The following is a 112,370-nucleotide window of genomic DNA, read 5'->3' as shown; positions in this document are numbered from 1 at the left end:
GCCGAACGGGACAGAGCGGTCCCATTCCGGCCGCAGGTTAGGAATGTCCGGACGATCTCGTTCGGGGAATCGATCCCGGTCGACCCAAATGACCGCTGTTCGGGGGTCAGGCAGAGCTGCGGCTGTCCCCCAAAAGGGGTCAGGCCGGCCCAGAGCCGTTGTCGCGCAGGAATCCGTCCTGGCGAGCCAGGCGGTTGAGCTCCACCTTCGTGTGCGCGGGACGTCCGACCGCGGCGTACTTGGTCTTCACCCGGCTGATGTACTTCTTGGCCGTGCCGCGGCGTATCCCCAGACCGGCGGCCACCTCGTCGAGCGTGCCACCGGCGGCGTACAGCGCGAGCGCGCGCGCCTCCTGCTCGCTGAGCTCGGGACGGGCGGTCTGCGGCGCCAGCACCGCGTCGAGCTCCGGAGAGAGCCATCGACCATAGGCGAGCACGGCCCACATGGCGCCGACGATGTCGTTCTCGGAGTCGCGCTTGCCCACCACGCCGGTCACCCCGGCCTCGAGCACCGCGCGCACCTGCTCGGGCGAGTTCATCGCCGACAGCACCAGCACTCTCAGCCCCGCGCGGATGAGCGGTCGCAGGTCCACCGGGTTGACGCTCGGGCCCCGATCGACCTGCAGATCGAGCACCAGCAGATGGGGATGGCTGGCCAACGGCACCCGCTCGAGCCAGGCTCGGAACTGCGGGAAGGTCTCACCGTGCCACACCACCCGGATGCCGGCCTGCTGACCCAGTAGTGAGATCACGCCCTGGCGCTGGAGGAGATGGTCCTCGACAACGGCGACACGCCATCTGAACGAGGTGCCGTCACCGCTTCCTGGACCGGAGCCCACCGTCCCGCCTCTCCACCGAACACTGCCGTCGGCCGGAGGCTAGAAGGAAGCGACACGCCCACGTAGCCGGTTCACGCGGGGAGCAGGCGAATTGACCCCCGATCGGAGGTCCGTCGCTCCTGCCTCGCGGGACCGGCGCGTCCCTGCTCAAGCACGAGGTGCCCGTGCGGCGTACCTGCCGTGGAAAGACTGGAGCCTGGTGTGCGTAGCTACGGCCACCAGGTGCCCCCTTCCTCGCCCGGGCGGGGAAGGGAGTCAGGCCAGGTAGCCGTCGCGCTTGGCGACCGTGTTGAGGTCGATCTTGGTACGCACGGGTTCGCCGGCGGCGGCGTACTTGGCCTTGACCCGGCCGATGTACTTCTTGGCGGTGTCGGGCTGGACGCCGAGGGCTTGGGCGACGGCGTCCATGGTGAGGCCGGAGGCGTAGAGGGCGAGGGCCCGCTCCTCCTGGTCGCTGAGCACCGGACGGTTCGGGTCACCGGCGATGACGCTGGCGAGCTCGGGGGTGAGCCAGTGGCCGCCGCCGAGGACGGTCCAGATGGCGCCGACCAGATCGCTCTCCGAGTCCCGCTTGCCGACGACGCCACCCACGCCGGCGCGCAGCACCTGGCGGACCAGCTCGGGCGAGGCGAGTGCTGAGACCACGAGCACGCGGATCCCGGCAGCCGACAGGGCCCGGACGTCGTCGGGGTCCACGTTCGGCCCGCGGTCCACCTGGAGGTCGAGCACCACGAGGTGGGGGTGATTCGCCCGCGGCGCGTGTGCCAGCCAGTCGCGCAGGCGCAGCAACGACTCGCCGCTCCATACGGGGAGCAACCCCTGCTGTTCCCGGACGATCTCCTCGGTACGCCGCCGCTGCAGCAGGTGGTCCTCCACGATCGCCACCCGGCGTATGCCTCGGGTCTCGGTCCCGCCCACCGCGCTTCCAGGGATCATGCCGCCCTCGCTCCTACCTGTTCCCGCTCGAACATCAACTCGACAAAGTCCTGGTCGCCCAGGGTATGCACGCCTTGCGGTGCGCTCTGGAGATCCGTCAACCCCAGGAGGTGAGGGTGTGGCGCGACCAGCGTCAACCGCATTCCGGCTGGGTCATCGAAGAGGGTCATCGTCACGGACTGGCCGGTCGGGGCCGCTGCAACTGCCGCCAACAGCATCCGGCCGGCCCGATCCGCCTGTGCGAGGTTCAGGTCGCTCGAACCGGTACGTACGACGAGTTGCACGTCTCGCTCTCGAGCCAGGCTGAGCGCGCGCACCAACCACCGCCCCATCCTCACCAGGTCGGGGTCCAGCCGGACGAGCTGCCTCAGATGGAACTCCTCGTTGCCGCAGGCCCGTCGGACTGCGGGATCGTCAGGCTGTCGGGAGCCGGCGGCGATCTCCCGCAGGATGCTCAGCGAGCGGTGCAACCCCGCGGCACGCCATCGGGCGCGGGATTCGGCTGCCGAGCGCGTCACCGCCGCATCGACCTGCGCAAGGTGATTACGGCGCTGATCCGCGGCGGCCGCCGCGCCGATCCGGGCAAGCGCGACCTGAAAGCCGTACCAGCCCACCGGGAAGCCGACGGAGATGGCGCCAGCCATCATCACGATGGCCGCGGCCTGCCATGACTGACCTGCAACGAACAGGGCGGTACCGACGCTCGTGGCGGCCACCGCCATCCCGCCCGCAGCCAGCCCCCGTCGCCCCGCGAGTGCAACCAGGAGGACCAAGGGGCCGGTGGCACCCAACGCCTGCCAGCGAACCGGCGCCTCGAGACCGTATCCGACTGCCACGGCAGTGGCGAGAAACGCGGCTGCGCCGGCAACCGCCAACACTGCCGTCCCGGCCTTGCCCAACCGGCGCCCACGGCGCGTCGCAACCCACGCGAGGACACAGGAGAACGCGTCGATACCGACCATGGTGAACTCATGGGTGGGACGGCCGTGGTGGTTGCTGATCGCAAGCACAATTCCGACCAGGATGAGCCCCGTCGCCCAGAGCCACGCGGCCCCTCGCCGGACGCCGGCCATCACCGGCTCGATGCCGGGGAGCGGCATCACCCCGCCGTCCCCCTCCTCCGGGCCGGCCGGTGCATGGAGGATCCGCACCGCGGTCCCCTTCCCAGGTGCCGTTCGGATGTCGACCGCCAAACCGGCAGCACTCGCGCGCCCCAGCACCGACAACGCCAATCCCCGCCCGGGCGGGACCTGTCCGTCGAAGCCGCGGCCTTGGTCACGCACGGTGACGACGAGTCTGGCGTCCGTGCGGCCTACGTCGACCGTCACCCGGTCTGCGCCCGAGTGCTTCGCAGCGTTCTGCACAAGCTCGGCGACGATGCCGCCCAGGGCCCGCGACGCCTCAGGCCCCTGGGCCGCCAGATAGGAGTCGAGCTCGACTTGAGACAGCCCAGTACGGACGACGGTGATCCCTGGCTGCTGCAGCAGGTTCTCCCAGGCCACCGGCGGTTGGCCTCCTTGGCTCAGGATGCCCACGGCCTCGATGTCGCGCGCGCACCGCGCACGCACCTCGGCCGGGTTGCTCAAGGCGGCTCCGCCGCTGGCAATGGCACCGAGAGTATTGATCACCGTGTCGTGCAGCGTTCGAGCATCCTCGGCAGCTTCGCGACTGGCTGCACGCGTCGCGGCCAGCAAGCGTTCCTCCCGTTCGGCCGCCTCGGCCGCAGCATCCGCCTGCCGGACGTAGCCCCAGAGCACCCCGTAGCCCAAGCGGACCACCACGGCTACCGAGAGTCCCGTGACCGCGAACGACATGGGGACCTCGGCGAACTGCCGCTCCGGACGTGTCACCAGCATGGCTACCGGAGTGAGCAGAGATCCGACGACGGGGACGAGGAAGGCGCGCCGACCCCGTACGAGTACCCCGCTGGACGCATTCACCAGGATGACCATCCAGCAGGCTGCGAACAGCAGTGGCGACTCCAGTGTTGGCGCTGCCCACCAGTCGATGACGAAGCAGGGGTAGCTGATGGCGACCAAGACCACCAGGGGGAGCTTCTCGCGCAGCACTCCGGCCGCGACAACGGCGAGTACGCCGTGGGCGATCAACACGAGGACGGTCCGAAGGGTCTCGGCGCCGGCCATCGCGCCGGCGGCGATCATGAGGAACTGACTGCCGAGAAGCACCCGGATGGCGACACGGTCAATGGCTCTGTCCAGCGCCCTCGAGGCCCATCCGCTTGCCCCGCGCCGTGGGTCCTCCACGAGTCGCCGAAGAACCGTCGCACTCAGGCTGCGCATCATGCTGCCTGCTCCTGAGCAGGCTCGAACATCAACTCGACAAAGTCCTGGTCCCCCAACGTGTGGACGGCTCCCGGCGCCTCCGGGAGCGGTTGCTGGAGCTGCAGTAGATGTGGATGAGGCGCGACGAGAGTCAAACGCATGCCGTCGGCGCCCTCGAAGAGGGTCACGGTGAGGCTCTCCCCCGCCGGTGTCGCCTGCACCGCTGCCAGCAGCAGCCGACCGGCACGGTCCGCCGACTCGGTGTCCAGGTCCCTCGAACCGGTGCGTACGACGAGATGAACGTCGCGCTGCCGGGCAAGGCTGAGCGCACGCACCAGCCACAGACCCATCCGCACCAGGTCCGGATCCAGCCGGATCAGCTGTCGCAGATGGAACTCCTCCTCACCGCATGCCTGTCGGACCTGGGGGTCCGTGGGCTCGCGGACGCCACCGGCCATCTCGCGCAGAAGCTCCAGGGAGCGATGCAGTCCTGCGGCGCGCCACCGGGCTCGAGACTCGGCGGCGGCCCGGGTGATCGCCGCGTCGATCTGGGCAAGATGGCGGCGGCGCTGGTCGGCGGCGGCGCGGGCGCCGATGCGCGCCACGGTGACGTGGAAGCGGAACCAGCCCCAGGGGAACCAGACCGCGACCGCAGCAGCGAGCAGCACGATCGCGGCAGCCGCCCGGGACTCCGGAGCCACGTACGCCGCAGCGGCTCCTGCGGTGACGACCACGGCAAGGCTGCCGGTCAGCAGTCCGCGGCGCCCGGCAAGGGCGATCAGCAAGACAAGTGGTCCGGTGGCTCCCAGCGCCTGCCACCGGACCGGGGCGCTCTGCCCCAGGCCGACGGCCGCGGCACTCGCCAGGAACGCGAGGCCCGCCAGGATCGCGAGCAGACAGACGCCCCACCAGGGCAGGCGGCGTCCGCCACGGGTGCTCCGCCAGGCGATCAGACAGGCCAGAGCATCGATCGCGACCATCGTGTACTCGTGGTTGAGCTCACCGTGGTGATTGCTGACCGCCAGGACGACGCCGACGGCGATCAGGCCGACCGACCACAGCCAGGCCGCGCGGCGTCGTACCGACGACATCACCCGAGCGAAGTCCGGCGTGGAGAGGGACCAGCCCGCGGCGTTCCTCCGAGCGGCGTCGGCGTGGCGCTGGGCGATAGTGACGCGTGTGCCGTCTCCAGGCCGGGTGACGAGCTCGACCTCGAGTCCCGTCGCAGCGGCGCGAGCCAGGACGGACTCGGCCAGTCCGCGTCCGGCCGGAGCCTGGCCATCGAACCCGCGACCGTCGTCGCTCACCGCCACCGTCAGCCCCGGCACCGCCAAGCGCACATCGACCGTCACCTCGTCGGCACCGGAGTGCTTGGCGGCGTTCTGCACCAGCTCCGCCACCATGCCGATCCAAGCGCGCGATACGTCAGCAGGCAGCAGCTCCAGGTGCTGCTCCACGACCTCGTCGGCTTCTCCCGTGCGCAGGACGGTGATAGCCGGATGACGTACGGCGTCCGCCCACGCGGTCCGATGCGTTCCTCCGGTCTCGAGCACGCCTGCCACGGTCACGTCGCGCGCACAGCGGGCCCGCACCTCGCTGACGTCACGCACCGACGCTCCGCCGTTGGCGATGGCGCCCAGCGTGTTGATGACGGTGTCGTGCAGCATCCGTGCGTCCTCCGCGGCCTCTCGGCTCGCCGCCCGCGCCTCGGCAAGCGCGCGCTCCTCCCGCTCTGCCGCCTCCGCCTCGCCGTCCGCCTCGTGCAGATAGCTCCAGAGCGCGCCGAAGCCCAGCCGCACGACGACCGCGATCGACACCGTGGTGACGAAGACCGAGAGAGGCAGCTCCGCGATCGGGCGCTCCGGACGGCTCAGCACCATCGCCAGCGGGACGAGCAACGCTGCGCCGAGCGGGAGGAGAAAGGCACGGCGCCCACGGAGCGCCAGACCGGCCGCGCCGTGGTTCAGGTTCATCATCCAACAGGCAGCGAAGAGGAGGGGCGTCGCGACGGAGGGGCTCGCCCACCAGTCGAGGACGAAGACCGGGTAGACGGCCACGATCGCTGCCTCCAACGGAGCCGTACGACGCAGCGCCAGCACCAGGAGGAGGGCGACCGAGCCGTGGGCCGCGACCAACAGCGCCCGGCGCACGGGATCGTCCAGCGCGAGACTCGTCGCCACCATGGGGACCTGCCAGACGAGCATGCCGATCGCGACCACCCGCTCGACCGCGCTCTCCAGGGCGGTGCCGGCCCACCCCGTGTGACCGCCGCGCGGATCCTCGAGAAGGCGCCGCGGCAGGCCCTGGCGATCCACCGCGCGTCCTCCTTCCCCGCACCCGTCCGGAGACGCAGTCGGCTTCTTTGCTCGCCGCTCATCGTAGGGCGGGCGCCGGAGAAAAGGGGCCGTCCAGCCCAAAAGGCTCATGCGCACCGACCGATCCGACACGCTGCCGCCTCCCTTCGCAGGGCAGGAATTGGTCGATGATCGAGAGGAGCGATAGCCTCCACTGAATCACTTATCACTATCAATTCACTGCACTAAGGAGACGGGTAGGTGCCCGACATCTTCACCACGGCCGCGCTTGCCGTGCTCGCGGTCTCCTTCGGCGTGGGCATCGTGGTCGGGCTGACCGGGATGGGCGGCGGAGCACTGATGACGCCGGCGCTGATCTTCCTCGGCATCAACCCGACCGCCGCGGTCGCCAACGACCTGGTCTCCGCCTCCATCACCAAGAGCGTCGGCGCTGGAGTGCACTGGAAGCACGGCTCCCCGAACCTCAAGCTCGCGGGCCTCCTCATCATGGGCTCGGTGCCGTTCGCGTTCGCCGGCGCGTTCATCATCGACCACTTCGGCGCCGCGCAGGAGCAGGAGGAGTTCGTCAAGCACGCGATCGGCGTAGCGCTGCTGTTCACGGCGGCTACGTACACGCTGCGCATGTATCTGCAGCTGCGCATGGTGACCAGCGGGAACGAAGCACCCAGCGACAAGGTCGTGATCCACCCCTTCCCCACCCTCGTCGTCGGCATGGTCGGCGGGCTGCTCGTCGGCGTGACCTCCGTCGGTTCCGGCTCCCTGATCATGGTCGCGCTGCTGCTGCTCTACCCGACCCTCTCCGCGGTGAAGCTGGTCGGCACCGACCTGGTGCAGGCGGTCCCCCTGGTGCTGGCCGCGGCGATCGGGCACGTGATCGTCAGCGGCGTCGACTGGGAGGTGCTGATCCCCCTGGTGATCGGCGGCATCCCAGGCACCTTCCTCGGCGCACGGATGGCCCACTGGGTCAGCCAGTCGGTGATCCGACGCGGGATCGTGATCGTGCTCTCCCTGACCGGCCTCAAGCTCCTCGGAGTGAGTCCTGAGGCAGTGGGGATGATCGGCGCCGCCATGCTGCTGCTTGGCCCCCTGGTGTGGGGATTCGTCCGGCAGACCCGCGGAGTTCCCGCCTTCGACAACAACAGCGGCGCCTGGCGCGTGCCACGCAGCGAGCGGAAGTAGCCGAGCACAGACCCTCGCCGACGTGGACCGAAGCAGTCGCCCGACCTGTCGGCGGATACCATGGCGGCTGCTGTCACGAGGAAGGTCCTGAAGAAACATGGCAGAGCCAGACACGGTAGCCACTCATGCCGACTACCAGCTGAGCCAGCTCGACCAGTTGGAAGCGGAGTCGATCCACATCTTCCGTGAGGTCGCAGCCGAGTTCGAGAAGCCGGTCCTGATGTTCTCCGGCGGCAAGGACTCCATCGTCATGCTGCGGCTGGCAGAGAAGGCGTTCTACCCGGCGAAGATCCCGTTCCCGATCATGCAGATCGACACGGGCCTGGACTTCCCCGAGGTCATCGAGACCCGCGACCGGTGGGTCAACCGGCTCGGCGTGAAGCTCGTGGTCGCCTCCATCGACGACGCGATCGCCAACGGCATCGTGGTCGACGACGGCAAGACGAGCCGCAACCGCCTGCAGATCGGCACCCTGCTCAACGCCATCGAGGAGAACGGCTTCACGGCCGCCTTCGGTGGCGGTCGTCGCGACGAGGAGAAGGCCCGCGCCAAGGAGCGCGTCTACTCCCACCGCGACGAGTTCGGTCAGTGGGACCCGAAGAACCAGCGCCCCGAGCTCTGGAGCCTCTACAACGGGCGCCTGCACGCCGGCGAGCACATGCGGATCTTCCCGATCTCCAACTGGACCGAGCTCGACGTGTGGGACTACATCCGACGCGAGGGCATCGAGATCCCGTCGATCTACTTCGCCCACCAGCGTCGCGTCTTCGAGCGCGACAACATGCTGATGACCGAGACGCCGCTCAACCCGATGCGTGAGGGTGAGGTCGCCTCCGAGCGCACCGTCCGCTTCCGTACGTGCGGCGACATCACCCTCACCGGGTGTGTGGAATCAACGGCGGCAACGCTCGACGAGATCATCGACGAGATCTCCATGGCCCGCCTGACCGAGCGTGGCGCCACGCGCGGCGACGACCGGTTCTCCGAGGCTGCCATGGAGGACCGCAAGAAGGAGGGCTACTTCTGATGGCCACCCCAGCTACCGACGCTGCCAAGAAGCCCATGGACCTGCTCCGCTTCGCCACCGCGGGCAGCGTGGACGACGGCAAGTCGACCCTCATCGGCCGACTCCTCTATGACTCGAAGTCGATCTTCGAGGACCAGATCGAGGCCGTGGAGCGCACCTCGGAGTCGCGTGGAGACGACTACGTCGACCTCTCGCTGCTGACCGACGGTCTGCGGAGCGAGCGCGAGCAGGGCATCACCATCGACGTCGCCTACCGCTACTTCGCGACGCCGACGCGCAAGTTCATCATCGCCGACACGCCCGGCCACATCCAGTACACGCGCAACATGGTCACCGGCGCTTCCACCGCCGACCTCGGCCTGGTGCTCGTCGACGCCCGCAACGGGCTGACCGAGCAGTCGCGCCGCCACGCGGTGCTGCTCTCCCTGCTGCGTGTGCCGCACCTGGTGCTCTGCGTCAACAAGATGGACCTGGTCGGCTACGACCAGGAGATCTTCAAGAAGATCCACGCCGAGTTCACCTCGTTCGCCACCAAGCTCAACATCCCCGACCTGCAGATCATCCCGATCTCGGCCCTGGCCGGTGACAACGTGGTGAACCGCAGCGAGAACATGGACTGGTACGAGGGCCCGAGCCTGATGCACCACCTCGAGCACGTCCACGTTGCCTCCGACCGCGACATGATCGACGTCCGTTTCCCGGTGCAGTACGTCGTCCGCCCCAAGTCCGATGAGCACCACGACTACCGTGGCTACGCCGGCCGGGTCGCCGGTGGCGTGCTCAAGAAGGGCGACGAGGTCGTCGTCCTCCCCTCGGGGATGACCTCCAAGATCGCCGGCATCGACCTCTTCGACACCGAGGTCGACCAGGCGTTCCCGCCCATGTCGGTGACAGTGCGCCTCGAGGACGACGTCGACGTCTCGCGCGGCGACATGATCGCGCGCGTCAACAACGCACCGACGCCGACCCAGGACATCGACGCCATGGTCTGCTGGATGACGACTGCGCCGCTCAAGCCGCGGCAGAAGCTCGCCATCAAGCACACCACCCGTACCGGCCGGGTCCTGGTCAAGGACATCCAGTACCGCCTGGACATCAACACGCTGCACCGTGACCAGGAGGCCGGCGAACTCGGGCTCAACGAGATCGGTCGCGTCCAGCTGCGGGTGACCGTGCCGCTGCTGGCCGATCCCTACTCGAAGAACCGCACCACCGGCTCGTTCATCCTGATCGACGAGGCGACCGGCGTGACCGTCGGTGCTGGCATGATCAACGGCTGATCGCCGAGACCGCACGACGAGGGGCCCCGACTCTGTCGAGGCCCCTCGTCGCGTTCCGCGGGTGGGATCAGGCCGACTCGTCCTGACGGCCGTAGTCGTCCTCGAGGCGGCAGATGTCGTCCTCGCCGGTGTAGGCACCGTGCTGCACCTCGATGATCACGAGCTCCTCCGCATGCTCGTTGGTGATCCGGTGCGCGGCGCCGGTAGGCACGTCGATCGACTCCCCTGGACCGACCACGATCGTCTTGCCATCCACCACGCAGGTGGCGATGCCGAAGATCACCACCCAGTGCTCGGAACGGTGCCGGTGGGTCTGGTAGCTGAGCCGCTGCCCGGACTTCACATGGATCCGCTTGACCTTGTAGCCCTGGCTCTCGTCAAGCACGTGCCACGAGCCCCAGGGGCGGGTGGCGGAGTCAAGCGTCATCGGTCGATCCACTCCGTCTGATCCGGTCGTACAACAGGACAGGTGCACTGTAGCCGGGCGAGCACGCCGGTGGGCCGTCTTCGCCGACCTTCCCCACACCGGAGAGTTTCCGCCCCACCCCGGAGGGCAGCCGCGACCGGATCCTCGACTTCTCGACCGCCGTCACGGGAGCGCTGTTCTTCGTTCCTACGATCGGCTTCCTGGAAGAGCCGCCGGACGCCGCACCCTGACGGTTCAGCGGATCGCCGGTCCCGCAGCGATCCACCAGCGCGCCGCGTCGCGCTGCCATGCCGGTCCGGTCCCCGTGGCAAGCAGACGCAGGCCGGGCGACGCGGTCATACCCAGCGCGCCGACCCACGTATGTCCCAGCGCACTCTCCGGGCCGGGCGTCATGGCTCGCAGGAGCTGGTCGGTGACCGGGTCGGGCGCGATCTGAGCCAGTGCCCGCACGAGGGCACTGCGCACCCGCTGGTCCGGATCCTCCAACAGGCCATGGATCCGCAGTCGATGCGACTCGTGCGCCAGGTGCACGACGAGCCTGGCGGCGCGCTGGCGCAGCAACGCCGGCCCCGTCCCGTCGGCCAGCAGGTCGAGCAGTCCGTCGGCCGTCGCCCGACCATAAGGGGAGGCCGACAGCACATGCCCGGAGAGATAGCGACGCTCGGCGCTCCGCCGCGACAACGCGGCCCCGACCAAGGAGGTGACCCCACCGCTGCCTGGACGCACGGTGACCAGCCCCTGCGCGCGCACCTGATCACAGACCAACGTCGTCGCGACCTCCACCTGGTCGGCAGCGACGTCGTACGGTCCCACGGCCGCGGCCTCGGGCAGCGCCCGTGCCAGGGCCAGGCCGAGTCCCGCAGGCAGGGCCTGGACGAGCTCGGCCATCTCCTGCACGACGACCGTCCGGTTCCGTCGCCACCAGGTCAGCACGATCACACTGAGCCGGTCCCGCCGCTCCGCCGAGAGCGCGCCACGTTCGAGCAGCTGTGCACAGATCCACGCCGGATGGTTCAGCTCTTCCGGGCTGGCGGCGCGCTCCAGGGAGTCCAGAAGCAGATCATGGGCAGCCGGGTCGGGGAGGTCCACCAGCAGGCCGACCGCCTCGGAGGCCACCGGAGACCCGGGGACCCCTACGTGTTCGCGGACCAGCCGCAGCATCGGCGTGGCCAGCCACGGCGCACGCGCCAGCAAGATCGCAGCCGTTCGCTGGGTCCGGTAGTGCTGTCGGACACCGCGCGGCAGCGCCAGGAGGAGCTGGCGGAGAAGCTCTTCGCTCTGCTCCAGCGTCCACAACGGCGCCGGAGCGGTGTACGCCGACCAGCCGAGGCGCAGCCAGTCGTGCGCGCTCGCCTCCCCCGCCAGACCGCGAGCAGCCACCACCGCGATGTCGTCCCCGGTCGCGACACTCACCAGCCCGCTCGGTCGCTTCGCAGCGGGGTCGCCGACGGCAAGCCGCAGGTAGTCGGCGAGCGAGGCAAGATGGCCTCGCGGCAGCCCGTGGACGGCCTCGGCACGACGCAGGTCGGCACCGGTCGGCGGCAGTTCCTCGGGCAGCGAGCCGACCGTGGTCACGCCGTTGCGTGACCAGGCTGCGACCAGCCAGGCCAGCCACGACTCCCACGGCGGGTCGTCGACCTCCCCCGGCAGGACTCCGAGAGATGGGGCGTCCATCCGTGCAGCCTGGCGAGTCGGTCAGCCGCGCGGACGACCGGGCCGGACGTGCAGGCCCACCTCAGGATCCACGACGACCTCCTGGGCGGCCGCGATGCCGTCGACGCTGAGCGCCGCATCCACCGGGACGTTGCGCTTGATCAAGGCCAGTCCGATCGGACCCAGTTCGTGGTGCCGTGCCGACGAGCCGACGAAGCCGACCGTCCGCCCATCGTGAGCGATCTCGGCGCCACGGGCTGGAAGCCTGTTCTCCGAGCCGTCGAGGTGCAGGAGCACCAACCGGCGAGGCGGGCGACCGAGCGTGTGCACCCGCGCCACCGTCTCCTGGCCGCGGTAGCAGCCCTTGTCGAGATGCACCGCGCTGCCGATCCAGCCGACCTCGTTGGGGATCGTGCGGTGATCGGTGTCGATCCCGAACCGGGCCTCGCCGCGGGCGATGCGCAGGGCCTCGAAGGCCCACGTGCCAGCCGCTGGGCCGGCCGCCTCGGCGTACGCCGCCAGGCGGTCCCGCGGCACGAACTCGTAGCCGTCGAAGGGGCCACCCCCGCGCTTGGCCGGTCGCCAGGCGGTCGCCAACTCGGCGGTGACCTCCTCGATCTCCACCTGCATCATGAACCGCATCCGGCTCAGGAAGTCGACCAGCCCAGCTCCCGCGCCGGGTTCGAGGTGCCCCACGAAAGCCTCGCCGTCGTCGGAGCCGAACACGGCGTGCTCGACGTGCCCTTGAGGGCTGAGGATGAGGAACCCGGTCGGCGCACCGGCGGCGAGGACGTCACGGTGCTGGGTGGAGAGGTTGTGCAGCAGGTCGAGCCGGTCGGGTCCGGAGATCCGCACCACGTCGCGATGTGAGAGGTCGACGAACCCCTCGCCGCCCTCCAGCGCCCGCTGCTCCAGGTTGAACGATCCGTAGTGGCCGGCCACGTCGGAGTCGGGGGCGTCGCCGGCGACAGCGCCAGGCAGGTCAAGAAGCGGGCTCCTCATTGCTCCAGCGTACGTCGCTCGTGGGTGTGCTCTCCCGCGTGCTCGGGGCAGGAGACGCAGGCCCCGAAGACCGTGAGGTGGCCGACGTCGGGCACGAACCCGTATTCGCGCCCCAAGCCCTCCACCAGCGGCACCAGCAGCACGGGATCCACCGAGTCGACCCGGCCGCAGTTGCGACAGATCAGGTGGAAGTGCTCGTGGTCGGAGATGGAGTGATAGGTCGGCGACCGGTCGCTCAGATGCGCATGCCGGACCAGGCCGAGCTCCTCGAGCACCTCCAGGTTGCGATAGACGGTCGAGAGGTTGACGGCTGCCGACTCCTTGCGGACCTCGGCATGCACCTCGTCCGGCGTGGCGTGCCCAAGCCGGTCGACGGCCCGGAGGATCAGCTCACGCTGCGGCGTCATCCTGCGGCCGCTGCGGTGCAGCCGGTCGGCGAACTCGGTCACGGCATCTGACTCCTCACTCCGTCTCGCTACTGTCGCTTGAGCCGCGCCCACAGGTGCGGCTGCAGCGCCTGGCCCATCGCGGCCATGTCGTAGGCATAGAGCAGATCGCCCTCGACGTAGCCGTAGAGCCGGTGCCCGGCCGTGACCTCCTTGGCGGACTCGGTGCGCACCACCGCGTCGGTGGCTACCTCCATCTTGGCCTCACCGGCCGTGCCGTACCAGATCTCGGCGAAGCCGCTGGAGTGCGTCAGCAGCATCTCGACCTTGCCCTCAGGACGGCAGCGCAGGAAACCCGTCTCGATCGCAGCATCGCGGACCTTGGCGCCCTCGGCGTCCACGATCCAGGATCGGGCCATGTAGTGGAAGAATGGTCGGCCGTCGTGGGCGAAGATCAGCTCTTGGCCGAACTGGAAGCTCTCGATCGTCGGGTAGTCGCCATGCCCGTTGCCGCGCCAGGTGCCCAGCATCCAGGCGATCGGCGCGCAGTCGGGGTGGAGGTTGTCAGGGAGCTCGAACGGCATGGGCCCGAGTTTATCGAGATCACCCGTCGGCGTAGGTTTCTGTGTATGAGCCGAGCTCTCGTGGTGAAGGTGACCTGCGGTGCGGACGACGCCGAGCGGTGCAACCAGGCGTTCAACGTGGCGGCTCTCGCCGCGGCGTCCGGCGTCGAGGTGAGCCTCTGGCTCGCCGGCGAGGCGGCCTGGTTCGGCGTAGCGGGCAAGGCCGAGGAGTTCTCGCTCCCTCTGGCGACCCCGCTGGCAGACCTGCGCGACACGGTGCTCGGCACCGGCACCGTGACGGTGTGCAGTCAGTGTGCGGAGCGGCGTGACATCGCTCCGGAGGAGCTGCTGCCCGGGGTCCGCATCGCGGGTGCCGCGGCGTTCGTCGAGGAGAGCCTGCGCGAGGGCGTCCAGGCGCTCGTCTACTGACGCGGCCCGCTGACGGCCCGGAGCCCGGCGAGCACGTCGGCGATCCGCAGCACGGACTCGTCGACCTGTTCGGCGACCGCGTCGAAGACCGCGGCGGAACGCCCGATCGGGTCCCGGACGTCGAGCTCCGGCACCGGCACGGTGCCGCGTAGTGCCGCAGCAGCCTCCACCACGGCCGCCAGCTCTCGCCGCGCCGGCGGCAGGTCGGGAAGCGCGGCCTCGGCGAGGGTGGCGAACTCCGTGATCGTGAAGGTCCGTGGCAACGCCCGCGGCGACTCTTCCAGGACCGTCGAACGGACCGAACGCGTCGCGGTCAGCACCACGTCGGAGAGCTGCACGACTGAGGGCGTGCACTGGTGGGCCAGGAAGCCGTCCGGTACGCCGCCACGCGCCTCCAGGGTGCGCGCCGCCTCCGGATGCATCGGGCGACCCACCATCGCGCGTACACCGGCCGAGCCCACCTCGTAGAGCTCGCCGACGTGCCGCTCGGTCAACCGCATCCGGAGCAGGCGCTCCGCGAGCGGCGACCGGCACACGTTGCCGATGCAGACGAAGAGAAGGGTGTGACGCACGCCCTCAGCCTAGAGATCGGCCGGGGCACGCTCACGGGTGGGCGGTATCGCCCGTACTCAGGCGGCTCCCTGGTGGCGCGCGGTGTTGAGCAGCGCGTGAGCAGCTGCGGGCGACATCGGCTCGCGCTGCGCAAGCCGCCCGAGGGTCACGGCCCGCTCGACCAGCTGACTGTTGCGCTCGACCGGCACGCCGCGGGCCAACGTCAGCACGTCCTCCATCCCGACCCGCAGGTGCCCGCCCTTCGCCAGCGCGGCGAAGGCGACCGGAAGCGTGCTTCTCCCGATGCCGGTGGCCGACCAGCTGGTGACCTCGGCAGGAAGAGCGGCGACGGCAGCGACCAGGGCGTCCGCCGTGCCCGGCATGCCGCCAGGCACACCCATCACCAGATCGACGTGCACGCGACCGCCATAGGGCAGGCCCTCCTGCGCAAGCAGCCTCGTCAGGGCCGCGACATGGCCGAGGTCGAAGAGCTCGAACTCGGGTACCACCTGCCGTTCACGGCTCAGTTGGTAGAGGTCGACGATGAACGGCCACGGGTTGGCGAAGACGTCGTCACCGAAGTTCGTGGTGCCCATCGTCAGGGAGCAGGAGTCGGGGGCTGCCTCCAGCACGTGCAGCCGCTCGGCCAGCGGGTCGTGCACCGAGCCTCCCGTCGACAACTGCACGACCAGGTCCGTCTCGGCGCGCAGCGCGACCACCGTCTCCGCCAGCCGGGCCGGCTCCAGTGTCGGCCGGTGCGCGTCGTCGCGGATGTGCACGTGCACCATCGCCGCGCCCGCCTCCTGCGACTCGCGGGCCGCCGTGACCAGCTCGGCCAGCGTGGTCGGCAGCTGCGGGCACGCCTCCTTGGTCGTCTCGGCGCCGGTCGGGGCAACGGTGATGAGGAGCTCTCCCATCCTCGGATGGTGGCAGACTGTGGCCGACCGCGGCTAGGCCGTGTTGGTCAACGCACGGCGTTTACCAACACGGTCTAGGGCCGCGAGGGAGGTGGAACGAATGCGCGCGGTGCTGCAGCGGGTCTCGGAGGCCTCGGTCACCGTCGAGGGGCGCACCATCGCGTCCATCGGGCCGGGCCTCGTGGTGCTTCTCGGCGTCACGCACACCGACGGTCCCGCACAGGTGCGGTGGCTGGCTCGCAAGGTGCGTGACGTACGCATCCTCCGCGAGGAGCGCTCGGTCGGGGACGTCGGGGCGCCGGTGCTGGTGGTCAGCCAGTTCACGCTCTACGGCGACGCCCGCAAGGGACGGCGACCCACCTGGCAGGCAGCAGCGCCCGGGCCCGTCAGCGAGCCCCTCTACGAGGCGTTCTGTGCCGAGCTGACCGCGCTGGGCGTCACCGTGGAACGCGGAATCTTCGGCGCCGACATGTCTGTCGCCCTGGTGAACGACGGGCCGACTACGCTCCTCCTGGAGGCAGCCGAGGCGGAGCGGACGGGATAACCAACGCATCGCCGCATCGTTGACTCCGCGGCCAACGATTTTCGACTCGCCCCTGAAGGTACAGCGTGGATTTCAAGCAACTGGCACGGACTCTCCAACGTCGCTGGGTCACGATCGTGGCCATGTTGGTGGTCGCTCTCGGGATCGCCAGCCTCGTCTCCTTCGTCGTGATGGACACGCAGTACGAGTCGGAGGCGAAGATCTTCGTCTCCGCCGACTCGCAGTCGATCACCGAGACCGTGGGCGCCTCCTACTTCGTGCAGACCCGGATCACCTCCTACGCCGAGCTCGCCGACCACGAGCAGGTGCTCAGGCAGGTCGCCGCGAAGCTCGGCGACAACGCCCCCGACGACCTCGCTGGAGCCGTGAGCGCCGAGGCCGAGGCGACCTCGGTGATCCTCACGGTGAAGGCCCACGCCGACACCCCCGAACTGGCCCAGCAGATCGCGGCCGCTGAGTCCGAGGTGCTGGCCGAGTACATCCGCGAGATCGAGACGCCCCGCGGCCAGGAGCGCTCGCAGATCACCACCACGATCACCAACGAGGCGACGTACGACGACAAGCCGTCCAGCCCGAAGTTGCTGCTCAACTTCGCCGCGGCCGGTGTGATCGGCCTGTTGCTCGGCATCGCGCTCGCCATCGTGCGCGACATCCTGGATCACACGCTGAAGTCCTTCGAGGACGTCTCCCGGGTGGCAGGCGCGCCGGTCATGGCAAGCGTCGCCTTCGACAAGTCGGTGCAGCGCCAACCACTGCTGAGCGACGTCCACGGCTTCTCGCCCCGCGCGGAGGCGTTCCGGCTGCTGCGCACCAACCTGCAGTACCTCGACCTCGACGAGCAGCCCAAGTGCCTGGTGATCTCCAGCCCGGTGCCTGGCGAAGGCAAGACCAGCACGTCGACCAACCTCGCCGTGGCGCTCGCCCAGGCAGGCAAACGGGTCCTGCTTCTCGACGGCGACCTGCGGCGTCCCCGGATCGCCGACCTTCTCGGCCTCGAGTCGCGGGTCGGCCTGACCACGGTGCTGGTCGGCAAGTCGACGCTGGCGGAGAGCATCCAGATCCACCAGCCCACCGGACTGTCGTTCCTCGCCGGTGGTCCGATCCCACCCAACCCGACCGAGGTGCTCCAGGCCGCCGCCACCCGCGCGCTGATCCAGCGGGTGCGGGAGATGTACGACATCGTGATCATCGATGCGCCACCGCTGCTGCCGGTCGCCGACGCCGCGATCCTCGCCCACGCCGCCGACGGCGCACTGCTGATCTGCCGACACGGCAAGACCACCGAGGAAGAGCTGGCCGGCGCCGCCGCGCGCTTCGAGACCGTCGGGGCCCGCCTCTTCGGCGTCGTGGTCAACATGGTGCCGCGTCGGGCCCGCGAGGGTTACAGCTATTACTACTACGAGGACGAGCAGCTGCTGAACCTCAGCGACAAGAAGTAGGCCGGAGCCGACGTGCGTCTGCTCGGCCGGCTCCTCGGCGCCGCCTTCCCCTGGGCCCTGGCCATCGTGCTGACCGCGGCCCTGCTGCTGGTGGCTCGGGACTCGCTGGTCCTGTGCGTCCTGGGCATCGTCGCAGCCCTCGTGATCTGTGTGATCGTGATCGCCGGGCCGGAGCGCGCAGGGGTCGGCTTCGTCGTGCTCGGCACGATGCTCGCACCGATGAGCGCGCTGGTGGTGCCGGGGGCGACCTTCGTCACCGGCACCGACCTCTTCTACTCGGTCGGCTTCCTGCTGCTGCTGCCCACGATCCTCCAACGCAACGTGCACCTGCCACCGGGCTTCTCGGTCACCGCGTTGCTCTGCCTCGGCATCGGCTTGGTCGCGTCCATGGCCGCCGACGACCCACTGACCAGCCTCAACTTCCAGGCCCGCTTCGTGGCCGGCGTCCTCATCCTGCCGCTCGTCTTCATGCTGTGGCGCCCCAACCTGCGCATCGTGCAGGCTCTCGCGACGGCGTACGTGCTCGGCATGATGATCAGCCTGGTCGGCGGCGTCGCCCGCGGGGACCGGCCCGGCGGGCGCTTCATCGGCTTCACCGAGCACCCCAACGTCTACGGCCTGACCGGCCTCTTCGCCACCGGCCTGATCGTCTTCATGATCAGTCAGGTCAAGCCGATCTGGCACTGGGCCTGGTACCTGGCCGGGGCGGCCTCCCTCGGCGTGGTGTGGTTCAGCGGCAGCCGGGCGGCCCTGGTGGTCGCCGGCGCGCTCGCCCTGGCCTTCCCGGTCGTGGAGCGGTCGGCGAAGGCCGCCGGGTGGCTGATCGGCAGCGCTGCCGCGCTGCTGGTCGTCGCCGACCGGATCCCGATGGGGAGCGGATCTGCCCTCGACCGACTGCTCGGCGGCGAGGTGTCGAGCAACTCCGACCTGGCCCGGGAGCAGCTCTTCCGGCACTACTGGGACGGCTTCCTCCAGCGTCCGTTCATCGGCCACGGGTTCGAGGAGTCGGTGCTCGGTCACAACGTCTATCTCCAGATGGCCTTCGCGATGGGGGTCTTCGGCCTGGCCGCGTTCCTCGCCCTGATCGGCGCGGCCGCCCTGCAGCTGCTGCTCGCCCCCAAACCGCTCAACCGCCTCGCCTATCCCGCGGTCAGCTATGCCATGGTCGCGCCCCTGACCAGCGTCGTCTGGGATCGCTACATCTGGGTGCCGATCGCGCTGGCCTTCGTTCTCTCCGCCGATGTCCTGCGGGTCCGCGGCGGCGAGCCGGGAGACCTGGTGCCCGGCCCCGAGCCGGAGCCCGCGACGGCGGGGGGCAAGCGCCGAGCCGACCGGCCGGTCGACTCACCCACGCAGACCCCGATCTTCGCCCCACCACTCCTGCGTCCGAGGCGATAGTGTCGCGCAGGGACGAGTGCTGGGTACGCTGAGGCGGTTTCGGCGCACTTCCGCCGAACCCGGAGAAGTAGACGGTGCAGGAGATCGACGGTGACAGCCACCCACGCAACGATCGCGGCTCCGACCTGCCCTGGCTGCGGGTCGAGCCAGGTTGCCCAGCACCCCACCTCACTCAGCTCCGGCCGCACCGTGGTCACCTGCCGCGCGTGCCGCCTCCGGTTCTGGGCCGAGCGTGACCAGTTCGTCTCGACCCAGCACGCCTCCGACACCGACGCCGCCGCCCGGCAGCAGCTCGCCTCCGAGTACAGCGGGTACGCCGATGGCAAGCGGATCGGGATCGTGGAGTCCGCCTGGAGCGACACCATCGCACGGCTCCGGGAGATGGCCAGCAGCACCGCCTCACCCCGGCTGTACGACGTCGGCGCCGGGGACGGTGCCTTCCTACGGCTGGCCGAGGAGTACGGCTTCGAGGTCGCCGGCAACGAGGTGCATGCCGGCGCCGTGCAGCTGGCGGCTGATCGCTACGGCTACGACCTGGCACTCGGCGACCTCTCCGAGCTCGACCTGGAGCCGGTGCACGACGCGCTGACCATGTGGTGCGTGCTGGTGCACACCGACGACGTCGACCAGACACTGCGCAACTGCCGGGCGCTGCTGCGGCCGGGCGGCACCATGTTCCTGCAGACACCGCACTGGACGGCGGCCGACGAGATCGCGCTCTCGCTGCTTCGGGCCACCCGCGGCCGGGTCTCTCGGGTGGTCGATCGCCGGGTCGCCTCCCACCACTGGCAGCTGCACACCAAGCGGAGCATGCAGGTGCTGTTGGAACGTCACGGCTTCGATGTCGTCGAGATCCGGCCTCGTGCCCGCTACAGCCTCAACTCGACCCTCTACATGCAGTCGCTCGGGGTGCCGGTGCCGTTGGCGCGGCGTACCAGTCGGGTGGTGGATCTGGCGATCAAGTACGGGCCGGTCCCGCGGATCGTGCTCGACGTCTACGCCCGCAAGCGCTGAGCGGTACCCGGTGCACATGCACCCGTTAGCCGATCGCTTCTTCTCAACTGCGTGACATCGGGTGCATGTGCACCCGGGCCGCGACCGCCTCGCCGGCCGAGTCAGCCCTGTGGAAAGACTCCGCACCGCACCCGCAGCACGGTGCATCCTCGGAGCATGCGCAACTCTTCGCCACGCGGCCAGAGCTCGGAGTTCGATCCACGGCAACCGTTCGTGCGCGCCGAGGCGCTGCGCGCTGGGGTGCCGTTGCACCACCTGAAGTCGTCGCGCTACAAGCAGCTGCTACGCGGAGTGCACGTCGCTGCAGAGGCGACGGTCACCGACGAGCTGATGGCGCGCGCCGCCCTGAAGGTGTTCGGCCCGGGGGAAAGCCACCTGAGCCATGCCAGCGCGGCGCGCCTGCATGGCCTACCGATTCCGCGCCTGCCCGATGAGCATGTGAGCGTCTCCGAGCCGAACCAACGGCGGCGACGCAGCGGATTGATCTGCCACGTCGCACCTCGCGCGTCGGTCATGGAGCTGCACGGCCTGCCGGTCTCCTCACCCGAGCGCACCTTCGCCGAACTCGCCTCGATGCTGACCTTGGTGGAGCTTGTCATCGTCGGCGATCACTTGGTGCGGCACAGCCTAAGCACCCGCACACGCCTGGAGCTGCTGTCGCGAAACTCCCCGCTCCCGGGCCGCTCCCACGCCCGCGCAGCTGCGGCGTTGGTGCGAGACAGAGTTGACTCTCCCTTGGAGAGGAAGCTTCGGCTCCTCCTCGTCCTCGCCGGACTCCCCGAGCCCGTCACCAACTACGAGCTCCGCAGCACCACCGGCGAGCTACGGCGCCGCCACGACCTTGCCCTCCCCGACCAGCGGCTCGCCTTCGAAGCGCAGGGACGTCACCATATCGAGGTGGCGGCGAACTGGGAGAAGGACCTTGACCGGCTGGAGGAGAGCAATATCGACGGCTGGCGCACTGTCCAGGTCACCAGCAAGAACCTGCACCGAACCCCGAGCCGCGTCGTCACGACAGCCTGGCGTGCCATGAAACAATGCGGAGTGCCCGGGGTCCCCGCACGCCCCTCCGACCAGTGGCGCAAACACTTCGGCTGACCAGGCGATGCACATACACCCCTTGGTCGAGCCTTTCGCCCCGACTGCGATACGACGGGTGCATGTGCACCCGTCGGTTGCGTGCTGGCGCCCCGAAAAGCGCTGAGCGCGAGACCACCGTGGTGGTCTCGCGCTCAGCGGAGCCTCAGGCTCAGATCGCGATGGCGACCTCGGCAACCTGCCCGGTCTGCGCGAGCACCTTGCGGTCCACCACATCGGCCTTGGGGGCCAGGGTGCGCAGGGTCCACTCGCCGTCGCCGGCGAAGAACCGGAAGTGACCGGTGGCAGAGGTGGGCACCTCTGCGGTGAACTCTCCGGTACGGTCGAGCAGTCGCACGTAGGCGTTGCCGACCGGCTCGCCGCCCCGGGTCACCTGACCCTGGACGACGGCCTCCTTGGCCACGTTGACTCCGTCGAGCGACAGGCCGCCCTCAACCGCGCCGCACATGTCAGGCCTCCCCGGGCTCGTCGCCCAGGACGACCGGCACGCCGACGAGCGAGCCGTACTCGGTCCAGGAGCCGTCGTAGTTCTTGACGTTCTCCTGCCCGAGGAGCTCCTTGAGCACGAACCAGGTCAGCGAGGAGCGCTCGCCGATGCGGCACAGCGCGATCGTGTCCTTGCCCTCGTCGAAGCCGACCTCGGCGTACAGCGCCTTGAGCTCGTCGTCGGACTTGAAGGTGCCGTCGTCGTTGGCGTTCTTGCTCCACGGCACGTTGACCGAGGTGGGCACGTGACCGGCGCGCTGCGACTGCTCCTGCGGGAGGTGGGCCGGGGCAAGCAAGCGGCCGGCGTACTCGTCGGGGCTACGCACGTCGACGATGTTCTGCACGCCGATCGCGTTGACGACCTCGTCGCGGAAGGCGCGGATGGAGGAGTCCTGCTCCTGAGCGGTGTAGCTGGTCTTCTCGCGGGCCGGCAGCTCGTCGGTCAGCTCGCGGGAGTCGAGCTCCCACTTCTTGCGACCGCCGTCGAGAAGCTTGACGTCCTGGTGACCGTAGAGCTTGAAGTACCAGTAGGCGTAGGCGGCGAACCAGTTGTTGTTGCCGCCGTAGAGGACCACGGTGTCGTCGTTGCTGACGCCACGCTCGGAGAGGAGCGCCTCGAAGCCCGCCTTGTTGACGAAGTCACGACGGACCTGGTCCTGCAGGTCGGTGGTCCAGTCGAGCTTGATCGCCCCACGGATGTGGCCCTTGTCGTAGGCGGTGGTGTCTTCGTCCACCTCGATGACGACGATGCCCGGGGTGTTCAGGTTGTCCTCGACCCACTGGGCGCTGACGAGCACGTTCTCGCGGCTCATGGTTCCTCTTTCCTTGTTCCTTGTGACGTTTCAGTTGGTGGCGGCGACCCGCGGGGTCGTGAGTCGCTTGCCGATCAGATAGAGCTCGCAGCCCAGGCAGAAGCCGGTGACCGCGTTGAGGAGGGCGGCGACGAGAGCGAGGCCCACAGCGACCTGGCCGAGCAGGAGTACCCCGCCGAGATGGCCGATCAGGCCGACCACGGCGAAGGCGAGGCCCACGCTCTGCGCGAACCGCGGAGGCCGCGGGTCCTCGAGCGTCTCGGGCGCTGCCAGGCGCGGACGGATCACCGTACGGAACACCCAGGCCAGGGGCGTGTGCTGCACGCCACGCAGCGCGCCCCAGGCGAAGAGCACCGTCTGCACCGCGAGCAGCGCCGTGGCAGCACCGGTGGGCAGCAGGAGCACGGCGGCAAGCACCACCGTCGTGACCGCCGCGGTGAAGCGGGGGCCGCGCGGGTCGAGCCCATGCTGCTGGTTCATCGATCTCTCCGGTCCTGGCTTGGATGTCTTCCTCGCTGCCCTCACGGGGCACGGGACGCACCACCACGCAGACCGGCATGAGGCCGGCGCGGGCGCTGTCAGATCAGCGGCCGCAACGATTGCGGGGGAGGTCCCGTCAGGACATTCGACACAGCGCCGAGCGCGTGCGGCAGTGATCCACTGCGCGGCGCTTGGTCAGCATGGTCGTGAACATGTGGACCACGGTACATCCGGCACCGGAGGGCCAGAAATCGACGTCTCACATGACGAGACTAGTGATCACATCATGAGATGGACTCAGGGCATGCGGCAGCGCCGACGGCTCCAGCGAGCGCTACCGGCGTCACGTTTCGGCGATCAGCCCTGCGCGACCGAAGCCGGAAGCCGCCGCGGCGTGGCCCCCTCGCGCGTGCGATCACGCTGCCCGGGGATCTCGGCGACGATCGATGGGACCTCCTGCACGACACCCGGAAGCACCTCGGAGACGCTGGGCGCGACGGAGGCGAGGACCGGGGCCGCGAGCGGAGCGACGGGCACGACGACCGGGACGGCAGCAGGTGCCGGAGCCGGAGACACACCCACACTCACCGGCGCCGTGGCACCGGTGTAGCGCTCGACCAGCGCGATGACCTCCGCAGGCGTGAATCCCTTGCGGAGGCGCAGCACGACGAGCACGGTGTAGAGAAGGATCAGGAAGTCGAGCCGGAACGAGTAGTTGCGCTCCGCGCCACGACAGTAGGCGCCCTCGAGGGCGAGCCGGTCCTCGTCGGAGAGGAAGTCCCGGCCCACGAGCTGTGACGGGCCGGTGAGGCCGGCAGGGGTGACGAACCGATCCTCGGCGTCGGGGAACTCCTCGAGCAGGCAGTCGACCACGTTCTGCGGCAGCGGACGGTTGCCGACGATGCTCATCTCGCCGCGGAGTACGTGCCGGAACTGTGGCAGCTCGGTGAGCGCGACCTTCTCCAGCAGCCGACCGATGCCGGTGTAGAGCGGCGAGTCGCCCGGGATGTTGAGGAAGCGGGTGGAGCCGTCGACCGGCACCGTCTCGCGGTTGGCGATCTCGGCGGCGTTGCGCACCATCGTGCGGAACTTCACCACTTGGATGGCCGGCCCGGAGGAGACACGGCGGGTCGAGCGGTAGAAGACCGGTCGACCCTCCAGGACGAGCACGGCAAGCGCGGCGGTCAGTACCACCGGCACCCAGACCACGGCGCTCGCCAGGGTTACGAACAGGTCGAAGAATCGCTTCTTGCCCACTAACCCACTCCTGTGCTTGACGACGCTCTGGCAGTCCCCCGACTAATCCGCTCGCCCGGGCCTGCCGGTCAGGGCGACCGAGGCCACGCGAGCACCCCGGAACAGCAACCACATCCGCGCATCCAGCCCCACAGTTCGGACGAGCGGACCCGTGCTGTTGCATGCCTCAACGAGCCCTGCCAACTTTGGGTACGGCGTGTGGACAAAATCACTCAGACTTTTTTGTGCGTTCCGGTCGACAAGGCGCCCCGGGTGCAGCACCGAGACGTGCGCATCCCGCTCCGTCGCGATCGTCCTGACCCGCGCCTCGACCAGCGACTTCCAGCCGGCGTAGTAGCGCCTGTCCGGCGTCGGTGCGAGCACCAGCACCGTGGAGACCAGGACGACGTGCGCTCCGGGCGTGACCAGTCCGGCCAGATCGGCCAGCTCCTGCTCGACGGCGGACGGATCGACCCGGTCCTCGGACTGGACCGGTCCGAGGGCACAGACCCAGATGCGCGCCGCGGCGTCCCGGTCCGCGTCGCCGGCGAGCCGGATGCGGACGCCGGGGTCGGCTCCGTACTCCTGCTCGAGCGCGGCGACATCGCGATCGTGGCGGGCGATGACCACCACGGTCTCCCCTCGCGCCCGGGCACGGGCGACGAGCTCGCGACCCAGCCGAGTGCGGGGGCCGACGACGACCGGGGCGCCTCCGGCGTCCGGGCTCATCGGGCGACGCCGGCCAGGATCGCCTCGAACCGGTCGGCGATCTGCGGCAGCGCGAACTCCCGCTCCGCCAGGCGGCGCGCTGTCGTGCCCAGGTCGTCGCGGCCGATCGGGTCGTGAGCCAGCCGGGCCAGCCAGTCAGCGGCGACCGGAACCGACGCCGTCTGAGGCGGCAGCACCATGCCGCCGACCCGTTCGACGAGCGTCGCGGCGAGGTTCTCCTCCGGCATCAGGCCGAGCACAGGGCGCCCTGCGCACAGATAGGAGAGCGTCTTCGAGGGCACCGAGAAGGCGCCTGCATCCTGCTCCAGGAGCACCACCAGCACGTCGCCGCTGCCCAGCACCTCGGAGAGCCGTTCGTAGGGCTGGAAAGGCAGCAGGGTGATCTCTACGTCGAGCCGAGCCGCCTCGGCACGCAGCACCTCGGTGGCGGGGCCGGTGTTCACCACGACCAGCCTGCAGTCGGCACCCGCATCGCGTACGCCGCGGGCGAGCTGCACGAGCAGCGCCGGGTTGTGCTTGAGCCCGAGGGTGCCGGAGTAGAGCAGGGTGAAGGTGTCGGTGAGATGGTGCTCGACAGCCCAGTCGTTCTTGCGCTCGACAGGAACGATCTCGTCGACGGGAGCCCAGTTGGGAATCACGGTGACCTTGCCGGCCGTGCCCCACTCCTCGTGCACGCCGACGAGCGAGTCGGCGATCGCCACCACCGCAGCAGCACGGTGCGAGACCCAGCGTTCGGCCACGTCGAAGACCGAGGCGACGATCCGGAAGCCCCGCCCCAGCTTGGCCCCGGCGAAGGAGCGGATCGCAACGGCGTACACGTCCTGGTGCCACAGCACCCACGGCCGGCGCATCAGCATCATGCCCAGCGCGAAGACCACCAACGACGGGATCTGCGCGTTGGAGAGCATCGCCACGTCGGCGCGGGTACGGCGTACCTGCCGGAGCAGCGCCACACCCACCCACAGCTCCAGAAGGAGTCGCTTCAGGAAACGGTCCTTCTCGATCGGACTGGTCGGCCCGACCGGGTCGAAGACGAGCGTCTCCCCCGGCTCGGCCTCCAGGTGACCCTTGCCCGAGAGCCAGCCCGGGCAGAAGGAGTGCGTGACGTCGTGGCCGCGGCGGGCCAGCTCACGGCTGAGCTCCACCTGGAAGGGGTGCCCCGAATAGTCGTGGACGAGGATCTTCACGGCCGGCTCAGTACGCGCGCTCAGCCCAGCGAGCGCTTGACCTGGTCGTAGACCCACTCATAGGTCTGCGCCAGTCCGTCGGCCAGGGTGATCGACGGTGCCCACCCGTAGGTGTCGAGGATCTGGGTGTTGTCGGAGTTCCGGCCGCGCACGCCCTGGGGGGCGTCCAGCTGGTAGCTGCGCTCGCAGCGGATGCCCGCGATCTCCTCGACGATCGAGTAGAGCTGGTTGATGCTCACCAGTTCGTCGCTGCCGAGGTTGACCGGCTCGTTGCTGTCGCCGTGCAGGATCATCTGGGATCCCTTGACACAGTCGTCGATGTACATGAACGACCGGGTCTGCTCGCCGTCGCCCCAGATGTCGATCTTGTGCTCGCCGGTGATCACCGCGGTCGCGATCTTGCGGCAGACGGCGGCCGGTGCCTTCTCACGCCCACCGGTCCAGGTGCCGTGCGGGCCGTAGACGTTGTGGTAGCGAGCCACGCGCGAGGTGAGGCCGAAGTCCTCCTCGAAGTGGCGGGCCATCCGCTCGCTGAAGAGCTTCTCCCAGCCGTAGCCGTCCTCGGGCATCGCCGGGTAGGCGTCAGCCTCCTTGAGAGCGGTGATGTTGGTGTCGGTCTGCTTGTCGGCCGCGTAGACGCAGGCGCTCGAGGAGTAGAAGTAGCGCTCGACCTGGTGCTCGCGGGCGGCCTGGAGCATGTGGGTGCTGGTGAGCACGGTGAGCATGCAGAGCGCCTTGTTGTTCTCGATGAAGCCCATGCCGCCCATGTCTGCAGCCAGCATGTAAACGTGCTTGGCGCCCGCCGTGTGGGTCATCGCGTTGTCGAGCAGCGAGAGGTCGGCGACCTGGTTCTCCGCATCGGGGTGTACCTGGTACCACTCGCTCGTCGGCTTCACGTCGACGGATCGCACGCTCAGCCCCTGCTTGAGCAGGTCCGCCACCAGATGGCCACCGATGAAACCGCCACCACCGGCCACGAGAACGTCGACGTCCGCCATCCTTCAGCACTCCTTCAGACCGCCGGCGCCCCTCAGCGCCGGTCACGGAATGTGAACGACGCAACAAACGCTTGGTCACGCCCGAAGGAGTGGGATCAGCGGCGCGCCTCGATGAAGAAGCTCTCCTCGCGGGTCTCGATCTCGGCAAGATCGGGGAGCGCACCCTCGTGGTAACCATGGTCGGTCACGGCGTCGGCAGAGAAACCCGCCTCGACGAGCATCGCTCGGACCAGGCCCCGGGTCGGCTGCCACCGGTGGATGTGGCCACCGATCTTGAAGGTCAGCGCGCGCTTGCCGGTTGGCCGGTCGTCAGGGTGTGCGCCCAGACGGGCGTGGTAGCGGCGGCCGGCTTCACCCGAGGGGTCGTTACCGGCCTCCACCAGCTCCCGCGCCCAGGCCTCGCCGTCGGGCAGTGCCAGGCGCAGCACCCCACCGGGTCGCAGCACCCGGTGGCACTCGCGCAGGATCTGGTCCGCCTCGCTGATGTAGATGTGCTCGAGGAAGTGGGAGGAGTAGATGGCGTCCACCGCCCCGTCCTCGACAGGGAGGCGAGCCGTCAGGTCCTGCCGCACGATGTGCGGCTCCCACGCCACCAGGTGGTGGTCGTTGATCAGACCGATCCGGCGCAGCGCCCGCGCCGCTCGCGGCACCCGGCTCAACAGCATCGTGGGCGACCGGTCCAGGTTGACCCAGCTCTGCGGACCGTGGGGACCGGAGCCGAGATTCAGCTTGAGCGGACGTTGCGCGAAGGCACGATCACGGGCAGACATGCGCGCATTAGATCACGCAGCTCCGACCGGCAGTGGGCAGAACGACCAACAACGGACACCAGCGGCTCCCGATTCCCTACACTCCTCGCCATGGTCCGGCTCCCGGCGCCGCTGCGCCCGCTCTTTCCCTACCTCAAGCCGGCGTACGTCGGCATGACCGGCCTGGTCGCCCCGGTCACCCAGCGCCTCTCCCGCTCCCGTGGCGGCTTCCTGCCCACCGGCTTCGGCACCCTGGCCGAGGCCGCAGTGGCCACCGATGGCCGCTATGCCGTCGCCCGGCCCGCCGAGCGTGTGGAGCGGCCGCCGCTGCGCGGCGTACCGGCCGGGATGCCTCTGTTGGACCCCAGCGACGGACAGGCGTTCGCCACGGTCGGGGTGGCCGAGCTGCCCGGCGGCCGGGTGCTCGGCCCGCACCATGCGGTGATCTCCGCGGGCAACCAGCTCGTCCAGGACGTCAGTTGGTACTTCGGCACCCGCCGCCCGCGGCAGCATCCGGTCTTCCTCAACCCACGCCCGGCACCTCCCCTGGAGGTCGACGGGCGGCTCGGCGTGCTCACGGCACGCGGAGACGCGAACTACTACCACTACCTGATGGACGTCGTGACCAAGCTCGGCGTGCTGGAGCAGGCGCCTGCGATCGCAGCACCGACGCGCTGGTACGCCTCTGTCGGCGGCCCGCCGTTCCAGCGGGAGCTCCTGGAGTTGGCGGGCCTCGATCTGGGGTGCGTGATCGACGCCCACGAGCATCCCCACGTCCGCGCGGAGACGCTGGTGGTGCCGGCACCACCGGAGATGACCGAGAAGAACCCGCCGTGGGCGGTCACCTGGCTGCGCGAGCGGCTGCTCCCGCGCGTCGACACCGACGGCCCGCCACAACGGATCTACGTCACCCGCGGGGCGTCGGCCAACAACCGCACCGTGCTCAACGACGACGAGGTGGTCGCACTGCTGCGCGAGCACGGATTCGTCGCCGTCGACCCCGGCACCCTGTCGGTGCGCGAGCAGATCCGCACCTTCGCCACCGCCGAGGCAATTGTTGCGACGCACGGCGCGGCGTTGGCCAACCTGGTCTTCGCCAGCCCCGGATCGACCGTGATCGAGCTCTTCCCCGAAGGCTGCCTGCTGCCCGACTACTGGCGTCTCGCCTCCGGAGTGCCCGGCCTCGACTACCGCTACCTCTCTGCCCCAGGCAAGCCGCCACGGCTCGGTCGCGGCGCGGCGATCGTCCGCGACATCCGGGTCGACGTGCCGGCGTTGCGGCAGATGCTGGAGGACCTCGGCTGATCCGGCATAGCGCTCTGCCGGGCGTCGCGGAGGCACTACGATCCGGGCCATGCCGACTACGCTCCTCATCGAGCCCGACCTCACCGGGCATCGCTTCCAGGCGGTCGCCCACGTCGCCCAGCGTGCCCACGACGCGGGAGACCGGGTGGTGCTGCTGACCTCGCGAGGAGCAAGCACGAGCGAGGCATTCACCGTCTACCTCTCCGACGCTCCGATCGAGGCGACCGAGGTCTACGACGAGATCCACCCGCCGACGGCGGTGATGCTCGAGGCGATCGTGGACCGCTGCCGCGAAGGCGACGTCGAGACGATCGTGGTGATGGACGCCGACCAGAGCCTGAAGCGTTGGTGGCTCCTGGCGCCGCGTGCCTTCCGCGGACTGAGCAAGCGACCGCGGGTGATCTTCTTCCTCACCCGCTACCCCGCCCGGGTGCCGCTCCTCGACCGCACGCAGTGGAAGCTGCGGATCACCAAGTCGGTGCTGTCGGTGGTCACCATGTCCACCCGCACCCTGCACCGGGTCGCCGGCTTCGCCGGGCGCGACGACATGCACAAGGGCTGGGTCGTGCGCCGGGCCCGCGACCCCGAGGTCTGCGGTGCCCACTCCCGCGACCGTACGGCGCTGCGCGCGGAGCTCGAACTGCCTGCGGACCGCAAGCTGGTCGGCATCTTCGGCCTGATCTCGGAGCGCAAGAACGCGAAACTGGTCTTCGAGGCGATGGAGTCCGCCGGCATCGACGCCGACCTGCTGCTGGCCGGCTCCATCCAGCCGGAGGTCAAGGCGTGGATCGAGTCGCTGACGCCCGAGCAGCGCCAGCACGTGATCACCTTCGACGGGTTCCTGGACAACGCCCTGCTCGACAAGCTGGTCGCCGCCGTCGACGTGGCGCCGATCGCGCTCACCAACAACGGGCCGAGTGGGATCATGGGGAAGGCGCTTGCCGCCGATGTGCCGGTCGTCTCGGCAGGCTCCCGGGTCCGAGCCCGAGAGCTCGCTGCCACCGGCGGCGGGGAGCTTGCCGACCTGGAGCCGGCCAGCCTGGCCGCCGCGATCCGGCGGGTGCTCGACCGCCCGACCGGCAGCAGTCCGACCCGCAACGTGCCGCCGGCGACCGCCGACGAGTTCGCCCGCGTGGTGTTGGGGCGCTGAGCCAACGTCCCGCAGCGACTCACTCCTGGTCGTCGAGCACCTTGATCGGGCCTCCCGCGCGCTCGCGCCGGTTGGAGTAGATCAGGATCGGGACGACCTGGATGGTCGTGCTGACGATGAGCAGCGACAGCAGCGGTCCGATCGCTCCGAACTCCCGGGAGAGGAAGATCGAGACGATGACGTTGGTCGGGAGGGTCAACAGCGCGCAGCCGGCGACGAAGCGCGCGCCGACCGGGTCGACCATCGTCATCGAGAGCGGGAACGCCACCGCCATCAACAGCAGTGCGAGTGCCGCGACCACGGGGAGCGTGTAGCCGAGATCGACCTCGTCGCCGCCGATCAGGTGACCGATCGGGTCGGCCAGCGCCACGAAGACGATGCAGCACAGCAGGGTGCCGAGGCCGAAGGCGAGGAAGATCTTGGTCATCGCGGGTCCGGCCTGGCCCCGCGCCCGAGCGGCGGTGATCATCGGCCACAAGGGCTGCGCCGTCGCGATGATGAGCGCGATGATCGGCGCGGCCAGCTGCAGCACCACCGAGTAGTCGGCGACCGCCTCCGGGGTGGACACGTGGCTGAGCACGATGCGATCGCTCCAGAACGTGACCGGCACGCACAGCGACGTGATCAGCATCGGCCCGGAGAGCGACCGGATGCGTGCCCCGGCGTACTGGCGGCGCCACGGGAGCTCGCGGAGCACCCGCAGCCAGGGGAACCCGACCGTGCGGGCGCTCACCACCACCGTGGCGATGTTGACCACCAGCATGGCGAGCGGAGGCACCAGCAGCACCCAGTCGGCCGCCAGGTCGCCGACGATGAGGACCCCCACGAGCAGCAGGCTCATCGGGGCGAGGAACCAGCCGACGACGATCGCGACGTGGTTGCGGTCGGCACCCAGCAGGACGCTCGGCGCCAGTCCCGGTACGAAGGTCGCCGCGAAGACGACCAGAGCCGCGGCGGTGAACCAGTTCCCACCCGCCGCGTCGCCGAGGATCTCGGGCCACATGCCCAGCGCTCCGAAGACCAGGGCGACGACGCTGAGTCCCAGGGCGGAGAGGCTCAGCACCCGGGACGCGGTGAGCGCAGCTCCCACCGCATGCTCGTCGTGCGGGCCGCGAGCGGCGATCGCCTGCGTCAACGAGGCGCCCATGCCGAGGTTGTTGAGCGGGATCAGCGCCATCATCGCGATGACCAGGGCATAGGCGTTGAAGGCGTCCATGCCGTAGTGGTCGAAGATCAGTCGGCTCGCCAGCAGGGTGGCGATCGCCTGCGGGATCAGGCCGAAGAGCCGGAAGGCACCGCTGAGAATCAGCGACCGTGCCCCCGATCCCTGGGTCGGCGCTTCGTCGGCGGCGATCTCGGTGGCGTCGTAGGTCCCGGAGCCCTGCTCTGCCTGGGTCATTCCTGGACGATCCCCCAACGCGCACGCGGCATTTCTAGCGCCTCGGGCCAGGCGAGCACCGCCTCGCCATGGCCGCGGAGCACCTCCTGCAACAGGTCGACCGGCTCCGCGAAATCGGATGGCTCGAGCGGCTCGTGGATCTGGATCCAGGCACCGCCCTCGTCGCGGCGGTGGGTCGCCAGCACCACCTGGCTATTGGTGCGGCTCGCCATCAGGGCCGTGCCGAACGAGGCCAGGACCCGGCGACCGAGGAAGTCGACCTCGGTGTGGCCGGGGACGTCGGGGGCGATCGCCAGGATCCTGCCCGGCTGCAGGTGGGCCTGGATCTGCGCCGCCCCGCCCTCGGCGGGGATGACGGTGCCGCCCAGGCGGATCACCTTCGTGTGCTGCTTGTAGGCCGTGAGCGTGTTGCGAGCGAGGATCAGCGGCGAGGTGAGGATCTCCAGCTCCACGCCCACCCGGCGCAACGAGCCGAAGAGACCGTCGTACCGGTTGTGGTGCATGAAGCTGAGGATGATGCTGCGGGACGGGTCCCGGCGGCTGGTGAGCCACTCCGCCCCCCTGACTTCCTGGTTGGTGACCAGCTCGGGGTGCCAGCGCAGGTAGCTGCGCGTCAGCGAGTGCTCAGCGAAGCCACGCGCCAGCGCGGGTGCCTCGTCGGCACGGTCGGTGAACTCCAGCAGGTAGCGCATCTGGCCCTCCTGCTGCTCGCGGAAGGCGTCGATCGTCCACACCTGGTCGAGGCGACGCTGCACCACGCTGGAGATCTTGCTCGCCGGCACCAGCCGGCGGGCGTACTCACGCTTGTCGAGGAGCTTGAGAGCGAGATTGGGTGCCTGCAACTGAGCCTGCATGGTCGAGACCTATTCCTCGGAGGAGCCCGGGCGGGGCGGATCGACGAAACCGAACCTGGCTCGCGGCGACTCGAGTGCCTCGGGCCAGTCCAGGATCGGCTCGCTGTGGCGGCGTACCACCTCCTGGAGCAGATCGACCGGATTGCTGTAGTCGGCCGGATCGATCGGCTCCTCGAACTGCACGTACGGCCCCTCCGCGTCACGGCGATGGGTGACGAGGACGATGGGCGAGTTGCTCAGCTCCGCCAGCCGCGGAGTACCGAAGGGAGCCAGGACCGTCTTGCCGAGGAACTCCACCGGCGTCCGGCCGGGGAAGTCCACGGCCATGCCGAGAACGACGCCCGGCGTCAGCTCGGCAGCCAGCGCCTTCGTGCCGGACTCGGCCATCAGGTAGTCGCCGCCCGGCCTGCCGACCCGGAGGTGCTGGGCGAACTGGATCCCGGCCTCAGGACGGGTGATGCCCTCGGTGATCACGATCTTGGAGCGCGGGGCACCGGCGCGGACGAAGGCCGCCCACATGCCGTCGTAGCGGTGGTGGTGGGTGAAGCTGAGGATCAGGCCCCGACTCTTGTCCCGGTCGAGCACCCGCTCGATGCCCTTGAGCCGGACGTCGGAGACGGCCTTGGGATGCCAGCGCATGTAGCTGCGCGTCATCATGTGCGCCGCGTAGGCGCGGGCCAGCTCCGGGATCTCGCCGGCACGTGGCGAGTCGCCGAGGACGAACTCCATCTCAGCCTCGTGCACCCGCCGGAAGCCGTCGTGCTGCCACAGCTTCTCCAACCGGCGCTCCACCAGCCCCGGCACGGCCTTCACCGGTACGACGCGCCGCAGGTGCTGCAGCTGCTCGACCGCGGCAACCATCGGCGGCCGTGCCGAGGGCGGCTTCGTGCTGGGGCCGGTCACGGCAAGCTTGGCGTCCCAGGCCCGTTCCACCAGTCGCCGTGCGGTGCCGGCGTCGTAGGGGCGCTGCAGCATCACGGTGTAACGCTCGACCGCCTGGTCGAAGGCTTCGGTCAGCACCTGGTCGGGGTCGCGGTCAGGCAGCACGCGCTCGGCGATCGCCTTCCACACGCGGACGTCGAGACGGCATCGGTGGTCGAGAAGCTCGCGCGTCGCCGGATCGAGCTCGGCGGCCAGGTCGGGGCGCCACTGCGGCGGCACCGAGGTGCGCTCGTTGAGCTGGGTGTCAGGGAGCTCCACTCCCAACCAGGCCGAGAGGTCGGCCAGGAAGTCCGGGTTCTCGACCAGGTTGACGTGGGCGAAACCGTCGAGCCGCTCCAGCGCTGCCGCCACCAGCTCGTCGTCGTGCGCCTCGTCGATGAACTCCCGAGGTTGGTGGGCCGAGTGCGGCCAGGCGAGGAAGCGCGTGATCGCGTTGTCCACGGTCGGTGCGATCATGTCGTTGTCGAGGTACTCGCGAAGCGGCTTGCGACCGGCCCGGAACGCATCGGCGGCAAGCCCCCAGTGGCGCAACGAGAACTCCGAGAGGGAACGGCTGTGCAACCACTGCGACAGCAGCCTCACCTGGGGCGTGCGCAGCACCGTGACGTGGTCGGCTCCCGGGAACCGCGCCTGCGTCGTCGCCGGTGCGACATGGCCCGCCACCAGTGCGGCGTCCGCCGGGATCTCCTCAGGTGAGAGATAGATACCCGGACGCAACAGCGGGGCGACCGCGTTGATGTCGTCGTACCCGCCGAAGAGGGCACTGTCGATGCCGCGGACCACGACGCGCGGCTGCAGCACCTGTTCGAGGGCCGCGCCGAGCGAGGTGCCGGCGGTCTTGGGGATGTGGCTGAAGACCAGCGGAGTGCCGGGGCCGTAGGTAGGCATGCGCGGCTCCTCTCCCATCAGTTCGGTGACGTGACGGTTCGGCGGGTGGGAACGGTTCAACGACGCCGGGCGCGTCCGGTCACCTTCTCCGGCAGCAGCTCGTGGCACCGGTCGGTGAGGTGCTCGGCCCAACGCGTGGGCGTGTACTGCCGGGCCAGCTCGGTGCTGCGCTCGCTCATCGCGCGCCGATGCTCCGCATCGGCACCGGCCACCCACGCCATGGCGGCAGCGAGCTCGGCCGGGCGGTCCGGCGTGACGACACGCCCGTTGTAGCCGTCGAGCACCAATCGGGAGGCGCCGCCGCAGGTGCTGGTGCAAATGACCGCCTGCCCCGAGGCAGCAGCCTCCTGGAGCACCACGCCCCAGGGCTCGAAGCGACTCGGCAGGACCAGGCAGCCGGACTCCGCCATCACCTTCGGAAGGTCCTTCGGCGAGACGAAGCCGAGCAGTTCGACACCCTCGATAGCCTTCAGTTCCTCCTCCATCGGCCCCATGCCGGCGACCACGAGCGGCCACGGGTCGTCGGTCGACGCGCGGTAGGAGCGGTAGGCCTCAGCGAGTACGTCGACACCCTTGACGTCGACGAGCCGCCCGGTGAAGAGGAACGAGTTCTTGGGCTCGGCCTGCGGGCCGGTGAAGAACGGGTCGTCGCAGGTGTAGAGGCTGGTGATGATCTCGTGCTGCTTGAACCCGAGGTGCCGGGCGAAGACCGCCTGCTCGTCGCCCGGCATGAACGCGGCGTCGAAGGCCGGTTGGATGAAGAGCTGACGGGTGACGCGCCCCAGCCACTGCTTCGGCGTACCCAACCATTGGTGGTCCATCACGACGATCCGCAGCGCGCGACCGCGCCACTTGCGGGCCGCCTTCATGTAGGCCGGAATGTGCCAGGAGTTCACGATGAGCACGTCGGGCTGGAACTCGTCGAGCTCCCGCAACAGCAGCTCCTCGTCGGGCTGCCCGGACCACCCGACCGCGTCGAGCCCCTCGGTGAGCTCGGCATCGTCGAACGGCGCCAGGAACGGCGCATGCACCAGCGCCTCCTGGTACATCAGCTTCACGTCATGTCCCTGGGCGACCAGCGCGTGCATGCCGGAGGTGGAGTAGCCGGTGATGTACTGCCAGGCGAGGTAGTAGCGCATCAGCCGACGACCTCGCGGAAGTAGTCGACCGTCTTGCGCAGGCCCTCGTCCAGCGGGATCTGCGGCGTCCAGTCGAGGAGCTCCTGCGCCAGGCCGATGTCGGGCCGCCGCCGGGTCGGGTCGTCGGCCGGCAACGGCAGGTGCTTCAGCTCGCTGCCGGTGTCGACGAGAGCGAGCACCTTCTCAGCGAGCTCCAGCATCGTGAACTCCCCCGGGTTGCCGAGATTCACCGGACCGGTGACCTCCGGACCGGTGCCCATCAGGCTGATGAGGCCGCTGACCAGGTCGTCGACGTAGCAGAACGATCGCGTCTGGCTGCCGTCTCCGAAGACGGTGAGCGGCTCGCCGCGGAGCGCCTGGACGACGAAGTTCGAGACCACTCGGCCGTCGTCGGCAAGCATCCGCGGACCGTAGGTGTTGAAGATCCGCGCCACCTTGATCGGCAGCTGGTGCTGGCGGTAGTAGTCGAAGAAGAGCGTCTCCGCAGCACGCTTGCCCTCGTCGTAGCAGGAACGGATCCCGATCGGGTTCACATTGCCCCAGTAGTCCTCACGCTGCGGGTGCACCTCGGGGTCGCCGTACACCTCGGAGGTGGAGGCGAGCAGGATCTTCGCCCCGGTGCGCTTGGCGAGACCCAGCATGTTGATGGAGCCGTGCACGCAGGTCTTCGTGGTCTGCACCGGGTCGCGCTGATAGAAGATCGGCGACGCCGGGCAGGCGAGGTGATAGATCTCGTCGACCTCGACGTAGAGCGGGAACGTCACGTCGTGGCGCAGCAGCTCGAAGCGCGGCTGCCCCATCAACTCGTAGAGGTTGCTGCGGGTGCTGGAGTAGAAGTTGTCGGCGACCAGGACGTCATGGCCCATGTCGAGCAGCCGCTGCGTCAGGTGCGATCCGATGAAGCCGGCGCCGCCGGTGACCAGGATGCGCTTGGGCGTTGAGGAGGATGCCGCAGGGGCAGCTTCGGTGACCACGGGGCGCAATCTAGCGGACGTCACACGGTTGTGGGAGCGCCTTCGACGGTTCAACGGAACCACTCCGAAGAGACGTCACCCATTGCCTTCTGGCTCGTTGGCACTACTGACGTGTCGATGTCGCGCCACCGATCCGTGGCATGCCCGAAAGACGAGGTGACGCAGGATGACCCACACCCAGCCGCGTGTGCGGATCTCGGTGGTCGGGTGCGGTTACCTCGGTGCCGTCCATGCCGCGGCGATGGCGCACCTGGGGCACGAGGTGATCGGGATCGACACCGACGAGCAGCGCATCGCCTCCCTCTCCTCCGGGGTCGCGCCCTTCTTCGAACCGGGCCTCGATGACCTGCTGACGGAGACGCTGGCCAGTGGGCGACTGCGCTTCACCACCGACCCCCGGAGCCTCGCCGACACGCAGGTCCACTTCGTCTGCGTCGGTACGCCGCAGCGCGAGGACTCCGAGGCGGCCGACCTGAGTTACCTCGCAGCGGCGATCGCCACCTTGGCGGAGCACGCGGCGCCCGGCTCGCTCATCGTCGGCAAGTCGACGGTTCCGGTCGGCACCGCTGCCGGGTTGGTCGCCGACCTGGCCGACAGCCGGCCCGACCTCGGCCTGGTCTGGAACCCGGAGTTCCTGCGCGAGGGCTTCGCCGTGCGCGACACCCTGCAGCCCGACCGACTCGTCTACGGCCTGCAGGAAGGCGCCGAGGGCGCACGGCATCGGCAGCAGATCGACGAGGTCTACGCCGCGCTCCTCGACGACACTCAGGTGGTCGTCACCGACCTGGCCACTGCTGAACTGGTGAAGGTGGCAGCGAACTCGTTCCTGGCCATGAAGATCTCCTTCATCAACGCGATGGCGCAGCTCTGCGACGCCACCGGCGGTGACGTGGTGGACCTGGCCGACGCGCTCGGGCACGACACCCGAATCGGTCGACGCTTCCTCGGCGCCGGCATCGGCTTCGGCGGTGGCTGCCTGCCCAAGGACATCAAAGCGTTCCGACACCGTGCCGAGGAGATCGGCGCCTCGCTGGCCAGCGGTCTCATCAACGAGGTCGAGCAGATCAACCTCGCCCAGCGTGACGAGGTGGTGCAGCGGGTCTCCGCCTGGTTCGACGGCGACGTGCGCGACCGGCGCATCGCCGTACTCGGCGCGGCGTTCAAACCCGACAGCGACGACATCCGGGAGTCGCCCGCGCTGCAGATCGCGGCGCGACTCGCCGCCGCCGGCGCCGAGGTACGGGTCACCGACCCCCAAGCACTGCCGGTCGCCCGCTCGCGGGGCCCGCAGAGCCTCTCCTACGTGGACTCCCTCGACACCTGCCTGGACGGCGCCGAGGCGGTGCTGCTGCTCACCGAGTGGTCGGAGTATCGGGCCCTGGACCCGCACCTGGCCGGACGGGCCGTCGCCGAGCGGCGGATCTTCGACGGCCGCCTGGCGCTGGATCCCGACAAGTGGGCGTCGGCCGGCTGGCACTACGTGAGCGTGGGCCGCGTCGATCGTGCACCGCGGTGAGGGAACGGCTGCCCACCACGTAGGGTTTGCCCCCATGAAGCGCGCGTTCATCACCGGGATCACGGGCCAGGACGGTTCGTACCTCGCCGAGCTCCTTCTCCAGAAGGGCTACGAGGTGCACGGCCTGGTGCGACGCGCCTCGCTGCTCAACCGCACCCGGATCGACCACCTCGGTGACGACCCCCGGCTCTCGCTGCACTACGGCGACCTGACCGACGGGGTGTCGCTGGTGAACCTGGTGCGCGACATCGAGCCCCACGAGGTCTACAACCTCGGTGCGATGAGCCATGTGAAGGTCTCGTTCGACATGCCGGACTACACGACCTCCACCAACGCGATCGGCACCCTGCACCTGCTCTCGGCCATCCGCGCGGCCGGCCTGGACTGCCGCTTCTACCAGGCCTCCACCTCGGAGATGTTCGGGAAGACTCCCCCACCCCAGAACGAGGACTCCAAGTTCCATCCCCGTTCGCCGTACGGGGCCTCGAAGCTGCAGGCCCACTGGACCACCGTCAACTACCGCGAGGCCTACGGTCTCTTCGCCGTCTCCGGCATCCTCTTCAACCACGAGTCGCCCCGACGTGGCGAGAACTTCGTGACCCGCAAGATCACCAAGGCGGTCGCCGCGATCGAGCGCGGCATCTGGGACCACGTCGAGCTCGGCAACCTCGACGCCATCCGGGACTGGGGCTACGCACCCGAGTACGTCGAGGGCATGTGGCGGATGCTCCAGGCCGACGAGCCCGACGACTACGTGCTCGCCACCGGCGTCGGCCACACGGTCCGAGACTTCTGCGAGGCCGCCTTCGCCCACGCCGGGCTGAATTGGCAGGACCACGTGCGCTACAACGAGTCCTTCGAGCGCCCCTCCGAGGTCGATGCCCTCATCGGCGACTCCAGCAAGGCCCACGACCACCTCGGCTGGAAGGCGCAGACCACCGCCCTCGACCTCGCTCGGATCATGGTCGACTCCGACCGCGAGGACCTCGCCCGCCTCCTCGACTAGGCGCCGAGTGCGCGCAAGTCACGCGTCGAGTGCGCGCGAATAACGCGTTGAGTGCGCCCAAGTCACGCGTCGAGTGCGCGCAAATAACGCGTTCAGTGGTCAGGACAGCCGAGGGACGACGTACCTCCGACCGGCTATCTCGACCATATGCGCGAACTCGACCTGCGCTATGCGCGAACTCAACGCGTGATTTGCGCGAACTCGGCGGTCAGCCCACTCGACGCAGCCAGAGGGAGGAGGGCGGGTTCGGGTCCTTGGCGACAGGGGTGTAGTCGGGGAAGCGACTGGTCAGGAACGTCTCGTCGGCGTGCCGCAGCATCGGCGTGGAGAGCTCGATGCGGAAGGCGTCGTTGAAAGCGAGGAAGGTCTGCACGACCATCGCCTCGTTCCAGTAGACGGGCCAGCGCTCCCCGAAGAGCCAGGTGTCGGCCGGATAGGGGCCGTTCCAGGGGAAGTGCACGTCGTGGATGTGCACGATCACGCCCGGCTTGATCCGCGGCAGCACCTCGAGGAAGAGGAAGGCGACGTCGCTGTCGATCTTGAGCGCGTGCGAGGAGTCGATGAAGAGCACGTCCCCGGCCTCCAGTTCCTCGAAACGGGCCAACGGCACGTCCTGGACGAAGCCCTCGACCAGCTCGAAGTCCGGCAGCGTGTGCAGGGCCGCGAACGGGTACGGCTCGATGCAGGTGATCGTCAGGGGTGAGCCCTCTGCAGCGTTCCGCTCGGCAGCCAGCGAGGCGTAGTAGGTGGAGAGACCCGAGCCGACCTCGAGGTAGCGGCGTGGCTTCTCCTCCCGCAGCGTGTAGTAGAGCGTGCGGGCATCGAAGGCCGGGTAGCCGGGCCCGAACCCCTTGCGGGTGTTGGTCAGGTAGTCCCCCGCGTGCTCGCGGAACTCTCGCTCCCACGCCCGGGTGAGGCGATCGAGCCGCTCCCGCAGCGCCGGTACGTCGACACTCAGCCCGGTCAGCTCGCTCGGCCGGTCCCACCGCTGCCGGGTCGCCTCGATCTCCTCGAGCACCGGCAGGGTCGAGTAGTAGTCGTCGCCCTTCACGATGTTGTAGCCGAACCAGCCGAAGACCCGCCGGATCATCCGGATCCGGCGACGCCGGAACCCGAAGACCAGGCCGTCGAGGAACTCGACGACGAAGCGCGGCAGGAACTTCGCGGCGATCTGCTTGGCGCTCACTGGACTTCCCTTCCACCCGGGGTCACCCGGGCATGCTGCAGGTGCGGCTGGGTCTCGGCCCAGTCTCGGATCCGGGTGGCCAGGGCCTCGCCCACAGCCCGGTGCATCGCCGGCGAGTAGTGGAAGCCGTCGGGCGTGGCGATCTCGAGGTCGCCACCGGCAGCAGCATCGACGAGCGGACGCACCCGCAGGTAGCGGACGTTGTCGAGGCCCACCTCCTCGACCATCTCGCGGATCGCGGTGTTCATGACCTCCATCCGGGCCTCCATGCCCGGGAACCAGCTCTGGTAGCGACTGGTCGGGGGCAGCAGCTCCAGACAGAAGACGAGCGGCGAGCCGACCTTCTGCACGTGCTCGATGTAGGCCCGCAGATCGGCGGCCACGTGCTTGGGGCGGTTGCGCCGGATCGTCGGGTCGAGCACCGTGTCGAGCCTCGCCTGGAGTCGGGCGAGGACCATCCAGACCGGCCGCAGCACCTTCTCGCGGTAGAGCTGCGACCACCAGCGCGGCTTCGCCTTGAGGCTGTTGGCGTGCCGCTCCAACCAGCGCGGCAGGAAGAGGTGGATCGTCTCGTAGTGCCCGTAGAGCAGCACGATCGCGTCCGGCGAGAAGCCGAGGATCTCCCGTTGCCAGGTGCCCAGGATCGTCGACGTCTTCTCCGAGGTCATCGAGATCGTCTGCACCTCGCAGGCCCGACCGTCGGCGAGCAACTGCTCCTCGATGACCCGGGGGAAGGTGAAGTCGGTGCGTGGACCGCCCATCCACGAAGTCCAGTTGACCGTCGAGGCGCCCTTCACCAGCACCCGCAACGGCATCTGCTGCGTCATCCGGTGAGCCCCCCGTCGACCACCATCACCGTGCCCGTGACATAGGTGTTGCGCGGGTCGGTGAGGAACTGGCAGGCGCGGGCGATGTCGTCGGGCTCCCCCAGCCGGCCCGACGGCGTACGCCGCACGATCTGCTGGAGCTGCTCCTCGTCGAGTCCGTGGCTCATCTCGGTGCGCAGGTAGCCCGAGGCGATGGCGTTGACGGTGATGCCACGGGAGCCGAGCTCGCGGGCCAGCGCACGGGTCATCCCGTCGAGCGCGGCCTTCGAGGCGCTGTAGGCGGCAAGGCCGCGGTAGCCGGAGCGCCCCACTACCGAGGAGATGTTGACGATCGTGCCGCTGCGCCGGGCCAGCATCCGGCGGCTGACGGCGCGGGTGACGTAGAGCGTGCCCTTGATGTTGAGATCGATGACGGTGTCGATGTCGTCGTCGGAGAACATGCCGAGGATGCCGTCGCGCGCCACGCCGGCGTTGTTGATCAGGACGTCGACCCGTCCCCACTCCTCGACAACCCGCTTGACGAAACGATCTGCGTCCTCGCGGCGCGCCAGGTCGGCAGGCTCGAAGAGCACCCGCCCGGCAAGCTCGGGATCGGCCAGCCACGCCTCGACCTCGGGGGTGATGCTGCGCGAGCAGGTGGCGACCAGGTCGCCGGACTCCAGGTAGGAGGCGACCAGACCGGCGCCCAGGCCCCGGCTGCCGCCGGTGATGACGACGACACGCTGACTCATTGGCTTCTCCTGACGATCTTGCCGCCGGCCATGGAGACCTCGGCGACGACCTTGATGCTGCGGGGCCGGGCTGCGGCCGGCAGTTCTGCGCAGGCCGCCCGGACCGCGGCCTTCACCTCGTCGGGGTCCGCACCGGGGGCGGGCACCACCTCGACGGCGACGATGGAGCCGGTCATCGCGTTGGGGCGCCCGAAGACCCGCGACACCTGCACGCCCGGCACCGCGGCCACGGCTTCCTCGATCGGCAGCGGATGCACCTTCACCCCGCCGACGTTGATGATCTCGCTGACCCTGCCGCGGAAGAGCAGCCGGTCGCCGACCTGCTCGACCAGGTCACCGGTCGCACGCCAGCCATCGACCTCGACGGGCTCCTCGCCGTGGTAGCCGAGCATCCCGATCCGCGAGCGCACCCACAGCTCTCCGTCGACGACCCTCATCGCCACGTCGGCGTCCTCGCCGCGGGTGAGCACGTCGGCAGGAAGGCCGGGCAGTCCGTCCTTCGTCGAGTTGGTGGCGCCGAACTCGGAGGCCGCATAGACGTGGGAGAGCGCCGCTCCCGGGAAGGTGGCACGCAGCTGGTCGAGCACCGGACCGGGTGCGGCCTCGCCGCCCAGCGTGATCTGCCGGAGTGCGGGCACCGGGCCGCCATCGCCACGCAGCTCCGCCATCACGAAGCGCCAGTAGGTCGGGGTGGCGCTCACATGCGTGACGCCGTGCCGGCGCATGGCGGCGAGCCCCTCCTTGGGACGCCGCGGCGTCGGCGCGACCAGGGTGGCACCGGCGGCGAAGACGTGCAGGAGCACCTGCAGACCGGCGAACTGGTGCAGGCCGTAGGCGAGAAGCCACCGCTCCTCCGCTCCGGGCCGAACGCGCTCGGTCGCCCGGACCAGCCGCGACCAGTCATGGCGTACGCCGCGGGGTCGCCCCGTGGTGCCCGTGGTCAGGACCAGGTGGGGGCGAGGAGCGACGCGACCGTCGTCCGGCAACGACGTACCCGCGCCAGCGGGTGACGGGGCACCGCTCGCCGGCGGCCAGGGCGCGAGTCCGCCGGCGGTGACGACGTGAGTCTGGCCGAACCGGGCGAGGAGCTCGTCGATCTCCTCCTGGCTGCCCGGGGCCACGCCGTCCTCGGGGGGAAACACGCAGGCCTCGGCGCCGGCGAGCGACGCCGCCGCGAGGGCGGGGACGACGACGTCCGCCTCCGCACTGAGGATCGCGAACCGGACCTCCCCCGCTGTCAACGTCTCAGCGAGCTGCTCCGCGCGACGCACCAGCTCGGCGTACGTGCAGGTGGCGGCGTCGGTGACCACGGCGAGTCGCTCGGGGTCCTCGGCGGCGACGCGTCGGAGGAGTTCGATCAAGGCGGAATCAGACCCCTGCGTAGTACGCCTGGATCTCGGCCAGGGACTGCGGCAGGTCACCGGTGCTGAACGGATCCGAGCCCAGCTCGTCCTCCAGCAGGGCGGAGAGCTCCGCGGTCTCCAGCGAGTCGAGCCCGACCCCGTCGGCGTAGAGGGGGGTGGTGGCGTCGAATCCCTCCGGGAGCTTCTCCAGGCGCTTCAGGAAGTCGACGACGGTGCGCTCGACATCCGCAGGTGTGGTGCTCATCGGGGGCTGACTCCTCGTCCTCGGGATGGTGGTGCCTCATGCTTACAGCAAGCAGGCGACTCTGGTGGATGCAACGAAAGAGGCCGACCGAAGTGACGCCGCCACGCGCAGTTGGTCAGCCGCGCGGCAGCTCCTCGTAGGAGCCGGGCAGCACCGGCTTGCGCTCGGCGATCTTGCGGGCCGGGACGCCGAACACGACCGCGCACTCGGCCACGTCGGTCAGCACCACCGAGTTGGCGCCGACCTGGGCGTACGAACCCACGGTCACCGGGCCGGCGAGCACCGCGTTGGCCAGAATGATGGCGCCGTCGCAGATCGTCGGGTAGCCCTGCCCCTCCTCTTCGGGGTCAACGTCGGGCTGCTTGACGCCCGCCGTGATGCCGCCGCCGAAGGTCACGTTCGCTCCGACCCTGAGGCCGTTGCCGATGACCACGCCGTTGGGGTGCGGCATCAGCAGGCCCGGGCCGACGTCCATGCCCGGCACGAAGTCGGCGCTGACCAGAAACATGCCGAGGCTGCGGAGCAGGAAGGCCAGGCGCACCCGTCCGGCTTGGAATGCCTTCTGCTGGGCGCGCAGCACCAGGGAGGCGACCATGCCCGGATTGCTGAGGCACCGCATCAGCACGCTGGGCCAGCTCGGCCGCTGCCCTGGGCGGTACCGCTCCAGGTCGGAGAAGACCAGCTGGGTGTAGGAGTAGCCGTCGGAACCGGTCAACGCCATGGGAACCCTCTCTGCACGCCCGTTCGGGCAGCCACGCTCAACGCCAGAAAACCCCGTCGACCTGAAGGATCTCACCGCTGGGGGCGGTGTAGCCCTGCTCGATCCCGACCAGGTGGAACCCCTCGCCGTAGGCCCAGGCGACGGCCTCGTCGACGGTCATCCCACCGTCGTAGAGCGGCACGAACGACAGCTCCAGCTGGAGCCCCACCACCTGACGCAGCGTCTCCGGAGCCCCGGCAAGGACGCCGCGCTCGAAGCCCTGCGTGTCGATCTTCAGGTACGGCGTCGTGGCCGCGCCCAGCGCCTCCTGCGCCAGGTCGTCCAGTCGGGAGATGGTCACGGTCTGGGTGCCGACGTAGCCGACCTGCGGCGCCGCCGCCCGGTGCGCGTCGAGCATCGGCAGCAGCGAGCTCGAGTCGGAGTTGGAGGCCACGTTGATGGTCGCGGTGCCGGCCTCGGCGCCGAGCGCGGTCCGGTGTGCCTGCCAGGCCGGATCTGCCTCGATCGCACGGGAGAGATCGGCGTAGGCATCGGCCAGCGGTTCGAAGGAGACGATCCGCCCGGTGTAGCCGAAGCGACGTAGCTGGGTGCCGTAGCCGCCGCGGGCGGCGCCCACGTCGAGGACGAGATCGACGCCCCGGGCGGCGAAGATCCGCTGCCGGCGCGCGGCGTGATGGCGGCGGAGCTCGAAGCCTCGCCCGGCCAACGCCCCTTGGGCCAGATCCAGGAATCTGTTGCCGGACACGTCTCTTGGCCTCACTCGTCGCTCGTGCGGCTGCCGGTCGGGAGCCGTCGGACCCTCAACTTCGGAGGGTCCGCAAAGGCTACGGCTCCCCGCGCCGGGAATCACCACGGCCCAGACGGCGTTGCGTCGTCGTGACCACCGGAGCCGTCATCCTCGTCCTCGCCCTCGTGTTCGCCGTGGCGTTCGGGGCCTGGCGACGTTGGAGCGATGGCCGGTTCCGGAGCTCTGCCGCCGACTCGGCAGCCGTCCCCGCCCCACAGCTGTCGCCGCTGGCCGACACTCCCTGGGGAGACGAACTCGGCGAACGGGCCACACTCCTGCAGTTCTCCAGCGCCTTCTGCGCACCCTGCCGGGCAACCCGGCGGATCCTCGGAGAGGTCGCGGAGATCGTGCCCGGCGTCGCCCACATCGAGGTGGACGCGGAGGAGCACCTGGAGCTGGTACGCCGCCTGGAGATCGTCCGCACACCGACGACGTTGGTGCTCGACTCGGCGGGGCACGAGGTGACGCGCGCTGCGGGAGCACCCACGAAGGAGCAGGTGCTCAACGCGCTGGCGCGCGCCTGACTACTTCCTGGAGAGCCAGATGACGCCGAGCCCCGGGCGCGTACCGCGGTCGTGCTCGCCGGGGTGCAGGCCGACAGCGGCGAAGAACTCCAGCAGCTCGTCCAACGAGTGACCTGCGACCGGGTGGTACTCCATCACCACTCGCTGCACCGTGGCCCATGACGCCGGGTCGGACTTCAGGATGATGTCGTACTCCGCACCCTCGACGTCGGCCTTCACCACCTCGACGCGGCCATCCATCTCCTTGACTGCGGCGTCGAAGGTGGTGCTCGGCACCGTGACCTCGTGGCCGAGCCCCTCGGGGGCGGTGATGCCGTTGTGGCCGCTCGCGGTGCCGCTGTCGACGAAGGTGAAGGTGCCCTCCTCGCCGGCCATCGCCTTGGCGTGCACGGTGATCCGGTCGGCCAGGTCGTTGGCGCCCACGTTGCGGCGTACGTAGGAGGCGCTCGTCGGAGAGGCCTCGTAGACGTGCACCCGGGCCTGGGGACGCTTGAGCGCGACGGCGAGCGAGAAGCAGCCGATCTGGCCGCCGAGGTCCATCACGTGCACATCGGCGGGGAGGCCCGCGAGCATCGTGTCGAGCAGGTAGGCGTCATCGGCGAAGATCTCGTAGATCGGGAAGCGGGCACCATCGGCGTTGGGACTCACGATCGTGTAGCCGTTGCGCAGCCGGTAGCTCATCTCCTTGCCCTGCCACGGCGTCATCGACGCCGCCAGGTCGTAGAAGACGTGCGGGTAGTTCGCGAACAGCTGCGGTGTCTGCCGGATCCGCTTCGTCAGGTGACCGAGGTTGCGGGGCGTCGTGATCACAAAATGCCTCCGGGGCTGTGGGTTCTCAGGGTGTGCAACCGTTTGCACGCGATTTGGTCACGCCCCCGACGGAGCAGAGCCGGCGTCGGCCCGCACGAAGAGTCCGTCCACCTGGAGCAGCCGGCCATCGGCGGCAGAGAAACCGGGGTCCAGCGTGTGCAGCCGGTAGCCGGCAGCCACCATCGCGGCCATCAGGTCGTCGTACAGCAGCTGGCCCGCATAGAGCTCGACGAAGGACATCTCCAGCTGGATCGCCTGGACCCTGCCCACCAGCTCGCCGGCACCGCGCAACACCTCGCCCTCGTAGCCCTGGGTGTCGATCTTGAGCAGGCAGCGCGCCGGATCCACGCCGTGGGTGTCGACCAGGCCGGCGACGGTGGTGACCGGCACTTCCTCGGTGGCGATGTAGTGGGAGCCCGGAGCGTTGTCGAGGTGCGCGTCGGTCATGTCGCGGATGGAGGAGGAGAAAGAGTTCTCTGAGACGTGGATGCTCACGGTGCCCGGCTCCGCACCGACGGCCGTGTGCAGCGTCTGCCACCGGGCGTCCCCGTCGGCGCGGGAGGCCAACTCGCCGAAGGCACCGGTCAGCGGCTCACAGCTGAGGATCCGGCCGGCGAACCCGGCCCGGCGCAGCATCGTCGCGTACTGGCCGACATTGGCGCCCACGTCGAGCACGGTGTCGATCCCGAAGGCGTCGCAGGTGCGGGCCAACCGGTTGGCGAAGGTGCCCCGGCCGATCTCGACATCGGCCTTCTGCAGCAGGCCGCGCACACCCAGCTTCACGGACTCGCGGGCGCGATTGCGCAGGCTCTGGTCAGCGCCACGGCGGGAGAGGCTCGTCATCACCCGCCTAGTGTGGCGACAACGCGTGCCGAGGGGAAGTTCTTCGCGAACTTTGCGCGGCGACGTCCGCCGGAGCCACGTCGCCGGCGCCGCTGGGTCAGCCGCCGGCGAAGGGCGGCAGGAACTCCACGGTGGCACCGTCGGGGAGCGGCGCTGCACCCGGGTCGCGTGAGCCCGCCTGGGCACCGTCGATCAGCACCGAGCAGACGGCGAGCACCTGGTCGAGCTGCACGCCGTGCCGGGCGCGGACGAGTGCCGTGAGGTCGCCGAGCGTCGCCTCCACCGGCAGCTCCAGGCGTTCCTCAGGGACACCCGCGGCAGCCTTCGCCGCTGCCCAGTAGTGAACGGTCACCGACTTCACCGACTCCATGCCGGTATCCTTCACCACAACGCTCCCGGCCGGAAGGAGGGGCCGTGGCCACGCTGTTACTGCTGACCAGCGCCCTGCAACCCTCCGCCGAGGTGCTGCCCGCGCTCGGCCTCCTCGGCCATCACCTGCGGGTGCTCCCCGCCGAGGGAGCGGCCCTCGTCGATGCGCCCGAGTGCGACCTGGTGCTCGTCGATGGGCGCAAGGAGCTCGCGGCGGCCCGAGACCTGTGCAAGCTGATCCGCACCACCGGCTCCGAGGTGCCGGTGCTGTTGGTCCTGGGCGAGGGCGGACTGCCGGTGGTGGCGCTCGACTGGGGCATGGACGACGTGGTGCTGCACTCCTGCGGCCCGGCCGAGCTCGACGCGCGGATCCGACTGGCGATCGCCCGTCTGGCGCAGCAGGAGGAGCCCGAGACCAGGGTGATCCGCAGCGGTGAGGTGACCGTCGACGAGGCCACCTACACCGCCCGTCTCAGCGGCCGCCCCCTCGACCTGACCTTCAAGGAGTTCGAGCTGCTCAAGTACCTGGCCCAGCACCCGGGTCGGGTCTTCTCCCGTCAGCAGCTGCTCCAGGAAGTGTGGGGCTACGACTACTTCGGCGGCACCCGCACCGTCGACGTGCACGTGCGCCGCCTCCGCGCCAAGCTCGGCCCGGAGCACGAGACCCTTATCGGCACGGTCCGCAACGTCGGCTACCGCTTCGTGCTCCCGACTCCTGAGGCTGAGCCCGAGCCCGCGAACCCGCGCTGAGACAGCCGCAACCGCGCCGGACCGTGCCATTCGCGCGAACTCAACGCGCCATTCGCGCGAACTCAATGCGTGATTCGCGCGAACTCAACGCATCAGCGGCGGTACTGCACGTGGGTGTCCTCGGCGGCGTGGGTGAACCCGAGGCTCTCGTAGAGGGCCACAGCACGAGCGTTGTCGCTCTCCACGTAGAGGATGATCTCGCCGTCCTCGTCGAGCACCGATCGCAGGTGGTGCAGGCCTGCCACCGTCAACGCGCGCCCCAGGCCGCGGCCCTGCGCTGCGGGGTCGGTGGCGACGACGTACACCTCACCGACCTCGGCGCTGTGCTTCTTGGTCCAGTGGAAGCCCAGCATCCGCTCGTCCTCGGTGACGACCAGCAGGCCGGCCGCGTCGAACCACGGCTCGGCCATCCGATCCGTGAGGTTCTGCGCATCCATGTCACCCTGCTCGGGGTGGGTGCGGAACGCCTCGGCGTTGACCCGGAGCAACTCGTCGCGGTCGTCCGGCGTCCAGGTGCGGATGGTCACAGCGTCGGGGGTGGGTGGCAGATCGGTCACCGGGCGACGCATCACCCACAGCTCGCGGGCTCGCGAGAATCCGTGTCTCGCCGCCAGCCGCGCGGCAGCTGGATGGTCACCGTGCGACCAGGCGGAGGTCACGCCCTCCAGCGCAGCCGCGGCAAGCGCACCGCCGATCCCCTTGGCACGCTGACCGGGGACGACCGCCAGCTCCAGGGCCTCGTCATGGCGCAACGCGAAGCCGGCGTTCCCCTCGAGCCAGAGCGTGGACCCGATGAGTCCGTTGTTGCGGAGCCGGATCCGTACTGCCTCGTCGAGCGGCGCCTGGCCGTCGACCTCCGCACACTCCCGAGCGATCCGGATCATCGTGTCGCGGACATCGATGTCCCACGCCTTGACTTCCTCGACCATCGACTGCCTCCTCGTGCCCGGGCCAGCGAGGGTCGCCGGGTCGCCTCAGACGTCGGTGACGCGCACGCCGGCGTGTGCCTTGTAACGCCGGTTCATGCTGATCAGGTTGGCGGTGAGAGCCTCGACCTGATGCGCATTGCGGATACGTCCACCGTAGATGCCGCGGACGCCGGGAATGACATCGGCCAGTGCTTGGACAGTGTCGGTCGCCTCGCGGTCGTCGCCGAGCACCAGGACGTCGGTGCCCAGATCATCGACCTCGGGGTCCTCCAGAAGGACGGCGCTGACGTTGTGGAAGGCACCCACAACGCGGCTCTCCGGGAGCAGTCCGGCAGCCTGCTGGGTGGCCGAACCCTCCTCGACCTGCAGCGCGTAGGCACCCTGCTTGTCGAAGCCGAGCGGGTTGACGCAGTCTACGACGATCTTGCCGGCCAGCTCGGCCGCGAGGCTCTTGACCAGCTCGCCGTGACCGTCCCACGGGACGACGACCAGCACGATGTCGCCCTGCGCGGCAGCGCCAGCGTTGTCGGCTCCGGTCACCCGGCCCCCGGTGGCCTCGACGAGCTCCGCGGCGGTCGCCTCGGCCTTCTCCGCAGCACGCGAGCCGAGGACGACGGCGAGGCCGGCCTGGGCAAAACGGCGGGCCAGGCCACGACCTTGGGGGCCGGTGCCGCCGAGGACGGCGATGGTCTGGGTCGACAGGTCGATCTCGGTCACGGAATGTGCCTCTTCTGGTCGTGGGAGCTTCGATCAGGACACAGCATCGCATCAGCCGAATCGGGCCGAACTGTTACCGCCCAGTTAGCGGACAGCCAGCCGCTCCGCGGGGCCACCCACCAGATCACGGATCCGATCGATGGCGCCCCAATCGCCCGCGTGCATTCCAGCCACTACCTGATCGCCACGAAGCCAGAACGCGGTGAACACACGCTCGGCAAGGCTCCCCTCGATCTGCACCCGGTCATAGCCGTGCGGACCGACGTGGCCGACGTACTCCATGCCGAGGTCGTACTGATCGGAGAAGAAGTACGGTTGCTGCTCGAAGCTGCCGTGCTCACCGAGCATGGCCCGGGCCGTGTGCCTGCCCTGGGCGATGGCGTTGTCCCAGTGCTCGACCCGTAGGCGGCCCAGCTGCGGATGCGCCTGGTTGGCGACGTCACCGGCGGCGTATACGAACGGGTCGCTCGTCTGCAACGCCGCATCGACCAGGATCCCGTTCTGGCAGACCAGCCCGGCCTCGCGGGCCACGTGGGTCTCGGGGACCGCGCCGACGCCGACCACGATGCGGTCCACATCGACCGTGGAGCCGTCGGTGAGAACGGCGCGCGTGCCACCTGCTCCCGCACGGACGTCCGCCAGGGTGACGCCAGTACGCAGGTCGACGCCGTGAGCTCGGTGTAGGTCGGCGAAGACGGGGGCGACCTCGCCACCGAGAACACCGGCCAGCGGCAGCCCCGTCGCCTCGATGAGGGTGACCTCACCGCCCGCCGCGCGGGCCGCAGCAGCGACCTCCAGACCGATCCAGCCCCCACCCACGATCAGCAAGCGCTCCTTGAGATGCCCGCGCAGCCCTTCGGCGTCGTCGAGCGAGCGCACGTGGTGCACGGGTGAGCCCGAGTCGTCCACGATCTCCAGATGTCGCGGGCGGGAGCCGGTGGCCAGCAACAGGCGGTGGTAGCCGATGGTCCACGACCCGATGCTGACACGTCGCGCCGCCAGGTCGAGTGCCGTGACCGCCTCGCCGGTGCGCAACTCGATGCGCTGCTCGTCGTACCACTCCTGGGGATGGAGCTGGATCGACGCGGCGGTGTCCTTGCCCAGCAGCACACCCTTGGAGAGCGGCGGCCGATCGTAGGGCAGGTGCAGCTCAGCTCCGATCAGCATCAGCCGCCCGGTGTAGCCAGCAGCGCGCAGCTCCTCAGCGGCGTGCGTGCCGGCCAGACCGGCGCCCACGATCACGATCTGCTCGATCCGCTCGGTCATCGTGTGCTCCTGGTCAGGGCGAGGAACTCGGCCCGGCTGCGTGGATCGTCGCGGAGCTTGCCGAACATCGCCGAAGTCGTGGTGCGCGCGCTCGGGTTGCGCGCTCCACGCAGGCTCATGCAGGTGTGCTCGGCCTCGATCACGACACCGATGCCCCGGGGAGCGAGCTCTGCCTCCAGATGGTCGGCGATCCGTTTGGTGAGGCGCTCCTGGGTCTGCGGGCGGCGGGCGTGCAGCTCCACCATCCGCGCGAACTTGGAGAGGCCCAGGATGCGCTCGCCAGGCAGATAGCCGATGTGGGCGATCCCGACGAACGGCAGCATGTGATGCTCGCAGATCGACTGCAGGGCGATGTCTTGGACCATCACCAACTCGTCGTAGCCCTCGTCGTTGGGGAACGTGGTGAGCTCGAACTCCGCTCCGAGCGTCATTTCGATCAGCGCGTGCGCCATGCGGCGCGGAGTCTCGGCGAGGTTCTCGTCGGTCAGGTCGAGGCCCAGCGCCGCAAGCAGTTGCGCAGCGGCAGCCTCGGCGGCACCGGCATCGACCTCACGGCGCTGGTCGCTGCCGATGACCGGGCGGAAGCGCCCCTGCCCGAGCACCGGCGACGCCGAGCCCGCCCCAACCACGGATCTGCTCACGCTGCCTGCTTGGCTCGGTCGAAGGCGAGGAGGGCCAACGACACCGCCGCCACGAAGAGGCCGAAGTCGCGCAGCGCCACGTCGTAGAAGTCGCCGAGGGTGAGCAGGTCGACGATGATGCCCAGCAGCCAAGCCGCCACGAGCAGCGCGCCGAAGCGTGCGTCGAGCGCCACCACGATGCCTGCCACGATCTCGATGACGCCCACGATCATCATCGCGTCGTGCGCGTCGCCGGGCACGATGTCGTTGATCCACGGCGCCAGATAGAAGTCCCAGTCGCTGAGCACCTGAGCGAACTTGTCGAGCCCGAAGGCGATCGGCGCAATGATGAAGACGGTGCGGAGCAGGAAGAAGGCACGGTCGGCGCCAGTGGTGCCCAACGATGCGCGGGTGGGGGTGGAAGCGGACATGAAGGCATCTCCTTCTCGACAGGATGATCTGGCCGTTGCGGCCGGACAGGCTGAGATCCCCGTCCGGTGCCGCAACACCCTGTTCGTGTCGGCCGAGCCCGGCTTCTTACCGACGGCCGTGAAGCATCGCGGAAGTAAGACCGGGCCCGTGGCCCGACACGAAGAAGACATGAACCGATCGCACCGCTCCATCCGGACCCATGCGCGTCCGATGCCGGCCCCCGCGACCGATCTGGTCGGCTGGCGTCGCCGCCACCTGCTGCGCGCCGGATTCGACCCCGAGCTGGCAGCCGCGCTCGCCACCGACCGGGGCGTGGACCTGCACGCGCTGCTGCAACTGGTCGATCGCGGCTGTCCACCGACGCTGGCCGCTCGTATCCTCGCGCCGCTGCCCGACGAGAGGGGATGATGATGATCATGAACCCAGGCATCACCTCCGAGGTTCAGCACGCGGTCTCCTCGGATGAGGAGTGGATCGCTGATCTGCACCGCCCCGGCGCTGTTGGCGTCGCCGCGCAACGGCGGCTCCACGAGTTGCTGCTGCGCGCTGCTCGTCACCAGGTCGCGCGGCTGCGGCACCAGCTTCCCGGTATCGGAGCCGGCGAGTTGGACGATCTCGCCCAGGAGGCCGCCAACGACGCGCTGATGTCGGTGCTGGCCAAGCTGGACACCTTCGAGGGTCGAAGCAGGTTCACGACGTGGGTCTACAAGTTCGGCGTGCTCCATGCCGGCGTAACCGTGCGCCGCCAGGCCTGGCGGCATCGCGAAGTACATCTGCCGGACACCTTCACGATCGTGGCGCAGGGCGCCACCCCGGCGGCCGACGCGGAGGCGGGCGAACTGGCGCGGGAACTGGAGAAGGCGATCGCCAACGACCTGACTCCACACCAACGTCGCATCACCTTGGCGTTGCTGATCGAACACGTGCCGATCGACGTCCTCGCCGATCGGCTCGGCACCTCTCGCAACGCTCTCTACAAGACGCTGCACGACGCACGTCAGCGGCTACGAGCGGCGTTGATCCGTAGCGGCCACCTCGACGCCACCACTTCACGGAGCACCCGATGAACGACGCCCACCCCTACGCCGCCGCCGTCGAAGGCCTGCTGCGCGACACCGCGCCGTACCTCTCGTGCGATGAGTGCTTCGACCGGATAGATCAGTACGTCGAGGCGCGCGCGGCCGACCCCGATCACCATGATCTTCGGATGGAGGTCCACCTGGCCGGCTGCGGCGCCTGTGCCGAGGAAGCCGCGACGCTGCTGGAGCTTCTGGCCGAGCCGAGCTGAGCGGCGCTTCGATGACGACTGCCTTCGTGCTCTCCGGCGGGGCGAGTCTGGGCGCGGTGCAGGTGGGGATGCTGCAGGCGCTCGCCGAGCGCGCCATCGCACCAGACCTGCTGGTGGGCACTTCGGCCGGCGGCTTGAACGCTGCCTTCATCGCGGGCCACCCGTTCGGGCCCGATGCGGTGGATCTACGTGCTCCCGTCGGGATTCGCCTGCGCGCGCACCGCGCCGCCGACCACCGTCCTCGGGGCGGCTATGCAGGCGATGACGATCCTGATCCATCAACGACTCCTTCTCGACATCGCCTCCTACGCGGGAGCAGCCACCCTGCACGTGCTGCCGCCACCCTGCCCGGTGACGGTCGCACCGAGCAGCTTCGGCCATGCCGGTCGCCTCATCCGCGCCGCTCACGATCGCGCGGCCGCAGCGCTTGACGAGCCGGTGCTCTCGCCGCCTCAGCAGGCTGCCGCGATCGGCCTCCACCGCCACTGAGAGGTTCCGGTTGGAGAAGGTCCGGCCAGGCCCTTCGTGAACACGTGCTCAGGTCGGGGGACACCGTGCCGATGGGGGCAGGGACGACATCTTCTGAGGAGGCACGATGCTGCTCACCCGGCCCCTGGCGATCCTGACGATCGCCGCTGTTGCTGCCACCGGCCTGCTCTTCCTCGGCCTGGCCACGTTCCTGACCGTGTGAGCCGGCCGACCAGCTGACGTCTCCTACGGCCTGACGAAAGACGTCCTGCGAAGCGGTCGCCGGAGCGACCACCTCGCAGGACGTTATCGATGCTGCGAAGCTCAGACGGCCTCGATGACCACGGCACCGCCCTGGCCACCGGCCGCGCACATCGACGCCACGGCGATCCCGCCGCCGCGGCGCTTGAGCTCGTGCGCCAGCGTGGTGACCATCCGGCCACCGGAGGCGGAGATCGGGTGACCGAGCGAGCAGCCGGAGCCCCAGGGGTTCACCAGCTCCTCGTCGATGCCGAGTTCCTTGACCGCGGCGATCGGCACGGAGGCGAACGCCTCGTTGATCTCCCACAGGTCGACGTCGGAGACGCTGAGCCCGGCACGCTTGAGCACCAGCGGGATGGCGTCCACACCGCCGACACCGCACAAGTGCGGCTGCACGCCGACGGCGCCCCAGGCGCGGATCCGGGCGAGCGGGGTGAGCCCGCGGGCGGCCGCAAGCTCGTCGCTGACGATCGCCAGCGCCGACGCGGCGTCGTTGACTCCGGAGGAGTTGCCGGCGGTCACGCTGAACCCTTCGACCTCGCGGATCGGCTTGAGCCCTGCCAGCTTCTCCAACGAGCCACCGCGGCGCGGGTGCTCGTCGACGGCGAAGCTCACGACCTCGCCCTCGAGCCGGGCCTGGACCGCCACGATCTCGTCGTCGAACTGGCCGGCGTCGATCGCGGCAATCGCACGCTGGTGCGAGCGGAACGCCCATGCGTCCTGCTCCTCCCGGGTGATGCCGCGCTCCTTGGCGATGTTGAAGCCCACGTTGACGATCACGTCGTCGGTGGCGCGGCCGTACTCCTCGGTGTCGTAGTAGGGGAACGACGGCCGCATGCCCTGCTTCTCCGAGCCGTCGGCGAGCTTGGAGATCAGCTGCGGGCTGGTCGAGTAGGAGTGGGTGCCGCCCGCGATGATCGCCTGCTCCATGCCGGAGCGGATCTGCGCGGCGGCGTTGCCGATGGAGGTGAGCGAGCCCGCACACCAGCGCTGCACGGCCTGGCCGGGGACGCCGACCATCCCGTTGGCGAGTGCGGCGTAGCGCGCGATGTCGCCGCCGCCCACGGTCGACTCGGCGAGGATGACGTCACCGAAGTCCTCGGGGTTCAGGCCGGAGCGCTTCACGGCCTCGCCGACCACCAGCGTGGCCAACTCCTCCGCAAGCATCTCCCGCAGGGTGCCCTTGTACGACGTCCCGATCGGGGTGCGCACGGCGCTGACGATCACGGCCTCGGTCATCGGTGTCTCCTCTTTCGTTCCCTTGGTTGGCCTATGCCTCCCGGCGTAGTGGACCACGTATGCGAGAGCGGCAGGGGGCCACTCCCACGTGACGTGGACCACGACGAGTCGGAGGGCAGGGTCAGGCGGTGAAGACGGCGTCGGGGTGGACGACCACAGGCTCATCGGCCCTCTCGAGCTCCACCAACCTGCCGGCCAGGGCGACGTCAGAGGTGCGGGCCAGCGTGCGCGAGCCGTCGGCGAGACGGATCGCCGCCAGGCCCTGCTCCGGCTCACCCGTCCGGTCCCGGACGACGGTCCACGCCTCCAGGACGCCGGGGCTCGCCTCGGTCACAGCCTCGGTGACCGGAGCCGTGGGCTCCTCGTCGACGGCATCCTGGACAGACTCGCGCCGGAAGCCCGAGCCCGGAGAGGGCGCGTAGACGCCGATGGCGTGCTTAGTGAGGTAGCCGCTGTTGGCGGTCACCAAGCCGGGTCGCCCGCTCTCTCTCACTGCACCGACCATGGCCGCGATCGCATGCGTGACGTAGTTGTTCCAGGGGCCGCCGGCGAAGCTGAGCCCGCCGGTGATCGTCAACGGCCGTCGCGGGTCGGCCAGCGGCAGGCCGATCTCTCGTGCCGCGACCTGCACCGCGGAGGGGAAGCAGGAGTAGACGTCGACCGGTCCGAGCTCGGCCAGCTCCACGTCAGCGAGGGCGAGCGCACGGGCGGCCGCATGACGGATCGCCGGGGAGCCGTCGAGCCGCGCCCGCTCCACGATCCGTGACCGATCCGCCCCTTCCGCGCCGGAGCGCACGAAGACCCACCGGTCCTCCGGCACCCCGTGCCGTCGGGCCGCCTCGACGGAGCAGAGCAGCACCGCGGCCGCCTGGTCGACGAAGTTGTTGGAGTTCATCACCTTCGTGTACGGGTCGCACACGAGCCGGTTCTCCGGCGTCGGCATCGCGATCTGCTCGGCGGTCAACGGCTCCCGCGACCAGGCGTACGGGTTGCCGGCCGCGACCTCACTGAACCGCGACCACAGCTTGGAGACAGCGCGCAGGTGCTCTGCCCGCGAGGCACCGGTTGCCAGACGCAGCGCCTGCTCGAACAGCGGATAGACGTACGCCGGACGGTCCAGGCCGGCGCGCAGCTCGGTCTCGTCCCACATCGCCACGCTCGGGCGCTTCTCCGGGACGGGCACGTCGTCGGCCTGCACGGTCCAGTCTGGTCGCTCACCAGCCTTCTTCAAGGCCATCCGGGTGCGCCAGGCCTCCGCCCCGGCGACCGCCACCACCTCCACCCGACCGGCCAGGATGTCGGCGGCCGCGTCGTTGACCAGGGCCTGGGAGTGACTGCCGCCGTCCCCTGTGTAGACCGAGTGTCGCAGCTCCGTACCCAGCCTCTCGGCTACGAGCGCTCCGGGATCGCGGTACTTCCACGACAGCATCTTGGGGATCCGGACCGAGGCAACGGCCTCCGCCAGGGCCGGGGCACCGGCGTCCTGCGCGGCGGCACGGAGCGCGGCCACGATCATGTCGACGGGCTCAGGCGCATCGACGCGCACCGTGAGCTGGCCGCCTCCGACGAGCACGGGCGTGCGGGGGTCCACGCGGTTCCTCTCCTTCGATGGCGCGCCGTCTCAGGCGCGCGCGATCTCCACCATCGCGGCCACGTCCACCAGCTTGACCCGGGGGCGCTTGGCTGCCTTGCCCGCTGCAGACTCGTGGCTGTCGATCCTCTTCCAACCATCGAGCTCGATCCGCCCCGGGATGAGCTCGGCGACATCGTCGTCCACCGGCGGGGCGGTAAGGCGACCGGCGGTCCAGTCGTCCAACAGCTGGCCGACGGTCTCCTTGGCGCACCGCTTGTTGGAGCCGATCACCCCGGACGGCCCGCGCTTGATCCAGCCCGCGGTGTAGAGGCCCATCACCGGCTCCCCCTCCGCTGCGGCGAGCACCCGACCGCGGTCGTTGGGCACCACGCCCCGCCGCTCGTCGAACGGCACGCCCGGGAACTCGAGTCCGAAGTAGCCGACCGAGCGGAAGACCAGCCCGGCCTCCACGGTGGCGGTCTCGCCGGTCCCGCGTGCACGCCGTACGCCGTCGGCCTCGACGAGCTCGTTGCGCTCGACTTCGATGCCGGTGACCCGGTCGCTCCCCTCGATCCGGCGGGGGGAGGCGAGGAACTTCAAGACCACGCGACGCTCCCGGCTCGCGGTCGGCGTACTCAGCTCGCGGAGCAGCTGCAGCTTGTAGGCCGGCACCGAACTGGCCGGGTCGCCGAGCGCAGCGATCTCCGCCTCGGAGACGTCCAGCTCGGCCGGATCCACGACGAGATCGACGTCGGGGAGCTCCGCGAGGCCGAGCAGCTCCTTGGTGGTGAACGCCGCCTCCAGCGGACCACGCCGTGCCATCACCACCACCTCGCGCACCTTCGAGTCGCGCAGGCGCTCCAGCGCGTGGTCGGCGATGTCGGTGCGCTCCAATCGCGCCGGCTCGCTCACCAGCACCCGAGCCACGTCGAGCGCGACGTTCCCGTTGCCGACCACCACGGCACGCTCGTGGCCGAGGTCGAACTCCCGGTCTGCGAAGTCAGGATGGCCGTTGTACCAGGCCACCAGCTCGGTCGCGGAGTGACTGCCGGCCAGGTCCTCGCCCGGTACGCCGAGAGCCCGGTCCCCCATCGCCCCGGCGGCCACGATCACCGCGTGGTAGCGCTGGCGGAGCTCCTCCAGCGAGAGGTCCTTGCCGACCTCGGTGTTGAGGAAGATCCGGCAACCCGAGCGGCGCAGCGTCCGCGCGAACGGGCCGCTGGCCGCCTTGGTGTCCTGGTGGTCGGGTGCCACGCCGAAGCGGACCAGGCCCCACGGCACCGGCAGGCGCTCGAAGAGGTCGACCTCCACCTCGGCGCCGCGCTGGGAGAGCAGTTCCTCGGCGGCGTACAGGGCAGCCGGGCCGGAGCCGATCACGGCGACCTTGAGCCGACCCAGCCCGTCGGGCCAGCTCCGCCGTTGCGGTGTGGCCTGCTCGGCCTCGTAGTCGGTGCGGTCGGGGGTGGTGAAGTAGCGGGCGTTGATCTCCTCGAAACGCGCGTACTCCTCCGGGAGGTCGTAGTCGGCGTGGATCGCGCCGACGGGGCAGGCATCCACGCAGGCACCGCAGTCGATGCACCCCGCGGGGTCGATGTAGAGCATCTCCGCCGTCAGGTAGTCCGGCTCGTCGGGAGTCGGGTGGATGCAGTTGACCGGGCACACCGGGACGCATCCGGCGTCGTTGCAGCATGCTCGGGTGATGATGTGCGCCATCGCGTCACTCTCCTGTCGCGGGGTCGATGGAACCCGTCGGCAGCGCATCCGGGTCGGCCGGTCGGTAGGCGTCGGCGTACGTGATCTCCGCCCGCTCGAGCAGGTCGCCCAGGAACCTCGCCCACTTCTCCCCCTGCGCCCGGCTCGTCAGGGCCGCGACGAGGGTCGCCTTCACCTCGGCGAAGCTGAGCGGCTTCCCCGGCTGGACGGCGGTGACGACACCGACGTTCCAGCCGTACTCGGAGCGCACCGGGCCGAAGAACTCACCCTTGCGTGCCGAGAAGGCCACGTCGGCGTAGGCGGCGTCCAGGCCGGTCGCCTCGACCGTACCGAGTGCTCCGCCCTTCTTGCTGGTGCTGGAGTCGAGCGACGAGGTGGCAGCCACCGTGGCGAAGTCGCCACCGTCCTCGAGTTCGGCCAACACCGCCTTGGCATCGTCCTCGCTCGCGACGACGATGTTGCTGATGCTCCTGCGCTCCGGGGTGGTCATCCGGGCCCGGTTCTCGTCGTACTCCTCCTGCGCCTGCTCGATCGTCGCGTCAGGTACGTCCGCCACCACGACCTCGAAGAGCGCGTTGGTGGCCAGGGTGCGACTGATCTCGGCGAGCACGGCCTCCTCGGTGATCCCGGCATCGCCGAGATAGCGTGCGAATGCCTCCCGGTCCCCGGCGAGACGCTCCTCGACGATCTTGTTGAGCTCCGCGCGCGCCTTCTTCTCGGCGATCACGATCCCGCGGCGTCGGACCTCCTGGCCGATGACCTCGCCCAGGACATAGGACTTGGCCGTGTCACGACGGAAACCGTTGGCTGCCTCCTCGTCCACCGGAGGCACCACGCCGTAGAGCGCCTCCAGGGTCGCTGTCTGCTGGTCGAGCATCTCGATGGTCACGTCGCGGTCCCCGATCCGCAGGGCCACCCCGTCGGCGAGCTCGTCATCGCTTCGGACCTGGGCCAGCGCAACGCCCGAGCCGACCGCCAGAACGAGGGCGGTTGCCAGAGCCACCCATCGAAGCGCCCCGGTGGGGACCCACGGATCATCGCGGAGCGCCATGACCGAGCTCCGGTACGCAGACTTCAGGGACATGACACGACCTCTCGTTCAGGTTCGATGGCCGAGGCGGCAGTCGCGTCGGCATGCAGCGGATGCGGACCGGCCCACGCGGCGACCAGGCTGGTGACGAGCCAGGCGGCCAGACAGGAGGAGGAGACGCCGAGTGCAAGCACCCAGCCGAAGGTGGAGAGCAGCGCCACCTGCGAGGCTGTCAGAGCGAGATAGCCGATGGTGGCGGCCATGGCCGCCACGGTGACCGCGCGCCCCAGATCCCGCCGTTCGGCGAGCATCACCGTGAACTCGCAGGCGGTCACGGTGATGAGTGCACCGACCGCCAAGGTGAGCGGCGTCAGGTCCTGCCCGAACAGGCGCAGCCCCAGGTGGACCCAGCCCGCTGCCAACAACGCGGTCGCGGCCACCATCGCACCCACCCGCCAGGAGCGGAGGCCGACGCCGACGGCCAGCGCGGCGACCACCATGCCGATCAGCCCGATGGTCCACCTGCTGACCGACACGGCATCAAGCCCGCTCGCCGCGACCACGGGCAGTCCCACCACGTCGGCTTCCAGACCGTCGGGGGGCGTAGGCAGTTCGCTCCGGATCTGGTCGATCAGGGCCTTCTGGTCCGCAACGTCATCGAGACGCAGCCCGAAGGTCATGGCGCCGACCCGGCCACCGTCGGCAATGACAGCGTCGAAGAGGTAGGAGGGCAGGAGCGACGTGCCGGCGCTGATCTCGGCCGGCGTCGGCTCCGAACCGAGGAAGTCGAGCAGCCGGTCGAGTGTGAGGAGGGGGCGCAGGGAGTCGCCGTGCGCCGTCAGGAGCCGGGTCTCCACCGACGAGGCCCATGCCAGGGTCTCGGGGGTCAGCACCTGGTCGCCTCGGATCTCGATCGTCACCTCCCCGCTGAAACCGAGGCGGTCCACCGCCTCATGCAGGTCGTCGACCTCGTCGAGGCCGGAGGCGAGCCGATCGGTGCGCGACTCGACGTCCAGGCTCGGCAGGGCCACCCAGCCCAGCCCCGCCGTCAGCACAGCCACCCCGACGACCGCGGCCGCGACAACACGGGGCACCCGTTGCCACGCGCTACGTCGCGGCCGCTTCGCATCGCCAGGCGTGCCCGTGACGCCTCCCGAGAGCCAGCCTCGCAGCACGAACGACCAGCCCAACGTACAGAGCAGGCCGAGGGCCAGGGCGAGCCCGAACTCCCGCACGAAGGGCAGCGGCGAGAGCATCAGGCTGCCGAAGCCGAGGGTCGCGCCTGCAGCAGCCGCCAGCACCACACGAGGGCGGGTACGCCGTGCCAGGTAGATCGGGAAGTCCGATCCGATGCCGAGAACGATCGGCAAGAAGGCGACCACTCCCAGCGACATGGACTGACCGATCAGCCCGAAGAGAGCCAACGTGCTGGCCGTGCCGAGGACCACCGCGACCAAAGGGCGCAGTCGGTCGCGACGCCGCCGGGTCCACGGCACCACCATCAGCACGAGAGCGACGGCCGCGACGGCGATGATCCCCAGCTTGGGCGCCTCGTCAGTGGCCGCGGACGACAGCGCGGAGGTCAGCACCGGGACCCCGGTGATCACCGGCGCCTCGGTCGCCAGGCCGGCCGCGGCCACGGTCTCGCGGACCCGCTCCACGAGCTTCTCGGTGCCGGCCTGATCGAGGCCGGCGCGAGGGCGGACCAACAGCGTCGCCGACTTGGCGGTCGGCGCGAGAAACCTCCACTCCGAACGAGGCTCCCCTTCGTCGTCGAAGAGCACGGAGGCCACGAACTTGCGGTTCGACAGGCTCGGTAGCCCCATCGGCATGGCCTCGGCGATCAACGCGCCGTAACGACGATCGAACGACGCGAGGTGCTTGTCCACGTACGCGTTCAACGCCTCGCCACGGAGCCCCTTGCTGCTCCCCTTCGCCCGCGAAGTGTTCTGGATGCTGTCGCGGGCCCCGGAGATCTGGAGGACCACGTCCCGGAGCGCGACCGCGGTCTGGTTGAGGACCGTGCCAGGCCCGTAGACCACAGCCACGTCGGGGAGGCGGGCGAGTTCGCCCTCCAACCCCACCAGTCGCGGCAGTTGCTCGGGGTCGAGGAAGATGCCGTCGCGTGTGCTTCCGCTGAGCAGGACCACCACCGGTTCTCCGCCGAAATCCTCATCTCGGTCGAGGAGGTGCTGGTACGAGTCGTCACCGCGTGGGACGAAGGAGGAGATGCCGGTGTCGACGTCGACGCGAGAGAGCCCGAAGGCCGCCACTCCCAGCGTCACGACCAGCAGCAGCGCGCCGGTCAGGCGACGTCCCAGGCCACGAGGGCCTGGGAGCGTCTCAGGTCCTGACGTCTTCACGGGCTCGGATCACTGTTCCTTCTCGATCTCGGGGAAGTTGGTGTATCCGGGCGCTCCCGGTGATTCTGCAGTCAACGGCTTCGGGTAGGGGTTGTTCCAGTGCAACGGGTCGATCGCCATCAGGTTGAGCGGGTTGTTCCGCACCGTGTACTGGCTGAAGAGTGGCGCCAGGCGCACCGCCTTCACGCCGTTCTCGAGCGGGATGTCGAACCCGCCCGCGAAGTTGCCGGGCATCGAGCCGATGTCGACACCGTAGGGCGCAAGGTACTTGACCATCGGATTGACGTTGGCCAACAGCGTGTCCAGATCGGGCGCGATGTCGCGAAGCATGGCGGCCAGGGCCGGCACCTGATCGAGTGTTTCGTCGGCTCGACCCAGTGAACTGTCCATCGGGTCGAGCAGGCTCCGCAGACCGTCGGTGATCGGTGGCAGGTCCTTCAGCGCCACGCTCAGCGGAGCCGCTGACCGGTCGAGGTCGGCCGCCACGGGCGCCAGATCAGTGGCGAGCCCGTCCAAGGTGCTCGTCGCCTGCCCGGCAGAGTTCACCAAGCCAGGCAGCTTGCGCACGACGGCGGCCAGCTGGTCTGACTCCCCGGCCGTGGCCGAGGTGACCTGCTGGGCGTTGCGCACCAGCGATCCGATCTGATCGCGGCCGGTGTTGAGCGCCACCAGGATCGTGTTGGCCTCATTGACCAGGGCGGCGAGGTCCTTGCTCTGGGCGGCGATCGCGTCGACGGCGGTGTAGCCCTCGCGACCGAGCATGCCGACGCCGTCCAGCAGACCGTCGATGCTCTTGCCCGACTTCTTCGTGGCCGGATCCAGTGAGCCGAGCAGGCTGGCCAACGCCTTCCGTGTCGGCTTGTCGAACGTGCTGACGACCTCGTCGATGTCGACCGGGTCGATCACCGACTCACCTTCGAAGACGTGGCCGTTCCGCAGCTCGGCGCCGGTGCCGTCGACCACGGCGACGAACGACTGGCCGATGACCGACTTCATGCCGACCCGAACCGTGGCCCCGTCGTGGAGCGGCGCGAACTCATCATCGATCTCGACCTCGACGACCGCCTTGCCGCCTTCGTTCTCCTGCTTGACGACCCGTCCGATCAGGACGCCCGCGATCCGCACATCACCAGCAGGCCGGAGGTTCTTGATGTCGTCGGCGACGAACTTCACCTTGTAGGGGCCATTCAGCGCAGGAGTCGGTCCACCGGTGCCGTTCCACAGGTAGATGAAGCCCAGGATGCAGACCACAACGATCGTGAAGACCGTGATCCGCGGCGCGAGCGGGCGCTTGCCGATGGTTCCGTCGTTCATCGCTGTGCTCCGTATCCGGGGATGCCTTCGTCCTGCAGGCCACCCAGCGGGTTGGTCAGGTCGACCTGGACCACCGCGCGACCCATGCCGCCGTTGGCGTCGTAGAGGCTGAAGGAGGAGGAGGTGTTGTAGGTGAAGGCCGCAAGGTCATCCATCCAGGGCACCACCATCTCGGTGGCACGCGGCAGCTTGTCGGCCACCGGCGAGAGGCTGCGCAGGGCATGGCGCAGGTCGCCGGACAACGGGCGCAGGTCGCGCACCACGGGCCCTGCGCGATCAACCACCGGGCGCGCGCCGCGCACGAACTGGCGGATCGCGCCGACCGTGCCGGTGAGGTCGTCCAGCGCATCGGGCAGTTCCTCTGATGCGCGCGTCAGGTTGGTCAGCGTGGGATCCAGTTCAGTGGAAAGCTCGTCGACGCTCACCATCGATGACTGCAACTCGTCGGTCAGACCCGGCAGCTGAGCCAAGGTCGCGCTCAGCTCCGAGTCACGCTCGGCAAGCACTTCAAGGGTGGCGTACGAGTCGTCTGCCAGAGCCGCCAGCCGGACCCGGTCGTCCCCGACGGCCTTGGCGATACCCGAGAACGAGGTGACCAGGCGACGGATGTTGTGTCGTCGCTTCTCCAGCTGCTCGAGCACTGGTTGGAAGCTGACCATCGCCTTCTTGGTAGCACCCAGGCCCTCACCCAGTGCCTGCGGATCCGCAGCCATCGCCACGTCCAGCTCGTTGATCAGTGAGGTGAGTCCGACCCGCGCCTTGACGTCGAGTTCGTCCAACAGCTCGTTGGGCTGAACGACCCGCTCCGTCTGAGTGATCGGCAACGTCGCGCCCTCGGGCAAGGGGCCGGCTGCCGGCGTCCCCGGATCGAGCGTGGCGTACATGACGTTCAAAGGAGACTTGGTCCGGATGACCACGCGGGCGTCGCGATAGACATCGTGCTCCGGGTCGATCGTGAACTCGACGCGCGCGTTGCCGTTGCGGGTCGGTTCGGCCTTGGTGATCCGGCCGACCTGCACTCCGGCGATCCGCACTTCCTGCATCGAGTCGGGGCGCACTGCCGGCGCCTTGTCGAACTCCGCAGCGAACGTGTACTTGTCGGTCCACGGCGCGCTCACATCCTGTTTGCCCAGGATGTAGATCGAGCAGGCGAGACCAAGAGCCAGGCACAATGCGAGCGCGGCCACGTCGCGTCCCAGACCGGGCGTGTTGCGCACCCGCTCCATCATCGTGGCGAACTTGGCAGCCATCAGCCCTGCTTTCCCTTCAACTGGGGAATGAGTGCGCCGAGCGCTTCGTCGAGGGCGAGCGGCTGGAGGGAGGACAGACCGACACCAGCCTGGAAGTGGAGCACACCGCCCTGGGAGTCGCGCGACATCACGGATCGGTTGAGGTTGGTGACCATGAAGGCGATCTCCTCGTAGAACTTGTTGTCGGCCTGGATGCCGCGACCACTGTGTTTGTAGGGCCCTTCGCCCTTCCACTTGCTGTCGAGCTTGGCCAGCACCGGACCTTCGATACGTTCGATCACCGGGCCCCGCAGCTTCTCGACCACGTTGGTCGCCGTCGGGATCGCCGGAACCAGCTGCTGGAGCACCTTGCGTGCGCCCGAGGTGATCGACGGCAGCTTGGCCAGCACCGGTCGCGCTTCTGCGATGGTGGGGCTCAACTCGTCGAGCAGCGGATCGATCCGCTCAACCGACGGCTTGAGCTTGTCGGTGGAGACGTCGAGGAGTTCGAGGGTGCCGTTGAGCTGCTCGAGTCCGCGGTCTGCTGAGTCGAGTGCCTCGGGCAACCGGTCGACCATTCCGGCCAGATCTCCGCGGCGGGAGGCAAGCACCGCGGTCGTGGTGTCGAGGTCGGAGAGCATCGCGCTCATCTGCTCGTCGCGAGCGACCAGGACACTCGCCATGTCCTGCAGATCTGTCACGATCGACTGCAGGTCGTTGCCGGGGTTCTCGCCCTGCATCGACTCCAGCAGCGTGCCGGCCGGCGGGAGCACCGCAGGCGCTACATCGAGCAGGTCCCGCAGGTTCTGCGTGCCGCCTCGCTTCAGCGTCTTGTCGGTGTTCCCGAGCAGGCGCTGTGTGGCCTTGCGCGTGTCGGAAGGCAGCGCCTCGAGCACCCGGTCAAGCTCGACCGGCATCGAGGTACGTCGCAGGTCGATCCGGCTGCCGTCGTAGTTGCCGTTGCCACCACGGTGCAACTCCACGGCGTACTGGCCCCCGAGAATCGTCAGCGGCACGACGCGCGCGGTGGGGTTTGCTCCGAGGGAATCGAGCACCTCGTCGTCGACCTTCATCGAGACCAACGCCGTCCCGGAGTCTGTCTGCTCGACATCGGTCACGACACCGACCTGCAGGCCTGCGATCTTGACCTTGGTCACGCCGTCCACCAGCCCGTAGCTCTGGGCGAACTCGGCCTGGATCGTCTCGCCACCGCGCATCGCGACCTTGATCTGGTTCTTGAACGCCAGGCCGAGCACAACCATCGCGAGCGCGACGCACAGGATCAGACCTTTGCGGGCACGTGGACTGAATCCACTGAGGATCTTCGTTGCCATGTCAGTGCCTTCCTCAGCGCTCGTTGTCGTACGGCTTCTTGAACGCGTTGCCAGGCCCCGGATAGGGGTCGTAGTTGGCGAACGGGTCCGGAAGGGTCGCGGTATAGATGCCTGGGAACGTCAACTGCGCGCTGAAGTAGTGCTGGTCCTTGTTGTAGTGCCCACTGAGCAGGTCATGCTGCGCGCCGAGACCTGCGAAGTCGGCCCAATAGGGCTTCAAGGTCGTCAGCAGAGGATCGGCGTAGGTCAACGTGCGCTGCAGACGGTCGACCACCGGCCGCAGGTCCGTGACAGCAGGCACCAGCTTCTCCAGGGGCTCCTCCGCGTCCGCGGTGAACTGCTTGACCGTGCGCGCAACCGGCGGCGACTCCGTCATGAAGCCGCGCAGGTCGGGCGTGGCGTCGACCAGTCGGTCGACCCCCGGCGCGAGCTTCTGCACCGCACGAGCCGTACGGACCAACGGCGGGTTGATCGCCTTCAGACCGGTCTTAGCGGTGCGCAGTACCTCGGGAAGCTGGTCGAGCGTGACCCTCAGCGGTGCGCCTTGGTCGACGTTGACCGCCTGCAGGGTCTGACCGGCTTCCTCCACGAGCGTCGCCAAGGTCTCGGACTGCCCCCGGAACTGACCCACCAGGCTTTCGGCGGTGACCAGCAGATCGTCGAGGTTGGTGCCCGGCGCGGCCAAGGTGTCGACGATGACCGTGCCGTCCTTGAGCAACTCGGGGCCACGGGAGAGCATGTCGTTGATGTCGGTCGCGTGTCCGGAGAAGCCGCCCCCCAACTCGCTGAGCGCGGTGCGGAGACCTGCACGGGCGTCGTCGTCGAACGGCGCGAAGACGTCGTCGAGGCTGGTGGCGGAGTCCGTCTGCTCGGTAGAGATGAGGTCCCCGGCCAGCGGACCACTCTCCTTGGTGCCCGGGTCGAGGTCGATGAACTTCTTACCGAGCGCCGACTCGTTGCCGACCCGAGCGGTGGCATCGGCGTAGAAGTCACGGTCACCGTCGAGTCGCATCGTGACCTCCGCAGCGCCGTCGACGATGGCGATGTCGGTGATCTGGCCGACCCGGATGCCGTTCTCCGTCACCTTCTGGGAGGGCTTGAGAGTGCCGACATCATCGAACTGCGCCTTGACGGTGGTGTAGGTCCGCAGCGGCAACTCGCCGCCACCCTGCACCGTGATGCCGACGTAGGCGATCACGAGGCCGACCAGAACGGTGATCACGCCGATCCCGAAGCGACGTACGTCGTCGCGGTGCACCAGCTGGTTCATCTCCCACCTCCCAGGAGGAGTCCGAGCAGACTCTGCTCTTGTCTGTCGGTGAGTCCGGTCGCGGACTTCGGGTCGCTCTTCTTCGACTTGTCCTTGGCTTTGCCTTCGACGATGCCCGGGAGGACGTGACCGAGCAGGCCGCCGAGGATGTTGTTGTCCGGGCTCAGCAGATCCTCCAGGCCGCCGAGGTCGAGGCCCGGCAGATCCGGCAGCACATCGTTCTTGTCGCTGTTCCCGTCGTCGCTCTCACCCGGCGTGAGGATGGGCGGCACCACCGTGGAACCGAGGAGCAGGTTCAGTGCCTTGGGCGTGACGTGGAAGAGCCCACGGAAGTAGTGCGAGACGTTGTCACGACTGTTCGTGCTCAGGGCCCACTTGCGGACGAACGCCATCAGGTTGCTGAGTGGCTGCTCCACCAACACCTCGTCCCCGAGCGTCTTGATGCTGTCAGAGCCGCGGCGCAACTCCGGCCCGGCCGCCTTCAGCTGTGCCACCGCCGGAGCGGCCTCGGCCAGGAGGTCGTCGGCGTGCTTGAACACCTCGTCGAAGGAGGCGAACGCCGGCTCGGCGTACTTGGAGAACTCGACGATCTCTTTGCTGATCGTCTCAAGATCGTCGGTGACCGGACGCGCCTTCTTCAAAGTGGGAGCCACCGAGCCGGCGACGGTGTCGAGGGCCGCCAACGTGGTGCGGGCCTCCTTGATCGCTCCGGGCAACTCGGTCAAGGTCTGTTCCAGGCCCTGACGTTCAGCTGCGACCGTTGCGAGTAGACCGTGGGCCTGCTCGACCAGCTTCTCGATGCGCTTGCCGTCCTGACCTGCCACCGCGGCGGCAACCGGGTCGGCCGTGGCGATCAACGAGTCGAGCACCTGGTTCTGCTCCTCGAGCACCCGACCGAGGTCGTCGATGCCGTACATCGCCGGCGCCAGCGCCTTGATCACGTCGGCCATCTCGTCGCCGTTGCCTGACACCCCGTTGCCCAGCTCGGAGACCAACGCAGCCAGGCCAGCAGCGGTCGGGTCGTCGAAGGTGTCGAGGACCGCCTGGAGCGTCACGATCGTCTCGGTCTGCTCGACCGGGACATCTCCGTCGAGGGTGGGCTGGTCACCCGTCCCCGGCACGATCTCGACGAAGTTCTCGCCCAGTAGGTTGATCGGGCGGATCTTCATCTGGGCATCTGCGTGAAGCGGCAGCACCTCGTCGTCGACGTCGAGTACCACGCGAGCCTTGTTGTCGACCAGATCGATGGCGGAGACCTCACCCACCTTGACGCCGTAGACACGAACCTCGCTGCCGACCTCGAGCGGGCTGGCGTCGGCAAAGATTCCCGCGACTTCGGGCCCGTCGGAGTCGTTGCTGCCCTTGATCAGCACGAGCGACGCGATCAGGACCACCGTCAGCGCAACCGCGATGGTGAGGACCGAGCGCTTGCCGAATGTTGTCGAGGCGTTCACTGGATGGCCTCCCCGTTCGCGTCCACGAGGTCCCAACGGACCAACTGCTTGCTGTTCCATTCGTCCAACGAGCCCGGCGCCGGGCGCGGATCCTGACCCTGGAGGATCTTGCCGGGCAGCAGGTCGTGGACACTGGATGCCGAGGCAGTGATGAGCGCTCGGGCATAGTTGCCCATCGCGTTCCGGCTGCCGAACGTGGCGGTCCAGTTGGAGAACCAGCCAGCCACTTCAGGGGCATAGGGACGCAGGAAGTCGACCATCGGGTTGGCCTGGGCCAGCGCCGAGTCTGCGGTCGGCAACAGGTCGCGGGTTCCGGCAGCGAGGGCCGGCGTTTCCTTGAGCAGCCGGTCGGCGTCCTCAAGCAGAGGGGTCAGATCGGCAACGGCCGGCTTGGCGTCGGCGAGCGCCGGCTGCAGGTCCCTGGCCAGGGCCGGGAGCTGAGCGGTAGCCGGTTGCAGATCCCGCAACAGTTCGCGGGCCGACTCCACCGGCGACTTGACGTTACTCAAGGTCTTGGTGGCGGTGTCCAAGGTGCCGGGGAGCTTGGCGAGGGTGCTGCGCAAGCCGTCCTTCTCCTGGGCGAGTGCCGACATCAACTGGTTGAGCTGCGCCACCGACCTCGCGAGTTGGTCGTCCTTCGCTGCGACCGTGCTGGTGACACCTCGCAGCTGCGTGACCAGCTTCTTGATCGCCGGTCCGTCCTCACCCACAGCCCGCGCGACCTCACCGAGCGCCTGGATCGTGGGGCCGGCCTCACGGAGAGACTCGTTGAGCTGCTTCTCCTTGCCGTCCACCGTCGTGTCGAGGCTCTGGACCAGTCCCTGCAGCTTCTTGCGCGTAGGAGCATCCAGCATCGCGAGCAGGTCATCGAGCTCGGCGCCCTCGACGTTGCTGGTCAGCAGATGCCCGCTGCGCAGGTCGGCGCTGCCCTCCTCCCCAGGAATGATCTCCAGTGTGCGGGCACCGAGCACCGACTCCCAACGGATCCGTCCCTTGGTTCCCGCCGGGAGCGGCGCATGGTCGTGGTCGATCTCCGCGGTGACCACGGCCATACCGTCGCGGACTCCGAGGTTGATGATCTGACCGACCTGTTCGCCGGCGATCGTGACCTTCGCGCCCTCGAACGTCTTGTCTGCCATCGGCACCAAGAACTTCAGGGTGTACGGGTCCTTGCCGGTGAGTCGGCTGCCGTTGAACGTGAGAGCGGCGATCACCAGCGTCCCCAGGAGGGCGATCACCAACACCCGCCCGAGTGGGCGTGCCAGAAACTGAGAAACAGCCATCGGTCAGTCCATTCCCAAGGGTCCGTCCGGGGCACCGGCGAGGAACTGCCGCACGAACGGGTCCTGAGACCCGAACGCGCCGTCAGCGTCGCTGTAGTGCACGATCTCGCCCTTCCAGAGCACCGCTACGTAGTCGCTCACGGTGCGGGCGGTCGGGATGTCGTGGGTGATCACGATGTAGGTGCCGCCGTACTCCTCATGGATCTTGGCGATCAGTTGCGAGAGCAACTTGGTGCGCACGGGGTCGAGGCCGGAGTCGGGCTCGTCGAAGAGCACGACGTCGGGCTTCATCACCAGGGCGCGGGCGAAGCCTGCTCGCTTGCGCATGCCGCCGGAGATCTCGTTGGGCGCCTTGTGGATCGCCTGCTCCAGACCCACCACACAGAGGTTGTCCATGACGATCTCGCGGATCTCCCGCTCGGTCTTCTGGGTGTGCTTGCGCAACGGGAACGCCACGTTGTCGTAGATGTTCATCGAGCCGAAGAGCGCGCCGTCCTGGAAGAGGACTCCAAAGCGCTTGCGCAGTTCATAGCGCTCGATCTCGGGCACCTGCCAGATGTTCTGGCCGAAGACGCGCACCTCGCCCTGGTCGGGCTCGAGCAGGCCGACGATGTGCTTGAGAAGCACCGACTTGCCGGTTCCCGAGGGCCCCAGGACCGTGGTGATCGCGTTGTCGCGGAAGTCGACCGTCAACCCTTTGAGGATCTCTGAGGAGCCGAACCGCTTGTGCACGTTACGGACCTCAACCGTATGGAGCGGGCGCCGCTCCTGGGTGTCGGTCATGGACCCGAGCCGGGTTTCACTGGTGATGTCTGTCGTAGTCATATGCGCTCCTCCTTCGACGAGCCGGTGCGGTCAGTTGCCGATGGGGGCGTTGGGGTCGTTGCCGTAGAAGAGCTGGACCAGCGCCATGCCGATGAGACTCACGAGCACGAGGTTGACCAGCATCGACTGGGCGGTGTTGCGTCCGACGCCGACCGGGCCACCCTTCGCGGTGTAGCCGAAGTAGCAGGCCACCACGACGATGACCAGGCCGAGGATCGCGGCCCAGGCCATGGCGATAGTGAAGTCTCGAATGTTCTGGAACAAGTAGAGGAAGTAGTCGAAACCGCCCGACGAGACGGTCTGGAGCAACTCCACGTTGAAGAGCCAGCCTGCCCAGAAGTTCACCAACAGACCGACCACGAAGAGCATCGGCAGGACGATCACCGCAGCGATGACCCGGGTGCTCGCCAAGAAGGGGACGGCCCGGATACCCATCACTTCGAGCGCGTCGATCTCGTCGCTGATGCGCATCGCACCGAGCTCGGCCACGATGCCGCACCCGAGCTTGGCGGCGATGATCCAGCCGAAGACGACCTGGCAGATCCCACGGACGCCGGCGACGGAGTTCACCGCGGCGATGTAGGAGTCGATGCCGATGTTGGAGAAGAGGAAGTGGGCGGTCAGGCCCATGACAGCGCCCATCATGAAGAGCATGAAGATGACGACGACCGCGTTCGAGCGGATGATCGCGCCACAGTGCCGCATGATCTCTGAGGGGTAGAGCCGGATGGCGGCGGGGATCTCCCGGAAGGTAGCCCACGCGAACTCGACGAAGTCCCCGACCGACTCGAGGCGGCGGTACCACCCCGGCTGGGCGTCGGCAGCGGCTTCTGTCGGCAGCGGTTCCTCAGCGGCCTCGGGGGCGGGCTGGTTGAGCATGTCGGTCATCGGAAGGCCCCCAGTTCTGGGAAGAAGCCGAGCAGGAGTGCGTTGTAGGCGAGCTGGAGAACCCACACGGAGACGAACGAGAGCACGACGGCCTGGTTGACGCCGCGACCGAGACCGATCGCGCCGCCGGAGGCGGTGAAGCCCTTGTAGCAGCAGATGGTGCCGATCAGGAGGCCGATCAGCACGCTGTTGACGACCACGGAGAGGACGTCGACGTAGGAGACGTTGGAGAAGAGATTGGAGTAGAAGTGCGACGACGGCATGCCGGCGACGTACTTCGCGCCGAACTGCATCGAGAACATCGTCACCAAGAGGGAGGGCACAGCCAGCAACGTGGTGATGAAGGTGATCGACAGCACCCGAGGTACGGCGAGATCCCGGACCGGGTCGATGCCCATGACCATCATCGCGTCGATCTCCTCGCGAACCTTGCGAGCGCCGACGTCGGCGGTGAGGGCGGTACCGATCACTCCTGCGACCACCATCGAGTTGATCCACATGGTGAAGGTGCGCATCGACTGCAGGAGCAGCAGCGGCCCGAAGAGCTGGGAGGCGCCGGCCATGTCGAAGAACTGCACGGTGAGGATCGACATGAAGATGAGGAATCCGAAGATGCCCGCCACGATCGGCACCCATGCCTGTTTGATCGTGAGGTACATGTCGTCCACGACGGCGTTCCAGTAGCCCCGCGGATGGGTCACTGCGCTCTTGACGATTCGTGCAAGCAGCTGCATCATGCCGCCGGCCTCAGCCACCGGCCCGCGAACGCGGCCGGGCAGCTTGCCGACAACCGCGTTCCAGCGCCCGTCGTACGGTCCCACCGGAGTAATCCGGGTCCCCGACGTCGTTGCTGACGTCATGCCATCACCTGATTCCATGCTTGTCGCTGGACCCGTGCGCGCGATCGACGAAACAGCGCCGATCACGCGCCAGGGCTCGCTCCTCGTGCTTGCTCATGTGAGACCTCCCTTGGACCGCTCCCCAGTGGTCCAACTCACAAAGAAAACGCCGCCGGCTGACCGAGGTTACGCCTATTAATCGAAACCCCGAAGGTTTTTCGGCCAGCCGGCAGCAGTGCTCTCCCGACCCCGTCAACGCACTCAGAAGTCGATGACGCCGCGGAGATTCACACCCGCGTGCATGTCTTCGTAGCCCTGGTTGATCTCCTCGAGGGAGTAGCGGCGAGTGATGAGCTCGTCGAGCTTGAGGTTGCCCTCCTGATAGAGGCGCAGCATGTCCTCCACGGCCCGAGTCGGCTGCATCATGCCGAAGAGCGACCCCTGGATCCGCTTCTGGTACATCGCCAGCTCGAAGAGGCTGACCGGGATGCCGTACTCGACGACGTTGCCCATGCTGGTGAGCACCACCGTGCCCGCCTTCCGGATCGAGGCGAACGCCTCGGCAACGTGCTCGCCATTGACGACGCCGACCGTGACGATGGCGGAGTCCGCCCCCTGGCCGTTGGTCAGCGCCTGTGCCAGATCCGTCGCCTGCTGCATGTTCTCGAAGGCATCGGTTGCACCCAGCTCGAGCGCCTTCTCCCGGTGGAACGCGACCGGATCGACGGCGATGACACGGGAAGCGCCGGCGAACTTCGCTCCCTGGACCGCGTTGATGCCGATGCCGCCCACGCCCATGACGATCACGATCTGCCCCGGCTGCACGGCGGCCGCGTTGACCGCCGATCCCCAGCCGGTCGGCACGCCACAGCCCACCAGGGCCGCCACCCCCAGGGGGATCTCCTTGTCGATCTTCACGCAGCCCCACTCCGGCAGCACGCTGTACTCCGAGAAGGTGGAGACCAGCGAGCACTGGCCGACGTCCTGCCCGTCAGCAGTGTGGAGCCGGAACGTCCCGTCGAGCTGAGTTCCCAGCATCATGTAGGCACCGTTGTCACACAGCTGCTGCTGCCCCCGGGCGCACCAGGTACAACGCCCGCAGCCCGGAATGAACGCCGCGACCACATGGTCGCCGACCTGGAGGTCCCGCACACCTGGTCCGACCTTCTCGACGACACCAGCACCTTCGTGGCCACCGCAGAACGGGTAGGCCATCGCCGGCACGTCGCCCTTCGCGTAGTGGTCGTCGGAGTGGCAGAGACCGGCGTGCTTGAACCGGACCAAGACCTCGAACTCCTGCGGGTCGTCAACCTCGACCTCGATGACCTCCCACTTACCAGGGGCTTCCATGAGTACCGCTGCGCGCGACTTCATCCTCGTGTCCTTCCGATGAACGGGTCGACCCCGCCGACTTATCTAATGCCTTTAGTCTCCCGAGGAGTGTGACCCATGTCAATAACTAAAGCCATTCGTTTTTAGGAAAATCTCGCTAAGATGCCGCAACCCCGCGCACCGGTGGTGTCGCGGGGTTGCGGTCGAGTCGTCGCCGAGCTCACTCGAACTCGATCTTGCCCATCGTCTCCTGGATGTACATGAAGGCGGGCATGTTCTTGAGCATCTGCGCCATCTTGCCGCGCACCCGAAGCTTGCCCCGGGTCATCGCCACCGTCGGGTTGATGCTTCCGTCGAAGCAGCCCCGCCAGACGTCGCTCGAGCCACTGATCAGGAAGTCAGCGCCGTCGAGATCCTCCTGACTCGCCTCACGGACGGCGGTGACGTGCCCCTTGTCGAAGGACACATAGAACTGGCCCTCGATCGGCGCCTCGTACTTGTAGGCCATGTTGAAGTCGATGTTCTTGCCCTTGTCGGCCCAGACCGGGTCGTTGTTGAGCGCATCGCCCATCGCCTGGTAGAACTCGACCGTTCCCAGCTTCACTGCCATTGCATTCTTCCTTTGTCTCTCAGAGGGTGAGGCGCCGCGGGACCGCGGCGACGGAGCGTGTCTTCAGAGCGACTCGCCGATGATCAGGGGCAGGCTGACCACGCCCTTGACCTGACTGAGGTGTCGCACCGGCGGGTCAGCGGGGTCGAGCCGGTAGTCGGGCATCCGCTTGTGGATCTCCTCGAAGGCAACCCGCAGCTCGAGGCGGGCCAGATGAGAACCGACGCACCGGTGGTTGCCAGCGCCGAAGGCGAGGTGCGGATTGGGCTCCCGGGTCAGGTCCACGACGTCGGGGTCCTCGAACTTCTCCGGGTCGCGGTTCGCCGCAGCAAAGGGGATCAGGATCTTGTCGCCGCTCCGCAGCTGGACACCGTTGAGCACGGTGTCCTCGGTGACCTCGCGAGCCGGGCAGACCGCCGACTCGTAGCGCAACATCTCCTCGACCGCCGTGGGCACGAGGTCGAGGTCGCCGACCAGCTGCCGCCGCACCTCCGGGTGCTCCGCCATGTAGATCACGGTGTGTGCGAGCTGGCCCTGCACCGTGTGCAGGCCGCCGATCATGAAGAGCAGCAGGATGTTGAGGATCTCGAACTGAGTGAGCTCCCGACCCTCGAAGGTCGAGTTGATCAGGATCTGGGTGATGTCCTCGGCGTCGCCGCCGTTCTCCATGCGGTCGTCGATCATCTGGGCGAAGTAGGCGTAGACCTCCATGCCCGCCTGCTCGCGGACCGCCTCGTTCTCCTCCTCCGAGGCGCCGGGCTTGCCGAGCACCATGGTGTCGGTCCACTCGTTGAGGCGCGGAGCATCGGAGAGATCCCAGCCCATCAGAGCCAGGAAGACCTGACTGGGGAACTCCCGGGCGAAGGCATCGACGAAGTCGACCTTCTTCTCCGCCAGCATCGTGTCGAGCAGCTCCGTCGCGATGGCCCGGATCTGTGGCTCGAGCTCGCGCATCCGCTTGGGCGAGAAGAGCGGGTTGATGATCCCGCGATAGGTCGAGTGGTCCGGGGGGTCGATCTGGATGGGGATCATCTCCCCGTCCTGACCGATCGAGTCCGGGACGTTGATGGTGCGGCTGGAGTAGGTCCCCGGGTTCCGCAGCACGTCGTGGATGTCGTCGTACCGGGTCGCTACGAAGTGGCCGCCGTAGCGCGGCGAGTGGGCCACCGGACAACCCGAGCGCATGGCGGCATAGGTGTCGTAGACCCCCTCCACGTCGTCGGGACTGTGGATGTCGAAGTCTCGTTGGATCTCCGGGCTGGAGGCATCCTTCACGTCGGTCATGGGCGATTCCTTTTCGTCAGTTGGGCGCGCTCACCCGGCCGGGGAGACGCTGACGGCCTGTTCCGGACAGTTGTTGACGGCCCGCTGGAGGTCGCTGATCTGCTGCTCCGTGGTGGCGGTTCCGATGACGAGCGGGAAGCCCGCGTCGTCACAGTCGAAGATCTCCGGAGCGGTCATGTAGCACCGGCCATGGCCCTTGCACACCGCGAGGTCCACGCTGGCGTTGAGCGCTTGCGTCATGTCAGTCCCACTCACTTCCGACGACGCCGTAGGCGCGGGCGTCCAGGTTGTTGTCGAGGGCGGTGTAGAGGCTCCGCACCTTCGTGTAGGCGAGAAGGCCGTCCTTGCCGTTCTCGGCGCCGACACCGCTCATCCCCCGGCCCGCCAGGGGGGTACGCCGAACGTCGGCGACGGCGGCATCGTTCACCCAGGTCAGGCCCGACCTGATGCGGCGCGCAACACCGCGGGCGCGGACCAGGTCGCTCCCCCACACAGCAGCGGCCAAGCCGTACGGCGTGTCGTTGGCGATCCGGACTGCGTCGTCGACGTCGGAGTAGCGGATCACCGAGAGCACCGGGCCGAAGATCTCCTCGTGCGCCGCCGGGTTGTCGTTGTCGAGGTCGACCAGCACGGTGGGCGCCACATAGTGGCCGCCGGTCGGCAGGCCCGCCGGCAGGCTCCCGCCGACAAGCATCCGCGCGCCGTGCTCGATCCCCGAGGCGATGAACTTCTCGACCCGCTCCCGCGCAGCGGCCGAGATGACCGGCCCGATGTCTGCACCGAAGTCGGCAGCAGGAGCGACGTTGATGACCTTGCCTCGCTCCTCGAGCAGGCCGACGAACTCGTCGTAGCGACTGTCGGGCACCAGCATCCGCGTGGTGGCGACACATGCCTGACCGGCGTGCATCATGCTGCTGAAAAGCGTGCCGCGCACCGTGGTCTCGAGGTCGGCGTCAGGGAGGACGAGGGCCGGCGACTTGCCACCGAGCTCCATGATGACCTCCTTGGCCGTAGCCGCGGCAGCTGCCATCACGCGCGTACCGACCGCGGTACTGCCGGTGAAGCTGATCAGGTCGACACCTGGATGGCTGACCAGCGCCTGGCCGGCGACGCTGTCGCCGTGCACCACGTTGATCACACCCGGCGGCAGACCGGCGTCGAGAGCGGCCTGCGCAAGCGCCTCCGGGCCGACGGGCGTCAAGGGCGACGGCTTGAGCACGACGGTGTTGCCGGCCAGGAGAGCTGGCGCGACCTTCCATACGCACATGAAGAGCGGGAAGTTGTAGGGCGTGAAGGCACCCACCACGCCAACCGGCTCACGATGCAGTTCCCACTGGCCGAAGGACGGGCTGGTGTCGAGTGGGAAGCTCTCTGGCTCGGCCAACAGGTGCGCCATGTCGGCGAAGTCGCGCAGATGCGCAAGCGGCGATCCGACCTGAAGCATGGGACAGAAGCGAGCGGTCGCTCCCGTGTCCATGATCATCTCGTCGACCAGCTCGTCGAAGCGGGCCTCGAGTGCGGTGGCCAGCCGACGCAGCGCGTCGGCCCGGCCGGCGGGGGTGAGCCGCGACCACGGACCGTCGAACGCTCGTCGCGCGGCGGCCACGGCCGCATCGACACCTGCAGCCGGCGTGTCCGGGACCATCCCGTACACCTCGCCAGTGGAGGGGTCGTCGACCGGGATGACGCCCTCGGCCTGCACCCAGGCGCCATCGATGAAGTTGCTGAACGTACGCATGCCAGTCCCTCTCGGGTCACAGAGGAGGCCCTGGCCCGATCGAAGGGGGCCGGCCTCGTTGGAAAAACCTTACAGCGTTAGATAACTCAGGTCAACGGATTTCTGTGGCTGCCGTCACATCGTTGAAACGGGAGCCGCGGTCCGGTGCACCGGTCAGCCGGCGAGCCGACGCCGGTAGAGCAGGTCGGACTGGTCATGCACCAGATCCAGCTCACGGGCGACGGAGACCATGGCGTCGTCGAGCGCCGGCACGTGCGACTGCACCATGCGTGCACCGTCCGCCTGGAGCACCAGGAGCGCCTGAGTGATCAGCACCTTCAGCTCCGCCCTCGTCTCCGCGCCGTCCCTGAGCACCGTGAGGGTGGCGAGATCGCGGGCCGGATCATCGCGCGAGACGCCGATCAGGGCGCGCCCCGCGCCCGCGACCAACGACAGCTCCTCCTCCGCACGACCGAGGATCTCCAGGTCGTCCGGCGCAATCGAGCGTCGATGCCCCGGAACGCTCTCCCAGCCCTGGTCCTCCGCGGCCGCGCGCCGCACGGCCGCGAGCTCGGCGACGAAAGGCCGGCTCCCACCGATCATCCGCAAGGTGCGGAAGACCGCGTCCTCGACCGAAGCCCCGAACCGATCGGCCATCCGGCCCGCGGCCGGGTGGGCGCCGTGCGCCCATACGCGAAGTTCGGCGACCCCGGGCACGGCTGCCCAGCCGCGGGCATCGGCGTCGAGCTGCTCCGCAAGGAGGGTGGCGACGCCGCGGGACCGGAAGGGTGGTCGCACCACGAACTGCACCGCCCCCACCCCCTCCGAGACCGTGAGGCAGAGATAGGCCACCACCCGGACATCGGGCAGCGCATCGAGCTCGGCGCTACCGCGCGAGCCGACCGGAGGCATCTCGACGACGAGGTGATGCCTCTCTCCCGTGCCATCGCCGTCGAGGCGGGCGGTCGAGAAGCCGGCCTCGGCGTCGTACGCCGCAGCCTCCGCCAGCAGGTCGGCGACCTCAGCGGCGTCGGCGGGATCCAGCTCCCGTCGCCACGCCCAGGTGATCATGACGCATCGTCGGCGAGCAGCTCCGCGAGCATCCGACGGAACAGTTGGTTGGCCACCTCGTTGCGGCCCAGCACCATGCGGCCGGCGCTCTGGCTCGACATCCCCAGCTGCGAGTCGCGCAGCACCGGGAAGTCCTCCTGGCGCAGCACCGCGAGCAGGATCTGCCAGTTCTTCTCCCAGAGGCGTTCCCACCTCTCCTGCTCCAAGCCCATCTCTTCGGCACTGCGCACCATCAGTCGCATCTCCATGACGCCATGGGTCGGCGAGGCGGGGTGCGGACGGAACGTCAGCAGCTGGAAGTGGTCCGGCTGCTTGAGCAGGGTGACGTTCGGGCCGAGGAAGTGCGTCTCTGTCACGTAGTCGACCAGGCTGTTCTCGCCGGGATCCTCTTCGAGCCAACGGTCGATCGTCTTGCGCGGCGCCACGAAGCGACAGTGGTTGCCGAAGTCCTCGAACGCCATCACGTTGGTGTGGATGTGCTTGGCCGCCGTGTTCGGGTGCGCGTACTGGATGTGATAGCCGTCCAGGAACGCGTCCTGCATGATCTTCCAGTTGATCGGCTCGTCGAACGCCTCCATCCGGATGCAGTTCAGGCCGGCGAGGTCGTAGGTGGAGAGAATCGCATCCATCTCGGGACCGAGCCACTTCGCGACGTCGATCTCGACGCCGGCACGGTCGATCACCCAGATGAAGCCATGGCGCTCCTCGCAGGGAAGCTCGACCATGCCGAGCTCCGACTTGTCCAGCTCCCCGACCGTCGTCTCGCGGGTGATGGTGCGCAAGGTGCCATCGATGTCGTAGGACCAGCGGTGATAGGGGCACGAGAAGAGTCGGCGCTTGCCGCACTCCTCGTTCTCCAGCAGAGCACCGCGGTGCCGGCACAGGTTGACCAGCGCCTTGACACTCCCGTCCCGCTGACGCGAGATGATGATGTTGTTGCGCGGCATCCGGATCGCCTTGAAGTCATAGGTGTTGGCGATCTCCGAGCTGTGCGCGACGATCGACGGCACCCGGCCGAAGACGAGCTCACGCTCACGCTCTGCCAGCTCCGGGTCCGTGAACTCGTCAGGCATGAAGTACGTCGGCGCGTCGAACTGATCGGTCGTGTCGTTCTTCAGGTGCTCCAGCGCGCGACGGATCCGCGCTTCGCGATCGACCGCGATCTCGGTATCGCGCTGTGCTGCCTCGGTCATTTCCAGCCTCCTCAACGGCTACCGCCGCGTACGACACGGCGACACTCCACGATGGATAAACCTAATTACATAAGGTAATCGCAATGACGCCCGTCCACAAGCACGGACGAGGGATTACCCAGGGCGCGCGCAGACGGGCACGGCCTGCGGCGCAGCCTGGCGGGCTCTCAGTGCGCGTCAGCGAGGCAGCGGCGACACGCAGTCATGCCACTCGCCTCGAGATCGGACCGCTGGCCTCGGGCCACGGCGCGATCGAGGACGGCCGAGCACTCCGGGCGATGGAAGGTGCTACGTCGCGGGAGGAAGACGACCTCGCCGTCGAGCAGCGGATCGGCCGCAGGCGCGATCCGCTCCGACTCCTCGACTGCCCCGTCGGCCGGCGCCGGGTCGGAGCCGGGTGGCTCGGCGACCTCCTCCGGGGACGGCCCAGGCGTCGACTCCTCCGGAGTCGGCTCCGGACCGGCGGAACGACCCGCGGCGACCAGCCGAGCCACCGTGGTCAGCGCAGCGAGCACACTGGCCGCCAGCGCGGCGTACACCAGCCACGCCTCCTCCATCCCCCAGCCGAAGCCTAGGGCGAGGGCGGCGATCGCCAGCAGGAGCAGCACGGCCATCAGCGAGCCACCCGTGCCTTCTCCTCGAGCACCGACTCCCAGGAAGCACGTCGTGCGATCGCGGCGCGCATCTTCATCAGCGGTCCGGTCCGGTCGAGCGCGAAGGCACCGACCAGGTTGCCGTCGTACCGGTACTGCGCCAGGAACGGCGCCGTCGGATCAGGCTCCCCCTGCAGCTCCGTCTCCTGAGCGAACTCACCGAGGAGCTGAAGCTTGTGCCCATACCACTCGGACCAGAAGTACGGCGTGATGCTGCAGGGCTGCCGGTCGACGGTCAGCGCGTTGCGCACCACACTCGCGGCCTGCTCGCCCACCGAGGTCCAGTGCTCCATGCGGGTCGAGTGCCCGCTCCACGGATTGACCCAGCGGGCGACATCTCCGACGGCGTACACACCCGGAACCGTACTCTCCAGGTAGGGCGAGCAGGCGACGCCATCACTGACGGCCACGCCGGAGCCGCGCAGCCAGCCCGTGTTGGGCTCGACTCCGATGCCCACCACGACGAGATCCGCCGGCACGACGCTCCCATCGTTGAGCGCTACCTTCTCGACGTGCTCCGTGCCGATGATGTCGCGGACCTTCGTGCGCAGGCGCAGATCGACGCCGTACTGGCGATGCAGCAGGGAGAGGCGCTCCGCGACCAGGCTCCCGACCGCACCCACCAACGGGAGCGCCTGCGCTTCGACGAGCGTCACATCGGCACCCCGGGCCCGGGCGCTGGAGGCGACCTCCCCGCCGATGAAGCCGGCGCCCACGACCACCACCCGAGCACCCGGTCGCAGCGCGCCGCGGATCCGCCGCGCGTCCTCGACCGTACGCAGGTGAGTGACGCCGGCCAGACCCTGGCCGGGCTCGAAGGGGCGCGGCACCGCACCGGTCGCGATCACCAGCGCGTCGTACTCCACCTCGCCCGAGCTGGTGCGGACCCGTCGATTGCGGCTGTCGAGCGAGACCGCACGGGTGCCGGCCATCATGCTGACGCCGAGCGACCGGATGTCGAGCAGGTCGAGGTCCGGCGCCTGCGGCTCGGTCAGGAACCCTTTGCTCAGCGGGGGACGGTCGTAGGGCGCCACCGGCTCCTCGCCGATGATCACGATCGATCCCTCGAAGCCGACCCGCCGTGCCTCCTCGGCGACGCGGGCAGCACCGAGCGAGCCTCCGACGACCACCAGCCGCTGGAGGCCCTTGACGAGGCCCGCGCCGCTCACCGCCCGCTCCACTCGGGACGACGCTTCTCAGCGAACGCGCGCGTGCCCTCACGGAAGTCATCAGAGCGGAAGATGCGGCCCATCGCGCGATTGCTCACCTGCCATACCTCCGGTTCCCAGTCCGACCCCATGGCCGCAGTCCCATGCATGACCTGCTTGGTCTCCCTGACGGCGACCGGGGCGTTATCGGCGATCCGGTGGGCGAGTTGCATTGCCTCCTCCAGCGCCTTGCCTGGCGCGCTGACCCGGTTGACCAACCCGAGCGCGTGCGCCTCGTCAGCTGCGATCGACTCGCCGGTCAACGCCATCTCGAGAGCGCGCTTGAACGGGACCTGACGCTGCAGGCGGATGATGCCCCCGGCAGCGGCGAGCAGTCCGCGCGTCACCTCCGGCAGCCCGAACGTGGCACCCGGATCGGCGACCGCGAGGTCCGCAGCCAACACCAGCTCCGTGCCCCCGCCGAGAGCGAAGCCGTTGACGGCCGCGATCGTGGGCACCCGGACGGGATGCTGTGTCCAACCGGCGAAGCCCCATTCAGGATGGTCCGGGTCGTGCACCGCCTCCCCACGAGCCAGGGCCTTGAGGTCGGCACCGGCGCAGAATGCGCCACCGCTGCCGGTCAGCACCAGGGCTCGCACGCCGGGGTCCGCATCGGCCTGCTCGAGTGCCTGACCGATCGCCGCGGAGACGGAGGCGTCGACCGCGTTCATCGCGGCAGGGCGACAGATGGTCACCACCGCGACGTGGTCGACGATCTCGAGCCGCACCACGTCCTGGTCGATTGTTGGTTGAGACATCAGTGCACCTCGACGGTATTCCCGTGTGGCCTCCGACGGGGTGAGGGAATCCCGGGAGGCCACACAAGCTGGTGGGGTCAGCGGACCTTGGCGAACTTGTCGGCGATATCGGCGTACTCCGCGCGGATCTCCGTCTTGCTGATCTTGCCGTTGGGCAGACGCGGCAACGGGTCCTGACGGAGCACGACATAGCGGGGCACCTTGTAGTCGGCCAGCACCTTGGCGCACTCCTCGACCACGGTCTGCTCGGCGAGCTCGCCGTTGACGGTGATGATCGCGGCCGGCGTCTCCCCGAACTTCGGATCCGGAGCCGCGATGACCGAGCACTCGGCAACGCCCGGGATGCCCGCGACCACGAGCTCGAGCTCGACCGGCGAGACGTTGATGCCGCCGGTGATGATCAGGTCCTTGAGCCGGTCCACGAACTTGACCCGACCCTGCTCGTCAAGGGTGCCGAGGTCGCCGCTGTGCAGCCAACCATCGCGGAAGACCTCGGCATTGATCTGCGGCGCCTCCCAGTAGCCAGGCGTGACACCGGGGCCTTGGATGACCAGCTCGCCGAGCTCGCCCGGCTCACAGTCGCTGCCGTCCTCCCGCACCGTCTTGACCCGGGTGAAGATCAGGCCGGAGCCACAGGTGCCCGGGTGCTCCCGGTACTCCGAGACCCACGTCGAGGTGGCGATGCCGCCGGCCTCCGTCATCCCGTAGATCTGCCGCAGGGCGACGTCTTTGGCCGCCCATGCCTCGAGCAGCGTGGCCGGCACCGCCGCGCCACCGACCGCCGCGGTCTTGAGCGAGGAAAGGTCGGCCTCGGCGAACTCGGGCGCCGCAGCCAACGCCTGGTAGATCAGCGGCACCCCGAAGATCGCCTCGACCTGGTGCTCCTCGATCAGCTTCACCGCTCGGCCAGGGTTGAGATCCGCCTCGATCACGATCTTCCCACCGAGAACGGTGGTCATCAGGACACCCCAGACCAGGCCGGGAGTGAAGGCCAGTGGCAGTACCAGGATGGAGGTCGATCCCCGGTGGAAGCCCTCCTCGGTCAACGACGCCTCGAAGACGATGCTCATCAGCGTGCGGTTGGTGAGCACCACGCCCTTGGCCATGCCGGTCGAACCACTCGTGAAGATGACCGCGATCGGGTCCTCCTCGCCACGATCGATCCGGAACGTGTCCGGCGCGCCGGCCCGAGCACCGCGGAGGTCGGCGAAGGAGACGGCCGTCGTGGCCGCGCCCAGCTCGCCCGCCGCCGTCACCGTCGGCACGAAGGCGTCGTCGGCGATGACGACCGCGGCGCCGGCGTCGTCGAGCACCTTGCGCAGCTCCGCCGGCTTGAAGCGCGGGTTGAGCGGCACCAGCACGCCACCGGCCTTCATCACGCCGAGCGCGGCGATCGGCCACGGCACCGAGTTCCCGGCCATCAGGCCGACCCTGTCACCCGGGGCGACACCGTGCTCCCCCAAGAGTCGCGCGACGCGACTGGACCAGTGCTCCACCGTCCGGTAGTCGAGGGTCTCGTCAGCGAAGACGTAGGCCGGGGCCTCGGGCTGGGTCCGCGCCCACCACGAGAGCGCGGCGCCGATCGTTGCGGTCATGAGTCTGCTCCTTGTGCTCAGCCGGCCGGAGGCCGTGGAGTTCCTCGGCGACGCCCGAGCGGCGCACTGGGAAACCTAAAGTCCTTAGGTGAAGTTGTAGTGCGTGACTCGCATCACTGTCAAGAGGAAACCTAAATTCATTAGTTGACCCTTCGCAAGCGACACGCGCCCCACCCCGGAAGTCGTCAGAGATCGAGAACCAACGGTCCCTCCAGGCACCGGCCGACGCAGATCATCATCACGTCGCCCGACGCCTTCTCCTCCTCGGTCAGCACCACGTCACGGTGATCGGGCACGCCGCCGAGGACGCCGGTCTCACACGTTCCGCAGGTGCCCTCGGCACAGGAGAAGTCGACCGCCACACCGGCACCCGTCAGCGCCTCGATGATGCTGCAGCCCTCGGGCACACGGATCCGCCGACCCGAGGAGGCGATCTCCACCTCGAACGCCTCCCCCTCGGTCGATGCCCCAGCAGAGAAGCGCTCGAGATGCAGCTCCTCCGGCCGATCGCGCAGGAACGCCTCAACCGCAGCAAGCAACGGCTCGGGGCCACAGCAGTGCACGACACGGCCGGGGCGGGGTGCTCCGAAGACGGCGGCCAGATCGATCAGTCCACACTCGTCCTGCGGCACCACGTCGACCCGCCCCTCCCCGAGCGCTGCGACCTCGGCAAGGAAGGCCATCGAGGCCCGCGAGCGGCCGCCGTACACGAGGCGCCACTCCACCCCGGCACGAGCGGCCTCGCGGGCCATCGGCAGGAGCGGCGTGATGCCGATCCCACCCGCCAGGAAGAGGTGATCGACACCGAGGTCCAGCTCGAAATGGTTGCGCGGGCCGGAGACCTCGAGCTCACTGCCCACTCCCAGCTCGTCATGCACCCATCGAGATCCACCACGGCCGTCAGACACCCGCAGTACCGCAACCCGCCAGCTCCGCGCATCCACGTCGCCGCACAGCGAGTACTGGCGGACGAGGCCGTCGGGGCCACAGAGATCGATGTGCGCCCCGGGGCGCCAAGCCGGCAGCTGCTCACCGTCCCTCGAGGCCAGGTCGAGCTGCACGACCCCCTCGGCCACCGGCACCCGGTCGACCACGCGCACTCGTCGTCGCAACTCCATGGCGGCTCCTGTCGATCGAGAATTTATCTAATATTGTTAGATAAAGCCTTGGTTTGACAACACCCGCAGCAGGAGAGACCGATGAACACACTCGACACATTCCGCATGGACGAACGCGCCGTCGTCGTCACCGGCGCCAGCAGTGGCCTCGGCGCCGGTTTCGCCCGCAGCCTGGCAAGCGCCGGCGCCGACCTGGTCCTGGCCGCACGTCGCCAGGACCGCCTGCAAGCAGTCGCCGACGAGCTGCGTACACAAGGGGCACGCGTCGTGACCGTGGTAGCCGATGTCGCCGACCCCGAGGCATGCGAACGGGTCGCCGAGCGATCGCGGGAGGCGTTCGGCCGCCTCGATGCGCTCATCAACAACGCGGGCCTGGGTTCCGCCGTCTCCGCGCTGAAGGAGACACCTGAAGGCTTCCGGGGCCTGGTCGACGTCAACCTCAACGGCGCCTTCTGGATGGCCCAGGCATGCGCCCGGCGCATGGAGCACGGTGGCTCGATCGTCAATGTGGCCTCCGTGCTCGGCCAGATCGCACCACGCTTTCCGCAAGCGGCCTATGCCGCCAGCAAGGCTGGCTTGATCGGCCTCTCCCGCGACCTCGCGGGCGAGTGGGCACGTCGAGGCATCCGGGTGAACGCCCTGTGTCCGGGCTACTTCGCCTCCGAGATGACTGCCCAGGGCAGCGAGGCGATCACTGCCATGGTGGCCGACCACAGCATGCTCCGCCGCCTCGGCGAACAGCGAGAGCTCGACGCCGCCATGCTCTTCCTCGCTTCAGACGCCTCCAGCTACGTCACCGGAACGACCCTGACCGTCGACGGCGGCCTGGCCTCCTACTGACAGCGCATCACCTGTTGTCCACCGCTGGCCAGGCCGGAACGTACGCCGGATAGTCACGGGGCACGCGGAGCGGAAACTCGGGCAGTCGCTTCTCCAGGAAGGAAGCGACGCCTTCGGCCACGTCTGCGCCACCGGCGGCGTGCCAGACCACCCGAGACTCCACCTCGTGCGCCTCGACCGGAGACGCCGAGGAGAGCATTCCCCAGAGCAGCTGCCGGGCGACCCCGGCAGCGACCCGCGACGTGCTCGCCGCGATCTCTCGAGCGACCCGCAGCGCGGCCTCGCGCACCTCGGCGTCCGCCACGACCTCGGTGGCGAGTCCCGCAGCGAGCAGCGTCTGCGCAGGGACCAGTCGGCCCGTGAGGACCCACTCGGCCGCACGCGTGATGCCCACGACGCGCGGCAGCAGCCAGCTGGCCGTCGACTCGGCGGCGATGCCCCGCTTGGCGAAGACGAATCCGACTCGCGCCGACTCGGCAATGATCCTGACGTCGCACGGAAGCAGCCAGCTCGCACCGACCCCGACAGCCGCCCCGTGAACGGCGACGACGACCGGCTTGCGCATCGCGGCAAGGCGCAGGGCGACCACGCCACCCGGGTCGCGCGGCACGCCGCCAGCCGTGCCGAATCGGGCCACGAAGGCCTCGAAGGCGGCCGACCGCGGCTTGCCCGCCCCCTGGAAGCCCTCCTGCAGATCCGCCCCGACGCAGAAGTTGCGGCCCTGGCCTGCGAGCAGCACGACGGCAACCTCGTCGTCGGCGTCCATCCGGTCGAGTGCATCGTGCAGCTCCGCACAGAGCCGCACGTTCACCGCATTGCCACGGTCAGGGCGAGCCAGCTCGACCACGCCGACAGTGCCGTCGAGGCTCGTCATCACGCATGCGGCGTACTCGGTCCGCTGTTCCATCACTGTCCTCGCTTGCCCTAAACCGACTATCATTAGATTATAGCGAAGAGACCGAGGAGGAGATCGATGCCAGCACGGCCGTTGTCCGGAGTACGCGTCCTGGACGCCTCAGATGCCGTCGGCGAGGCAGCCACACGCCTGCTCGCCGACCTCGGCGCCGAGACGGTGCGCGTCGAGCCGCCGGGCGGGAGTCCCACCCGCACCGAGGAGCCCCGCCACGGGGACCAGTCACTCCCCTTCCTCGTCCGCAACGCAAACAAGGCGCACGTGGTGGCGACCGACGCAGCTCACCTCCTGGAGCTGGCAGCGGAGGCAGATGTCGTCGTACTCGACCGCGACAACCCCTGGACCGTCGACGCCGGCCGCCTACGCGCTCGGCACCCATGGCTGGTCGTGGTCGTCTCCTCCCCCTTCGGCAGCACTGGGCCGCGCAACACCTGGCAGGCGACCGAGAGCACCCTGCTCGCGCTCAGCGGCTCACTCTCCCGCTCGGGTCGCCCCGGAGCGGTTCCGTTGCTGCCACCAGCCGGACTCGCCCACGCGACAGCCGCGGCCCAGCTGGCATGGACGGCGCTGGTCGCCTATCACCACCGCCTGCGCACCGGCCGGGGCCAGCTCGTCGATCTCTCCCACGCCGAGGCGGTAGCGACGGGGCTCGACCCGGCATACGGCGTCCAGGGCTCGGCGGCGGCTGGACGCTCCGGCAAGATCCGTCGGGACCGGCCGCCTGCGGACTCCTACCCGGTCTATCCGTGTGCCGACGGATTCGTGCGCCTGTGCCTGCTCGCGCCCCGGCAGTGGCAGGGGATGTTCGGGTGGCTGGGCAGCCCCGCGGAGTTCGCCGACCCGAAGTACGCCTCGATCTCGGCCCGGGTCGAGGCCGGAGACCGGCTCAACTCCCTGATCAACGACCTCTTCTCCCGGCACACAGCGGCGGAGCTCGTCGAGGAGGCTGCCCGCCGCGGCATCCCGCTCGCCCAGGTGCTCACCCTGGGAGAGGCGGTCCGGAGTCCGCACTTCGTCGACGGCGGAAGCGTGGACGAGATCGAGCTCGCACCCGGTCTGCGCGCGCATCTGCCGACCGGCTTCGCCGATGTCGGCGGCGAACGACTGGGCATCCGTGCGCCCTACCCCGCCGACCCGGCAACCGACCACGCATGGCTCCCTCGCCCGGAGCCGGAGACACACGACGGCGACCCGTCCGCGCCCGACTGCCTCCCCTTCAGCGGCCTTCGCGTGCTCGATCTCGGCGTGATCGTCTTCGGCGCCGAGATCGGCCGCGCCTTCGCCGATCTCGGCGCCGACGTCATCAAGGTCGAGAGTCTCGCCTTCCCCGACGGCCTCCGCCAGACTCGTCGCGGCGAGGCGATGAACGCCTCCTTCGCCTGGGGCCAGCGCAACAAACGCAGCCTGGGTCTCGACCTGCGCTCACCGGAGGGCCTGGCGATCTTCCGCGACCTCGTGGCTCGCAGCGACGTCGTCCTGAGCAACTTCAAGCCCGGCACCCTGGCCTCGCTCGGGATCGACCATGAGCGGCTAGCGGCCATCAATCCGCGGATCGTCGTCGTGGAGAGCGCAGCCTTCAGCTCGCGAGGAGGCTGGGCGAAACGGCTCGGCTACGGGCCGCTCGTCCGCGCAGCCTGCGGTATCTCCAGCCTCTGGAAGTACGACGCCGACGAGACCGAGTGCTGGGACGGCGTCACCGTGTATCCGGACCACGTCGCGGCGCGGATCGGCGCCCTGACCGTGGCCGCTGCGCTCGTCGAGCGCCGCCGCACCGGCCGTGGCACCCGCATCGAGCTGGCCCAGTCCGACGTCGTGCTCCACCAGCTGGCTCCTCTAGCAGCGGCGGAATCGTTGGCGCCAGGCACCGTGCGCGCCCGCGGCAACCGGGATCGCCATGGGTTCGGTGACCTGTTCGCCTGCGCCGGCGATGACGAATGGTGCGTCATCGAGGCGCGCACCCCGGCCGAGGAGCAGGTGCTCCGGGTCGCAGTCGGCGCCTCACCCGACGAGCAGCTGCATGCAGCCGTCGCGCGATGGGCCGCCCGGCGCACCCCCGACGAGGCGATGCAGCATCTGCAGGGGGCCGGCATCCCGGCCGCAGCCATGCGGCGCCTGAACGAGATCGCGCACGACCCGCAGCTGCAGCACCGCGGCAGCTATGCGGTACTCCGGCATCCGGCGTTCGAGGGCGATCTTCCCACCGAGGAGAGCAGCTCTCCCTTCGAGACGCTTCCACCGGTAGCGACCGCACCGGCACCGATGCCCGGAGAGCACACCCGCGTGGTTCTGACCGAACTCCTGGGGTACGGCGCGGCGCAGGTCGAGACACTTCTCGCTCGAGGCGTCGTACACGAGGCTCCGCGGGCGTGAGCGGGCGTCATGCGCCCGGCGAGCCGTCGCCGAACGCATGACGCCCGAGAGCCACGCTCAGGCGAACCAGGCCTCGCTGGTGACGAGGTCGATCAACCGGTCCATCGGGATCGCCGGCTGATCCATCACGGGCGGAACGTCTTCACTGCCGTCGGGATTCTTGCCGTCGGGGACGTTGTAGGAGGTCACCGAGACCACGTAGCCGTGATTCCATGCCTGCGCACCCTGCGCCTTCACCGGGAGGTCATAGGCCGGCGAGACCAGCACCTGGAGGCCGTCCACGACCCGGCACTCCTGGGGATCGCGGGTCGGCAGCTCCGCACCGGCCTTCCCGTCCAGCGTGGGAAGCGCATCAGGTGCGGCCAGCTCTGCGCAGGTCGCGGAGCGGTGCGCCGGCGTGATCATGACCGTCGTCAGCGTGCCCTTCCACCGGAAGTGCACGATCTTCTCGCGCGCCTCGTCCCAGAGCGGATGCTTCGCATCCTCGAGCACCGACGCGGAGGTCACGGGGGCTCCGAGCGCGGTCATGACGATGCTCGGGAGCTCCGCGGCGGCATGGCGCAACGGCCGATCGGGACGGGCCGGCTGCTCAACTGCTCCGTGGGTGGCATCGGGATCGCCGGCGGAGGCGGAAGCAGGCCCTGCCTCAACGATCTCTCGCGGCACAGGACCGCCGGCGAGCAACGAGGGCGCGGCCACGATCCCCACCGTCACCGCGGCGGTCGCCCCCGCCGCCGCAAGCGCCGTACCCAGACGCCTCCGGCGCAGTGCTGCCCGCCCGCGGGCGCTGCCACCGGCCACCAGGCCCTCGACATCGACCGGCAGGTCACGCGTGGAGCGGTCCATCAGGCTGCCGAGCTCGTGATCCTTCATCTCAGACTCCTCTCACGCATCCGAGCAAGCGCCCGCATGCTTCGGTTCCGCACCGCCCCAGGAGAGAGGCCGAGCATCCCGGCCACCTCTTCGACCGAGAGGTCTTCGAGGTAGCGCAGCACCACCACCGCACGGTCGACCGGCGCCAGCTCCGCCAGCGCGTCGGCAAGGCTGAGTCGAAGATCGGCCGCCGTCGCGTGGTCGCCCACTGCCCGGTCCGGCAGGTCGGCGTACGGCAGCTCGCCGCTGCTACGCCGCCGCCGTGCGCTGATGAAGGTCCGGGTGAGCGCGGTCTGCGCATATGCCGCGGGGTTCTCCAGCTTGGGCGCCAGCATCCGATGCATCCGCACGTAGACCTTCGCCAAGGTCTCCTGGACGAGGTCCTCGGCGTCGGCGCGATTGCCACACAGCAGCCAGGCGGAGCGGTGCAGGTGCTGGGCACGAGCACGGGCGAACTCCTCGAAGGCCGCAGTGCGTTCGGCGTGGTTCATCTCTCTCCTGGGTCGAGACGTTGACACCCGTTATGACGCGCGGTCGACAGATCGCGTCACAGGCCCCTCGACGTAGCAAGCCAGCGAGGATGCCGCCACCAGGACTCGGCGGGCGCCGGCTCAGGCAGGAGTGAAGCTCGCCATCGTGCGCTCCGGCTCCCAGAAGGCCTTCATCGACAGCACGCGTCCGTCCTCGCCCACCACGTAGACCATGATCAGGTCCGTCGTGGTGTGGCTGCCGTCAGGGAAGGTCGTCTTGATCCGCCCGATGTTGGCGCAGGTGTTGCTGCCCGGGTTCGCGAACGAGTCGTTGATGGTGAACTCGAACGACTCGATCGGGGCGATCGCCTTCTCGAAGAAGGCGCTGATCCCCGCGTGCCCATGGTGGCCCTTGCCCTCGGGGTCGAACATCGACGGCCCGACCGGGTCCTCGAGCACCGCGTCCTCCGCATACACGGTGAGCCACTGCGCGAGGTCCTTCTTCGCGACGGCGGCGTAGGAGCGCTGCGAGGCTCGTCGGGCCGGGTGGTCGTCGTCGGCGGCGTTCCAGATGATGTCTTCGGTCATGGCGGGCATGCTACGCAGGATCTAGAACTTGTTCTAGAGACGTGTCGGTCAAGCCGGTCCGGGGCGGCGCTGGGCTGGCCCGTCGACGCCGTTGCGCAGCCAGCGAGATCGTTCAGCGGCTCCCTCGGGCGCCGGGGGAGCCTCTGTTCATCGGACGGCCACCGGGGACGGCACCTTCCGGCCACCTCCAGCGTCCACCCTGGCGCCATGGCGAAGAAGAAGCTCTTCCTGCACGTCGGCCCTGAGCCGCGCGCACTCACCCATGCCGACCTCTCGCAGCACCGAGCACTGCTGGCCGGCGCCGGCTGTCTGGTGCCCGAGATCGCGCAGCCCGCGCTCGACGCCGCAGCGACCGAGATGCTCCGCAACCACCGCGCCCGCGGCCTGAGCCGCCGTGAGGTCGAGGGTGCCTGGGCGGGCATCACCCGCGGTCTGTGGCGGCTCGACGCCGACATGGCCATCGCGCAGCCGCAGTTCGCAGAGGCCGACGTCGACCAGTTCGCACTGATCCTGGACCACCTGGCCGGGCTCGACGTGCACGTCATGCTCCTGCTCCGTGCCGACGAGGTGGGCACCATCCCTGCGTGGTCCCGCCTCCTCCCGGCCCCGCGGCTGCACGTCCGCGAGATCGAGGAGGGCGCCGCGCCGATCGACCTCGCCGAGGCGCTGACGGGCGTCGTCTGGGCGGTACGGCGCGAAGACGAGCAGGGCCGCACCTCACGCCTACGCGCTATCACGCAGCGCCGCCGTACCCTGCCCGCTGCCTGAAACGTCGAGTTCGCGCAAATGGCGCGTTGCGTCCGCGCAAACGGCACCTCGCCGTTGCCAGATGCGCGAACTCAAGCGATCGTTTGCGCGAACTCGACACGCATGGTGAGCAACATGGACGGCTGCCGTGCTGCGCTGCTGGTGAGTGCCCTGCTCAGCGGGCGCGGCGGGAGAGCCGCTCGATGTCCATGATCACGACGGAGCGCGGCTCCAGCCGCAGCCATCCGCGCGATGCGAAGTCGGCCAGCGCCTTGTTGACGGTCTCTCGGGAGGCGCCGACCAGTTGGGCGAGCTCCTCCTGAGTGAGGTCGTGATGGACGTGGACACCGTCGTCGGCGGTGCGCCCGAAACGGTCGGCGAGATCGAGCAGGGCCTTGGCCACGCGGCCCGGCACGTCGGAGAAGACCAGGTCGGCCACGACGTCGTTGGCCTTGCGCAGCCGGCCGGCCAGCTGGCCGAGGATGCCGTAGGCCACGACCGGGCGGCCCTCCAGCCACTTGGCGAGGTCGCCGTGGGAGAGCGAGGCGAAACTGGCGTCGGTCACGCAGGTGACGGTCGCCGAACGCGGGCCCGGGTCGAAGAGCGACAGCTCCCCGAACATCTGACCGGGGCCGAGGATGGCCAGCAGGTTCTCGCGCCCGTCGCTGGAGGTGCGGCCCAGCTTCACCTTGCCGTCCAAGACGATGTAGAGCTTGTCGCCGGAGTCGCCCTCGTGGAAGAGCACTTCGCCTCGTCGCAGCCGCGACTCGGTCATCGACGAGCGCAGCGCGGTGGCCGCCTCGTCGTCGAGGTGGCTGAAGAGCGGCGCCTGACGCAGCACGTCATTGTCCACGAGGTCCTCCATCGCTAGTGAGCGAGTAAATGAGCGCAGTTCTAGCCGATCCTAGTCGTGCTTTGGGTCACATCATGAACCATCAACCGGCGCGCCTTTCAACCGGGTTCCTGCCGAGCGGGTGTCGGAGGCTCCACGTAGGCTGTCCTCCGTGCCCGCGACCGACTCCCGGACCGCTCTGGTCCGCCGCGCCCGCAAGGTCGACCGCGTGCTCGCCGCGACCTATCCCGACGCCCGGTGCGAGCTCGACTTCGAGGATCCGTTCCAGCTGCTCGTGGTCACGGTGCTCAGCGCCCAGACCACCGACCGACGGGTCAACAAGGTGCGGCCCACCCTCTTCGCCGCCTACCCCGACGCCCGCACGATGGCCGGCGCCGACCGAGCGGCACTGGAGCAGATCGTCGGCCCGCTCGGCTTCTTCCGCCAGAAGACCGAGTCGTTGCTCAAACTCTCCCACGCCCTGGTGGAGCAGCACGACGGCCAGGTGCCGCCGCGGCTCGACGACCTGGTCAAGCTTCCGGGCGTCGGCCGCAAGACCGCCAACGTCGTGCTGGGCAACGCCTTCGACATCCCCGGCATCACCGTCGACACCCACTTCGGCCGCCTCGTACGACGCTTCGGATGGACCGAGGAGACCGATCCGGTCAAGGTCGAGTTCGCCATCGGCGACCTCTTCCCCAAGCGTGACTGGACGATGCTCAGCCACCACGTGATCTGGCACGGCCGCCGGATCTGCCACGCGAAGAAGCCTGCATGCGGCGCCTGCCCGGTCGCGCGTTGGTGCCCCTCGTACGGCGAGGGTCCGGTCGACGCTGGCGAGGCCGCCAAGCTGGTGCGCACCGAGGGACCGGCATGACGCCAGGCCGTCATCACGGCGGAAGGGCGCACCAGGGCATCCGGCGCGCTGCCGTTGCCTGCACCGCGATCCTGCTGCTCTCCACGGGGTGCTCGATGCTGACGCCACCCGGATCCGACGGCGACGCCAGCCACCGGAGCAGTGTGCAGGTCGACACCCCCGAGCTCCGGGACGCCAAGGCCGCCACCGATCTTCCCGACTGCGCGCCCGGAGCAGGCAGTCACGGCGACAGCACGCTGCCGGCCATCACGCTGCCCTGTCTGGGCGGTGGGGCCGATGTCAACGTGTCGACGCTGCGCGGACCCATGGTGATCAACCTGTGGGCCTCCTGGTGCCCGCCATGCCGGCGCGAGCTGCCCATCTACGAGAAGTTCTTCCAGAAGCACGGCGACCAGGTGGCGGTGCTCGGCATCGACTTCAACGACGCCCAACCCGGGGCGGCCCTCGAGCTGGCCCGCGAGACCGGCATCAGCTACCCGCAGCTCGCCGATCCGAACACCGATCTCGCACTCGCAGGGCCGCTGCCCAACTTCCCGGGCCTCCCCGCGATGATCTTCATCGACGCCGACGGCTCGGTGGTCGACGACAGCGGCACGCCACGGGTCGCCTTCGAGGAGATCGACTCCGTCGGGGAGTTGGAAGGCCTGGTCGAGAAGCACCTGGGCATCACGTTGGGCCAGGCACCATGACCGCGCCACGCTGGCTGGATCCGGTCCAGGCCGGATTGGCGACCATCCGCGCCGACGACCTGACCCGCTTCGTACCACCCGACGACCACGCTGGCCGGCGGGGCGCCGTACTCATGCTCTTCGGGGAGGGCCCGCACGGGCATGACCTGCTGCTCACCGAGCGGGCGCACACGATGCGCACACACCCGGGCCAGGTCTCCTTCCCCGGTGGGTCGATCGACCCCGGGGAGACTCCTGTCGAGACGGCGCTACGGGAGGCGTGGGAGGAGACCGGGCTCGATCCGAGCGGGGTGGAGGTGCTCGGTCAGCTCCCCGAGCTCTGGCTGCCGCCGAGCAACTTCGCGGTCACACCTGTGCTCGGCTGGTGGCAGACGGAGTCGCCGGTCACCACGCACTCGGTCGACGAGGTCCACGCCATCCACCGGGTGCCGTTGCGCGAGCTCATCGAGCCTGAGCACCGCGTGGCCGTCCGCGCGCCGGGCGGGTGGCTCGGGCCGGCGTACCTGATCGGGCCGGAGCACGACGTGCTGTTGTGGGGGTTCACGGCCGGGATCATCTCCCGCTACTTCGAGCACATCGGCTGGGCAGATCCGTGGGACACGCGCCGGGTGGTGGAACTTCCGGCTCGCATGCTGGAGGGTGAGCGCCGCGGCCCCGTCCCCGCGCCGAACACGACCTTGAAGGAGGACGATCGGTGAACGTCCTCGACATCCTCCTCATCCTGCTGGTCCTGACCTATGCCCTCTCGGGCTACTGGCAGGGCTTCATCACCGGCGCCTTCGCCACCGTGGGCCTGCTTCTCGGTGGCCTCCTGGGCATCTGGCTCGCGCCGCTCACCTTGGGCGACAAAGATCCGTCGACGTGGGTCTCCCTCGGCGCCCTCTTCATCGTGATCCTGGCGGCGAGCCTCGGTCAGGCCACCTTCCAGTACGCCGGCGCGAAAGCCCGCGAGCTCATCACCTGGCAGCCAGCCCGTGCGGTCGATGCTGTCGGCGGCGCGCTGCTGAGCTCGTTCGCCGTGCTCCTGGTCGCCTGGGCCCTGGGGGTCGCGGTCAGCGGGTCGCGGATCGGGCCGATCACCCCGATGGTTCGCGAGTCCGTCGTGCTGGCGAAGGTCGACAAGGCGATGCCGTCCCAGGCCAACGAGGCGCTCAACGCCTTCAACAACGTGGTCGGCACGAACTTCTTCCCGCGCTACCTGGAGCCCTTCGCGCCGGAGCGGATCGTCGAGGTCAAGCCGCCCGACGCCTCCCGCATCATGCGCGACCCCGACGTGCGCGACGCGGCAGCCAGCGTGGTGAAGATCCGCGGCGAGAACCGATGCGGACGCGGGGTCGAAGGCAGTGGCTTCGTCTACGCGCCGGGCCGCGTGATGACCAACGCCCACGTCGTGGCCGGGGTCTCGGACCCGTCGGTGCTCCTCGGCGACGCGACCCAGCGGGCGCGTGTCGTCCACTACGACAGCGAACTCGACATCGCAGTGCTCGCCGTACCAGGGCTCGATGCTCCCGGGCTGGCCTTCGAGGACGATCCTGCCGACCGCGCGAACGTCGCCGTCCTCGGCTACCCCGAGGACGGTCCGTACGACGTCCAGCCCGGCCGCATCCGAGCCGAGCAGCGACTCCGCTCGCCGGACATCTACAACGAGGGCTCGGTCATCCGTGACGTGCTGTCGCTGCGCGCGTTGATCCGCCCCGGCAACTCCGGCGGGCCGGTGATCAACACCAACGGGGACGTCGTCGGTGTGGTCTTCGCCGCCTCCGTGACCGACAAGGACACCGGCTACGCGGTCACCGCCGCTGCCGTCGCCGACGCCGCAGCCGCTGGCCGGAGCCACGAGGCCACCGTGAGCACCGGCGACTGCACCGGCTGACCCGTCAGTGCTTGGCGAACGCCGCCTTGGTCTCCTGCGCCTGCGCGATCGCGCGCTCCGGCGCCTTGACCTTCTTGACCTTGGAGACGCCGACCAGGACCAGCAGCACCGCCAGCACCGTGTAGACGCCGAAGACGATCAGGTAGGCCCAGTGCAGGTCGAGGCCGTCGCCGTTCCAGTGGATGAGCTGCGCCAGTGCGATGGAGAAGATGATGATCGCGAGCAGCAGCAGGAACCCGGCCGCAGCGAAGAGCCCGATGCCCGCGGTGCCGGCCTTGACGCTGATCTTCAGCTCGGTCTTGGCGAGCTGGATCTCGGACTGGATGAGCTTGGAGATGTCCTTCTGCGCGTCACCGATCAGCCGACCGATGGTGGGCTCGTCCTGGTGGGGCTGCTGCGACATGCCGGTTAACTCCTGAGGGTGGTCCTGCTGATCCGCTGCGGACTCTACACGGCGGCTCAGTCGGCGAAGGGCCCCGAGAGTGGCGGTCGGTGCCGGTGAACCCGGTTGCGCGACGTCAACAGCGCCGCGCCGAGGAGTGCCGAGACGAGCGAGCCGAGGAGCACCGCCGTCTTGGCGGCCTCCCGCTCGGCGCCGGTGAACGAGAGATCCGCCACCAGCAGCGAGACCGTGAAGCCGATACCCGCCAACAGCGCGACGCCCAAGACGTCGATCCACCCCACGTCGGGGTCCATCTCGGCGCGCGTCAACCTGGTGAGCAGCCAGGCCCCGCCGAAGACCCCCAACGGCTTGCCGACCACGAGCCCCGCGAGTACGCCGAGCACGACCGGGTCGCTGATCAGCTCGGCGCCGCCACCGATCACCACCCCGGCCGACATCAGCGCGAACACCGGGACCGCAAGGCCCGCCGACCACGGTCCGAGGGCATGCTCGACCTTCTCTGCCGGGCTGGTCTCCTCCCCCGCGTCAGCGCGGACCCGCGTCAGCAGCCCGAGGACGACACCCGCGATGGTCGCGTGGATGCCGCTCTCGTGGGTGAACCACCAGGCGCCTAGGAAGAACGGCAGGTGCGCCAGTACCGAGGAGACCCGCAGGTGCTGCAACAGCCAGTACGCCGCGCAGCAGGCTACCGCGACCAGGAGGGAGACCAGGTGGAAGCCGGACGCGTAGAAGAGGGCGATGATGACGATCACGATGAGGTCGTCGACCACCGCCAGCGTGAGCAGGAAGGTGCGCAGCTGGCCGGGCAGCGCGGAGCCGACCACCGCGAGCACCGCGACGGCGAATGCGATGTCGGTCGCCGACGGGATCGCCCAGCCACGCGGATGACCGTCCGGGCCCAGCACGTTGATCGCGACATAGATCAGGGCGGGGACCGCGACGCCACACGCCGCTGCCACGACGGGGACGATGGCATCGGAGATCCGCGCCAGCGAGCCGACCACGAACTCGCGCTTCAACTCGAGCCCTGTCACGAAGAAGAAGAGCGTCAAGGCCCCGTCTGCTGCCCATTGCTCGACGTTGAGCGGTCCGACCTCATAGTGGCGCAGGTCTTCATAGCTGCCGCCGAGCATCGAGTTGGCCCAGAGCACCGCGACCACTGCGGCCAGCAGGGCGAGTACGCCACCCACGGTCTCGCGGCGCAGCAGGTCGCCGAGTCGGGCAGCATCGCGGCGGGTGGGGTCGGGCAGGAAACGCAGGCGGGGCAACGTGGGCATCGGGCCTTCATTCGGGTGTGGACCAGCAGAACCGCCACCTCGACCGGCAGCGAGCCGACCAGACTTCCCGGCACACCGGTGCCTACCCTACGCCGCCTCCCCTCGCGGGCACGTCACCCCCGAAGCACCGGGCGCCTCACCCGTCACACCTGCCGTGGAAAACCCACGCTTGTAGGCCGTAGCTACGCACACCAAGTGCCAGTTTCCCCGCCCGGGCGGGGAAACTGGCGGCGTCAGCGGGCCAGGTAGGCGAGCTGTGCGCGGACGCTGAGCTCTGCGGCGCCCCAGAGGACGGGGTCGACGTCGGAGTAGACGATCTCGACAACGGTCCGCGGGAGGTCGTCGGAGGATCGTTGCTCGGGGGTGAGCGTGGCGAGCGCAGCCTCGACCTGGGCAAGCCGGTCGTGACGGTGGGAGATGTAGTAGTCGAGTGCGGCGAGGGCGTTGTCGATCACCGGGCCGTGGCCGGGCCAGATCGCCGCGAGCTCACGCTCGGCGGCCAAGCGGTGCAGCCGGTCGAGCGAGTCGAGGTAGGCACCTAACTGACCGTCCGGGTGGGCCACCACGGTGGTGCCTCGGCCAAGCACGGTGTCGCCGGTCAGCACCACGCCGTCCCCGGGAAGGTAGAAGCAGAGCGAGTCGGCGGTGTGGCCCGGCGTACCGAGGACGTGCACCTCGAGGCCGTCGACGCTCACGACGTCGCCGTCGTGCAGGCCCTCCGAACCGAGGCGGTACGCCGGGTCGAGTGCCCGTACGCCGCAGCCCATCCGCTCGGCGAACTCCCGCGCAGCCTCGCTGTGGTCGTGGTGATGGTGCGTCAGCAACACGGCCGCGACCGGGCCGGAGGCCTCCTCGACGGCGTCCAGGTGGCTGAGGATCGACGGGCCCGGGTCGACGACGATCGAGCGGTTCCCACCCGGCTCTCGAAGCACCCAGGTGTTGGTGCCGTCGAGTGTCATCATGTTCGCGTTGGGCGCGAGCACACATTGGCCCCGCTCCCCGAACGAACCACCGGTCCAGGCACTCACCCCTCGTGCACCAGCTTCCCGACCCTGATGCCGAGCTCCACGATCCGCGGCCGGCTCTCCAGACGGTTGTTGTCGGGGTTGAAGACCGGTTCGATCATCTCGAACGGCAGCTCTCCGGCATGCGCCAGTGCCTCGTCGGGCGTCGTGGCGTCGTAGAGCTCGCACATGGTCGCGTAGGTCGGCGGCAACAGCATCATCTGCCGGTCGTCGGCCAGTTTGAGCGCTTCGCGCACCGGGAGCCAGGCCACCTTGTCAGACTCCGTCGAGACGTCGCGAGTGATCTGCCCCTCGGGCAGGGTCGCCACGAAGAACCAGGTCAGGTACCTCTTGGGCTCGAAGTTGGGCGTGAGCCACCCGCCCAGCACGGAGAGCAGGTCGGTGCGGAGCACCAGCCCCCGCCTGGTGAGGAACTCGGTCATGGAGAGCTGGCGGCCCTCCAGGGCGACCCGGTCGGCCTCCCAGTCATCACCGGTCGTGTCGGCGACGACGGAGTCTGCGGTGCCGGCCAGCAGCACCCCGGACTCCTCGAAGGTCTCCCGCACCGCCGCGCAGACCAGCGCCTGCGCCTCGTCTGCCGTGCAGTCCATCCGCCTGGCCCACTCCTCCGGGCTCGGCCCGGCCCACAGCGCCGGGTCGAGCTCGCTGTCGCGAGGGTCGACACCGCCCCCGGGGAAGACGCTCATCCCGGCGGCGAAGGCCATGCCGACGTGACGCCGCAGCAGGTAGACCTCCAGCCCGCCCGGTCGCCCGTCGCCCGCACGCAGCAGGACGACGGTCGCGGCCGCACGCGGCTCGGCAGGCTCCTTGCCGCCGACCAAGAACTCCTTGGCCTGCTCGATCAGGTGCTCGGGCAGCGTCAGCGTGGGATCCATCAGGCGTCGGTCCCGGCGACCTCGACGACGATCTCGACCTCGACCGGGGCATCCAACGGCAGCACCGGAACGCCGACCGCCGATCGGGCATGCTGACCCGCCTCACCGAAGACGGTGCCGAGCAGCTCCGAGGCGCCGTTGGCGACCTGCGGCTGGCCGGTGAAGTCGGAGGTCGAGGCGACGAACGCCGTCACCTTCACGACCCGGGTGACCAGGTCGAGGTCGCCGATCACGGACTTGACCGCCGCCATCGCGTTGAGTGCGCACTGCTGCGCACACTCCGTCGCCTCCTCGGGCGACACCTCGCCGCCGACCTTGCCGGTGACGATCAGCTCCCCCGAGCGCATCGGAAGCTGGCCGGAGGTGAAGACGTGCTGGCCGCTCCGCAGCGCCGGCACGTACGCCGCCACCGGCTTCGCGACCTCGGGCAGCTCGAGTCCGAGCCCGGCCAGTCGCTCCTCGACGGCGCCCATCACTCGGCCACCGGACGCTTGAAGTAGCCGACCAGGTTCTCCGGGTTCATCCCCGGGGCGATCTGCACGAGTTCCCAGCCATCGGAGCCGAAGTTGTCGAGGATCTGCTTGGCGGCGTGCGTCAGGATCGGCGCGGTCAGGTATTCCCACTTGGTCATGCTCGGCACCCTACCCGCGTGCCCACCACCGCGCGCGAGCCCTCCGAGCGGTCGGAACCCACGGTGCCGCCGGCCCCGGACGCACCGACCGTCCTGGTCGCGCTCAGAGCCGATCGTGAGCCTCATCGGTTGGTACGTCCGCCTCCCCCGCCTCTATCGTGAGCCGGTGAGCGACGCCCCCGAGACCAGCAGGACCCGACCCGGTGCTGGGGCCCTCCGGCCGCCGTACGTCGCCACCACGGTCGGCACCTTCTCGCTCGTCTTCATCGCCGCCTTCGAGGCGCTTGCGGTGACCACGGTGATGCCCGACATCAGCCGTGAGCTCGACGGCGTCCACCTCTACGCGCTGGCGTTCGCGGCGCCGCTGGCCAGCGGCATCGTCGGCATGGTCGCCACCGGGGCGTGGAGCGACCGGCGCGGCCCGGTGCCACCGCTGCTCGCATGTGCGGTCGTCTTCTCCCTCGGCCTGCTCGTCTGCGGGCTCGCGCCGTCGATGGAGGCGCTGGTCCTCGGCAGGGTGCTCCAGGGCACCGGCGGCGGGGGCATCACGGTGGCGCTCTACGTGGTGGTCGGTCAGGTCTATCCACCGCGTCTGCAACCGTCGATCCTGGCCGGGTTCGCCGCAGCCTGGGTGCTGCCTTCCCTCTTCGGCCCGGCGATCGCCGCCCTGATCGCCGACCACTTCGGCTGGCAGTGGGTCTTCCTCGGCACCGTCGGCCTGGTCGTGGTGGCTCTCCTGCTCATCACGCCAGCCCTGCGCGAGCTCTGGGCCCATCCGCCGACGCCGTCCGCACGCCCCTTCCCCGTCGTCCCGCTGCTCTGGGCGATCGTGGCGGCCGCCGCCGTACTCGCCCTGGAGCTGCTCGGCGACTCGGGGGTCGGCCTGCTCTTCGCCGCGCTCGCCGGCGTCGTCGCGCTGATGGCGGTCCGTCCGCTGCTGCCGGCGCGGACCCTTGCCCTCGGACGCGGGCTGCCGTCGGTGATCGCCACGCGGGGTGCGCTCTCGGGCGGGTTCTTCTGCGCCGAGGCCTACGTGCCGTTCGTCCTGCAGGAGCAGTGGGGCTTCAGCACCGCCCAGGCCGGCTATGCGCTGGCGATGGCCGGGCTGAGCTGGGCCGCCGCCAGCCAGGCCCAGGCCCGACTGGCCGACCGGCTCAGCAACACCCGGGCGCTGGTCCTCGGGTCGGGCCTGCTCACCGCGGGCAGTGCAGTGGTCTGCGCGGTGGTGATGATCGACCTGTCGGCTGCTCTCCTGATCGCCGGGTACGGCGTCGCGTCGATCGGCATGGGGCTCGCCTACCCACGCCTCACCGTGGTGATGCTCGCGCACTCGCCGGAGGACGAGCGAGGCTTCAACTCCTCCGCCATCTCGATCGCCGACTCCCTCGGCGCAGCGCTCGCGCTCTCCGTCTCGGGAGTGCTCTTCGGGATCGCCACGACCGCCCATCGGTTCGATGTGGTCTTCGGATTGTCCGTGGTGATCACTCTCCTCGGTGTCGCCGCAGCGCGCCGTACCCCGGCTCCAGCGTGACGTCATGCCTTGCAGCAGCCTCGGTTCGTTGAACGCAGAGCGTCCCGAACCGGGCCGGCGCCGTACCCTGAGCTCATGCGTCCGCCCCGACGGCTGACTCCCGCAGGCGAGCGCCGCTTCGATCTGGCGCTGGCCGGTGGTCTGTCGCTGATCACCCTGCTGGCGTGGCCGCTGGGCGGCTTTCCGACGCCGATCGCCCTGCTGTCGTTGGCGATGACGGTGCCGTTGGCCTGGCGGCGGAGGCATCCGGTGGCGGTCGCGTTCGTCGTCGGAGCCGCGCACCTCCTGCAGGTCGGGGTCACCGATCAGCCGATCTGGGGTCAGGTCGCCTTCCCGATCGCCGTCTACTCGGCCGCGCGCTTCGCCAAGCCACGTTGGGGGTTCGTGGTGCTCGCCGCGGCGATCGCCGGAGCGGTGATCGCCTCCGTCGACTGGCTGCGCGACTACCTCGCACTGGAGGCGCTGGTCAGCTACGTCCTCTTCCTCTCCGTCATCGGCGTCGCGAGCTGGGCACTGGGCACGCTCGCCCGCACCCGCCGCGAGTACGTCGACGCTCTCGTCGAGCGCAGTCGGCGCCTCGAACACGAGGCGGAGCAGCAGGCGGCGCTGGCAGCAGCCGACGAGCGCGCCCGGATCGCCCGGGAGATGCATGACGTGGTCGCCCATGGACTCTCGGTCATCGTGGTGCAGGCCGACGGCGCACGGTACGCCGCCGCGCAGGACCCGGCACTGGCGGCGGAGACGCTCGCCACCATCTCCAGCACCGGGCGCGAGGCACTCACCGAGATGCGGCGGATGCTGGGACTGCTGCGCTCGGAGGAGTCGGGGGTGCGCCCCCAACCGCTGCTGGCCGATGTGCCGCACCTGCTGGCGGAGGCGGAGGCCGGCGGCACCCCGGTGCATGCCGACCTGCCCGAGCCGCTGCCCCGGGTACCCGACGGGGTCGGCCTGACCGCCTATCGCGTGGTGCAGGAGGCACTGACCAACGTCCGCAAGCATGCCGGGCCGGGTGCGCGGGTCCGGGTCCGGATGACCCAGGCCGGCGGCGCCCTCGAGGTCTGCGTGGCCGATGACGGACGGGGAGCCGGGGTGACGACCGACGGCAAGGGGCTCGGCCTGCTGGGCATGCGGGAGCGGCTCGCGGCCCACGGCGGCACGCTGCGCACCGGTCCGCGCTCCGGCGGCGGCTTCGAGGTCTCTGCGAGGATCCCCCTGTGAGCGACGGCGAACCGATCAGCCCTGTGAGCGACGGCGAACCGATCCGCGTCTTTCTCGTCGACGACCAGCAGATGGTGCGGGCCGGCTTCCGGATGCTCATCGGCAGCCAGGCCGACCTGGTCGTGTGCGGCGAGGCGGGCAACGGCGACGAGGCGGTGCACCAGCTCACCGCCACTGCCGCCGACGTGGTGCTCATGGATGTCCGGATGCCGGTGATGGACGGCGTCGAGGCGACGCGTCGGATCGCCGACGCGGGCGACCTTCCGCGGGTGATCGTGCTGACCACCTTCGACCTGGACGAGTACGCCTTCGCAGCGCTGCGCGCCGGCGCCTCGGCGTTCCTGCTCAAGGACGCGCCTCCGGAGGACCTCCTGGCCGCGATCCGCCGCGTGCACGCGGGTGATGCGGTCGTGGCGCCGAGCACCACGCGGCGGCTGCTCGACCAGTTCGCCGCCGTACTCCCGCAGCCGGGGGCCGCCGCTCCGGCTGCCGAGCTGACGGAGCTGACCGACCGCGAACGCGAGGTTCTGATGCTGGTCGCCCGCGGCCGGTCGAACCCGGAGATCGCTGCCGACCTGGTGGTGGCGGAGGCGACCGTGAAGACCCACGTCGGCCGCATCCTCGCCAAGACCGGTTGCCGCGACCGGGTGCAGCTGGTGGTGCTGGGCTACGAGACCGGGTTGGTGACACCGGGCTGATCGCCGTACGACCCAGGTCGTACAGCGCCCCCGGCTCTCCACCCCCGGTCGTAGCGAAGGTCCCGACCCGGGTCTGGTGATTCGGCGCACGCGAGCGGCCAGGCTCGAAGCATGACGAAGACCCTCCCGGGACCTCCGCCCGAGACCCCCGTTCCCGACCTCGCCCTGGCCGCGCGGGCACGCGGCCTGGCCCGCAGCTACGGCCGTGGCGATGCGCTCGTGCACGCGCTGCGCGGCGTCGACCTCGACCTGCCCGCCGGACGGTTCACCGCGATCATGGGTCCGTCCGGATCGGGCAAGTCGACGCTGATGCACTGCCTGGCCGGTCTCGACCAGCCCACTGCCGGCAGTGTCACCGTCGCCGGGCGGGACCTGGCGCGGATGAACGACGACACGCTCACCCGCTTCCGCCGCGATCACATCGGCTTCGTCTTCCAAGCGTTCAACCTGCTGCCCATGCTCACCGCGGGCCAGAACATCTGGCTTCCGTTCGAGCTCGCCGGGCACCGACCGGACCGCGCCGACCGGGATCGCCTCGACCTCGTCACCCGGGTGCTCGGCCTCGAGGACCGGCTCGGGCACCTGCCCAGCGAGCTCTCCGGCGGTCAGCAGCAGCGGGTGGCGATCGCTCGGGCACTGGTGCGCCAGCCGGAGATCGTCTTCGCCGACGAGCCCACCGGAAACCTCGACAGCGAGGCGTCGGCCGAGGTCCTGGGCTTCCTCCGTCGCTCGGTGCGTGAGCTCGGCCAGACCGTGGTGATGGTGACCCACGAGCTGGACGCCGCGGCGTACGCCGATGACGTGCTGGTCATCCACGACGGGCAGATCAGCGCCCGCCTCACCTCTCCCGACCAGGACACGCTGGTCGCCGCGTTGCGCGGCGGGACCCGCTGATGCGCAGCGTCCTGCTCGGCTCTCTGCGCCGCTACGGCCGCCGGTACGTCGCCGCCGCCCTCGCAGTGATCGTGGCGGTCGCGTTCCTGGTGGTCACCAACGCGCTCGTCTCCGCGGCACGCTCCGGCCTCACCCAAGGTGTCGGCGTGCCCTATGCGGGTGCCGACGCCGTCGTCCGGAACCCCAGCGGCGAGGTAGCGGCGGACGTCGTGGCGCGTGCCGACCGCGAAGGCGCGGAGGCGCTGGTACTCGGGTGGTCGACCCAGCCGGTGCGGCGCGCCGGCACCGTGCTGGCGGACGACGCCGACATCGCACCGATCTCCCTGGCGCCCCGGCAACGCTGGCAGGAACTCCGCTCCGGCCGGTTCCCCACCCGGAGCGGCGAGGCGGTGGTGGATGCCAACGCCGCCAAGGAACATCGGGTCTCTGTGGGTGACCGGCTCCAGATCGGCACCGGCGCTCAGCGCCTCGACGCCACGGTGGTGGGCACCGTCGACACTCCGAGCATCTACGTCGCCGGAGCGGTCTACCTGCCCTGGGAGGATGCCGCGCGCTGGGCAGATCGGATGTACGTCGACAGTGTGCTCTGGGCAGGCAGCGGCACGATCGGCGCGCAGATCGCGGAGCTCCAGCGCTGGTTCCCCGACGAGTCGATCGTCGACCGTGATACCCAGGTCGCCGAGCGCAAGGTGGAGGTCGACAACGGCGTCGACATCATGGCGATCATCGCACTTCTCTTCGTCGCGATCGCGGCCTTCGTCGCGGTGCTGGTCATCGCCAACACCTTCACCATCCTCTTCGCGCAGCGCACCCGCGACCTTGCGCTGCTGCGCTGTGTCGGAGGCACCCGTCGCCAGCTCCTGCGCTCGGTGCGCATCGAGTCGCTTGCGATCGGCGTGGGCGCCTCGCTGCTCGGTCTCGGCATCGGGACCGCGCTCGGCTACGGGGTGGTCGCGGGCGTCGAGGCGGCCTCCGACTCGTTCTCGCTCGGCCCGGTCGCGCTCTCCCCAGTCTGGCTCCTGGGTGCGTTCGGCATGGGGGTCGCAACCACGGTCCTCGCAGCGTGGCTGCCGACCCGGCGGGTGGTCCGCGTCAGTCCCCTGCAGGCGCTGCGACCGGAGACGACGGTGCTCCCGGGTCGCACGGCCGGCTGGCTGCGATGGGGGAGCGCCGGTCTGTTGCTGGCGGCCGGGACTGCGGCACTCGTCCTGGCGATGGCGGAGCACTCGATGCCGGTCATGGTCGTCGGCGGCGCCGCCGTCTTCACCGGCGTCCTCGTGCTCGGCCCGGTCCTCGTGCCAGCGCTGGTGCGCCTGCTCGGCGGCGTCGCGAGCCGGCTCGGCGGTGCGCCGGCCCGGCTCGCCACACGCAACACGGTCCGCAACCCCCGTCGGGCCGCCGCCACCGCGGCGGCCCTGCTCATCGGCGTCACCTTGACCACGGCCGTCCTGACCGGGTTGGCGACCTCACGGGGTGCTATCGCGGCCGAGATGGATCGGGATCATCCCGTCGACGTGGCTCTGACGAGCACCGACGGCGATCTCCCTGCCGACCTGAGTGACGCCGTACGCCGGGTGACGGGCGTCGCGGACGTGGCCGACGTCCCGGGTGTGCGGGCCGAGTCGGAGGAGCTCGGCAGCGTCACCGCCGGCACCGCGCCCGGCGGCACCCACGCCGACGACGCCGTACGCCCGGAGCGAGGCGTCGCGTTGGTGCCGATCGACCTGCTGCCTGACGGCGAGGTGCCCCGCCGGGTCACGTTCCATGCCGGCGGACGCGACCTACGACTGGAGGTCGAGCTCGGTTCGGGCTGGGGCAACGTGGTGCTCCTCGATCGGCGGGATCTGGCGACCTTGACCGCCGCGCCTACCACCCAGGCGGTGTGGGTGCGGGCGACGGAGGACGCGGACGCCGAAGACCTGGTGGGCGATCTGACCGCGCTCGCAGGCGACCTGGAGGTCGAGAGCGGCATCAAGCAGCGCGCGTACGTCGACCTGCAGCTCGACATCGTGACCGGAGCCGTCGTCGGGCTGCTGGGCATCTCGGTGCTGATCGCCCTGGTCGGGATCGGCAACACGCTCGGACTGTCCGTCGTCGAGCGGAGTCGGGAGCACGCCATGCTCCGTGCCGTCGGGCTGACGCGGCGCCAGCTGCGGGCGTCGCTGATGACGGAGGCGGCCCTGCTCTCCGTGGTGGCGACGCTGGTCGGCGTCGCCCTCGGGCTGTGGTTCGCCTGGGTGGCGGTGCGCACCGCAGTGGAGCCGGTCACGCCGGGGGTCGCGCTGGCGCTTCCATGGGGCCAGCTCGGGACCGTCGTCGGCGTCTCCGCTCTGGCCGGGCTGACCTCAGCGGTGCTCCCGGCCCGGCGAGCCGCCCGCGCCACGCCCGCCGCCGGGCTGGCCGACTGAGGCGTCGGCATGCCCGCCGGACGGGGCGGCGGCGCAGCTGTCCTGCGTTGCGCGAGTCATAGCTCGTTCCACGCATGACGCCGGACGGGTGCCAGTAGGCTCGCCACCGTGAGCAGATCCCCTCAGGCGGGCAGCGACTGGCCCGGCGTCGACCTGCACGTCGTCACCGGCAAGGGCGGCACCGGCAAGTCGACCGTGGCGGCCGCGCTGGCGCTGGCGCTGGCGAGCCGCGGGCGCAACGTCCTGCTCTGCGAGGTCGAGGGCCGGCAGGGGATCGCCCAGATGTTCGACGTGCCGCCGCTGCCCTACGAGGAGCGCCGGATCGCGACCGGTCTGCCGGCGGCGCAGGGTGAGCGCGCCGGCACCGTCTTCGCGCTGCACATCGACGCAGAGTCGGCGCTGCTCGAGTACCTCGCGATGTACTACAAGCTCGGTCGCGCCGGCCGTGCGCTCGACCGGTTCGGGGTCATCGACTTCGCCACGACGATCGCACCGGGAGTGCGCGACGTCCTGCTCACCGGCAAGGTCTACGAGGCCGCCAAGCCCGGCCGCAAGGGCGGTACGTCGAGCAAGGCGGGTGCGGCGTACGACGCCATCGTCCTCGACGCACCGCCTACCGGCCGGATCTCCCAGTTCCTCAACGTCAACAGCGAGCTGGCGGGGCTCGCCAAGGTCGGGCCGATCAAGGCGCAGGCCGACACGGTGATGACGCTCTTCCGGTCGAAGCGGACCGCCGTGCACCTGGTCACGGTGCTGGAGGAGATGCCCGTGCAGGAGACGGCCGACGGCATCGGCGAGCTGCGCCAGGCCGGTCTGCCGGTGGGTGGAGTGGTCGTCAATCTGGTACGCCCCCGCGATCTGGACGACTCCCAGCTTGACGCGATCCGCACCGGGAGCGTCGACCCGACCACGATCGGCGCGACGCTCGCCAAGGTCGGCGTCGAGGCCGAGCCCGAGCTGGTGGACGCACTCCTCGCCGAGGCCGCCGACCACGCGGAACGGCGCGCGCTCGAGGACGGGCAACGCACGCTGGTGGCGGAGCTCGGCGTACCGACCTACGAGCTTCCCCGGATCGCCTCCGGCGTGGACCTCGCCGGGCTCTACGAACTCGCGGCGACGCTGAAGGAGCAGGGACTCGCATGACGAAGAATCCGCCTCCTCGAGTCGGCCCGCTGGCGGCCGGTGGGCCTGCCCCGCGACCGCTCGACGTCGATGGACTGCTCGACGATCCGGCCACCGAGATCATCGTCTGCTGCGGCTCGGGCGGCGTCGGCAAGACGACCACCTCCGCCTCGTTGGCCCTGCGCGCCGCGGAGCGCGGTCGCAAGGTCGTGGTGCTGACCATCGACCCCGCCCGCCGGCTGGCTCAGTCGATGGGCATCGAGTCCCTCGACAACACGCCACGACCGGTGCCCGGGGTGCAGGGCAACGGCTCCCTCGACGCGATGATGCTCGACATGAAGAGCACCTTCGACGAGGTGGTGCTCAGCCAGGCCAATCCCGAGAAGGCACAGCAGATCCTCGAGAACCCCTTCTACATCGCCCTCTCGACCTCCTTCGCGGGCACGCAGGAGTACATGGCGATGGAGAAGCTCGGGCAGTTGCATGCCTCAGCTCGCGAATCCGGGCAGTGGGACCTGATCGTCGTCGACACTCCGCCGTCGCGCTCCGCGCTGGACTTCCTCGATGCCCCGGAGCGCCTCTCCAGCTTTCTCGACGGCCGATTCATCAGGCTCCTGCTGACCCCCGCCCGCGGCCCGGCCCGGCTGATGTCGGCGGGCTTCGGGATGATGACGAACGCGCTGACGAAGATCCTCGGCGCCGGAGTGCTGCAGGACATGCAGACCTTCGTGGCGGCGTTCGACACGCTCTTCGGCGGCTTCCGGGCCCGGGCGAGCGCCACCTACCAGCTGCTCCAGGCCGACGGTACGGCGTTCCTCGTCATCGCCGCACCGGAGCCCGATGCGCTGCGCGAAGCGGCGTACTTCGTCGACCGCCTGAGTGACGAGCAGATGCCCCTGGCGGGGCTGGTGGTGAACCGAGCCAGCGCCAGCCCCGAGGGCAGACTCAGCGCCGAGGCCGCGCTGGCCGCTGCGGAGCGGCTCGATCCGACCGAGGACTCGCTGACCGCCGGTCTGCTCCGGCTCCATGCCGACCGGTTGCGGATCGTCGCCAGGGAGTCGCGGCTGCGTGCCGGCTTCGCGACCGCGCACCCCACGGTGGCGACGGCCGTCGTGCCCGCGCTCGCCAGCGACGTACACGACCTCTCCGGCCTGCGTACGGTCGGCGCCCTGCTCGCACGGGCCGAGTGACCGCCGGCTCGCTGGGGAGCGGGCTCAGCCTCAGATGGCCAGCTTCTGGTTGTTCTTGGCGGCCTCGAGCACGGAGCGCCACGAGGTCACGCTGCGCCGACGCAGCAGCGCTCGGCGCTCGCGCTCGGTCATCCCGCCCCAGACGCCCCACTCGATCTGGTTGTCGAGCGCCTCGGCGAGGCATTCGGTGCGCACCGGGCAGCTCGCACACACGAGCTTGGCCTTGTTCTGCTCCGCTCCTCTGACGAAGAGCTCATCCGGTTGCGCATTGCGGCACGCAGCCGCTGTTGCCCAGTCCTCAACCCACATGATGTCCCCACACCCATCCGGAGATCGGTGAGCCCCCGCTGTCAGGACTCCCCACCGTTGCCAATCCCCACACTGAAGGTAGGCGTGAGGCGAGTGGGACGGAAGACTCGATACGGCCACATCTCCTAGTCCCAAATGACTAGTCCACCCTGGTCATGGGTCCGGGTCCCGCGGAATCGGGCCGTCTGGAGCGCAGCCCGTACCCTTGACGGCATGTCCGCTCGCGATCCGCGCCCCCAGTCGGGCACCCTGCTCGGCAATCTCGGCTCGATGTTGCTGGTCTCCGCGGTGCTCGGCGTCCTCGTCGCCGGCCTGGCGATCCCCTTCGCGGGAGTCGTCGGCATCGCCGCACGCAACGCCTCCGACTCGCTCAACCAGCTGCCCGAGGAGCTGGAGACGCAGGCGCTGCCGCAGCGCACCCGGATCCTTGCCGCCGACGGCACCCCGATCGCGACCATCTATGACGAGAACCGGGTCAACGTGTCGCTGCGGCAGGTGGCGCCGATCATGCGCAAGGCCATCCTCTCCATCGAGGACTACCGCTTCTACCAGCACGGTGCCCTCGACGTGAAGGGCACGCTGCGCGCCTTCATCACCAACCAGGCCACCGGCCAGACCCGGCAGGGTGGCTCCTCGATCACCCAGCAGATGGTGAAGCTGACGCTGGTCCAGCAGGCCGGGCAGGACAAGGAAGCCCGCCGGCAGGCGATGGAGGACACCTTCGCCCGCAAGCTGCGCGAGCTCCGCTACGCGATCGCGTTCGAGGAGAACTACTCCAAGGACTGGATCTTCGAGCGCTACCTCAACATCGCCTACTTCGGCGACGGCGTGTACGGCGTCCAGGCGGCCGCTCGGCACTACTTCAGTGTCGACGCGAGCAAGCTCAACCTCCAGCAGGCAGCCACCTTGGCCGGTCTGGTGAAGAACCCGGTCGGCTATGACCCGACGACGTACCCGGACCGGGCGCTGACCCGGCGCAACATCGTGCTCGACCGGATGGCCGAGCTCAATGTCATCCCGGAGCAGAAAGCCGAGAAGCTGAAGGCCCGCCCGCTGGGCCTGCGGATCACGCCCAACCGCAACGGCTGTCTCTTCTCCTCGGCGGCGTTCTTCTGCGACTACGTCATCAACTACCTCAAGAACGACCCCTCGCTCGGCGCCACCCGTGACGAGCGGGAGCGGCTGCTCGAGTCGGGCGGCCTGACGATCCGCACCACACTCGACCCACGCTTCCAGAAGGCTGCGCAGGACTCGGTCTCCTCCCATATCTACGCCAAGGAGCAGGCAGTCGGTGCCCTGGCTCTGGTCGAGCCGCGCACAGGTGCGGTGAAGGCGGTCGCGCAGTCCCGCCCGATGGGCAACAAGAAGATGCAGGGCGAGACCTACATCAACTACACGGTGCCCAAGGAGGTAGGCGGTGCCCGCGGCTTCCAGGCCGGGTCGACCTTCAAGGCGTTCGTGCTGGCTCAGGCGATCAAGGACGGCATCCCGCTCAACCAGGTCATCGACTCGCCTTCGCCGAAGACCTTCCAAGAGCGCGACTTCATGGACTGCGGCGACAAGCCCTACGGCTACGGCAGCTTCCCGATCCAGAACTCGACCTCCTCGGGCCCGAAGAACATGTACACCGGCACCCGGGAGTCGGTGAACACCTTCTTCATCGCACTCGCCCAGGAGACGGGTCTGTGCGAGCCCTACAAGCTGGCCAAGCGTATGGGGGTCCAGCTCACCAACCCGACCGGTGGGCCCGAAGGCCTGCCCGAGCGCGTGCCGACCTTCACCCTCGGCATCGCGGATGTGACGCCGCTGGAGATGGCCGAGGCCTATGCGACCTTCGCCGGCCGTGGCCTGCACTGCGACTCCCGTCCGGTGGAGAGCATCAGCGACGCCAACGACACGGTGGTGAAGAAGTACCCGGCCAAGTGCACGCAGGTGCTGCCCAGCGCGGTCGCCGACGCGGTCAACGACATCCTCGCCGGCGTACAGCAGCCGGGTGGCTTCGGCTATCAGAACGGCATCAACACCATCCAGCCCTCCGCAGGCAAGACGGGCACCACCACCAGCCAGATGTCGGTGTGGTTCGTCGGCTACACGCCGAACCTCTCCGGCGCTGCGATGCTGGCCGGCGCCAACAGCGAAGGGCACCCGGTCACGCTGGTCGGCAAGTCCATCGCCGGCCGCACCCTCTACTCCGCCTCCGGATCGGGAACCGCCGGCCCCATGTGGGGTGACGCCTTCAAGGCGGTCGAGCAGTGGCTGGACGACGAGCAGTTCGTGCCGCCGTCCTCGACCGAGATCGCCGGAGTCCTCATCACCGTCCCCTCAGTGGCCGGCATGAGCGTCAGCGAGGCGACCCGGGTCCTGGAGAATGCGAACTTCACCGTCGCCAACGGCGGCTACGTCGACTCCGGCTACGCCCGCGGCAACGTCGCCTACACCTCCCCCGGAGGCGGCTCCCAGAGCTCCAGCGGCGACACCATCACCCTCTACGTCTCCGACGGCACCCCCAAGGTCGAGAAGAAGAACCAGGGCAAGAAGGGCAAGAACAACCGCGGCCG

111 protein-coding genes and 2 pseudogenes (1 of these 113 only partly in view) are annotated in these 112,370 nt (G+C 69.3%); 36 read left to right on the top strand and 77 right to left on the bottom strand.

Features of this window, described 5'->3' with window-relative positions; genetic code table 11:
• Positions 1–139: 139 nt before the first annotated feature.
• From DNK54_RS18760 to DNK54_RS18745, 4 genes are all read right to left on the bottom strand, one after another.
• Positions 140–751, bottom strand: coding sequence for a helix-turn-helix domain-containing protein (locus DNK54_RS18760; RefSeq protein WP_162602549.1), 612 nt, complete (start codon positions 749–751; stop codon positions 140–142).
• A 342-nt stretch (positions 752–1,093) separates the two neighbouring features.
• Complete coding sequence (locus tag DNK54_RS18755; protein WP_110208530.1) at positions 1,094–1,774, bottom strand: response regulator transcription factor; 681 nt, start codon at positions 1,772–1,774, stop codon at positions 1,094–1,096.
• Positions 1,771–4,077, bottom strand: a complete 2,307-nt coding sequence (locus DNK54_RS18750; protein WP_110208529.1) for an ATP-binding protein — start codon at positions 4,075–4,077, stop codon at positions 1,771–1,773. The genes DNK54_RS18755 and DNK54_RS18750 overlap by 4 nt, the downstream gene beginning before the upstream one ends.
• On the bottom strand, positions 4,074–6,371 hold the full coding sequence (locus DNK54_RS18745; protein WP_162602548.1) for a sensor histidine kinase: 2,298 nt from the start codon (positions 6,369–6,371) through the stop codon (positions 4,074–4,076). The genes DNK54_RS18750 and DNK54_RS18745 overlap by 4 nt, the downstream gene beginning before the upstream one ends.
• 240 nt (positions 6,372–6,611) lie before the next feature.
• Here DNK54_RS18745 and DNK54_RS18740 point away from each other — a divergent pair, with 240 nt between their 5' ends.
• The 3 genes from DNK54_RS18740 (at position 6,612) to DNK54_RS18730 (ending at position 9,857) form a co-directional block, all read left to right on the top strand.
• Complete coding sequence (locus DNK54_RS18740; protein ID WP_110208527.1) at positions 6,612–7,550, top strand: sulfite exporter TauE/SafE family protein; 939 nt, start codon at positions 6,612–6,614, stop codon at positions 7,548–7,550.
• Positions 7,551–7,647: 97 nt separating this feature from the next.
• Positions 7,648–8,577, top strand: a complete 930-nt coding sequence (cysD, locus tag DNK54_RS18735; RefSeq protein ID WP_110208526.1) for a sulfate adenylyltransferase subunit CysD — start codon at positions 7,648–7,650, stop codon at positions 8,575–8,577.
• Entirely contained in the window at positions 8,577–9,857 is a 1,281-nt protein-coding gene (locus tag DNK54_RS18730; protein WP_110208525.1) for a sulfate adenylyltransferase subunit 1, read from the top strand. Before cysD ends, DNK54_RS18730 begins: the two co-directional genes overlap by 1 nt.
• A 67-nt stretch (positions 9,858–9,924) precedes the next feature.
• On the opposite strand, the gene DNK54_RS18725 is transcribed toward DNK54_RS18730, so the two are convergent.
• A complete protein-coding gene (locus DNK54_RS18725) occupies positions 9,925–10,284 on the bottom strand; it encodes a phosphomannose isomerase type II C-terminal cupin domain (RefSeq protein WP_110208524.1) in 360 nt (119 codons plus the stop codon).
• Positions 10,285–10,412: 128 nt separating this feature from the next.
• Between DNK54_RS18725 and DNK54_RS21810 the strand changes: the two are divergent.
• Positions 10,413–10,514 (top strand): annotated as a pseudogene (locus DNK54_RS21810) (hypothetical protein); the annotation flags it as partial.
• Between the two features lie 4 nt (positions 10,515–10,518).
• Here DNK54_RS21810 and DNK54_RS21175 read toward each other — a convergent pair.
• The 4 genes from DNK54_RS21175 to DNK54_RS18695 are packed head-to-tail and all read right to left on the bottom strand — an operon-like array spanning position 10,519 to position 13,909.
• Positions 10,519–11,958, bottom strand: a complete 1,440-nt coding sequence (locus DNK54_RS21175) for a HEAT repeat domain-containing protein (RefSeq protein ID WP_162602547.1) — start codon at positions 11,956–11,958, stop codon at positions 10,519–10,521.
• 21 nt (positions 11,959–11,979) lie between these two features.
• On the bottom strand, positions 11,980–12,939 hold the full coding sequence (gene ygfZ, locus DNK54_RS18705) for a CAF17-like 4Fe-4S cluster assembly/insertion protein YgfZ (RefSeq protein ID WP_110208521.1): 960 nt from the start codon (positions 12,937–12,939) through the stop codon (positions 11,980–11,982).
• Complete coding sequence (locus DNK54_RS18700) at positions 12,936–13,388, bottom strand: Fur family transcriptional regulator (RefSeq protein ID WP_239460182.1); 453 nt, start codon at positions 13,386–13,388, stop codon at positions 12,936–12,938. The genes ygfZ and DNK54_RS18700 overlap by 4 nt, the downstream gene beginning before the upstream one ends.
• A gap of 26 nt (positions 13,389–13,414) precedes the next feature.
• Complete coding sequence (locus DNK54_RS18695) at positions 13,415–13,909, bottom strand: heme-binding beta-barrel domain-containing protein (RefSeq protein WP_110208520.1); 495 nt, start codon at positions 13,907–13,909, stop codon at positions 13,415–13,417.
• 45 nt (positions 13,910–13,954) lie between these two features.
• Here DNK54_RS18695 and DNK54_RS18690 point away from each other — a divergent pair, with 45 nt between their 5' ends.
• Entirely contained in the window at positions 13,955–14,317 is a 363-nt protein-coding gene (locus tag DNK54_RS18690) for a DsrE family protein (protein WP_110208519.1), read from the top strand.
• Here the strand turns inward: DNK54_RS18690 and DNK54_RS18685 are convergent.
• Together DNK54_RS18685 and DNK54_RS18680 are read right to left on the bottom strand one after the other, a co-directional pair.
• Positions 14,311–14,889, bottom strand: coding sequence for an arsenate reductase/protein-tyrosine-phosphatase family protein (locus DNK54_RS18685; protein ID WP_110208518.1), 579 nt, complete (start codon positions 14,887–14,889; stop codon positions 14,311–14,313). The genes DNK54_RS18690 and DNK54_RS18685 overlap by 7 nt on opposite strands.
• A 57-nt stretch (positions 14,890–14,946) precedes the next feature.
• Positions 14,947–15,786, bottom strand: a complete 840-nt coding sequence (locus DNK54_RS18680) for a beta-keto acid cleavage family enzyme (protein ID WP_110208517.1) — start codon at positions 15,784–15,786, stop codon at positions 14,947–14,949.
• A gap of 100 nt (positions 15,787–15,886) precedes the next feature.
• Here DNK54_RS18680 and dtd point away from each other — a divergent pair, with 100 nt between their 5' ends.
• From dtd to DNK54_RS18655, 5 genes are all read left to right on the top strand, one after another.
• Positions 15,887–16,330 carry a D-aminoacyl-tRNA deacylase gene (gene dtd / locus DNK54_RS18675; protein WP_110208516.1) on the top strand — a complete coding sequence of 148 codons (444 nt, stop codon included), beginning with the start codon at positions 15,887–15,889 and terminating at the stop codon, positions 16,328–16,330.
• Positions 16,331–16,395: 65 nt separating this feature from the next.
• Positions 16,396–17,769, top strand: a complete 1,374-nt coding sequence (locus DNK54_RS18670; protein ID WP_110208515.1) for a tyrosine-protein kinase domain-containing protein — start codon at positions 16,396–16,398, stop codon at positions 17,767–17,769.
• A 12-nt stretch (positions 17,770–17,781) separates the two neighbouring features.
• The gene (locus tag DNK54_RS18665; RefSeq protein ID WP_110208514.1) at positions 17,782–19,167 is read left to right on the top strand and encodes an O-antigen ligase family protein; all 1,386 of its coding nucleotides are present in this window, start codon (positions 17,782–17,784) and stop codon (positions 19,165–19,167) included.
• A gap of 90 nt (positions 19,168–19,257) precedes the next feature.
• Positions 19,258–20,181, top strand: a complete 924-nt coding sequence (locus DNK54_RS18660) for a class I SAM-dependent methyltransferase (RefSeq protein WP_110208513.1) — start codon at positions 19,258–19,260, stop codon at positions 20,179–20,181.
• 156 nt (positions 20,182–20,337) lie between these two features.
• On the top strand, positions 20,338–21,279 hold the full coding sequence (locus DNK54_RS18655) for a hypothetical protein (RefSeq protein ID WP_110208512.1): 942 nt from the start codon (positions 20,338–20,340) through the stop codon (positions 21,277–21,279).
• A 151-nt stretch (positions 21,280–21,430) separates the two neighbouring features.
• Here DNK54_RS18655 and DNK54_RS18650 read toward each other — a convergent pair whose 3' ends face one another.
• The 8 genes from DNK54_RS18650 to DNK54_RS18615 all read right to left on the bottom strand — a co-directional run bounded on the left by DNK54_RS18650 (position 21,431) and on the right by DNK54_RS18615 (position 27,977).
• Entirely contained in the window at positions 21,431–21,727 is a 297-nt protein-coding gene (locus tag DNK54_RS18650; protein WP_110208511.1) for a DUF1416 domain-containing protein, read from the bottom strand.
• A 1-nt stretch (position 21,728) separates the two neighbouring features.
• Positions 21,729–22,577 carry a sulfurtransferase gene (locus tag DNK54_RS18645; RefSeq protein ID WP_110208510.1) on the bottom strand — a complete coding sequence of 283 codons (849 nt, stop codon included), beginning with the start codon at positions 22,575–22,577 and terminating at the stop codon, positions 21,729–21,731.
• Between the two features lie 30 nt (positions 22,578–22,607).
• On the bottom strand, positions 22,608–23,057 hold the full coding sequence (locus tag DNK54_RS18640) for a DUF4395 domain-containing protein (RefSeq protein ID WP_110208509.1): 450 nt from the start codon (positions 23,055–23,057) through the stop codon (positions 22,608–22,610).
• A gap of 357 nt (positions 23,058–23,414) precedes the next feature.
• Complete coding sequence (locus DNK54_RS18635; RefSeq protein WP_110208508.1) at positions 23,415–24,314, bottom strand: sugar transferase; 900 nt, start codon at positions 24,312–24,314, stop codon at positions 23,415–23,417.
• A gap of 42 nt (positions 24,315–24,356) precedes the next feature.
• Positions 24,357–25,022, bottom strand: a complete 666-nt coding sequence (locus DNK54_RS18630; protein WP_110208507.1) for a hypothetical protein — start codon at positions 25,020–25,022, stop codon at positions 24,357–24,359.
• Positions 25,019–26,209, bottom strand: a complete 1,191-nt coding sequence (locus tag DNK54_RS18625; protein ID WP_110208506.1) for a glycosyltransferase family 4 protein — start codon at positions 26,207–26,209, stop codon at positions 25,019–25,021. The genes DNK54_RS18630 and DNK54_RS18625 overlap by 4 nt, the downstream gene beginning before the upstream one ends.
• Positions 26,210–26,229: 20 nt before the next feature.
• Complete coding sequence (locus DNK54_RS18620) at positions 26,230–27,207, bottom strand: NAD-dependent epimerase/dehydratase family protein (protein ID WP_110208505.1); 978 nt, start codon at positions 27,205–27,207, stop codon at positions 26,230–26,232.
• 95 nt (positions 27,208–27,302) lie between these two features.
• Entirely contained in the window at positions 27,303–27,977 is a 675-nt protein-coding gene (locus DNK54_RS18615) for a class I SAM-dependent methyltransferase (RefSeq protein ID WP_110208504.1), read from the bottom strand.
• Positions 27,978–28,067: 90 nt separating this feature from the next.
• On the opposite strand from DNK54_RS18615, the gene DNK54_RS18610 reads away from it, so the two are divergent.
• Together DNK54_RS18610 and DNK54_RS18605 are read left to right on the top strand one after the other, a co-directional pair.
• Positions 28,068–29,261, top strand: coding sequence for a glycosyltransferase family 61 protein (locus DNK54_RS18610; RefSeq protein ID WP_110208503.1), 1,194 nt, complete (start codon positions 28,068–28,070; stop codon positions 29,259–29,261).
• Between the two features lie 49 nt (positions 29,262–29,310).
• Positions 29,311–30,411: a glycosyltransferase gene (locus tag DNK54_RS18605; protein ID WP_110208502.1), complete on the top strand. Its 1,101-nt coding sequence runs from the start codon at positions 29,311–29,313 to the stop codon at positions 30,409–30,411.
• Positions 30,412–30,430: 19 nt separating this feature from the next.
• Here DNK54_RS18605 and DNK54_RS18600 read toward each other — a convergent pair whose 3' ends face one another.
• Genes DNK54_RS18600 through DNK54_RS18580 form a run of 5 tightly spaced genes read right to left on the bottom strand, consistent with a single transcriptional unit; the run spans position 30,431 to position 36,607 of the window.
• The gene (locus DNK54_RS18600) at positions 30,431–31,810 is read right to left on the bottom strand and encodes a lipopolysaccharide biosynthesis protein (protein ID WP_110208501.1); all 1,380 of its coding nucleotides are present in this window, start codon (positions 31,808–31,810) and stop codon (positions 30,431–30,433) included.
• Positions 31,807–32,664: an LpxL/LpxP family acyltransferase gene (locus tag DNK54_RS18595; RefSeq protein ID WP_110208500.1), complete on the bottom strand. Its 858-nt coding sequence runs from the start codon at positions 32,662–32,664 to the stop codon at positions 31,807–31,809. Before DNK54_RS18595 ends, DNK54_RS18600 begins: the two co-directional genes overlap by 4 nt.
• 9 nt (positions 32,665–32,673) lie before the next feature.
• Positions 32,674–34,494, bottom strand: coding sequence for a lysophospholipid acyltransferase family protein (locus DNK54_RS18590; RefSeq protein WP_110208499.1), 1,821 nt, complete (start codon positions 34,492–34,494; stop codon positions 32,674–32,676).
• Positions 34,495–34,550: 56 nt separating this feature from the next.
• A complete protein-coding gene (locus tag DNK54_RS18585) occupies positions 34,551–35,633 on the bottom strand; it encodes a glycosyltransferase family 4 protein (RefSeq protein ID WP_110208498.1) in 1,083 nt (360 codons plus the stop codon).
• Positions 35,633–36,607 (bottom strand): UDP-glucuronic acid decarboxylase family protein, encoded by a 975-nt coding sequence (locus tag DNK54_RS18580; RefSeq protein WP_110208497.1) that lies wholly within the window; start codon positions 36,605–36,607, stop codon positions 35,633–35,635. Before DNK54_RS18580 ends, DNK54_RS18585 begins: the two co-directional genes overlap by 1 nt.
• Positions 36,608–36,773: 166 nt before the next feature.
• Between DNK54_RS18580 and DNK54_RS18575 the strand changes: the two genes are divergently transcribed.
• Complete coding sequence (locus tag DNK54_RS18575) at positions 36,774–38,123, top strand: UDP-glucose dehydrogenase family protein (RefSeq protein WP_204164688.1); 1,350 nt, start codon at positions 36,774–36,776, stop codon at positions 38,121–38,123.
• 34 nt (positions 38,124–38,157) lie between these two features.
• Positions 38,158–39,129, top strand: coding sequence for a GDP-mannose 4,6-dehydratase (gene gmd / locus DNK54_RS18570; protein WP_110208496.1), 972 nt, complete (start codon positions 38,158–38,160; stop codon positions 39,127–39,129).
• A gap of 208 nt (positions 39,130–39,337) precedes the next feature.
• Here the strand turns inward: gmd and DNK54_RS18565 are convergent, their stop codons facing one another.
• The 7 genes from DNK54_RS18565 to DNK54_RS18535 form a co-directional block, all read right to left on the bottom strand.
• Positions 39,338–40,315, bottom strand: coding sequence for a class I SAM-dependent methyltransferase (locus DNK54_RS18565; RefSeq protein WP_110208495.1), 978 nt, complete (start codon positions 40,313–40,315; stop codon positions 39,338–39,340).
• Positions 40,312–41,142, bottom strand: coding sequence for an SGNH/GDSL hydrolase family protein (locus DNK54_RS18560; protein ID WP_110208494.1), 831 nt, complete (start codon positions 41,140–41,142; stop codon positions 40,312–40,314). Before DNK54_RS18560 ends, DNK54_RS18565 begins: the two co-directional genes overlap by 4 nt.
• The gene (locus tag DNK54_RS18555; protein ID WP_110208493.1) at positions 41,139–41,873 is read right to left on the bottom strand and encodes an SDR family NAD(P)-dependent oxidoreductase; all 735 of its coding nucleotides are present in this window, start codon (positions 41,871–41,873) and stop codon (positions 41,139–41,141) included. Before DNK54_RS18555 ends, DNK54_RS18560 begins: the two co-directional genes overlap by 4 nt.
• Entirely contained in the window at positions 41,870–43,234 is a 1,365-nt protein-coding gene (locus tag DNK54_RS18550) for a class I adenylate-forming enzyme family protein (RefSeq protein WP_110208492.1), read from the bottom strand. The genes DNK54_RS18555 and DNK54_RS18550 overlap by 4 nt, the downstream gene beginning before the upstream one ends.
• Positions 43,235–43,241: 7 nt before the next feature.
• Positions 43,242–43,481, bottom strand: a complete 240-nt coding sequence (locus DNK54_RS18545; protein ID WP_110208491.1) for a phosphopantetheine-binding protein — start codon at positions 43,479–43,481, stop codon at positions 43,242–43,244.
• Positions 43,482–43,596: 115 nt separating this feature from the next.
• On the bottom strand, positions 43,597–44,202 hold the full coding sequence (locus tag DNK54_RS21750) for a serine O-acetyltransferase (RefSeq protein ID WP_110208490.1): 606 nt from the start codon (positions 44,200–44,202) through the stop codon (positions 43,597–43,599).
• A gap of 37 nt (positions 44,203–44,239) precedes the next feature.
• On the bottom strand, positions 44,240–44,947 hold the full coding sequence (locus DNK54_RS18535; protein WP_162602546.1) for an FkbM family methyltransferase: 708 nt from the start codon (positions 44,945–44,947) through the stop codon (positions 44,240–44,242).
• A 131-nt stretch (positions 44,948–45,078) separates the two neighbouring features.
• Between DNK54_RS18535 and DNK54_RS18530 the strand changes: the two genes are divergently transcribed.
• Complete coding sequence (locus DNK54_RS18530; RefSeq protein ID WP_110208488.1) at positions 45,079–45,513, top strand: TlpA family protein disulfide reductase; 435 nt, start codon at positions 45,079–45,081, stop codon at positions 45,511–45,513.
• Here DNK54_RS18530 and DNK54_RS18525 read toward each other — a convergent pair whose 3' ends face one another.
• The 3 genes from DNK54_RS18525 to DNK54_RS18515 form a co-directional block, all read right to left on the bottom strand.
• Positions 45,514–46,323 carry an FkbM family methyltransferase gene (locus DNK54_RS18525; protein WP_110208487.1) on the bottom strand — a complete coding sequence of 270 codons (810 nt, stop codon included), beginning with the start codon at positions 46,321–46,323 and terminating at the stop codon, positions 45,514–45,516.
• Between the two features lie 57 nt (positions 46,324–46,380).
• On the bottom strand, positions 46,381–47,166 hold the full coding sequence (locus tag DNK54_RS18520) for an FkbM family methyltransferase (protein WP_110208486.1): 786 nt from the start codon (positions 47,164–47,166) through the stop codon (positions 46,381–46,383).
• Between the two features lie 97 nt (positions 47,167–47,263).
• On the bottom strand, positions 47,264–47,536 hold the full coding sequence (locus DNK54_RS18515) for a MoaD/ThiS family protein (protein WP_239460181.1): 273 nt from the start codon (positions 47,534–47,536) through the stop codon (positions 47,264–47,266).
• Positions 47,537–47,580: 44 nt separating this feature from the next.
• Here DNK54_RS18515 and DNK54_RS18510 point away from each other — a divergent pair, with 44 nt between their 5' ends.
• Positions 47,581–48,285, top strand: coding sequence for a response regulator transcription factor (locus DNK54_RS18510; protein WP_110208485.1), 705 nt, complete (start codon positions 47,581–47,583; stop codon positions 48,283–48,285).
• A gap of 92 nt (positions 48,286–48,377) precedes the next feature.
• On the opposite strand, the gene mshD is transcribed toward DNK54_RS18510, so the two are convergent.
• The 5 genes from mshD to DNK54_RS18485 form a co-directional block, all read right to left on the bottom strand.
• A complete protein-coding gene (gene mshD / locus DNK54_RS18505) occupies positions 48,378–49,214 on the bottom strand; it encodes a mycothiol synthase (RefSeq protein WP_110208484.1) in 837 nt (278 codons plus the stop codon).
• Positions 49,215–49,259: 45 nt separating this feature from the next.
• Positions 49,260–49,931 carry an NADPH-dependent F420 reductase gene (gene npdG, locus DNK54_RS18500; protein ID WP_239460180.1) on the bottom strand — a complete coding sequence of 224 codons (672 nt, stop codon included), beginning with the start codon at positions 49,929–49,931 and terminating at the stop codon, positions 49,260–49,262.
• Between the two features lie 84 nt (positions 49,932–50,015).
• Positions 50,016–51,197: an NAD(P)/FAD-dependent oxidoreductase gene (locus tag DNK54_RS18495; protein WP_110208483.1), complete on the bottom strand. Its 1,182-nt coding sequence runs from the start codon at positions 51,195–51,197 to the stop codon at positions 50,016–50,018.
• A complete protein-coding gene (gene folE / locus DNK54_RS18490; protein ID WP_110208482.1) occupies positions 51,194–51,799 on the bottom strand; it encodes a GTP cyclohydrolase I FolE in 606 nt (201 codons plus the stop codon). Before folE ends, DNK54_RS18495 begins: the two co-directional genes overlap by 4 nt.
• 35 nt (positions 51,800–51,834) lie before the next feature.
• Complete coding sequence (locus DNK54_RS18485) at positions 51,835–52,248, bottom strand: hypothetical protein (RefSeq protein WP_110208481.1); 414 nt, start codon at positions 52,246–52,248, stop codon at positions 51,835–51,837.
• Here DNK54_RS18485 and DNK54_RS21610 point away from each other — a divergent pair.
• From DNK54_RS21610 to DNK54_RS21600, 5 genes and pseudogenes are all read left to right on the top strand, one after another.
• Positions 52,247–52,657, top strand: a complete 411-nt coding sequence (locus tag DNK54_RS21610) for a hypothetical protein (protein WP_239460178.1) — start codon at positions 52,247–52,249, stop codon at positions 52,655–52,657. The two genes, DNK54_RS18485 and DNK54_RS21610, sit on opposite strands and share 2 nt — an antisense overlap.
• An 8-nt stretch (positions 52,658–52,665) precedes the next feature.
• The gene (locus tag DNK54_RS18475; RefSeq protein WP_239460177.1) at positions 52,666–53,316 is read left to right on the top strand and encodes an RNA polymerase sigma factor; all 651 of its coding nucleotides are present in this window, start codon (positions 52,666–52,668) and stop codon (positions 53,314–53,316) included.
• Positions 53,313–53,537 (top strand): hypothetical protein, encoded by a 225-nt coding sequence (locus DNK54_RS18470; protein WP_110208480.1) that lies wholly within the window; start codon positions 53,313–53,315, stop codon positions 53,535–53,537. The genes DNK54_RS18475 and DNK54_RS18470 overlap by 4 nt, the downstream gene beginning before the upstream one ends.
• 11 nt (positions 53,538–53,548) lie before the next feature.
• Positions 53,549–53,653: pseudogene (locus DNK54_RS21780) on the top strand (patatin-like phospholipase family protein); the annotation flags it as partial.
• A 73-nt stretch (positions 53,654–53,726) separates the two neighbouring features.
• Entirely contained in the window at positions 53,727–54,026 is a 300-nt protein-coding gene (locus tag DNK54_RS21600; protein WP_239460186.1) for a hypothetical protein, read from the top strand.
• Positions 54,027–54,329: 303 nt separating this feature from the next.
• Here the strand turns inward: DNK54_RS21600 and DNK54_RS18460 are convergent, their stop codons facing one another.
• From DNK54_RS18460 to DNK54_RS18335, 26 genes are all read right to left on the bottom strand, one after another.
• Positions 54,330–55,505 (bottom strand): thiolase family protein, encoded by a 1,176-nt coding sequence (locus DNK54_RS18460; RefSeq protein ID WP_110208478.1) that lies wholly within the window; start codon positions 55,503–55,505, stop codon positions 54,330–54,332.
• Between the two features lie 121 nt (positions 55,506–55,626).
• The gene (locus DNK54_RS18455) at positions 55,627–57,096 is read right to left on the bottom strand and encodes an acetyl-CoA acetyltransferase (protein ID WP_110208477.1); all 1,470 of its coding nucleotides are present in this window, start codon (positions 57,094–57,096) and stop codon (positions 55,627–55,629) included.
• A gap of 30 nt (positions 57,097–57,126) precedes the next feature.
• On the bottom strand, positions 57,127–58,791 hold the full coding sequence (locus DNK54_RS18450) for an FAD-dependent oxidoreductase (RefSeq protein WP_110208476.1): 1,665 nt from the start codon (positions 58,789–58,791) through the stop codon (positions 57,127–57,129).
• A 4-nt stretch (positions 58,792–58,795) separates the two neighbouring features.
• On the bottom strand, positions 58,796–59,875 hold the full coding sequence (locus DNK54_RS18445; protein WP_110208475.1) for a peptidyl-prolyl cis-trans isomerase: 1,080 nt from the start codon (positions 59,873–59,875) through the stop codon (positions 58,796–58,798).
• A complete protein-coding gene (locus tag DNK54_RS18440) occupies positions 59,866–62,184 on the bottom strand; it encodes an RND transporter family protein (protein WP_110208474.1) in 2,319 nt (772 codons plus the stop codon). The genes DNK54_RS18445 and DNK54_RS18440 overlap by 10 nt, the downstream gene beginning before the upstream one ends.
• A 9-nt stretch (positions 62,185–62,193) precedes the next feature.
• Positions 62,194–63,498 carry an MlaD family protein gene (locus DNK54_RS18435; RefSeq protein WP_110208473.1) on the bottom strand — a complete coding sequence of 435 codons (1,305 nt, stop codon included), beginning with the start codon at positions 63,496–63,498 and terminating at the stop codon, positions 62,194–62,196.
• The gene (locus DNK54_RS18430) at positions 63,495–64,748 is read right to left on the bottom strand and encodes an MlaD family protein (protein WP_204164687.1); all 1,254 of its coding nucleotides are present in this window, start codon (positions 64,746–64,748) and stop codon (positions 63,495–63,497) included. Before DNK54_RS18430 ends, DNK54_RS18435 begins: the two co-directional genes overlap by 4 nt.
• Complete coding sequence (locus DNK54_RS18425) at positions 64,748–66,061, bottom strand: MlaD family protein (protein ID WP_110208472.1); 1,314 nt, start codon at positions 66,059–66,061, stop codon at positions 64,748–64,750. The genes DNK54_RS18430 and DNK54_RS18425 overlap by 1 nt, the downstream gene beginning before the upstream one ends.
• 13 nt (positions 66,062–66,074) lie before the next feature.
• Positions 66,075–67,331 (bottom strand): MlaD family protein, encoded by a 1,257-nt coding sequence (locus DNK54_RS18420; RefSeq protein WP_110208471.1) that lies wholly within the window; start codon positions 67,329–67,331, stop codon positions 66,075–66,077.
• Entirely contained in the window at positions 67,328–68,785 is a 1,458-nt protein-coding gene (locus DNK54_RS18415; RefSeq protein ID WP_162602545.1) for an MlaD family protein, read from the bottom strand. The genes DNK54_RS18420 and DNK54_RS18415 overlap by 4 nt, the downstream gene beginning before the upstream one ends.
• The gene (locus DNK54_RS18410; RefSeq protein ID WP_110208469.1) at positions 68,782–70,068 is read right to left on the bottom strand and encodes an MlaD family protein; all 1,287 of its coding nucleotides are present in this window, start codon (positions 70,066–70,068) and stop codon (positions 68,782–68,784) included. Before DNK54_RS18410 ends, DNK54_RS18415 begins: the two co-directional genes overlap by 4 nt.
• A 3-nt stretch (positions 70,069–70,071) precedes the next feature.
• Entirely contained in the window at positions 70,072–70,893 is an 822-nt protein-coding gene (locus tag DNK54_RS18405; protein ID WP_110208468.1) for an ABC transporter ATP-binding protein, read from the bottom strand.
• A 30-nt stretch (positions 70,894–70,923) separates the two neighbouring features.
• The gene (locus tag DNK54_RS18400) at positions 70,924–71,781 is read right to left on the bottom strand and encodes an MlaE family ABC transporter permease (RefSeq protein WP_204164686.1); all 858 of its coding nucleotides are present in this window, start codon (positions 71,779–71,781) and stop codon (positions 70,924–70,926) included.
• Complete coding sequence (locus DNK54_RS18395) at positions 71,778–72,641, bottom strand: MlaE family ABC transporter permease (protein ID WP_110208466.1); 864 nt, start codon at positions 72,639–72,641, stop codon at positions 71,778–71,780. Before DNK54_RS18395 ends, DNK54_RS18400 begins: the two co-directional genes overlap by 4 nt.
• 240 nt (positions 72,642–72,881) lie before the next feature.
• A complete protein-coding gene (locus DNK54_RS18390; RefSeq protein WP_110208465.1) occupies positions 72,882–73,994 on the bottom strand; it encodes an NDMA-dependent alcohol dehydrogenase in 1,113 nt (370 codons plus the stop codon).
• 178 nt (positions 73,995–74,172) lie between these two features.
• On the bottom strand, positions 74,173–74,562 hold the full coding sequence (locus DNK54_RS18385) for an SCP2 sterol-binding domain-containing protein (RefSeq protein ID WP_110208464.1): 390 nt from the start codon (positions 74,560–74,562) through the stop codon (positions 74,173–74,175).
• Positions 74,563–74,625: 63 nt separating this feature from the next.
• Positions 74,626–75,846, bottom strand: a complete 1,221-nt coding sequence (locus tag DNK54_RS18380; protein WP_110208463.1) for a cytochrome P450 — start codon at positions 75,844–75,846, stop codon at positions 74,626–74,628.
• A gap of 30 nt (positions 75,847–75,876) precedes the next feature.
• Positions 75,877–76,086 (bottom strand): ferredoxin, encoded by a 210-nt coding sequence (locus tag DNK54_RS18375; protein ID WP_110208462.1) that lies wholly within the window; start codon positions 76,084–76,086, stop codon positions 75,877–75,879.
• A gap of 1 nt (position 76,087) precedes the next feature.
• Positions 76,088–77,584, bottom strand: coding sequence for an aldehyde dehydrogenase family protein (locus DNK54_RS18370; RefSeq protein ID WP_110208461.1), 1,497 nt, complete (start codon positions 77,582–77,584; stop codon positions 76,088–76,090).
• A 153-nt stretch (positions 77,585–77,737) separates the two neighbouring features.
• Positions 77,738–78,634, bottom strand: a complete 897-nt coding sequence (locus DNK54_RS18365) for a hypothetical protein (protein ID WP_110208460.1) — start codon at positions 78,632–78,634, stop codon at positions 77,738–77,740.
• Positions 78,631–79,827 carry an aromatic ring-hydroxylating oxygenase subunit alpha gene (locus DNK54_RS18360; RefSeq protein ID WP_110208459.1) on the bottom strand — a complete coding sequence of 399 codons (1,197 nt, stop codon included), beginning with the start codon at positions 79,825–79,827 and terminating at the stop codon, positions 78,631–78,633. The genes DNK54_RS18365 and DNK54_RS18360 overlap by 4 nt, the downstream gene beginning before the upstream one ends.
• A 167-nt stretch (positions 79,828–79,994) precedes the next feature.
• A complete protein-coding gene (locus DNK54_RS18355; RefSeq protein WP_110208458.1) occupies positions 79,995–80,441 on the bottom strand; it encodes a hypothetical protein in 447 nt (148 codons plus the stop codon).
• The gene (locus DNK54_RS18350) at positions 80,441–81,649 is read right to left on the bottom strand and encodes an NAD(P)/FAD-dependent oxidoreductase (RefSeq protein ID WP_110208457.1); all 1,209 of its coding nucleotides are present in this window, start codon (positions 81,647–81,649) and stop codon (positions 80,441–80,443) included. The genes DNK54_RS18355 and DNK54_RS18350 overlap by 1 nt, the downstream gene beginning before the upstream one ends.
• Positions 81,646–82,446 (bottom strand): crotonase/enoyl-CoA hydratase family protein, encoded by an 801-nt coding sequence (locus DNK54_RS18345; RefSeq protein ID WP_110208456.1) that lies wholly within the window; start codon positions 82,444–82,446, stop codon positions 81,646–81,648. Before DNK54_RS18345 ends, DNK54_RS18350 begins: the two co-directional genes overlap by 4 nt.
• 77 nt (positions 82,447–82,523) lie before the next feature.
• Positions 82,524–84,041 (bottom strand): class I adenylate-forming enzyme family protein, encoded by a 1,518-nt coding sequence (locus tag DNK54_RS18340; RefSeq protein WP_110208455.1) that lies wholly within the window; start codon positions 84,039–84,041, stop codon positions 82,524–82,526.
• Between the two features lie 185 nt (positions 84,042–84,226).
• Positions 84,227–85,159 (bottom strand): PDR/VanB family oxidoreductase, encoded by a 933-nt coding sequence (locus DNK54_RS18335; RefSeq protein ID WP_110208454.1) that lies wholly within the window; start codon positions 85,157–85,159, stop codon positions 84,227–84,229.
• An 81-nt stretch (positions 85,160–85,240) separates the two neighbouring features.
• On the opposite strand from DNK54_RS18335, the gene DNK54_RS18330 reads away from it, so the two are divergent.
• A complete protein-coding gene (locus tag DNK54_RS18330) occupies positions 85,241–85,999 on the top strand; it encodes an SDR family NAD(P)-dependent oxidoreductase (protein WP_110208453.1) in 759 nt (252 codons plus the stop codon).
• A 7-nt stretch (positions 86,000–86,006) separates the two neighbouring features.
• Here DNK54_RS18330 and DNK54_RS18325 read toward each other — a convergent pair whose 3' ends face one another.
• On the bottom strand, positions 86,007–86,906 hold the full coding sequence (locus DNK54_RS18325) for an enoyl-CoA hydratase-related protein (RefSeq protein ID WP_204164685.1): 900 nt from the start codon (positions 86,904–86,906) through the stop codon (positions 86,007–86,009).
• 66 nt (positions 86,907–86,972) lie between these two features.
• Between DNK54_RS18325 and DNK54_RS18320 the strand changes: the two genes are divergently transcribed.
• Positions 86,973–89,282 carry a CaiB/BaiF CoA-transferase family protein gene (locus DNK54_RS18320; protein ID WP_110208452.1) on the top strand — a complete coding sequence of 770 codons (2,310 nt, stop codon included), beginning with the start codon at positions 86,973–86,975 and terminating at the stop codon, positions 89,280–89,282.
• A gap of 57 nt (positions 89,283–89,339) precedes the next feature.
• Here the strand turns inward: DNK54_RS18320 and DNK54_RS18315 are convergent, their stop codons facing one another.
• The 3 genes from DNK54_RS18315 to DNK54_RS18305 all read right to left on the bottom strand — a co-directional run bounded on the left by DNK54_RS18315 (position 89,340) and on the right by DNK54_RS18305 (position 91,213).
• A complete protein-coding gene (locus DNK54_RS18315) occupies positions 89,340–90,155 on the bottom strand; it encodes a hypothetical protein (RefSeq protein ID WP_110208451.1) in 816 nt (271 codons plus the stop codon).
• Positions 90,152–90,646: a SigE family RNA polymerase sigma factor gene (locus DNK54_RS18310; protein WP_110208450.1), complete on the bottom strand. Its 495-nt coding sequence runs from the start codon at positions 90,644–90,646 to the stop codon at positions 90,152–90,154. Before DNK54_RS18310 ends, DNK54_RS18315 begins: the two co-directional genes overlap by 4 nt.
• A gap of 120 nt (positions 90,647–90,766) precedes the next feature.
• Entirely contained in the window at positions 90,767–91,213 is a 447-nt protein-coding gene (locus DNK54_RS18305; protein WP_110208449.1) for a nuclear transport factor 2 family protein, read from the bottom strand.
• Positions 91,214–91,420: 207 nt separating this feature from the next.
• Here DNK54_RS18305 and DNK54_RS18300 point away from each other — a divergent pair, with 207 nt between their 5' ends.
• Positions 91,421–91,981, top strand: a complete 561-nt coding sequence (locus tag DNK54_RS18300) for a hypothetical protein (protein ID WP_110208448.1) — start codon at positions 91,421–91,423, stop codon at positions 91,979–91,981.
• Between the two features lie 154 nt (positions 91,982–92,135).
• On the opposite strand, the gene DNK54_RS18295 is transcribed toward DNK54_RS18300, so the two are convergent.
• Entirely contained in the window at positions 92,136–92,813 is a 678-nt protein-coding gene (locus DNK54_RS18295) for a Crp/Fnr family transcriptional regulator (protein ID WP_110208447.1), read from the bottom strand.
• Between the two features lie 151 nt (positions 92,814–92,964).
• Between DNK54_RS18295 and nth the strand changes: the two genes are divergently transcribed.
• The 4 genes from nth to DNK54_RS18275 are packed head-to-tail and all read left to right on the top strand — an operon-like array spanning position 92,965 to position 96,231.
• Positions 92,965–93,669 (top strand): endonuclease III, encoded by a 705-nt coding sequence (gene nth, locus DNK54_RS18290; protein WP_338036283.1) that lies wholly within the window; start codon positions 92,965–92,967, stop codon positions 93,667–93,669.
• The gene (locus DNK54_RS18285) at positions 93,666–94,358 is read left to right on the top strand and encodes a TlpA family protein disulfide reductase (protein WP_162602544.1); all 693 of its coding nucleotides are present in this window, start codon (positions 93,666–93,668) and stop codon (positions 94,356–94,358) included. Before nth ends, DNK54_RS18285 begins: the two co-directional genes overlap by 4 nt.
• Positions 94,355–95,056, top strand: a complete 702-nt coding sequence (locus DNK54_RS18280; protein WP_110208444.1) for an NUDIX hydrolase — start codon at positions 94,355–94,357, stop codon at positions 95,054–95,056. Before DNK54_RS18285 ends, DNK54_RS18280 begins: the two co-directional genes overlap by 4 nt.
• Positions 95,053–96,231, top strand: coding sequence for a MarP family serine protease (locus tag DNK54_RS18275; protein WP_110208443.1), 1,179 nt, complete (start codon positions 95,053–95,055; stop codon positions 96,229–96,231). Before DNK54_RS18280 ends, DNK54_RS18275 begins: the two co-directional genes overlap by 4 nt.
• Before the next feature lie 4 nt (positions 96,232–96,235).
• On the opposite strand, the gene DNK54_RS18270 is transcribed toward DNK54_RS18275, so the two are convergent.
• The 6 genes from DNK54_RS18270 to DNK54_RS21340 form a co-directional block, all read right to left on the bottom strand.
• Entirely contained in the window at positions 96,236–96,634 is a 399-nt protein-coding gene (locus DNK54_RS18270) for a phage holin family protein (RefSeq protein ID WP_110208442.1), read from the bottom strand.
• A 56-nt stretch (positions 96,635–96,690) separates the two neighbouring features.
• The gene (gene nhaA, locus DNK54_RS18265) at positions 96,691–97,911 is read right to left on the bottom strand and encodes a Na+/H+ antiporter NhaA (RefSeq protein WP_110208441.1); all 1,221 of its coding nucleotides are present in this window, start codon (positions 97,909–97,911) and stop codon (positions 96,691–96,693) included.
• A gap of 233 nt (positions 97,912–98,144) precedes the next feature.
• Entirely contained in the window at positions 98,145–98,870 is a 726-nt protein-coding gene (locus DNK54_RS18260) for an MBL fold metallo-hydrolase (RefSeq protein ID WP_338036282.1), read from the bottom strand.
• A 65-nt stretch (positions 98,871–98,935) separates the two neighbouring features.
• On the bottom strand, positions 98,936–99,811 hold the full coding sequence (locus tag DNK54_RS18255; RefSeq protein ID WP_110208440.1) for an NUDIX hydrolase: 876 nt from the start codon (positions 99,809–99,811) through the stop codon (positions 98,936–98,938).
• Entirely contained in the window at positions 99,811–100,284 is a 474-nt protein-coding gene (locus tag DNK54_RS18250; RefSeq protein ID WP_110208439.1) for a RidA family protein, read from the bottom strand. The genes DNK54_RS18255 and DNK54_RS18250 overlap by 1 nt, the downstream gene beginning before the upstream one ends.
• Positions 100,284–100,442: a Sp36 family protein gene (locus DNK54_RS21340; RefSeq protein ID WP_204164683.1), complete on the bottom strand. Its 159-nt coding sequence runs from the start codon at positions 100,440–100,442 to the stop codon at positions 100,284–100,286. The genes DNK54_RS18250 and DNK54_RS21340 overlap by 1 nt, the downstream gene beginning before the upstream one ends.
• A gap of 166 nt (positions 100,443–100,608) precedes the next feature.
• Here DNK54_RS21340 and DNK54_RS18245 point away from each other — a divergent pair, with 166 nt between their 5' ends.
• The 7 genes from DNK54_RS18245 (at position 100,609) to bagB (ending at position 109,503) form a co-directional block, all read left to right on the top strand.
• Positions 100,609–101,973 (top strand): MFS transporter, encoded by a 1,365-nt coding sequence (locus DNK54_RS18245; protein WP_204164682.1) that lies wholly within the window; start codon positions 100,609–100,611, stop codon positions 101,971–101,973.
• A gap of 75 nt (positions 101,974–102,048) precedes the next feature.
• On the top strand, positions 102,049–103,191 hold the full coding sequence (locus DNK54_RS18240; protein ID WP_110208437.1) for a sensor histidine kinase: 1,143 nt from the start codon (positions 102,049–102,051) through the stop codon (positions 103,189–103,191).
• Positions 103,188–103,889 carry a response regulator gene (locus tag DNK54_RS18235; protein WP_275426279.1) on the top strand — a complete coding sequence of 234 codons (702 nt, stop codon included), beginning with the start codon at positions 103,188–103,190 and terminating at the stop codon, positions 103,887–103,889. The genes DNK54_RS18240 and DNK54_RS18235 overlap by 4 nt, the downstream gene beginning before the upstream one ends.
• A gap of 111 nt (positions 103,890–104,000) precedes the next feature.
• Positions 104,001–104,783 (top strand): ABC transporter ATP-binding protein, encoded by a 783-nt coding sequence (locus tag DNK54_RS18230; protein WP_110208436.1) that lies wholly within the window; start codon positions 104,001–104,003, stop codon positions 104,781–104,783.
• On the top strand, positions 104,783–107,191 hold the full coding sequence (locus DNK54_RS18225) for an ABC transporter permease (RefSeq protein ID WP_110208435.1): 2,409 nt from the start codon (positions 104,783–104,785) through the stop codon (positions 107,189–107,191). Before DNK54_RS18230 ends, DNK54_RS18225 begins: the two co-directional genes overlap by 1 nt.
• A gap of 108 nt (positions 107,192–107,299) precedes the next feature.
• Positions 107,300–108,334 (top strand): ATPase BagA, encoded by a 1,035-nt coding sequence (gene bagA, locus DNK54_RS18220; protein WP_110208434.1) that lies wholly within the window; start codon positions 107,300–107,302, stop codon positions 108,332–108,334.
• Positions 108,331–109,503, top strand: coding sequence for an ArsA family ATPase (gene bagB, locus DNK54_RS18215; RefSeq protein ID WP_110208433.1), 1,173 nt, complete (start codon positions 108,331–108,333; stop codon positions 109,501–109,503). Before bagA ends, bagB begins: the two co-directional genes overlap by 4 nt.
• A 30-nt stretch (positions 109,504–109,533) precedes the next feature.
• Here the strand turns inward: bagB and DNK54_RS18210 are convergent, their stop codons facing one another.
• Positions 109,534–109,812, bottom strand: a complete 279-nt coding sequence (locus DNK54_RS18210) for a WhiB family transcriptional regulator (RefSeq protein ID WP_110208432.1) — start codon at positions 109,810–109,812, stop codon at positions 109,534–109,536.
• Between the two features lie 213 nt (positions 109,813–110,025).
• Between DNK54_RS18210 and DNK54_RS18205 the strand changes: the two genes are divergently transcribed.
• A protein-coding gene (locus DNK54_RS18205) for a transglycosylase domain-containing protein (protein WP_162602543.1) crosses the window boundary here: on the top strand, positions 110,026–112,370 show its 5' portion. The gene runs 34 nt beyond the window's last position; only the first 2,345 of its 2,379 coding nucleotides appear in the window; the start codon lies at positions 110,026–110,028; its stop codon lies off the right edge, out of view.

This window comes from Nocardioides daejeonensis, assembly GCF_003194585.1.
In the GTDB taxonomy this organism is placed as follows: Bacteria; Actinomycetota; Actinomycetes; order Propionibacteriales; family Nocardioidaceae; genus Nocardioides; species Nocardioides daejeonensis.
This window is presented reverse-complemented; position numbering and strand designations above follow the sequence as displayed.

Bases quoted from the DNA above. Each gene is read 5' to 3' on its own strand.
- DNK54_RS18315 (WP_110208451.1), bottom strand. From the start codon at position 90,155: ATGAAGGATCACGAGCTCGGCAGCCTGATGGACCGCTCCACGCGTGAC.
- DNK54_RS18460 (WP_110208478.1), bottom strand. From the start codon at position 55,505: ATGACCGAGGCCGTGATCGTCAGCGCCGTGCGCACCCCGATCGGGACG.
- DNK54_RS18355 (WP_110208458.1), bottom strand. From the start codon at position 80,441: ATGGCCGTGCTGCTCCTGCTGGCGATCGCCGCCCTCGCCCTAGGCTTC.
- DNK54_RS18320 (WP_110208452.1), top strand. From the start codon at position 86,973: ATGCCAGCACGGCCGTTGTCCGGAGTACGCGTCCTGGACGCCTCAGAT.
- DNK54_RS18325 (WP_204164685.1), bottom strand. From the start codon at position 86,906: ATGGAACAGCGGACCGAGTACGCCGCATGCGTGATGACGAGCCTCGAC.
- cysD (WP_110208526.1), top strand. From the start codon at position 7,648: ATGGCAGAGCCAGACACGGTAGCCACTCATGCCGACTACCAGCTGAGC.
- DNK54_RS18385 (WP_110208464.1), bottom strand. From the start codon at position 74,562: ATGGCAGTGAAGCTGGGAACGGTCGAGTTCTACCAGGCGATGGGCGAT.
- DNK54_RS18610 (WP_110208503.1), top strand. From the start codon at position 28,068: ATGGTCCGGCTCCCGGCGCCGCTGCGCCCGCTCTTTCCCTACCTCAAG.
- DNK54_RS21610 (WP_239460178.1), top strand. From the start codon at position 52,247: ATGAAGGCATCTCCTTCTCGACAGGATGATCTGGCCGTTGCGGCCGGA.
- DNK54_RS18390 (WP_110208465.1), bottom strand. From the start codon at position 73,994: ATGAAGTCGCGCGCAGCGGTACTCATGGAAGCCCCTGGTAAGTGGGAG.
- DNK54_RS18645 (WP_110208510.1), bottom strand. From the start codon at position 22,577: ATGAGCCGCGAGAACGTGCTCGTCAGCGCCCAGTGGGTCGAGGACAAC.
- DNK54_RS18600 (WP_110208501.1), bottom strand. From the start codon at position 31,810: ATGACCCAGGCAGAGCAGGGCTCCGGGACCTACGACGCCACCGAGATC.
- DNK54_RS18335 (WP_110208454.1), bottom strand. From the start codon at position 85,159: ATGGAGTTGCGACGACGAGTGCGCGTGGTCGACCGGGTGCCGGTGGCC.
- DNK54_RS18400 (WP_204164686.1), bottom strand. From the start codon at position 71,781: ATGACCGACATGCTCAACCAGCCCGCCCCCGAGGCCGCTGAGGAACCG.
- DNK54_RS18650 (WP_110208511.1), bottom strand. From the start codon at position 21,727: ATGTGCGGCGCGGTTGAGGGCGGCCTGTCGCTCGACGGAGTCAACGTG.
- DNK54_RS18375 (WP_110208462.1), bottom strand. From the start codon at position 76,086: ATGACGCAAGCGCTCAACGCCAGCGTGGACCTCGCGGTGTGCAAGGGC.
- DNK54_RS18430 (WP_204164687.1), bottom strand. From the start codon at position 64,748: ATGGCTGCCAAGTTCGCCACGATGATGGAGCGGGTGCGCAACACGCCC.
- DNK54_RS18435 (WP_110208473.1), bottom strand. From the start codon at position 63,498: ATGAACGACGGAACCATCGGCAAGCGCCCGCTCGCGCCGCGGATCACG.
- DNK54_RS21175 (WP_162602547.1), bottom strand. From the start codon at position 11,958: ATGGACGCCCCATCTCTCGGAGTCCTGCCGGGGGAGGTCGACGACCCG.
- DNK54_RS18340 (WP_110208455.1), bottom strand. From the start codon at position 84,041: ATGACCGCAACGATCGGCGCCGCGCTCTCGTGGTGGGCGCGGACCCAG.
- ygfZ (WP_110208521.1), bottom strand. From the start codon at position 12,939: ATGAGGAGCCCGCTTCTTGACCTGCCTGGCGCTGTCGCCGGCGACGCC.
- nhaA (WP_110208441.1), bottom strand. From the start codon at position 97,911: ATGCCCACGTTGCCCCGCCTGCGTTTCCTGCCCGACCCCACCCGCCGC.
- DNK54_RS18680 (WP_110208517.1), bottom strand. From the start codon at position 15,786: ATGGGAGAGCTCCTCATCACCGTTGCCCCGACCGGCGCCGAGACGACC.
- DNK54_RS18605 (WP_110208502.1), top strand. From the start codon at position 29,311: ATGCCGACTACGCTCCTCATCGAGCCCGACCTCACCGGGCATCGCTTC.
- DNK54_RS18590 (WP_110208499.1), bottom strand. From the start codon at position 34,494: ATGCCTACCTACGGCCCCGGCACTCCGCTGGTCTTCAGCCACATCCCC.
- DNK54_RS18405 (WP_110208468.1), bottom strand. From the start codon at position 70,893: ATGACTACGACAGACATCACCAGTGAAACCCGGCTCGGGTCCATGACC.
- mshD (WP_110208484.1), bottom strand. From the start codon at position 49,214: ATGGTCGAGGAAGTCAAGGCGTGGGACATCGATGTCCGCGACACGATG.
- DNK54_RS18260 (WP_338036282.1), bottom strand. From the start codon at position 98,870: ATGACACTCGACGGCACCAACACCTGGGTGCTTCGAGAGCCGGGTGGG.
- DNK54_RS18655 (WP_110208512.1), top strand. From the start codon at position 20,338: ATGCGCAACTCTTCGCCACGCGGCCAGAGCTCGGAGTTCGATCCACGG.
- DNK54_RS18330 (WP_110208453.1), top strand. From the start codon at position 85,241: ATGAACACACTCGACACATTCCGCATGGACGAACGCGCCGTCGTCGTC.
- DNK54_RS18445 (WP_110208475.1), bottom strand. From the start codon at position 59,875: ATGTCCCTGAAGTCTGCGTACCGGAGCTCGGTCATGGCGCTCCGCGAT.
- DNK54_RS18210 (WP_110208432.1), bottom strand. From the start codon at position 109,812: ATGTGGGTTGAGGACTGGGCAACAGCGGCTGCGTGCCGCAATGCGCAA.
- DNK54_RS18495 (WP_110208483.1), bottom strand. From the start codon at position 51,197: ATGACCGAGCGGATCGAGCAGATCGTGATCGTGGGCGCCGGTCTGGCC.
- DNK54_RS18360 (WP_110208459.1), bottom strand. From the start codon at position 79,827: ATGACCGAGGCAGCACAGCGCGATACCGAGATCGCGGTCGATCGCGAA.
- DNK54_RS18270 (WP_110208442.1), bottom strand. From the start codon at position 96,634: ATGTCGCAGCAGCCCCACCAGGACGAGCCCACCATCGGTCGGCTGATC.
- DNK54_RS18370 (WP_110208461.1), bottom strand. From the start codon at position 77,584: ATGCGTACGTTCAGCAACTTCATCGATGGCGCCTGGGTGCAGGCCGAG.
- DNK54_RS18300 (WP_110208448.1), top strand. From the start codon at position 91,421: ATGGCGAAGAAGAAGCTCTTCCTGCACGTCGGCCCTGAGCCGCGCGCA.
- DNK54_RS18755 (WP_110208530.1), bottom strand. From the start codon at position 1,774: ATGATCCCTGGAAGCGCGGTGGGCGGGACCGAGACCCGAGGCATACGC.
- DNK54_RS18255 (WP_110208440.1), bottom strand. From the start codon at position 99,811: ATGGATCCCACGCTGACGCTGCCCGAGCACCTGATCGAGCAGGCCAAG.
- gmd (WP_110208496.1), top strand. From the start codon at position 38,158: ATGAAGCGCGCGTTCATCACCGGGATCACGGGCCAGGACGGTTCGTAC.
- bagB (WP_110208433.1), top strand. From the start codon at position 108,331: ATGACGAAGAATCCGCCTCCTCGAGTCGGCCCGCTGGCGGCCGGTGGG.
- DNK54_RS21750 (WP_110208490.1), bottom strand. From the start codon at position 44,202: ATGGCGTTGACCGGTTCCGACGGCTACTCCTACACCCAGCTGGTCTTC.
- DNK54_RS18410 (WP_110208469.1), bottom strand. From the start codon at position 70,068: ATGGCTGTTTCTCAGTTTCTGGCACGCCCACTCGGGCGGGTGTTGGTG.
- DNK54_RS18450 (WP_110208476.1), bottom strand. From the start codon at position 58,791: ATGGCGCACATCATCACCCGAGCATGCTGCAACGACGCCGGATGCGTC.
- DNK54_RS18585 (WP_110208498.1), bottom strand. From the start codon at position 35,633: ATGCGCTACTACCTCGCCTGGCAGTACATCACCGGCTACTCCACCTCC.
- DNK54_RS18280 (WP_110208444.1), top strand. From the start codon at position 94,355: ATGACCGCGCCACGCTGGCTGGATCCGGTCCAGGCCGGATTGGCGACC.
- DNK54_RS18470 (WP_110208480.1), top strand. From the start codon at position 53,313: ATGAACGACGCCCACCCCTACGCCGCCGCCGTCGAAGGCCTGCTGCGC.
- DNK54_RS18475 (WP_239460177.1), top strand. From the start codon at position 52,666: ATGAACCCAGGCATCACCTCCGAGGTTCAGCACGCGGTCTCCTCGGAT.
- DNK54_RS18310 (WP_110208450.1), bottom strand. From the start codon at position 90,646: ATGAACCACGCCGAACGCACTGCGGCCTTCGAGGAGTTCGCCCGTGCT.
- DNK54_RS18695 (WP_110208520.1), bottom strand. From the start codon at position 13,909: ATGCCGTTCGAGCTCCCTGACAACCTCCACCCCGACTGCGCGCCGATC.
- DNK54_RS18690 (WP_110208519.1), top strand. From the start codon at position 13,955: ATGAGCCGAGCTCTCGTGGTGAAGGTGACCTGCGGTGCGGACGACGCC.
- DNK54_RS18345 (WP_110208456.1), bottom strand. From the start codon at position 82,446: ATGTCTCAACCAACAATCGACCAGGACGTGGTGCGGCTCGAGATCGTC.
- DNK54_RS18515 (WP_239460181.1), bottom strand. From the start codon at position 47,536: ATGGAGTCGGTGAAGTCGGTGACCGTTCACTACTGGGCAGCGGCGAAG.
- DNK54_RS18520 (WP_110208486.1), bottom strand. From the start codon at position 47,166: ATGACGAGCCTCTCCCGCCGTGGCGCTGACCAGAGCCTGCGCAATCGC.
- DNK54_RS18365 (WP_110208460.1), bottom strand. From the start codon at position 78,634: ATGATCACCTGGGCGTGGCGACGGGAGCTGGATCCCGCCGACGCCGCT.
- DNK54_RS18725 (WP_110208524.1), bottom strand. From the start codon at position 10,284: ATGACGCTTGACTCCGCCACCCGCCCCTGGGGCTCGTGGCACGTGCTT.
- DNK54_RS18305 (WP_110208449.1), bottom strand. From the start codon at position 91,213: ATGACCGAAGACATCATCTGGAACGCCGCCGACGACGACCACCCGGCC.
- DNK54_RS18285 (WP_162602544.1), top strand. From the start codon at position 93,666: ATGACGCCAGGCCGTCATCACGGCGGAAGGGCGCACCAGGGCATCCGG.
- DNK54_RS18575 (WP_204164688.1), top strand. From the start codon at position 36,774: ATGACCCACACCCAGCCGCGTGTGCGGATCTCGGTGGTCGGGTGCGGT.
- DNK54_RS18750 (WP_110208529.1), bottom strand. From the start codon at position 4,077: ATGATGCGCAGCCTGAGTGCGACGGTTCTTCGGCGACTCGTGGAGGAC.
- DNK54_RS18555 (WP_110208493.1), bottom strand. From the start codon at position 41,873: ATGAGTCAGCGTGTCGTCGTCATCACCGGCGGCAGCCGGGGCCTGGGC.
- DNK54_RS18485 (WP_110208481.1), bottom strand. From the start codon at position 52,248: ATGTCCGCTTCCACCCCCACCCGCGCATCGTTGGGCACCACTGGCGCC.
- DNK54_RS18240 (WP_110208437.1), top strand. From the start codon at position 102,049: ATGCGTCCGCCCCGACGGCTGACTCCCGCAGGCGAGCGCCGCTTCGAT.
- DNK54_RS18560 (WP_110208494.1), bottom strand. From the start codon at position 41,142: ATGACGCAGCAGATGCCGTTGCGGGTGCTGGTGAAGGGCGCCTCGACG.
- DNK54_RS18545 (WP_110208491.1), bottom strand. From the start codon at position 43,481: ATGAGCACCACACCTGCGGATGTCGAGCGCACCGTCGTCGACTTCCTG.
- DNK54_RS18615 (WP_110208504.1), bottom strand. From the start codon at position 27,977: ATGTCTGCCCGTGATCGTGCCTTCGCGCAACGTCCGCTCAAGCTGAAT.
- DNK54_RS18395 (WP_110208466.1), bottom strand. From the start codon at position 72,641: ATGACGTCAGCAACGACGTCGGGGACCCGGATTACTCCGGTGGGACCG.
- DNK54_RS21340 (WP_204164683.1), bottom strand. From the start codon at position 100,442: ATGACCAAGTGGGAATACCTGACCGCGCCGATCCTGACGCACGCCGCC.
- DNK54_RS18225 (WP_110208435.1), top strand. From the start codon at position 104,783: ATGCGCAGCGTCCTGCTCGGCTCTCTGCGCCGCTACGGCCGCCGGTAC.
- DNK54_RS18425 (WP_110208472.1), bottom strand. From the start codon at position 66,061: ATGGCAACGAAGATCCTCAGTGGATTCAGTCCACGTGCCCGCAAAGGT.
- DNK54_RS18380 (WP_110208463.1), bottom strand. From the start codon at position 75,846: ATGACCGACGTGAAGGATGCCTCCAGCCCGGAGATCCAACGAGACTTC.
- DNK54_RS18230 (WP_110208436.1), top strand. From the start codon at position 104,001: ATGACGAAGACCCTCCCGGGACCTCCGCCCGAGACCCCCGTTCCCGAC.
- DNK54_RS18595 (WP_110208500.1), bottom strand. From the start codon at position 32,664: ATGCAGGCTCAGTTGCAGGCACCCAATCTCGCTCTCAAGCTCCTCGAC.
- DNK54_RS18420 (WP_110208471.1), bottom strand. From the start codon at position 67,331: ATGAACCAGCTGGTGCACCGCGACGACGTACGTCGCTTCGGGATCGGC.
- DNK54_RS18620 (WP_110208505.1), bottom strand. From the start codon at position 27,207: ATGGCGGACGTCGACGTTCTCGTGGCCGGTGGTGGCGGTTTCATCGGT.
- DNK54_RS18250 (WP_110208439.1), bottom strand. From the start codon at position 100,284: ATGGGCGCCGTCGAGGAGCGACTGGCCGGGCTCGGACTCGAGCTGCCC.
- DNK54_RS18640 (WP_110208509.1), bottom strand. From the start codon at position 23,057: ATGAACCAGCAGCATGGGCTCGACCCGCGCGGCCCCCGCTTCACCGCG.
- dtd (WP_110208516.1), top strand. From the start codon at position 15,887: ATGCGCGCGGTGCTGCAGCGGGTCTCGGAGGCCTCGGTCACCGTCGAG.
- DNK54_RS18630 (WP_110208507.1), bottom strand. From the start codon at position 25,022: ATGAGCCCGGACGCCGGAGGCGCCCCGGTCGTCGTCGGCCCCCGCACT.
- DNK54_RS18730 (WP_110208525.1), top strand. From the start codon at position 8,577: ATGGCCACCCCAGCTACCGACGCTGCCAAGAAGCCCATGGACCTGCTC.